Genomic DNA, 115343 nt, shown 5'->3' with positions numbered 1-115343 from the left:
AGCACCTCACTACCCGCTAGTTTTAAAGCCTGCTTACGATTATTATCCGTCATTGGACGTCCTCGTTTTGCAAAAAACTGCTCAATATTAGCCAGTGCGATATCATCAAATTCGAGAGAAACGTCCAGATGACGCGCAATCGTTTCCTTTGTTAAATCATCCTTTGTAGGCCCAAGCCCACCAGAGAAAATGATTAAATCAGCACGAGTCTCTGCAATGGAAATAGCCTCTTCCAAACGTTGTGCATTATCTCCAACAACAGTGTGATAATATACATTTATTCCTAACTCGGACAACTGACTAGAAATAAATCTTGCATTTGTGTTCGCAATCTGACCAAGCAATAACTCTGAGCCAACTGCAAGAATTTCAGCATTCATGACCCTCAAGACCTCTCTTATTTAGACTCAAGTAAGACACGTCGATTTAGATAGAAATAATCCCATCCAGACCATAGCGTAAAGAACAATGCAATATATAGCATAATTTTATCGAATGGAAGACCGATAAGTGTAAAAATTGTATTGTGTAAAAGTGCTGCACCGATGGCCACAATTTGAGCCCACGTTTTAATTTTGCCAAGCTGGTTGGCCGCAACAACTTCTCCTTCACCTGCCAATATTAAACGAAGGCCAGTAACTGCAAACTCACGACTAATAATAATGATTATTATCCATGCAGACGCCATATCAAGCTCTACCATTAAAATAAAAGCCGCTGAAACTAGCAACTTGTCAGCAAGTGGGTCTAAAAATTTCCCAAATGTTGTCACAAGATTGTACTTACGTGCATAAAAACCATCCACCCAATCAGTCGCTGAAGCAATAATAAAAATGAGTGCACCTACAAAATGATGAACAGGCATCGTCGCACCGAATAGTGACATTGTTCCCCAGCCAAAATCAAACATCATAACAATGACAAAAAACGGAATAAGTAAGATTCGAGAGATGGTAATTTTATTTGGAATGTTCATTTTTCTAACACCTTTCATGATGAAAGAAAGTAGTCATCGCTAGATGACTACTATTCTTTATTGAAATTGATGACGATGTTTTGCGTTACAATTTGCTGTGCATACGTTAAAGGCTCGTCATTAATGTATACTTTAGCTTGCGCTGAATTACCTAAGCGGATACGGGCGTAATTTTGAGATGTTGCGTCGAATTCTACTACTTCTCCTGCATTATATACACGAGTATCTGATAGTAATTCTTGTTGCTGTTGGTTACGAATACCGATAAATGTAGGACCTGATACTTCAATACGTATTTTAAATGCATCTGTACCTGTTAACGTATAAGAAGTTGTTGCACGGTCTGCTTCAATAACCCCAGCTGAAATCGATTGCTTAACCTCTTCCGTTTGCTTTTCGTCAGGTGTTTCCTGTGCTGAATCTTTTGAATCTGCTGAGTCTTGTTTGTTATTTGTTTGAGCTTTTTTTTGCTCTTTATCTTTTTCTGTATCTATTGGTTTTACTTTTGTATCATATTCTATTTCCGATGGAGTATCGCCTATAGCATCATCTGGCACTACTTTATTTTTAGACTGCATTAGCACCCAAATCACCACAATAATGACAATGATAAATAAACCAACGGTTATTTTCGGCATTGCCTCCATCATTTTAGTAGAAGGACCTTTCGAAACTTTTCTTCTACTTGGGCTACTCGTCATCGATTGACTTACTTGATTGTTTGGAGTACCTGGTAGCTCGCTTTTATAAGTTTCTAAAAGCTCCTCTGCGTCCAAACCAACAGCGTCAGCATATTGTTTAATAAAAGCTCGTACATAAAACGAACCAGGCATAATCGAATAATTACCCTCTTCAATACCTATTAAATAACGCTTTTGAATTTTCGTTATTTCTTGTAAATCGTCTAAGCTGTAGCCTTTAGACAGTCTCGCCTCTTTCAGTCGAGTCCCTAATTCTGCCACTCATAACACCTACTTTAATATCAAATTAAAAATTAAATCCACCAAATGAATTAGATTCGGACATCATTTGGCTTTTTTCCATTATTTCATACGTAATTTCTTCATCTGGGTGATGACGCAATTCAATGATATAATCAAAATCCTCTATCTTATATTCTGAATGCTGAACAAACATGTCTGGATGTTCGATGACCTTAATGGAAGGCATACTCATCATTTCACGCACTAGTTGCAAATGTCGCTCATCAGATGAACGACGTGTCACAATGCCATCTAATATAAAAATATTATTGTCACTGAATTCATCACCAGCAAGTTTATTGCGAACAGTCTGCTTAATCATTGTAGACGATAAAAAAATCCATTTTTTATTGGCACATACACTTGCCGCTACAATTGATTCAGTTTTTCCAACACGAGGCATTCCACGAATCCCAATAAGCTTATGCCCGTCTTTTTTAAATAGCTCAGCCATAAAGTCAACTAAAATACCAAGTTCATCTCGTACGAAGCGGAAGGTATTTTTTTCATCTGCATCTCGAGGAATATAATGACCGTGCCTAATGGCTAAACGATCACGGAGCTTAGGTTGTCGAAATTTGGTAACGTTAATATGTTCCATTGTCGAAACAATTGTACGAAAACGCTCAATTGTTTCATCGTTGTCTGTATGCACTAACATACCACGTCGATCCTCATCGACACCATTTATTGAAATAATATTGACACGAAGCATCCCTAAAAGTGAAGCAATATCTCCTAATAATCCAGGGCGATTCACCTGAATTTCATATTCAAAGTACCAATCGCTCAAACACACTCGTTCCCTTCCTATTAGTTAACGTAAAAAATCCTTTATAAGTTCCATCATAGCTGATTTTTTATGTAATGGAAAGTTAGAATACATGGAATTATGAGGTTATTTTTAAAAACTTACTATTTTTTTTTTCAACGTACGAAATAGGCTTACATACGTTCCCTTTTCTATGTAAAAATTGCTTTTTTATATAGAAAAAAGAGGAGATAGCTCTCCTCTTTGTTTTACTGTACATGTTTATTTTGTACAAGTTTAACGACACAATTCGCCAGTGCGTGTTTTTCCTCTTCAGAGGCAACGCCCCATAAATCCGACAGCACTCGCTCTTGTTCATTTTTAGGATCGACATTTGTCGCCAAATATTCTCCAATTTGTACAGCAGCTTGTTGAATCATTTGCGATGGCATACCGCTTGATTCAGCTCGCATAACGTTTTGACCTAAAAACGAAGTCCATTTTTGCCAGTTTTCTAAAATAGTCATATGTTCCTCCTCCTTTACACATGTAGTATGTGCGAAAAAGAACATTATATGTACCAGCCACCGTTTAATCTAATAACTTGTCCAGTTACATAATCTGCTTTTCCAGAAAGATAAAAACGTACCATTTCAGCAACATCCGTTGTTTGTCCGGTTATACCTAGTGGAATGTCCTCTAAAATATATTCAAGCTCTTCTTCGCTTAAATGACTGTTCATCGAGGTATTAATAAAACCAGGTGCAATGGCATTAACACGAATATGTGACAGTGCGGCTTCTTTCGCATATGACTTCACAAAAGCATGTTGGGCGCCTTTCACAGTGGCGTAAAGTGCTTCACCAGCTGATCCAGCCTCTCCCCAAATTGAACCAATAAAAAGCACATAGCTGACATCATGAGCGCGTAGCTTTGATGACAGCAATGCCGTAAGACGCATTGGATTTTGTACATGGACACGCCATAATGCCTCCATATCCTCCACCGTAGTATCTTCCAGCAGAGAATAATGTGCTTGACCATTTGCAAAGACAATCGCTTGCACATTAAAAATTTGAGATGCTAGCAATTGTGCCCCGGACGCTTTCGAAAAATCTCCCTGTACAAGCATAAACTCCTGTGCAGGGAAACTTTCTGAAAGGGAGCAGTATAGAGCCTGTGCTGCTTTTTCATTGTTTGAAAAGTGTATGTAGATGGACCAACCGTCTTCTGCCAGACTTCGACAAATAGCACGGCCAATCTCACCCGATGCACCTAAAACGAGCGCAAACTTTTTCACTATACGCCCTTCTCAGTAGGTAAAATTTTAAAGACAGTTTGTTGAGATTCACCTTGAACTGAAGAAAACGCTTTTTTCAAATCTTCAATCGTTAGTTCTTCTAGTACAGGCACAATATCGAACAAATTCATCTCATTAAACGAATAACGTGTAAATTGGTTGGCGATAAATTCAATAGAGTTCAGTGCACGTAGGAAGAAACCTATTTTTTTACGTTTTACTCGTTCTAAATCGGTACTTTCAAAATGTGCATCTCCATCATACTTTGCTAATTCTTCCTTAATAGCTTTCTCTAATGCAGCCGGGTCTGTAGAATCTGAGCCAATCATAGCAAATCCAAAGCCTTTTTCTAACGTGAAATCAAATGCATATGTTTCATCAATTAATCCGTCATCATAAACGTTCTCATAAAATTTAGATGTACGTCCAAAAATAAGTTCAAGTGCAATTTGAACAGACAGCTCATGTTTTAACATGTCACGCCCAGAAAGATTTGTTTCTTTTGCTTTTAAGCCGATATAGATCTTAGGTTTTTGTACATCCATATGCAGCTCACGTTCTTTGATAGCAACTTCTGTCGGCTCTTGATCGAAAAAGCGTTGAATTGGTGTTGGTTCAGGGAATTCTTTTTTGTCTTGATTGTCACGAATAAACGTCATCATTTCATTAGGATCTACTGCACCAATGACAAACAATAACATATTGGACGGATGATAAAATGTATTGTAGCACGTATATAAATGGTCGGCAGTAATACCATCAATTGACTCAATTGTACCAGCGATATCAATTTTTACTGGATGATTATGATACATATTTTCGATTGTACCGAAATATAAGCGCCAATCCGGCTGATCGTCGTACATCGTAATTTCCTGACCAATAATGCCCTTTTCCTTATTAACAGTTGCTTCTGTAAAGTAAGGCTCTTGAACAAAATTTAATAATGTTTCTGTGCTGTTATAAATATTGTTAGTTGAAGAAAATAAATACGCTGTACGTGTAAATGATGTAAAGGCATTGGCTGAAGCGCCGAATCCACTAAACTTTTGGAAGACATCTCCATCTTCTTTTTCAAACATTTTATGCTCTAAGAAGTGGGCAATACCATCTGGTACTGTCATGCTTTCAGTTCCACCAATTGGCACAAAAGTACGGTCAACAGAACCATATTTTGTGGTGAACGTTACAAAAGTTTTAGAAAAGCCTTTTTTCGGTAATATATAGACATCTAAGCCATTTTCTAGTTTTTCATAATACAATGTTTCATCTAATTGTTTGAATTCAATTGTTTTCATTGTGCGGCTTGCTCCTTCCCACTTAAGAAATAGACCGCTTCTAGCTGTACTTGCTTCGCCATTTCAACAATATCTTGCTTGGTCACAGCTTGCCATTTACTTGCCCAAGCCTCAACAGAGAACTCTTCGGGTAAATCTTTATATTGGTCAAAAATTTCTATTTGTCCTCGAGCAGAATCCAATGCTTCTTTTAGCTGATTCGTCAGCATTGCCTTTGTTTGCTCTATTTCCAAATCTGTAATATCGCCCGCTTGCATAACGGCAAGTTGTTCCTTAATTAGTGATAACGCTTTTTCCTCATTCTTTGGTTCAATCCCAGATACAACAAAGACTAAGCCATAATGTGATGCATATGAGCTAGACGCGTAGTAGGCTAAACTTTCCTTTTCACGAACATTCATAAATAATTTGGCGTGAGGGTAGCCACCAAATACGCCGTTAAAGATTTGCATTTTGGCGAAATCAGCGTCACCAAATCGTACTGGTGTACTAAAGCCAATATGCAACTTTCCTTGCTTCATTTCTTGTTGTTCACGTACATAATCATTTTGTGGATGCTGTTGTGGAAGTACAGCAGGAATTTCTTCAGGTGTACGATCATTAAATGGTAGCGCTTCTTTTAGCTTCGCTACGATTTCTTCTTCATTGATATCACCCGCGACATAAATGTCTATTTTATCGTTAGCAAGCATGGATTGATATGCTTCAAACAATGATGTAGGGGTAATTTTTTGAATGTCCTCGATAGTTCCATTAGCAGAAATAGAGGCCGGTTCATTTGGACGTAAAATTTGTTGAATGCGTTGCTGCGCAAAACGAGATTTATCGTCAAAAATGGACTCAATACGCTGAATGACCGTTTTCTTTTCACGTTCCACAATCGATTCCTTAAATACACCATTTTCTATATTCGGTTCAAATATTGCTGTGTGCAATAAATCGAGTACCTCGTTTAAAACACTAGTATTTGCCAAATAATGATCATTAACAGCTTCTACATTCATCAATACTGTATGTTCATTACCACGTTTAGATGTGTCGAAATATAACACTGTGCCATACAAGTCATCCAAGAAACTTCGGAATGCAGCTGTTGTCTTATATTTCGCATTACTGTGTTGCAAAACATTTGTTAACACTGTACGTTCAGACGCATTTGCCGCCGTTAATGCTCTTCTCCATTTAATTGAAAAATTTACGGTTTTAAATTGGGTCGTTTGTCGGATATGCAAATTGACACCTTTTGCAAAAGGTATTGTTTTAAACATATATAGAACCCTCCTTATCTTTCTTAATATAACAAAGTACTACACATACTATACATGTCTATTGTCTATAATTGCAAAAAGAATCCAAAGTATGTATATGAAATGTGTGAAATTACATTTGGTTGTTGAGGAACCTGTACATACAAGCACATAAAGATCAACCACCAACCATTATTTTCCCAAACACTTGAAATATGTACAAGGAAAAAGACTGAGCATTTTCGCCCAGTCTTTCGTGTCAACAATTATCTGTTTGTTATTAGCGTTTCCCTTTAATATAAGGTTGACCACTAGCTTTTGGTGCATTCGCTTTACCGATAAATCCTGCTAATGCAAAAATCGTTAAGACGTACGGTAAAATTTGTAAGTAAACAGCAGGAATATCTTGAATGTAAGGAATTCCACTTCCTGCAACACTTAACGTTTGTGCTACTCCAAAGAATAAAGCGGCACCTAATGCACCGATCGGATGCCATTTCCCAAAAATCATCGCAGCAATAGCCATAAAGCCTTGACCAGCAATTGTTGCATGTGAGAAATTGCCTGCAATCGATTGCGCATATACTGCACCACCAAGACCACCTAATGCCCCAGAGATGACAACAGCAATGTAGCGCATTCTATTCACTTTTACACCCATCGTATCTGCAGCCATTGGATGTTCACCAACAGCGCGTAAGCGTAAGCCAAATGGTGTTTTATAAATGATAAACCATGCCCCAATAGCTACTGCAAAAGCTAATATCGATGTACTGTAGACATTTTGGAATAATAATGGACCAAAGAACGGTATGTCCTCTAAATAAGGGATAGCGAAACGATTTATTGCATAGGTTTGGTCAATCATATCTGTTTGACCTTTATCATAAATCATTTTCACCAAGAATACGGATACCGCTAAACCTAATAAGTTGATAGCAACCCCCGATACTGTTTGATCGGCACGGAAGGAAATAGACGCAACTGCATGAAGAAGTGAAAAGATTCCCCCAATAATGAAAGCCGCCAGCATTGCCATCCAAATTGTTGCTGAACCGAATGTTGAAGCATATTCTAAATTGACATAAATACCAACAAATGCTCCAACAATCATTAAACCTTCTAATCCGATGTTTACTACACCAGAACGTTCAGAGAATACACCACCGATTGCCGTAAAAATTAACGGTGTTGCATAAAGAATCGCCGAAGGGATGATGAAATATAACATTTCTAAAAAGCCCATGTTATTGTCCCTCCTTTTTCTTGCTCAACTTTTGTAATGCTACTCGAATAATATAGCCTGATGCCACGAAGAAAATAATTAACGCGATAATAATAGACACGATTTCTTCTGGAATACCTGCAGCATTCGGCATATTTAGCGCTCCGTATTTAAGTGAGCCGAATAATGAAGCCCCGAATACAACCCCTAGTGGCGTGTTGGCACCAAGTAAGGCCACGGCGATCCCATCGAAACCTATACCTGTAAAGCCTGGTTTAATAGAGGCGTTTCCGAAAGTACCTAGTGCCTCCATAGCACCAGCAAGACCAGCGAACATACCTGAAATTGTCATAGCTAAAATAATGTTTTTATTGACGCTCATACCAGCATAGTCTGCAGCATTCTTGTTAAAGCCTACCGCTTTTAGCTCATATCCGCGTGTTGTTTTTTCTAAAATGAACCACATAACCATTACCATTAATAGTGCAACAATGATGCCATAGTGAAGACTTGAATTGTCTGTAAGCTCTCTTAAAAACGGAGAACGTAATGAAGCTGATACATGAACGCGTTCTGTTTTAAAGCCACCGTCAGACAAGTTTTTAATAACTGCATTTGCAATATAAAGCGCAGTGTAGTTTAACATAATTGTCGCAATAACTTCGTGAACTTTAAATTTCGCTTTTAAGAAACCTGCAATAAAGGCCCAAAATGCACCTGCAGCTGCGGCTGCAAGTAATGCTAATGGTAAGTGAATGACTTTAGGTAGATCAAATGCAGATCCTACCCAAGCTGCTGCTAACCAACCTAAAATTAACTGACCTTCTACACCGATGTTGAATAAACCTGTGCGGAAGGCAAATGCTACCGCAAGACCCGCCAATATGTACGGTGTTATTTGACGAATTGTGTTCCCAATTGAATATGAATCTCCAAAAATACCTGTCCAAAGGGCGCTATAACCTTGTACTGGGTCATAACCGCTAACTACCATTACGATAGCACCAACAATTAAACCGATAATGATAGAGATGATAGGAACGAGTATATTAATGACACGATTTGACATTAGTCGTTCCCCTCCTTCGCATCATTCATGTTATTTTTATTACTTTGTCCTGCCATTAATAGGCCCAGCTCTTGTTCAGTTGTTTCTTTTGGATTTAACTCATCCACAATTTGACCGTCATAAATAACAGCAATACGATCCGAAACATTCATGACCTCATCTAATTCAAATGAAATTAACAGTACGGCTTTTCCTTTGTCACGTTGCTCAATAAGGCGAGAGTGAATAAATTCAATTGCCCCTACGTCAAGACCACGTGTTGGTAAAGCAGCAATCAATAAATCTGGATTACGATCAATTTCACGACCGATAATCGCTTTTTGCTGGTTACCGCCTGAAAGGGCACGTGCTGGAGTCATTTCACCATTACCAGTACGCACATCATATTCTTCAATGATTTGGCGTGCTTTTTCAGACACTTTCTTGTAGTCCATGACAAAGCCCTTAGCGATTGGAGACTGATAATATGTTTGTAGTGCGATATTATGACCTATTGGGAAATCTAACACTAAACCATGCTTATGGCGATCTTGTGGGATATGCCCAACGCCTTCCTCCGTAATTTTTCGAGGCTTCATATTTGTTATATCTTTGCCATTTAATCTAACGTTACCACTTTTAATTTTACGTAGACCCGTTATAGCCTCGATTAACTCGGATTGTCCGTTGCCATCGATACCCGCAATACCAACAATTTCACCTTTACGTACTTTTAAGTTCAAACCTTTTACTTTATTGATATTACGATAGTCTGTAACAACCAAGTTTTCGATTGTAAGTACTTCATCAGTTGGTTTTGCTTCTGTTTTTTCTGTTTTAAATTCGACTTGGCGTCCAACCATCATTTCAGCTAATTGGTTAGGATTTGTTTCAGCAGTTATAACTGTCCCAATCCCTTCCCCTTTTCGAATAATCGTCACACGGTCAGAAACTTCCATAATTTCTTTTAGCTTATGAGTAATTAAAATAATGGATTTGCCCTCTGCAATTAAACGGCGCATTATTTGAATTAGTTCTGTAATTTCCTGTGGTGTTAAAGATGCCGTAGGTTCGTCAAAGATTAAAATTTCTGCACCGCGGTATAGTGTTTTTAAAATTTCAACACGCTGTTGCATCCCCACAGTAATATCCTCGATTTTGGCATATGGATCAACATCTAAACCATATTTCTCAGAAAGTGCCTGTACTTTCTTTGCCGCATCTTTAATATTAATAACACCCATTTTTGTAGGTTCAGAGCCTAAAATAATGTTCTCTGTTACTGTAAAATTTTCCACCAACATAAAATGCTGATGCACCATACCAATCCCTAGATCATTGGCCACATTTGGATTTGTAATTTTAACAGCCTTCCCACGAACTTGAATTTCGCCACCCTCTGGTTGATACAAACCAAAAAGGACGTTCATTAAAGTCGATTTACCTGCACCATTTTCACCTAGCAATGCATGGATTTCGCCTTTTTTCAGTTGGAGGGTGATGTTATTATTCGCCACGAAATTACCGAATTCTTTTCGGATTCCTAGCATCTCAATCACGTATTCCAATTTCGTCACTCCCTTAATAGGCACTTTTATCAATTTCGCCTTGGCGTAATTGCGGCTGTCGCCACAGAAAACATTTTGTAGCTGTCGCTTTGCTTTCGCTACATAAAACATTACTGACGCTTTGTTAACACTCCGCTTTCGCACAGATAAACAATACGTCCAGTTTTTGAAACCGTTATTTAGACAAACTTAAAACTAGCTATAGTCACTGTTAGTTCAACGTTTTTTCACATCGACAGCAATGACCTCAGCCAGAGGTTCCATCTTCGCTCAGTGGCATTATGTACCCTATTAACAAAAATTCACGCATATCATGTCCCACTAATAGAGGTAGATATTCTTCTGAATGAAGATAAATTAATACAGGAAAGGTCATCGTTAGAAACCTTTCTTCTATTAACTTGTTACCATCATTACTATTCTTTCGATAAACTCATAGAAAAATTACTACCTCTATGGTAAACAAATAGAATCCAACAGAGTATTGCAAATAGTCGAAATATAACGATAGATTGAAAAATCATCATAAGGGCCTTTTAAAAGTCCCTTATGATGATCAAAAGATGAATTATTTTTTCACTTTTTCCGGAACTTTAATTTCACCTTTAGCAATTTTTTCTTTATATTCATCAATGACAGTTTGAACATCTGCTGGGATTGCACCACGAGAATCTGCAAGTTTCACGCCGTCTTCAGCTAAACCATAAGTAAGTGTTTTGCCACCAGGGAATTCACCGTTTTTAGCTTTATTTGAAATATCTATAACTGCTGCGTTAACACCTTTTAACATAGAAGTTAATGTAACGTTTGTTTTATCATCCACTTTACCTTCTTCGTATTGGTCAGCATCTACACCAATTACCCATACATTTGCATTAGGATCTTTTTTCTTACGTTCCTTGGCCTCAGAGAATACACCGTTACCAGTTGCACCAGCAGCGTGGAAGATAATATCTACGCCTGAAGAATACATGCTATTAGCTGTCATTTTACCAAGATCAGCTTTATCAAATGCGCCAGTATATTTTCTTTTAATATCAATATCTGGATTTACTGTTTTAGCCCCTTCAACGAATCCAGCTTCAAAGCGATTAATAACGGGAATATCTCCTCCGCCAACGAAGCCGATTTTCCCTGTTTTAGACATTTTTGCAGCTGCTACACCAGCTAAGAAGGCACCTTCTTGCTCTTTGAACATAATAGATGCTACGTTGTCTGCTTTTACTGAAGCATCAACGATTGCGAATTTTTTATCTGGATTTTCTTCAGCTATTGCAGTCATAGCATCTTCCATCAAATAACCAATACCAAATACTAAATTAAAGTCACGACGTAATAATAAGTTTAAATTTGATTCATAGTCAGCGTCTGATTTTGATTGTAAGTAATCGAAGCCACCATTACCTTTTTTCAGGTTATTTTCTTCACCGTAAGCTTGAACACCTTCCCAAGCAGATTGGTTGAATGATTTATCATCAACGCCACCTACGTCAGTAACCATTGCTACTGAGAATGCTTCTTTTTTGTCTTCGCCTGTTGATGCATTTCCATTGTCTTTTGCAGGTTTTTCTTCGTCTTTCGTACCACATGCACCTAAGATTGCACTTGCAGCTAAAACTGATGATAATACTAAGCCAAATTTACGTTTCTTCATTCTGTTAACCCCCCAAAGGTATTGTAATTAGCAGGAAAATATTTAGAAATGTTCTACACCCGTTTACGAACTACATGGAAGCTGAATTTATCAGCTCGGAAATAATTTTTTGAATACAGCACTACTTGATCATGATCATCGTAATGCAACTGCTTTAATACTAAAAGAGCTGTTTCACGCCCGCAATTTAAAATCGGTGAAGCTTGCTCATGATACCCGATTGGATCAATATATGTAACGGCATAGGCAACATGAATTTTACCAGATTGTTCAAGTGCAGAAAAAAGTGAAACTTCTTTTTTTTCAACAAAGTCAGTTGGCAGGAAACTTGCTGGTAATCTGTCTATGCAGTATACTACCGGCTCGCCATCCGCTGTTCTGACACGTTCAATTGTGAGTATTTTATCTTCGCCATCACATTGGAAGCGTTTTAAATCTTCCTCAGAAGGTATACTTTCCGTCGCCTTTAAAAAGCGGGAACCGGGTTCCATACCTGCTGCCTCGATCATAGAAGAAATGCTCGATAAATGCTCGATACCTGATGTAAACAAAGGCTTAGGGTTTACAAATGTCCCCACCCCATGTCGACGCACGATAACATTTTCCTCTTCCAACAGTCGTAGCGCTTCTCTAAGAGTTGCTCGACTGACTCCTAGTGATTTCGATAATTCAAACTCTGAAGGCAGTTTTTCATTTTCTTTAAAAATGCCTGTTTCAATGTCAGACTTTAAACGATCAATTACTTGAAGATAGAGATGACGATGATCTGCTTTAATAGTCACATATATCACCACCAAAATCAGAGATCAGACATCTGATGTACAACATTCCTACTAATCGTTCATAAATATAACATTTTTATAGACTGAAAGCAATTACACCTTAGCGTAATTGCTTCCGAATTTTGAAATGAATTTGGCCTATTTGATATATTCAACATTATTCATTTTTTTTTCGTTGTTTTGGCTCTAATTATCGTATTGATTAATGAGCACTTGTCGAGGTTTACTACCCTCTGAAGGCCCGACAATACCGCGTTGTTCCATTTGATCGACAATACGAGCAGCTCTCGAATAACCGATACGGAATCGGCGTTGCAACATCGAAACAGAGGCCGTCTGCATACTCACAACTAACTGTACAGCCTCATCAAATAATTCGTCGGTTTCCTCTAAAATTGTCTCTTCTTCGGTCGGAATCATTTCCTCCTGATACTGTGCTTTTTGCTGTTCTATAACAAAGGTAACAACTGACTCAACTTCTTGATCTGATAAAAAGGCACCTTGCACACGTTTCGGTTTAGATGCACCGGCAGGTAAAAACAGCATATCGCCTCGACCGAGTAAACGTTCTGCTCCACCCATATCTAAAATCGTTCTAGAATCGATTGCTGATGAAACCGCAAAGGCAATACGCGAAGGAATATTTGCTTTAATAACACCTGTCAATACATCAACACTTGGTCGTTGGGTTGCAATTATTAAATGAATCCCTGCTGCACGTGCCATTTGTGCTAAACGTGTAATAGAATCCTCTACATCACTTGAGGCAACCATCATTAAGTCTGCTAACTCGTCTACAATTACCACAATATAAGGTAATTTCGGATGTTTTTCATCCGTTTGCTCATTAACTTTTTGTACATGACCATTGTAGCCTTCGATATTACGAGTACCTGTATGAGAAAATAGATCATAGCGGCGCTCCATTTCAGCCACAACTTTCTTTAGCGCCTGAGACGCTTTACGAGCATCCGTAACAACTGGTGCCAGTAGATGAGGTATTCCATTATAAACATTTAACTCCACCATTTTCGGGTCTATCATCATTAGCTTTACCTCATGTGGTTTTGTACGCATTAGGATTGATACGACAATACCATTTATACACACACTTTTCCCACTACCCGTCGAACCTGCAACAAGTAAATGTGGCATTTTATTGAGCTCGGCGAGTACTGCTTGTCCAGTAATATCACGACCTAATGCGACTTGTAATAAAGCTTCTGGCTTGGCACCATCTTTAGACTCTAACACTTCCCGCAATGTAACAATTGCTACCTCACTATTTGGTACTTCAATGCCAATCGCAGACTTCCCTGGAATAGGTGCTTCCATACGAATATCCTTTGCAGCAAGTGCTAAGGCAAGATCATCCTGTAAATTTACTATTTTACTTACTTTCACGCCTATATCCGGTAATATTTCGTATTTCGTTACAGCTGGGCCTAAATGAACCTGCGTTACTTTTGCTTTTACACCAAAGCTTTGCAACGTTTGCTCAAGCTTTTTCGCATTGGCCTGAATGACAGAATATTCGCCACTTTGGTCATGCTGCGGCGGTAATTGTAATAGATTATAAGACGGTAGTTGATAATCTGCATTTTCTACAGCATCTGCCCCTTCGATATGGACATCATCAACAATTTCTCCATGTTCAATATCTTCATTTTCAGCTGTTGCATATTCTTCTCGTTCATGAGATACATTTTGAGTAAAGGCAGAGATGATTGGTTCATAAGAATTTCCATCTTCTTCTTGTACCTCAGGCTCCTGTTCGACAGCTGCGATATCATCCTTGCTTTCTACTTTTGAACGGCGATTTTTAGATTTCTTTGGCATATTTTTTTTCTTTTCACGATGTTTTTTCTGCCATTTCCCAAAAAGGTCAGGCATTTTTTCTGCTAAATATGGAACAAGCGCCTTTCCTGTTACTAAAATTAAGCCGATAAAGAAGATAACCCATGCAACGACCTTCGCACCTCTTGCCTCAAATAATACATGTAGAGCGCTGAATAACAGTGCACCAATCATACCTCCGCCAAGTGCGTTACTTCGATGGATAATACCCTCTGAATTAATTAATATTCGCCAAGATTCTCGCAACACAGAGTCCGATAATAAACCACCAGATTTTGATAATTGTTCAAAAAGAATACCGTGACTAAAAATTGTTAAACTCATAACAATGAGGAGCATCCCTAATATGAGACGATCATAAATGCTTACTTTTTTCCGCCCAATCATTAGTAATAACGCAACAAATATAAGCATAAATGGCACAGCAAAATGTAAATTTCCTAAAAGAAACATTGCTATTGTTTGGAGAACACGTCCAATCATGCCATATTCAAAAATCATAATAACCGCTAATGCAATTAAAATAAGTCCTAAAATTTCATACATAAGTGGATGCATTTCTTTTTTTTCTGTAGACGTTTTACCTTTCGTGACTTTTCTTTTTTTACTAGTCGCCATCTATTTCACCTTCTTTTGTAATCCATTCTATATATGTAGCGAATAATATCATGTAGAACTTGTTTATTTCAAAAAATAGACTCATCACCATAACGTGTCGTTAATCTTCGTTCCGGCTGGGCTTTCCTGGAGGCGTCAGCCGGAACGGAAATCTACTCTCTTATCAATTTTACCTTGGCGTAATTGTGGCTGTCGCTACAAATAAACAATGCGTCCAGATTTTGCATTATACTCAGGCCTGCACGAGGGCCGACACGATGTTGGTCATTTCGGTAATGCCACAGGACATGGCATTTTTACCGATGCAGGTTCAGAGGTGAGAGTCTTCTACTCAATGAGATAAATGACATATGTTTTAACAAATATCATTCTTACTATTTAGGTTCGAGCCAAAAAAAGGATTTTCCACCGTTTACATTCGGTTAGAAAATCCTTTTTCATTCAACGATGATCTTTCATTTTTAATATTCCATAATGATTGGGATAATCATTGGGCGGCGCTTCGTTTTTTGGAATAAATACGTATTCAGTGTATCTCGAATTTCTTGTTTAATGTTTGTCCATTCAAATGTATCTTTACCAACGTATTTTTCAATAACAGTTTTCGCAATCTCAGAAGCTTCTACCATCAATTCTTCTGATTCGCGTACATATACGAAACCACGCGATAAAATTTCTGGACCAGATGCAATTTTCTTTTGAGCACGGTTTAACGTTACAACAACAATGAAAATACCATCCTGCGATAATAACTTACGATCGCGAAGTACAATATTGCCTACATCCCCAACACCAATACCGTCTATTAATACATTACCAGCTTGTACACGGCCACTCATTCGCATTTTACCATTTTTATATTCTACAATATCCCCTTTATCGGCGATAAAAATTTGTGATTTTTGCATACCTAGTTGTTGAGCAAGCTTAGAGTGAGCAATAAGCATACGGTACTCACCTTGCACAGGGATAAAGTACTTCGGTTGCATTAAGTTTAGCATTAATTTTAAATCCTCTTGGCTACCGTGACCCGACACATGTACATTTTTGCTAGATGTTAGAATTTCAGCGCCTGCTTTTGCAATAGAGTTCATCGTATTTGCCATCTGTACTTCCATACTAGGAGATGGTGTAAAAGTAATTAATACGGTATCATCTTGCTTTATTTTAATGTCTCGGTGATGTTTGCGGACGATTTTCTCTAATGCATCAAGTGGCTCCCCTTTATTACCTGTAGCAATAATAATAATCTCATCATCTTGATACTTTTGCATTTCTGAAATAGGGATGATTGTATCTTCCTCAGTCGTTAAGTAACCTAGCTGTACACCTAAATCCACAGCTTTCTCTAAAGGTTTTCCTACGATGACTACCTTACGGAAAGACTTTTGAGCTTGTGTAAATACTTGTTGAATACGAATAAAATTCGATGCATAAACAGCAACTAAAATACGACCTGGTGCTGAATGGAATGTTTTTGATAATTGCTCTTCAATGACAATCTCAGATGTCGTATAACCTGGTCGCTCAGCTTCACTCGACTCAGATAATAGAATAAATACGCCTTCTTCTCCTAACTGAGCCATTTTTGCTAAATCAGGCTTAAATTTACCTGTCGCTGATTGATCGAATTTAAATTCCCCTGTATGAACAATTGCTCCTTCAGATGTATGGAACACTACCCCTAACGAATCGGGAATACTATGTGTTGTATGGAAGAATGTCACATACGTTGAGTTAAAATTCATACGACTACGGTTCGTAACCTCAAAGAATTTCACCTGATGTGGTGCAGGCAATTCCTTTAATTGTTCCTTTGCAAGTGCAATTGTTAATTTTGATCCGTACACTGGCGCTTTCACTTTTTGTAATACATAGGCAATCGAGCCAATCGCATCTTCATGACCATGTGTTAAGAAAATCCCTTTCACACGATCTTTATTTTCTTCTAAATACGTAATATCCGGAATTACGATATCAATGCCCAGCATTTCGTCTTCAGGGAACATCAAGCCGCTATCCACTACAAATAGCTCTTCGTCAATTTCTACTACGTACATTGCTTTCCCAATTTCGCCCACGCCACCAAGTGGGATGATGCGAATTAATTCATTTTTCTTTTTTGTCAATTTATTTCCTCCTAAAAAATATCCCGAACAGCAACCACTTAAGATTTATTATACGGTTTGCAAAGCTTTTGCACAAATTAAAAATTCAACTTTCATGAAGGAAACAGAAATTTTTTGCTAATTTTATTACTAATAGATGGAAAGCTGGTTGAGTATGTAGCATTGTGAAAGGTCTAATTTTCGCCTTTTATTTAGCGACGTAAGCTTTTGGTAATGGGGTATATCGCGGATTGTAAGCCTTTCTCTGTAAGGTTGTTCTAGCGCTTCGAGCGGATTTCAGTCTTACTTGAGCAGTTCTCTTTCCTACCCGAGCGGATACCATCTTCCATGAGGGGGGCATCCCTTCGAGCAACGATCTTATTCTTCTATATTTTTAACAAAAGAAAAAAGACCGTAAACAAACTAAAAAATTTCACGTTTGTTTACGGTCTGAGGATTTAACTAAAGGTACTTATTTTTCTAAAGCTTTTCGCTTTTTCTTGATACGTATCCCAAATTCGGTCAAAGTTTGCTTTTTCTTCATCTGTCATTTCCATCATTGGCAGACGAACATTAAGTGTATCAAAGCCTAATTTTGTCATCGCGTATTTTACAGGCGATGGGTTTGGCTGTGCGAACAACGCACGTACAAGTGGTAATAATGCTCGGTGAATTTTGGCTGCTAGCTCGTGATTTCCTTCTTCAAACGCTTTAATCATTAATTGCATATCATTTCCAACAACATGAGCAGCAACAGAAATAATTCCTGCTCCGCCTATTGCTAGTAGTGGGAGTGTTAAACCATCATCCCCACTATAAACGAAGAAATCATCATCTGAATCAACATTCTCAATAATATCGCCCATTTGATCTAAATTGCCACTCGCTTCTTTAATCCAGGAAATATTAGGGATTTTACTTAAAGCAACGGAAGTTTCATAGGCAACATTGATGCCTGTACGTCCTGGCACGTTATAAAGCATGACAGGCAAACTTGTTTCTTTTGCAATTGTTTCAAAATGCGCAAAAATACCGCGTTGATTTGGCTTATTATAATATGGTGCTACAAGCATGATACCATCTGCACCATTTTCTTCAGCCTTGTGCGTCATTGCAATAGAGTAAGCAGTCTCGTTATCCCCTGTACCTGCAATTACAGGTACACGGCCTGCTACTTTTTCTACTGTAAAGCGTACAACTTCAATTTTTTCTTCTGTGGACATAGTTGGGTTTTCAGAGGTTGTGCCACATGCGACAATGCAATCTGTACCATTATCAATCAAATAATTAATAATACGTTCTAGTTCTGGATAATTAATCGTGCCATCTTCTTTGAACGGCGTAATCATCGCCGTTCCAATTCGACCTAAATTCATCCTTACACCCCTCTTATAGTAAGTTATCCTCCAGCATTGCTTCTGCAATTTGAATAGAGTTTAATGCAGCGCCTTTTAAAAGATTGTCAGAAACGATCCATAGATGGAATCCTTTTTTATTGTCTAAATCTTGACGGATACGTCCTACATAAGTAGCATCTTCCCCTTCTGCATAGATAGGCATTGGGTAAGTTTGTGTTGCGATATCATCTTGTAATACTACTCCAGATGCACTGCGTAATACTTCAAAAACCTCCTGTACCGTTGCTTCTTTTTCTACTTCAATATAAACAGATTCAGAGTGTCCTGAAACGACTGGCACGCGAACACAAGTTGCTGCTACTTTTAGTTCTGGTGCATGCATGATTTTCTTCGTTTCATTAATCATTTTCATTTCTTCGTATGTAAAGCCATTGTCTGTAAATTTATCAATTTGTGGAATGACATTACGAGCGATTGGATAATGACGTTTGTCGCTACCAGAAGGTAAAATATTTGCTTCTACATCCTTACCTGCATCCCAATTTTCACTTTGTGCCTTTAATTCTTGAATAGCAGAAATACCTGCACCTGAAACGGCTTGGTATGTTGATACAATAATTTTAGTTAAGCCAAATGCATTACGAATAGGTTCAAGTGCAGCCATCATTTGAATTGTAGAGCAGTTTGGATTCGCAATAATCCCTTTATGCTTAGCAAGATCGCCACGATTTACTTCAGGCACAACTAGTGGTACCTCCGGATCCATGCGGAAATGGCTCGTATTATCGATTACTACGGCACCACGTTTTGCCGCTTCTGGCGCCAGTACCGCTGATACAGAACCACCAGCTGAGAATAAAGCGACATTGACGCCTTCAAAAGCTTCAGGTGTCGCTTCTTCAATTGTATATGTCTTACCATTAAATTCGATTGGTTTCCCTGCTGAACGTGCAGAAGCTAAAAATTTTATATCTCCGATTGGAAAATTCCGTTTAATTAGCTGTTCCATCATTTTTGTGCCTACTGCCCCTGTTGCTCCAACAACCGCAACTGTTAACTGCTTTGTCATCTGTCATCTCTCCTTGAATACATGTTCCATAATGTGTGCTATTGTATCACAAAAATACAGAAAATTGTGTGTAATTCGTGAATTATTTGAAATATTGTATAAACAGTGGCTGTAATTGTTTTTTCTCCGTAATTGCTTCATGTACAGTTGCGACCATTTGATCAAAATCAGCAATCAAGGAATTTGGCTTGGAATGCGGGGAGTCCTGCCCGAATGGAATAAAGTAAATGTTTTTAGCATTTAGCAGCCTCATAATATTCATACCATTTAAGCCAAGCGCATCATTAGTTGAGATGCCTAGGACAACAGGCGAACCGTTACGCAATGTTGCCTTAGCAGCCATCAATACTGGACTATCTGTTGCTGCATTAGCAAATTTACTAATACTATTGCCAGTCATCGGCGCTATAACCATCGCATCCAATGGATTGGATGGTCCGAATGGTTCTGCCTCTTTAATAGAGGATATTACCTTTTCTCCAGTAAATTCCTCTATTTTTGCAATCCACTCCTCTCCGGTACCAAAACGCGTAGCCGCATGTAACACAGAATGCGTAATTATTGGAATAACTGTTGCTCCTGCATCTATAAAGTTTTGAATTTTAGGTACTACATCCTCATACGTACAGTGAGAGGCTGTAATACCTAAACCAATTCGTTTACCCGTTAGCAATTTTCTTCCTCCTCTATTGCCTTGCACAATATTGTAGCTGCATCATGTGCAAAGTATTTCCCAGGTAATGATGGCAATAGTACGTACGTTTGTAATTGCTCAGTGTCTATATCTAAACAGCCAGGCTCTGAAGCCAAATCATATAGGACAGCTGGGACATGATCTAGGAATGATTCTGTAATCCATTTAGCTGGAATCGTATTGATAAAAATCCCATCATTAATTGACCATTTGCGGTCGTCTAAATTCGTAGCTTTATAACCATATGCCTTTGCTTCACTCACTTGTACAACTGAACGCGCAACTATATGGACATTAGCGCCCATCTTGACGAGTAAAGAGGCGAGCATTTTGGCTGTGCGTCCAAAACCTGCGATCGTAAAGTTTTGTCCGTGAATGCACTTTTGCTCGAGTCCGTAAAACGTGGCGATAAACCCTTCGGCTGTTAATCTTGCGTTTTGCCAAATAAAAGATTCTTGTTGTAAATAACAATTTGTTTCATTTTTCTCAAGCAATTGCTTCCAATGCATCGTCAAACGCCCTGTATAAAACTTAACTTGGGATATCCCATAAAGCTGTTCCACTTCAATTTTTAGTGGAAGGACGGGAAGAATAATTCTATTTGGTTGGAATTCTAATACAAGCTTATTTAACTCTTCATTCCAAACTGATGTTCTTTTATAAAATACCGTTCTCGATGGGCTTCTTAGCATAGTAGCTAATTCCTTTAACCTTAGATCCTCACCGATAACAAGCCATTTTTCATTTTCCAAAAGCTCACCTCACTGTAAAAATTCTGACTGTACCGTCGTTGTTTTGTTAAATAAAATTCGATCTTCTCCAATTAGTATAATTTCATGCCAAGGTATCATTTCACTAACTTTTACTTTCTTTTTTTGGAATGGCAATTTATCTTTAACAATCTCAAAACCATGAATCTTTCCTGTTTGCACATCTAATAGACATTCTGTATGTGCCAATATACCAAAATGTACGCCACCCTCAATTTGAATTAACTCTTTATCCACCATCTCTGATAGTAGCATGCCTCATCTCCCTCCTTGAACCGTTACCCCAATATATGCCGAGTTTTTGCAATTCGTGACCCTTACCCAAAGTATGAAAATATTGCATTTATTCTTCAGGCTGTGTATAGTGTATATATACAGTTGTGTGAGGTGAGAAATTTGTGCATATTCATTTAAGCAATGCCAGTGATAAACCCATCTATGAGCAAATAACCGTACAGCTTAAGGAAGCGATACTAGCCAATAAATTACAAGCAGGTGACGCACTACCATCTATCCGTGCACTTGCAAAGGATTTAAAAATTAGCGTTATGACAACGAAGCGAGCTTATGCTGATTTAGAGCGAGATGGATTTATTGAAACGGTAGCCGGAAAAGGAAGTTTTGTTACAGAACGAAATCAGGATTTTCTACGCGAGGAATTATTGCGTCAAGTTGAAAAGCATATGCAACTGGCAGTGAAAACGGCCAAAACTGCAGGGCTAACAAAAGAGGAATTACAGGAGTTACTTTCATTAATTTTGGAGGAGGACAACTAAATGAATGCTATTGAAGTTTATGATTTACAGAAAAGCTTTGAAGGGTTTTCTCTTAATGATGTAAGTTTTTCAGTACCTCAAGGCACTGTCATGGGTTTTGTAGGAGAAAACGGTGCTGGGAAGTCTACTACAATTAAATGCATACTTAACTTACTTAAAAAAGAACATGGCGAAATTTTGCTATTTGGTAAGGATGTTGTCGAACATGAATTATCGATAAAAAACGACATCGGTGTGGTTTTTGACGATTTACATGTGCCTGAAACGCTCAATGCGACGCAGCTCGACAAATTTATGAAAAAAGTATTTAAAACATGGGATTCAGGTTATTATTTTGAACGATTAGCACAATTTAAAATTCCAGTGAGGAAGAAGGTAAAAGAATTATCTCGAGGAATGAGGATGAAGCTGTCCATTGCATTAGCCATGTCGCATCATCCAAAGCTATTAATTTTAGATGAACCTACGAGTGGGCTAGATCCAATTATTCGTGATGAAATTCTCGATTTGTTTTTAACGTTTATGCAGGATGAAACACATAGCATCCTATTTTCTTCTCATATAACAAGTGATTTAGAAAAGATAGCTGACTACATTACATTCATTCATAATGGGGAAATTTTATTTAGCGAAAGTAAAGATGTACTTGTCTATGAGTACGGCATATTTAAAGGAAATAATGAAGAGGTAAGTGTAATACCAGAACATGCCATTATAAGAAAACGTAATGGCACCTTTGGAACAGAAGCTTTAGTTTTAAAAAATGAAGTAAATGAGGTATTCTGCCTTGAAAAGCCATCTATAGAAGATATCATGCTATTTTATGTGAAAGGTAGTGTTTGAACATGGCAGGTCTTATCTTAAAAGATTTAATGACGATTCAACGTCAACTAAAAACACAGGCTTTCGTGCTAATTTTCTTCCTATTTATATCAATTTTTATGCAACAAGGGTTAATGCTCTTTACAATAATTATATTTATCGTGACCTTTCAAACTATAACTGCTCTTACCTATGATGAACAAAGCAGTTGGGATAAATATGCAAATACTTTCCCCATTTCAAAAGGGGACATAGTACTTAGTAAATATATACTTAGTATCCTTCTTATGCTTTTTGGGCTTATACTCGCACTACCGATTGTCTTTATTATTCATCGTTTTATGAATAACTGGGCATCAGCAGAGTTTTTTCCAACATTTAGTCTTCTTGTGACATTAGCCTTTTGTATGCTAGCACTTTTATTACCGATCTACATTAAATTCGGTTCTATAAAAGGAAGAATGGTTCTTATTGCTCTTTGCTTCATACCTGGTTTTTTATTTGGTCTTTTAAAAGAGTATTTTCCAGATATGACATTACTATTATCCAACTTAAAACAGTATATGTTTTTTGCTCCTGTTGCTGGACTTTTAATCTTATGGTTGTCCTCTCTCATTTCAACCGCAATTTATCAACACAAAGAATTCTAGGAGGGAAAGAGTAAATGCAGGCTTTACTTTTACAAAGAATAATGATCCAAAAATGGTCTATTCTTTTTGCAGTTATTATTTGTACGATCATAAGTTATATGGAAATACCTTTTTTAGATAATCCCGCAATAGTAATATTTGCTGCAGTTTTTTCTGCTTCCATTGTGGAAGGGATCTATAAGGACGATCAAAAAGTAAATTGGGAATTGTTTGTGAATAGTCTACCTTTGACAAGAAAAACACAGCTACAAGCTGATTTTCTATATTGTCACGGCATCGTGATGCTACTTTTTGTTCTCATAGTACCTGCTTATTTTTCACAAACCGCAGCTGACGATAATTTTCCAGAGCATTTTGCCATGTACTTCGCCTATATTAGCAGTGCTTCTTTACTCATCTCCATCCAGTTTTATATCCATCATCTAGAAAAGCGGATGCGTTATTTTAGAATGATAATAGCCATCTTCCTTATCTTTATAATTAATTTCCCTATTCATTACTATTTATCTCAAATAGCGGAAAATTTGATCATTATGTTAATTCCTACACTAATAAGTATACTCATTAGTAATTATATTTTTCGTCAAAGCCATACCTTATATTTAGCAAGAGAGGTTTTTTAAAGCAACAAAATCGAGAAAAGGTTGCCTATTAACGGCAACCTTTTTTTAATCTTCTGGGCCAATAATTGAAATGGCTGGCTCAACTTTCAAGATTTTAGCTATTAAGCGCTCGATCGATTCCATTGAGACGGCATCGATTGACGCTAATACTTCATCTACTAAACGATGTTTACGATGTACTAACTCACTTGTACCGTTGCGATTCATACGAGCACCTGTCCCCTCTAGACCGAGTACAAAACTACCCTTCAGCTGTTCCTTCGCATTCATAAGTTCTTCCTCTGTCACGCCACCTGCTACGATATCAAGTAATGTCGCATCAATTGTATGTTGAAGCTGTGATAATTGTTGACGACTTGTACTACCATAAATCGTAAATGCTCCAACATCCGCATAACAAGATTGGTAAGAAAATATTGAATAGGCTAAACCACGTTCTTCGCGTACTTCTTGGAACAAACGAGAGCTCATATTACCACCAATAATATTATTAAGTGCAATAAAGCTATACATATCTGGATCCTTTACACCAATTGCTGGATAAGAAATAGCCAAATGCGCTTGCTCCGTATCGCGAGTTTTAGAGACCTCTCCTGGATAAAAATGAGGATTCGAAAGCACAGGCTCAACCGCAAGTGGAGATGGCTGATATTGGCCAAATAAGTCTTCAATTGTTTGCATGAGCTTCGCAGAAATATTTCCCGCTATTGAAATAACAACTGATTCTGGACCATAATGTTTAGCCATGTAATTACGTATCATATCTGCTGTAAATGTTTTTAAAGTAGCCGCAGTTCCGAGAATTGGACGACCGAGTGCGTCGTTTGGATACATGACTCCCCATAGCTTTTCATGAACATCGTCATCAGCTGCGTCTTCACTCATTAATATTTCCTCTAGTACCACTTGTCTTTCCTTCTCTAACTCTTCCCCTGCAAACGTAGAATTAAAGAACATATCAGCTAATATTGTAACTGCAAGCTCAGCATGATGGTCTAAAACCTTTGCATAATAACAAGTGTTTTCCTTGGATGTAAAGGCATTTAATTCTCCACCAATTCGGTCAAATTCTTCAGCAATTTGGCGAGCTGTTCGAGTTTTTGTCCCTTTAAAAAGCATATGTTCTATAAAATGCGTAATACCATTTTCCTCAGGTAGCTCATAACGAGATCCTGCATTAACAAAAATGCCTAGCGCAACGGATCTTACATGATCGATTTGCTCAGACACAATACGCACACCATTCTGACATGTATGTACTTGTACCAAAAAATCTCCCCCAATTTATCTCTGGTTCTACATCAAAGGCATAATGTGGGGTCATCACCAAAACGTGTGGTTGATTTCCGTTCCGACTGGACGCTTTGTATCTGACGCTTCGCTTTCGCACAGAGCAAAGCTTCCTGGGCAGGATGTTGGTCACGAAGGCGTTATCACAGGACGTGATGCTTTTAGCCTTCGTTCCCCTAATTGCTCGCTCCAGGGTCTCATCTGTGACGCTAATCCCCAAGGAGTCGCCCATTCTCCACTTCAATCAACTTATTTACGTTTTACCAAAAGTCATCCACGACTTTTAGTGATGAACCATAATGTGAAGCTTCCCCCAAAATATCCCTTATTGAACCAAATTCCTTATACTTGATTTAAAAAAGGCTGCGCATTATACGCAGCCTTTTCTACAATTTATTATTTATCTTGCTCAGCGCGTTCTTTTTCCTCTTGAATCACAACTTTACGAGATAAATTCACACGACCTTGCTTGTCAATTTCAATAACTTTTACAAGTAATTGATCGCCCAGTTTTAATACATCTTCAACTTGTTTTGTACGTTCCTCTTGAATTTCAGAAATGTGAAGTAAGCCATCTTTTCCAGGGAATATTTCACAGAACGCACCGAATTTTTCAATACGTTTAACTGTTGATAAGTAATACTCGCCAACTTTTGCTTCACGTACGATGTCTTCGATAATTTGTTTTGCACGAGCGTTCATTTCTTCATCTGCAGAAGAGATGTAAATTGTACCATCTTGCTCCGTATCAATTTTTACGCCAGTTTCTTCAATAATTTTGTTAATTTGTTTACCACCAGGTCCGATGACATCGCGAATTTTATCAGGATTAATCTTCACGATAACAATTTTCGGTGCGAATTTAGATAATTTTTCACGTGGGTCTGCAAGAGTAGCAATCATTGATTCTAAAATGTGCATACGACCAATTTTAGCTTGTGTTAATGCTTCTTCTAAAATATTACGTGATAAACCATCAATTTTAATGTCCATTTGAAGTGCTGTTACACCTTTAGCTGTACCTGCAACTTTAAAGTCCATATCTCCAAGGTGGTCTTCCATACCTTGAATATCCGTTAAAATAGAGTAGTGTTCTCCTTTTTTAATAAGACCCATTGCAATACCTGCTACAGGTGCCTTTAATGGAACACCAGCATCCATCATCGCTAACGTTGAAGCACAGATAGAAGCTTGAGATGTAGAACCGTTTGATTCAAGTACTTCCGATACACAACGGATTGTATATGGGAATACAGATTCATCTGGAATAACCGCATCAAGAGCACGCTCTCCTAATGCACCATGTCCGATTTCACGACGACCTGGTCCACGAATTGGGCCAGTTTCCCCTACAGAGAATTGAGGGAAGTTATAGTGATGCATAAAGCGTTTTGATTCTTCTACACCTAAACCGTCGATAATTTGTACATCCCCAAGTGCACCTAATGTACAAATAGAAAGGGCTTGTGTTTGTCCACGCGTAAATAATGCTGAACCGTGTGTACGTTGCAATATGCCTGTTTCAGAAGAAAGTGGACGGATTTCGTCTAACTTACGACCATCTGGACGTACTTTATCTTCTGTAATCTGACGACGTACTTCGTCTTTAACCATTTTATCTAGAATTGTATAAACTTGCTTCATTGTTACATCATCAGCTTCTTGCTCTTCATAAGAAGCAATAACACGGTCTTTTACCGCTTTAATAGCCTCATCACGTGCATGCTTTTCAGCAGTTTGAATAGCATCATGCATGTCTGTCTCACAAGCTGCTTTTATATCTGCTTGAATCGCTTCATCAATTTCAAATAATGTTATAGATAATTTTTCTTTTCCTACTTCTGCAACGATTTGCTCTTGGAAAGCAATAATTTTTTGGATTTCTTCATGACCGAACATAATGGCTTCTAGCATTATTTCCTCTGGTACTTCTAGTGCACCTGCTTCAACCATGTTGATAGCATCCTTGTTACCTGCTACAGATAAATGGACTGTTGATTGATTAGATTGTTCCACTGTTGGGTTCACGATAAATTTACCGTCGATATATCCAACTTGTACACCTGCAATCGGTCCGTCGAATGGAATATCTGAAATAGCTAACGCTATTGATGAACCAAGCATTGCAGCCATTTCAGACGTACAATCCGGATCGTTAGACATGACCATCGAAATCACTTGTACTTCATTACGGAAACCGTCTGGGAACATTGGACGAATCGGACGGTCTATTAAACGGCTTGCTAGTATTGCTTTTTCAGATGGACGTCCTTCACGCTTAATAAAGCCACCAGGAATTTTACCCGCTGCGTATAAACGTTCTTCGTAGTTTACTGTTAATGGGAAGAAATCAAGTGGCTTCGGTGATTTTGACATTGTTGCAGTTGAAAGTACAGATGTATCACCATAGCGTACTAATACGGCCCCATTTGCTTGTTTTGCTAACTGTCCAACTTCGATTACAAGTGGACGGCCAGCCCATTCATAGGAATAGACTTTCTTTTCGTTCATTCAATGAACCCCTCTCTATTATAAAAACACTTACTTCGTCTGTATGTACTAATAGTAAGTGTACCAAAAATGCTTGTTCTATGCTAAATATTTCATCAAATAATCATACATTTAAATTCAGTTATTGCCAATTTATTTAGGATTTATTTCTGTATTCGATTGAAACCAAGTTTTTTTGCTTGAATTTCGTGTCATATATGCTTTTTTCGCAATAGTAAAGTTAATGTCTTCTTAATGTTTATAAACATAAAGAAAAAGCGGGATTAATCCCGCTTTTAGATCGACAATTAGCGACGTAAGCCTAAACGAGTGATTAGTTCACGGTAACGTTGTACGTCAGTTTCACGAAGATATTTTAATAGGTGACGACGACGACCTACCATTTTAAGAAGACCACGCTCAGAGTGGAAATCTTTTTTGTGTGTACGTAAGTGAGTATTTAGAGCGTTGATTTCCGCTGTTAATACTGCAACTTGTACTTCTGGAGAACCAGTGTCACTTTCGTGAGTACGGTACTCAGCAATAATTTCATTTTTACGTTCATTTGTAATAGCCATTTGTATGGACCTCCTAAATAATTGTTAATCGCCATTAGCACAGTAAACGTTGGAGTCATCGATATACCGAGCTAAGGTTAAGCATATTATGCACTTATGAATGTTACCATAAATCAAAAGGTCAAGCAAGTGTTAACATAAGCACCTATTCATTGGCTAAAGCAGATTTGATTTACATTAATAAACTTTATTTGAAGTCTCTGTTAGATCTCAATAAAATATGGTTCATCACCATAACGTGTGTGGTTGATTTCCGTTCCGGTTGGGCGCTTTGTTGCTGCCGCTACGTTAGCACTACGCTTTCGCACAGAGCAAAGCTTCCTGGGGGCGTCCGATGAGCCGCTTCGCTAGCGCTCCAGGGTCTCGGGCCAACACGAGGTTGGTCACGAAGGCGTTATCACAGGATGTGATGCTTTTAGCCTTCGTTCCTCTATTGCTGATCCCCAAGGAGTCGCCCAACCTCCACTCCAATCAACTCATGGCGTACGTTTTAACTTTCGGCGATGATCCCAAAATATTCAATTGCTTCCTGTTTATCTTTTTCGATTTGCGCTTTCAAAGCTTCAATGCCATCGAATTTTCGTTCACTTCTTATACGTTTATACCAAGCGACATGCACTTCTTCACCGTAAATATTTTTTTCGAAGTTTAATATATGGACTTCGATAGATAATTGTTTGTCGTTTGGATCTTTAAATGTTGGTTTATAGCCTACATTACATACACCATCATACCAGTTATTTTGCACAAGTACTCGAACCGCATATACACCGCTTGCTGGAATATAAGTTCCCTCTAACGCTTGGACATTTGCAGTTGGGAAACCGATTGTGCGTCCTCGCTTATCACCATGTACAACGATTCCCGTAACTTCAAATGGACGTCCTAGGAGTAATCTTGCTTCCTCCATATCTCCGTCTTGCAAAAGCTTACGGATACGTGTAGAGCTAATTTTTTCAATATCATCAGTTTTCTTTTCAACAACCGTTACGCCGTAATCTCCATTACTCAATGCACGCATTTCTTCCATTGTACCTTTCCCAAATGCACCAAAAGAATAATCAAAGCCAGCTGTAACATGTTGAATGTTCAACCCACGAATAAATGTATCAATAAATGCATCAGGTGAAAGCTTTGCAAAATCAGATGTGAAATGTACAACAAATATTGTATCAACACCCTGTTCTTCAAAAAGCTGCAATTTTTGCTGTAATAACGTTATATAAAATACTTTTTCGTTACGTCCGCCAAGCACTAAAGAAGGATGTGGATCGAATGTCATAACAGCCGTTGGAATTTGGCGCTTGTCTCCTTCTTCTTTCGCCGCCTTAATAACTGCCTGATGCCCTCTATGTACACCATCAAAAAAACCAAGAGCCAATGAATATGGCTGCATGCTTTCTCGTTGCTGTAGTTGGTGTGGGTATTTTAAATGAATGACCTCCATACTAAAAATCCTCCTACTCTATCGTTGGAAACATCTTATGTGGCTTCATAAACCCTTCCTTTGTAGGATGGGCATGATAGACCGCAATTGCTTTCCCACTGATTCCAAAAACAATTTTATCATGTATCTTTAATAATGCATCTGCGGGAAGCACTTGTCCATTGAAAATTTCTTTTTCGTTTACGGAAGTGATCTCCATATATGGATAATCCGTTAATGCATACTCAACTGGTAAAATGCATGTATCAATTTGTTCACCTTCCATCAGTTCAGCAACTTGTGCCAACGTAAAGCAATTTTCTTGTGTAAACGTACCTGAGGCTGTGCGTACGAGCTCTTTCATATGCGCAGGATAGCCAAGCGCCGCTCCGATTTGCACAGCTAGTGTTCGAATATACGTCCCTTTACTACACGCTATACGTACTGGGAATGTAATTTCTTGCCCTTCATATATTTCTACATCATCTAGTAGTTCTAATGCATAAATAGTTACTTGACGTGTCGGTCTTTCTACAATTTCGCCTTTTCGAGCATATTCATAGAGACGTTTACCATTTACTTTGACAGCTGAAAACATTGGTGGCGTTTGTTGAATGACACCTGTTAGCGAGGCTAAAACTTCTTGCAATTGAGTACGTGTGAACTTTTTATCCGTAGGATCTTGCTCAACTGTTTCTCCTTCTGCATCCTCCGTTGTCGTTGTACGGCCAATTGAAATAACAGCTTCATAGGTTTTTCCTGTATCCGTTAAATACTCTGCGATGCGTGTTGCTTGACCTATACAAATGGGAAGAACCCCCTCAACACCTGGATCAAGTGTGCCAGTATGGCCAACCTTTTTAGTACGTAAAATTTTTCGTAATTTAAAGACGCAATCATGACTTGTCATGCCACGTTCTTTCCAAAGCGGTAAAATACCGTTCATAAATTCCCTCCTAATATCCAATAAAAATAACAGGCGTGTTGATTAACCATTTTTATCCATCTCAATAAATAGAAGGCTCTGATTTCCGCTACGGGCTACTCGCTTTGTAGCTGCCGCTTCGCTTTCGCTACAGAAAACATTTGTCGCTGCCGCTTCGCTTTCGCGCAGAGCAAGGCTTCCTGCGGGCGAGCGAGCCGCTCCCTCTGCTTCGCTCCGTGCAGGGTCTCGTCTGTCTCGCTTTCCCGTGGGAGTCGAGTAGCCCTACGCTACAATCAGTTAAAAATGGGCGTATATTAACAAAATAGCAAAAAAAATCTCTTTATCGCTCAATAATAAACCTATTGTTTCCTAATTAACACGCCTGTAAAAAAATAGAGTCACAAAATGTTTTATTGCATTTCCGATAAATATAAAAAGCCTGCCTGCATGAACATGCATATGGCAGACTTTTTTAAGTTAAGCTTATTCTTCGTGTAAACCACGTAGCAATGTATCAATACGGTTCCCATATTCAATCGATGAATCGAATTCAAAAATTAGTTCTGGTGTACGACGTAAACGGATTCGTGAACCGATTTCTGAGCGAATAAAACCAGAAGCCTTTAATAAGGCTTTTAGTGTGTCCTCTTTTTCACGTTCATTGCCTAGAGTTGTAATATAAATTGTCGCTTGCTGTAAATCACCTGTCACCTCAACACCAGTAACAGTAACGAAACCAACACGCGGATCTTTAATTTTACGTCCAATAATCTCGCCAAGCTCTTTTTTCATTTGCTCAGCGACACGGTTTGAGCGTAGAGACATAGTTTGTCACCTCAATTTCGATGTACAGAAAGTTGTGTCCTTACTTACACATCTATTTTCATGCAGGTTGGTAAATCAAACAACACAACTTCTAATGTTACTTATAGATAGTCTCGCCACACATTAAGCTGTTCCCAAGATGGATTTGACTGTAAGTAGTGGAGCGCGTGATTAATTTCACGCTCGGCTGCTTCTTTTGAAGAAGAAACAGCAACAAGCGCTAATTTCGTGCGTTGCCATACATTTTGATGATCAATTTCCGCGATGGATACATTAAATTTTTGTTTCGTGCGGGTAATCATACGCTGTAAGACAGCACGTTTTTCCTTCAACGAATGGGCAGTTTGAATAATGAATTCAACCTCTGCGTAAACAATCATTAAGCACGTTTAACTTCTTCCATAATATAGGCTTCGATAATGTCGCCTTCTTTAATATCGTTGAAGTTTGTAATTGTAATACCACATTCGTAACCACGGGCAACTTCTTTTACTTCATCTTTGAAACGTTTAAGTGTATCTAATTCACCTTCAAAAATTACTACGTTATCGCGAATCACACGTACGCCTGAATCACGAGTTACTTTACCTTCTGTTACGTATGAACCAGCAATTGTACCAACTTTTGATACTTTAATTGTTTGTCGAACTTCTGCTTGACCAATAATTTTTTCTACGAATTCTGGATCAAGCATACCTTTCATTGCTTGTTCAATTTCTTCGATTACTTTATAGATAATGCGGTGTAGACGAATATCTACGCCTTCTTCTTCTGCTGCACGTTTTGCATTGACATCTGGACGAACGTTGAAGCCGATAACAATTGCATTAGAAGCCGCAGCAAGAGAAATATCTGATTCTGTAATCGCTCCAGCGCCAGTGTGAATAATTTTTACGTTTACGCCTTCAACATCAATTTTCATTAATGATGCAGCCATAGCTTCTACAGTACCTTGAACGTCAGCTTTAACAATTAAGTTAAGCTCCTTCATTTCGCCTTGACTCATTTGTTCGAATAAGTTATCAAGCGTTACGCGTTGTTTTTCTGAACGTTGTGCTTGAATCGCTGTCATTGCACGAGTTTCTCCAACTTGACGTGCTGTTTTTTCGTCTTCAAAGACAACGAAACGGTCGCCAGCTTGTGGTACATCGTTTAAACCTGTGATTTCAACTGGCGTTGATGGTCCAGCTTCTTTCACACGACGGCCTTTGTCATTCACCATAGCACGTACACGTCCATAAGTATGGCCGACAACAATTGGGTCCCCTACTTTTAATGTTCCATCTTGTACTAAAAGCGTTGCAACAGAGCCTCGACCTTTATCTAGCTGTGCTTCAATTACTGTACCAAGTGCTAAGCGATTAGGGCTCGCTTTTAATTCTCCAACTTCAGCAACAAGTAAAATCATTTCAAGTAATGTGTCAATGCCTTCACCTTTTAATGCAGAGATTGGTACGAAAATAGTTTCGCCACCCCAAGCTTCAGGAACTAGGCCATGCTCTGTTAACTCTTGCATCACACGGTCTGGATTAGCTGAAGGTTTATCCATTTTATTGACTGCAACAATAATTGGTACTTCTGCTGCTTTTGCGTGGTTAATTGCTTCTACTGTTTGTGGCATAACGCCATCATCCGCAGCCACTACTAAAATCGTTAAGTCCGTTACTTTCGCACCGCGCGCACGCATAGTTGTAAACGCAGCGTGTCCTGGTGTATCAAGGAACGTAATTTTTTTGTCGCCTTCAGTTACTTGATAAGCACCGATATGCTGAGTAATACCTCCAGCCTCTCCAGCTGTAACTTTAGTATTGCGAATAGAGTCTAACAATGTAGTTTTACCATGGTCAACGTGACCCATAATTGTTACTACAGGAGGACGTTCTGATAAGTCCGCCTCGTTAATTTCTTCTGTTTGTTCGAAGTGTGTTTCTAAATCCGTAATATCTACACGAATTTCTTCTTCAACTTCTACACCATAGTCTGCGCAAAGTAATTCAATTGCATCCTTATCTAATTCTTGGTTAATTGTTGCCATTACACCAAGCATAAATAATTTTTTAATAATTTCTGATGGCTCACGGTGTAATTTTTTTGCTAATTCCGCTACAGAAAGTGATTCAACAAAAGTAATTTTTTCTGGTAATTCCTTTTGTTTCACTGGTAGAGTTGGTTGATGTGTTTTTGGATGGCGACGTTTCCCGCCATGGATTCCTGGTTTTGGACGTTGGTTGTAACCACCGCCACCTCTGCGATTATTATTATTATTATTGTTATTATTTTGTGTCATATTTTTATTTTGATTACCTTTTATATTCTTAGATTTTTCGTTAGACGAATTTGAGTTTTGACGCGTTTGTTGCTGATTACTTGTTTTAGGCTTAGAAGTAGCAGATTGTTGCTTTTGCCCTTCTTGCTTTTTCACCGGTTGCTGTTGTTTTTGCGATACATTTTGAGTAGGTTGCTTCACATCTTTACTATTTTTAAATGTTTGGTTTAACTTTATCACTGTGTCTTTTTCTAACATTGACATATGATTTGTTACGCTCTCATTTAATTTATTTAGTGCTTCAATAACCTCTTTACTCGTTTTATTCACTTGTTTCGCATATTCATGAACTCTGATTTTGGTCATCTGCTCACCCCCGATTATTTTTCGTTGAGTAGACTAGACAATTTGCTTGCAAAACCTTTATCGGTAATAGCTAAAGCCACTCGGGCCTCCTTACCTGTAGCATGTCCTAGATCATAACGATCACCAATTACATGATACTCAACGTTGTAGTACGTGCATTTATCTTGAATTTTTTTGCTAGAGTTTTTAGAAGCGTCGTTTGCAAGCAGTACTATCTTAGCATTACCATTGCGGACTTCCTTTACTACTAACTCTTCTCCTGAAATCACTTTACGGGCTCTTGCCGCTATTCCAAGCAAATTATGCACTGCTTGATTGATCATAATATAGACTCCCTACGAATCATCAAAATAAGTTCATCGTAGATTTCTTCAGGGATTTTTACATCAAGTTGATGCCCTAAAACATTTTTCTTACGGGCGATTGCAATCGCTTCCTCCGATTTAGAAACATAGGCACCACGTCCGGGTTTTTTCCCGGAAACATCTACACTTACTTCGCCCTCTTTCGAACGAACGACACGAATCATTTCTTTCTTTGTTAGCATTTCTCCGGTTGCTACGCATTTTCGAAGAGGTACTTTTTTATTAATAGCCATAAGAATCACCTTTCCTCTCTGAAGCTTGTCGTAAGAGGTGGACCAGCCATGCACTACATTGTTATATATTCAGAATTTAACCATAATATTTTCCAATGTAGGCTCTGCCATTATTCAGTCGACGCAGCCCAACGCCCACTGAATAATGGCAGCTAACAAGTCACACGGGCTTTCTTACTTATTCTTCGTCGTCTTGATATAAGTCAACTGTCACATCATCAAAATCACTTTCTTCATCCTCAGCAGGTATGAAAGTGCTTGTTGCAGATGGATAAATGCCTAACTCACGTGCATCTGTTTCACTCTTAATATCAATTTTCCAGCCAGTTAGCTTAGCAGCTAAACGAGCATTTTGACCACGTTTACCAATTGCTAGTGATAGTTGATAGTCTGGAACAACAACAGTAGTAGATTTTTCTTCTTCATTGACTTGAACATCTAAAACTTTAGATGGGCTAAGAGCATTTGCTACAAATACAACCGGGTCTTCTGACCATTCAACGATATCGATTTTTTCGCCGTTTAATTCATTTACAATTGTTTGCACACGAGCGCCTTTTGCTCCTACACATGAACCTACTGGATCTACCTCTTCGTTATGTGCATAAACAGAAATTTTAGAACGATCTCCTGCTTCACGAGCAATTGATTTAATTTCTACAATACCTTCATAAATTTCAGGTACTTCCATTTCAAATAAGCGGCGTAATAAACCAGGATGTGTACGTGAAACAATAACTTGCGGTCCGCGCGTTGTACGTTCAACCTTTGTAATATAAACTTTGATGCGCTCGTGTGGATGGTATGTTTCACCTTGAATTTGTTCGTTTTGTGGTAATGCAGCCTCTACTTTTCCAAGACCTACGTAAATATTACGAGCATCTAGACGCTCAACTACACCCGTCACGATATCATCTTCACGGTCCACATATTGCTCGTAAATTAAGCCGCGTTCTGCTTCGCGAACACGTTGTGTTACAACTTGTTTCGCTGTCTGTGCAGCAATACGACCAAAGTTTCGAGGTGTTACTTCCTGCTCAACCACATCTTCCAACTGGTATGCAGGGTTGATAGCCTTAGCATCTTCTTCAGAGATTTGTAAACGGTCATCTTCTACTTCTTCAACAACATCTTTGCGTGAAAAGACACGAATAGAGCCCTTATCTAAATTTAAGTCAACACGAACATTTTGTGCTTGATTGAAGTTGCGTTTGTAAGCTGTAACTAATGCCGCTTCTATTGCTTCAATTAACACATCTCTTGAAATTCCTTTTTGTTCTTCTAGCGCATTTAGCGCATCTAACAAATCACTACTCATTTTTGTTTTCACTCCTAAATATGCATTATGCTTAAAAATCGATGGCTAGTCGTGCCAATGCGATTTTTTCTTGTTCAATTGTTACTGTAATTTTACGCGTTTTAATGCGTACTTCCATCACTAATGTATGTTCATCGTATGACGTTAAGTAGCCTTGGAATTCCTTCATGTCCTTGATGGGCTCATAGGTTTTAACATAAATAAATTTGCCAATCGCATTTTCAAAATCAGTATCTTTTTTTAATGGACGTTCTGCTCCAGGTGAAGAAACTTCTAAATAATAGTTTTGTGTAATTGGATCATTTTCATCCAATAGCAAACTTAGTCGTTCACTAACTTGAGCACATTGTTCAATGTCAATTCCACCTTCAGGTGTATCCACATAAACACGTAAAAACCAGTTACGTCCTTCTTTTACGAACTCGACATCTACAAGCTCAAGATTTAACTCTTCAACAATCGGTTTGGCGAGCTCTTCAATTAAAGATGGTACTTTGCTCATTATTTCCTCCTGTATCTATCAAATTCTGGCGTAATAAAACAGAAATTCCACCAGTAGCTTTGGTGAAATTTAACGGTCTTACCTGCTGTTAGTCAAAAATTTGTTTTGCTACGGTATAACAACAGAAAAGAGCGGGAAGGTCCCACTCTTTTGCTGGAAAAATATCAACAAATTATTACCATAAGGATAGCATAGTTTACAGCACAATGCAAATTTCCTTCAACTAGACAACAGTTGTATATAGCCATTGTTATGTCTGAAATTTGAATAGACACTTTATTTAGTCATAAAGAATTCACTTTATCCGTATTATTTGTGAACATTATATCTGATACCTTAATTTAATCCCACAATCGATATTAGAAAAGTGTTAGCTGATTAGTATCAGTCATCCCCTCTAAGCAGCCTAGCTGATCCATGTATTTGATTAATGTTTTAGAAACACGACCTCTATCTTCCTTCTTTTGCAGTACACCTATCATGCAGGTTCACAAAAGTCAGGTAGTTAAATATCCATTTTGCTTAATGTTTATTTTTTCAATAATATAGTTTAATTTATCATTTAAATCATTATAGGAATTCGATTTAAGTATAATATACCCCAATCGATCAGAGGAGTTTCTAGCTTTTCTAATCATTGTACCTGCTTTAGCATTAATTGAGACCAAGTGAAATTCAGGTAAGTTTTTTATTTCTTCAATACCACTGATTTGTTCTAAAATACCATCAGAAGGTGCAGTAATAAACTGTATACCAGCAAAGCTATCAATGTTAATTTTTTTAATTTCTCTTTTATTTAAAATTGAAAGTATATGTTGCTCAAGAATATCAATTCCTGTCGACAGTTTTACTAGTTCTGGTATCATACCACCAGCCAATCTAGGATTAATCTCTATAATATAACAATTGCCTTTATAGACTTTAATTTCAGCATGGAGTGCCCCTCTTAAGTATCCCAATTCTTCAATTGCAATTGAAACAGTTTGAAGAATAAGTTTTTTAGTATCTTGACAAATGCAAGCAGGGAATATGTGCCTGCTTTCAACAAAGAAAGGCATACCCATAGTTGTCTTTTCTGTAATACCTATTAAGTTGAATTCTTCTTTATTTACGAAGAACTCAACACTGAATTCTCTCCCTTCGATATACTCTTCAATCAAGACTTTTGGGTACATTTTCTGGTTTCGCATATTTGTATCTTTCTGTAAAATCACATTGACGTGGTCACCGACTTCTTTATCAGAAAAGCATAATTTAACATCATTTGACCCACTATCTTCAGTAGGCTTTACAATACACGGAAAGCTAATCTCATCATTATAGTTCTTTAAATCTCCATATTTTTCTATTATTCTGTATTTTGGTTGCATGATTTGTTTTTTCTTTGAGAGTTTGGTTCGGAGAAGTGCCTTATCTCTATAGTTTCTAATAAAATTTGGATTATTACCATTGTAGCCATATTGGTTTGCAAGTTCAGCAGATATTTCTATATAGTATTCACTGGTACTCATGATACCAACAATAGATTCTACTCCTATATATTCAATTGTAGAACTTAGTTCCTTAATGTTATTAGTATCACAAGTTAGATACTCTATCCCTTCAAAACCATTATATTGAGAAAAATCATTGGTTAAAAGAAGCCCTTCATACCCAAGTTTTTTAACAACATCAAATGCTTTTTTTCCTGTACCGGTTGTATTAGACTCTATGAATAGAATTATGTTTGGTTTCTTCGTATTCAATACTATCCCCCCGTAAATTTGAGTACGACCAACTTTCTACTACATCACCTTCTGTAACCATAGTAGGGTTATTAGGAATGGTCCCTAGTTTTAGATTGTTCTCATTCCAGAATTGCTTACTATATATTGAATTATGGTATCGATCTCCTCTATCAGGAAAAATCGCTACAATTACCTTATCACTACTAATCTGTTTACTAATCCAAGATGCAACTGTATACACTGACCCAGAGCTGTTACCTGCAAATATTTTCTCTTTTTCTCCTAATCTTAAGGTCGATTCAAAAGCCTCGTTGTCGTTTAGCCAGTGTACCTCATCAATTATGTCATAATTTACATTTTGGGGTTTTATGCTATTTCCTAATCCACCTTGAAGTCTATTACTCTTTAAAGGTTGATTAAAAATCACACTACCTGCACTATCAACAGCTATAACTTTTAGATTTTTATTATATCGTTTAAGTTGACTTGCTATTCCACATAATGAGCCTCCACTACCTACGGCGCCAACTAAGTAATCGATATTTTTTAATTCTTTCATAAGCTCATTAGCAAGTGTCTTATACGCTCCTGGATTATTAGGATTCTCGTATTGTTTTGGCCAAAAATGATTTGGGAAAATCTTGAAAAGCTCATATACATATTCAAGCCGAGCACCTTGCCAACCATGCTCATTCATCTTTTCAACGATATGCACATTAGCACCTAATGTTTTTAATTTCACTAAAGTCAATGGATCAATTCTCGGATCCGTTACTATAATAACCTCGTGACCAAGTGCCGTACCAACCATTGCTACTCCCAGTGCCATAGTTCCTGAAGAGCTTTCTATAATTGTAGCATTTGGTTTTAGACTACCATCTTTTTTAGCTTGTAAAAGAATATTTTTAGCAACTCTATCCTTCATACCGTAGTGGTTTAACAATTCTAATTTGGCATAAATATTCGATTGACTCAACTTAACCAGAGGTGTATTTCCAATGGAGTCAATTAAATTGTTTTCCATAGCATTTCTCTCCTTGGTTAATAGTGTGCATTACCTGAACATCATCCGATAGTTTGCTAATAAGTTGTTTGGCAATGCCTAATTTTTCATAATACTCTTCATCATGTTGAGAAATTAAAATACCTATATAAGTGCCACTGTGTGCTATCACAACACCTAGTCCATTAATTTCATTATTTATATCTATCATTTGATTTAAAGTTCTCTTTGGAGAAACGTTTTGATGTAAAATCGCACTTCTTGTTGTAATTTCGCCAATCCCTTTATAATCATTGTTGTTTATTGCAGTAATTAATTTTTTTAGTAATAATTCATATTCTTGTTTTACATCAATTTCATATTTATAATATCTTCTATTAAAGTCAATAGTATTGATTTCTCCCCCTTCATCGTGCGAAACGATTGTTAATGCAGGTACATTACCAATATAATCTTTTAATTTTGCTTCTCGATGATAATAAGAAACAATAGATGGGTACATTACTCCGTCTGTTGGTTCTATACTAGCAAGATACTGTTCTAATTTATTAATATCTAATGTAAAATCATAGGCTGATTCAATTGCCCTTGACACAGCTACTAAGTCTGCAGAGGAACTTGCTAACCCTTTTCCTACAGGAATTGTACTCACTATTTCTAATGTACCTCCTAATGGGAGGTTATTATCTCTTAATATCATTTCACAAAGGCATTTCGCTTTTACTTTAAATTCAGGTATTACCTCAATTGATTCTTTAGCAAGAGAAGGTTTGAAAATTGCTTTAGAAAACCTATTAATGGGCAGTGTGACCAAAAATGGTTTACCGTTCGTAAGTACTCCTTGCAACATTTCCCCAAAAGTTCCACTAGAAATTCCGGTTCCTTCTTGTCTTACAGGAAGCTTGCTAGGGATATTTAGAATGTCAGTATACAAATTTACAACCTCCTAAATTTTAATCATTTGGTTTCTTTCTACTATCCCAGACATCATCAATTTCTTTATTAATTATTTTATAATCTTTCAACATGGATTCTACTGAACATGGATTAGTTGATCCTAGAGTCTGTTTATTTAAGTTTTGTTTTACAGAGAAAAGATTTTGTATTTGATGATCCTTTATATACACACTATACCCATGCTTCTCACTAACTTCTTGTATTATTTGTGAGCTCAGATTCATTGGGGTTAGATTATTCTCGATAGCTGTTCGAATTACTGAACCCACAATGGATTGAGCTTTTCTATTCGGAATTCCGTATTCCTTTGATAAGTAGTTTGCAAGCGTAAATCCACCAAAAAATTCATTTGAACAGTCTTTTAGCATTTTATCTTCATTAAATTTCATATTTTCTATAACTATTTTTAATAAATTTAGATTTACGTTCGTCGTCCTAAATAGTTCTAGTATATATTTACTTCCTTCTTTAGACGTCTCAACTAAATTTGTAAATGGTGTATTTTTTTGAGACAAAGTTAACCCATTATAAAAAGATATCATGTGGGAATTTTGACCTCTAATCCTCTCCATAATTGGATAATTTTTCTTCTGCGGCATAGCTGAAGATATACCAGATAACTCATCTGGTAAGTCTATATAATTATTTACCAACCAATCAATAAGATCAGTTGCAAATCTACTAATCAATACGCCTAAATTTGCTTGCATGGCTGCGACTTCAAGATGACCTTGCTTAGATGCTATAGCAGATAGTGCAGTGTTTTTAGGTTTTATAAAGCCTAGTTCTCTAGCAATCCACACTCGGTTCCATTCATATTCTAACCCAGCCATAGAACCAGCCCCTAATGGACATTGATTGACATAATCATAAATATTTAATAGTGAATTTCTAATATGAGTTAGTTCCTCAACAATTGATATAAAATAAAAGGCAGGTGTAATAATTTGAGCAGGTTGATAATGAGTACGCCCTGGAATCGGCTTATCAATTGACTCGTAAGACTTATTAATTAAACTTTTTATCAATCCCGATACTTGGCTTTCTAGGTTTAATAATTGATCTCTTAACAACATGATTTGGGCACAACTTTGTATATCGTTTCTGCTTCTATCGCTATGCCATTTATCAGGTAGTTTATCTTCCATTATTTTTTCAACGTACTTTTCTATTGCAAAAGATATATCCGACATGTTTTCTAATGGATTAGCCTTTATAATTGAGGCATCTAAAGTGGTTAGAGCCTCGTCTATTTTAATTCTTTCGTTATTACTAATTAAACCTAGCCTTTCGTATTCCTTATTCATGACAAGTTCAATTTCAACATAGTACTTCAATAAGTTTTCTACTTCGTAACTAAAATGCGGCTCCAAAATGTACGCATTAACGAGTTCATTTGGCTTTTGGGTTATCCTACCTGTTAAATGTATCAACGATATATCCCCCCTTCTTTCTTCGAAAGAGGTAGAGCTCTTTGTATAATTTCTATTGTATCTAATATATCTTCATCGCTAATATTCCTATGCAAAACTGCCCTAATAATCCCTGGCTCTAACTCATCTATATTTAGTCCAAACATTGCACAAGTAGTAATAAATTTATTTATTGAATATTCAGGTTTTAAAGTAAAAAAAACCATATTAATTTCTACATTTGCATTAAGTTCAATCTCATTAATTGAACTTAAGTAACTTGCTAAGTTTTTAGCTCTGCTATGATCTTTTTGCAAGGTCTGATGCATATTATCTAACGCTATAATGCCAGGTGCCGCAATTATCCCTGCTTGCCTCATCCCCCCACCGAGCATTTTTCTAATCCTTCTAACCTTACTGACAAATTGTTCGGTACCTGCCACGATTGACCCTATAGGAGCTGATAAACCTTTCGATAAACAGAACTGCACCGAGTCAGCATATATAGCAATCCGATTTGCCGGTATCTGTAATGCAATAGCAGCATTAAAAATTCGCGCACCATCCATATGCAAAGCTATTTCTTTTTCCCTAGTAAAATGGAACAACTCTTCTAAATATCCTAATGGTAGAATATTCCCCCCAGTGCGGTTACTAGGATTTTCAATACAAAGTAACGCAGGTAATGCGAACTGTGGATCATCAGTATCAACAGGAAATGCTTTTTCTATATTCCCTATTTTTAAAGTACCATTTGTCTCTGTTTGAATCGGTTCATATATAACTCCACCACATACGGATGCCCCACCAGCTTCATAAATATAAATGTCAGATTTATTTCCAACTAAAACTTTGGAGCCCCTCGGACAATGGGCGAGTATTGAGGCTAAATTTGCCATAGTACCAGAAGGCATAAGTATTGCATCTTCCTTGCCTAGCATATTTGCAGCCTTTTTTTCTAATTCTTTAACAGTTAAGTCTAAACCGTATACATCATCACCTAATATAGCCCCACTAATAGAATTCAGCATATCTACACTAGGCAAAGAAAAGGTATCGCTTCTCAGTTCAATCACTTTTTTACCTCCTATCTTCTAGTAAAGTTTTAAATGTATTAGCAAGTTTACTTACTTTGGACTTATCCATTAAATTATGATGATCCCCATCTATCTCATGGATAAATAATTTTTTGGTTGTTCTTTCTCTCCACACATTAGCATCTACTAAAGGTATGGGGTTAATATGAGATAATTCATTAACATTAAATAAATGGATATTGTGATTTAAATAGTAATCACAATAGAAATCTTCTGCAGCCATATTATTACAGTACATTACTTCTAAGATTTTATTTGTTTCATTGATAGTTGACTCTAGGGGTATCATTTTTCTGTTCTTAACTTCTGAATGGATTAGTTTAATTTTTTCTTTTTGGGTTGTATCCGTATCGAAGGAAATGTTTAGCCTTGTAGCCCACGCCTCAATCGGAGTTTTGCGGGATTGTGCCACCTTAAGGCTATCTTTCATACTATCGATAGGATATGTATCTATTAATCCTAAAAAATCCACAGTTTTATGCATTTTTTCTAATTGGTGTGCAATTTCGAACGCAATTGTCCCGCCTAATGACCAACCAGCTAAAATATATGGCCCAGTGGGCTGCACTTTTACGATTCCTTTAATGTACTCTTCTGCCATGTGCTTTATAGATTTCAAAGGTTCTCTATTGTCATCGTACCCTAAAGACTGTATTCCATAAATTGGATTTTCGATATTCATTTTTCTTACAAACTCGTAGTAACATATAATACCTCCTCCACCGGGATGTATTAAAAATAAGGGAGCCTTATTTACATCACCGTTTTGTAACAGAATTATATTTGATTTTTCAACTTCCAGACATCTCCTGTTTTCAATAACTTTACACATTTTTTCAATAGTTGAATTTTTAAAAATAAAACTTAAAGGGAGATTTATTTTAAACTCTTGGTTGATACTATTTAGCAATTTAAATGCATTTAAAGAATGACCTCCTATATCAAAGAAATTACTATTAATACCTATTTGATTGTGCCCTAATAGATTACCCATTAATCGACAGATGATGAGTTCCTTGTTTGTTCTTGGCAAAACCAATTTTGACTGTGATATTGTGCTTAAATTTGGTATCGGCAATGATTTTCTATCAATTTTTCCGTTGGACAACAACGGTAAAGATTTCATTTCCTCATAATGATTTGGCAGCATGTACATTGGTAATTTGGAAGTCAGTTCTTCTTTAACTTCCTGCATTGCAGAACTATGCTCAGATATCAATGAAATGTATGCTATAAGCTTGTAGTTATTATTATGATTAATTACTTTCACAACACCTTGATTGACTAATTTGCTATTATTAATTACTCTCTCAATTTCATCTAATTCAACTCTGATTCCTCTAAGTTTTATTTGGTTATCTTCACGTCCAACAAATTTTATATTTCCATCTTCAAGGAAGTATCCTTTATCACCAGTTCGATACATAATTGTGTCTTTTTTAAAAGGATTATTTATAAATGATGCACTCGTCTTTTCTTGATCATTTACATATCCCTTACTTAGTCCTATACCAGATACATATATATCACCCGTTACATACACAGGTACAGGGTTTAGATTTTCGTCTAATATATACACCTCATTATTCATCATAGGTGTACCTATTGAAATAATTTCATCGCTAAATTGATCTTCCTCCCTACATAAGTATTGGGTAACGTCAATTGAGGCTTCAGTTGGCCCCCATGTATTATAAACAGGGCAATCTATTTTCTTTATCAAACTTCTATATAAACTAGATGTTAACGGCTCACCAGCACTTGCTATAAATTTCAAATGCCTACTTAAACAGGAAAGGTCTTCTTTTTTTAATTCTCTGACTATTTCATTTAACATACTAGGCACAACTTGAAGAAAGATAACTTTATGTTTTATCATTGCATCAATAATGGATCTAGGATTTCTATGTTCTCCAGCCTCTAACAAACATACATTCCCGCCAAACAATAATGGCCAAAATACTTCCAAACCAAATGCATCAAAGGTATATAAAGTCTTCTGCAGTACAGAGTCACCAACTTGTATATGATGAGTCTGTTGCATACAGTTCATTCTATTAATCCAACCAATATGATGATTTATTACACCCTTTGGCTCACCAGTAGAGCCGGAAGTAAAGTAAATTGAAAGCATGCTTTCGGGTGTTGTTTTGGTTGAAGGATTATTCATGAATTCATCTATAGGTAAATCTGATTCATTAAAACTATAAGATTCTATATTAATAAATTTCTTTAATTTATCTTTACTGTCTTTATTTGATAAAACAAATATTACATTTGCTTTTTTTATAATATTTATTGTTCTTTTTGGTGGATCCTCTATATTAAGCGGTACGTACACTCCCCCCATTTTTAAAACAGTTATTATCGAAATAATCATTTCCATTGAACGATCCATATATATGCCAATTGGGGACCCGCTCTCAATTTTATGTTTAAGTTTCCCTGCTAACTTATTGCACTTTTGATTGAGTTCAAAGTATGTTAGCGTCTGCTCTCTAAATGTTAAAGCTATAGCTTGAGGGTTTACTGCAACTCGATCTTCAAATAATTCATGTATACACTTTCTAGGAGGCATCTCTTTTTTGATATTGTTTAACAAAATATTATTTTGTTCCTCTTCAGTCATAATTTCTAGGTACTTTAAAGGTTTGTTTTCATTGTTAGACAAATTAGCTAGTAATGTCATAAAGTGATGACCAAACATCTGCTTGATATAATTTTCATTGAAAATTTTTGTATTATATTCTACTTCCATCCCCATTCGATCGTCTTCTATAATTATAGAAAGAGATAAATCAAATTTACTGGTACTGTTATCTAATCGAATCTCATCATATTTTATACCTTCTAATTTAGGTTTATCGGTAGCGTAATGTAACGCAAACATTATGTTAAATAACGAGTTATTAATATCTTCTCTATCAGGACTAATTTCTTTTACTATTAAATCGTAAGGAATATATTTATGTTTAAAACATTCAAAAACATTAGCTTGAATATGGTTTACGTTATCCGAAAACGAAGTGTGTGGATCAATCTTAGAATTAATGACTACCGTGTTGATGAAAAGTCCAATAACATTTTTAAGTTGTTTGTTCTCTCTCAAACTTACAGGTGAGCCGATACTGACTTCATTCTGTGATGTGTACTTGTTAATCAATACTTTGAATGCAGTTAATAAGGTAGTAAATACAGTTGTTCTATTGGATTTTGAAATTTCTCTAATGAATTGCTGTAATTCACTCGGTAATATGAATCTACTAGTTTTCCCATTAAATCCAAATGCAGTTCCGTGTTTATTAAAATTTACATTAGCAGGGGCATCTTTTAAATTTTCTTTCCAGAACTCTAGAGATTCTTTGTAACTAGTTTCCTCTTGTAGGGATCTTTCCCATTCTGCGAAATCTGCAAATTGAATATCTAGTTCTGGTAATGTTAATGCTGTTTTACTAACCTTGTGGTTATATAAACTAAATAAATCTTTAATTAATATCCCCAACGATGGTCCATCACAAAGAATATGATGAATATTTAATGCAAAATAATAAACATTTAATTCTGTTTTTATTATTTTTGCTTTAAATAGAGAGTCATCACATTCAATATCAAATGGCTGATGAATAAAATCGTTTATTACTTCCCGTGCCTCACCCTCTAATAATTCTAAGTAGTCAAAAGAGGGGGTTGTATTACTTGTAATAAGTTGAAATAGCTCTTCTTCAAATATAAAACTAGTTCTTAAGATCTCATGACGTTCTATTAATTCTTCTAAGCTTTTTTTCCATGCCTCCAACTTTAAATTCCCGTGAAAACGAAAAACTTTTGAGATATTATAGGTAGGTTTATGCGGTTCTAAATTATGAAGAACCCAAAATCTCTCTTGGGAAAATGAGGGCTTTAATTTGAAGTATGTTATGGGTTTGCTTTTTATTTCAGTAGTCATACTTTATCACTCCTAAAAAAAATTTTTGGATGATTAGCTTTAACAAAGTATAATTTTTTTAAATAGAATAATCATTAGTAAATAACGCAAAGTAAGTGAGAATAACAAAATTAATTTTACAAAACACATAAACTGTAATATAAAAGTAGCCCCACTGTTAAAAAAACTTAGTTAAGAAAATTTTCGTAAACGTTCTTAGTCATTCTTTTTTTGGGAATTGTTAGTGGAATCTTTTATACTATTCGAAGTAAAGTGGAGACCAATTTTCTGTAGAAAGCGGAGTTTGTCCCACTTTTTGGGCTCCGCGGGCGTAATACCACGGTAGAGGGCAGGACAGAGAGCTCTTTTGAGCTATCCGGCTAGGGGAACTCACCTGTAACAGGTGCAACGTATCATGAAAGAGCTTGGTTTAAAATGCTTAGTGTGAAAAAATATAAATCCTATAAAGGAAACGTTGGCAAAATTGGTCTAAATATTTTAGACCGTCACTTTACAGCTGAGGCCCTAATAAAAATGGGTAACGGATATCACAGAGTTTAAATTATTTGGAGGTAAGCTCTATTTAATTAACGGGGAAATTATCACGTATACAATTGGCTCTAGACCACCTATTCACTTGTTTCAGACATGTTAGACAAAACGTTCGAACGTTTACCTGAGCACCACTAGCTACTTATGCATTCCGATCAAGGCTGGCACTCAAATGAAGAAATATCGTCGCTCCTTAAAATCAAGAGGAATTGTTCAAGATGTCTCGTAAAGGAAACTGTTACGACAACGCTGTCATGGAGAATTTCTTTGGAATTATGAAATCTGAATTCCTTTACATGAGGGAAATTGAAAGTATTGAGAATTTTAAAATAGAATTACTATAATACGAAACGGATCAAGGATTAAAAATGAGTTCGGTGCAATACCGAACTCATTTTACCCAAGCTGCCTGATGAAATAACCGTGTCTAACTTTTAGGGGTCACTTCATCTCCCAAGAGCTAGACCGCCATCTACCACTAAAGAATGTCCAATGATATAACTTGCACTATCTGAAGCTATCCAATACACTGCCTCAGCAATTTCTTTGGTACTAGCCATTCGACCAGCAGGAATATATTTATTGCATAACTCATCAGAACCATCTTCACTGATGCCTAAAACTCTATTCGCCATTGGTGTTTGCACTAATCCAGGAGTAACATTGTTTATTCTTATTCCAAATCTTGCAAATTCATGAGCAGCTGTTTTCGTTAAACCTTCTAACCCGTGTTTACTGGCTGAATAAATGGAACCGTTTGGGGTAGTCTTCAATCCACTAACTGAGGATATATTAATTATTGATCCACCATTCCTTTGACGCATCATTTGTTTTATTTGATATTTCATACATAACCAGGCACCCTTTAGGTTAACATTAATTACTTTATCGAACTCCTCTTCTTCCAAATCAATCATTGAAGCAAAGCGATGTTCGATCCCAGCACAATTACAAGAGATATCGATTCTACCATATTTTTGTGCTATAGTTTTAATAATATTTTCTACATCTTGAGCATGATTAATATCCAGTGGATAGAATTCAATATTTTTGGATACCCTCGACAATTCTTCTTGTGTGTTAAGTCCTTTTTCAATATCTCTACCAGTAATAATAACTATATTCTTGCTGTTTTCGAGGAATTTTCTCGCAATTCCTTTTCCTATACCTGAATTTCCACCTATTATTAACACAACTTTATTCATGTCATTTTCGTTTTTTTTCATGCTATTCAATTCTCCATTTTATGTTTTTTAATATTAAGCAATATGAAACAACAGTAAAAATGATTAATATTACTGAGTTAATTATTACTCCTTTAGTAAGCCCGCTAATTAATAGCTCTCTCAGTGCTTCAGCAACGTAAGTTGTTGGGAAAATTAAGGACAGCCAATATAACACTTTAGGTAGTTGCGAACTATCAATTAGAACAGGTGTTAAAAAACCTAAAAACATCATTAAACTAGGTAAAACAATATTAGTTACTTGTGGGCTTGGCGACCAAAATCCAATAAAAACTCCAAAACCCACTATACTCAAAATACTCAAGAAAATCAGAGGAATTATAAACCAATGAAAGCTCCAGTTTAGGTCATAAATCATTTCACCTATCATTGCTAATATCAAGAAGGAAGGAAGACTTGTAATTATCCCTTTAATCAGATTTGCGTAAATAAAAGTTATCTTACTAATAGGTAAAGTAGCATAAAAAACAAAATGTCCTCGGTGTTTTTGCCATGATAAATCTTGAGCAAGCAGATTAATGCCAGTTATTATTAAGGCAAAAACCATATTTCCAGTTACAATCCTTAATATCATTTCATTTGTTGGATTCTCCACAAAAAAATGAAGTAACATTAAAGTTGTTAATGGAAATAAAGATGCTAAAATAATTATTAAAATCCATTGTTCTCTAACATTTGCATACTGTATTCTAACCAAAATCCATAAATCAGTCAGCCATTGGCCTACACTCATTTTCTTTTGTTTATATTCCAATTGATTCACTAATTTTTTCACCCCCTTCGAAACGAAGATAAACATCTTCCAAAGTGGGAGGAACAAGTGAAAAATCGAAATCCAATTTCTCGTTTAAGTTAGCAAGTTTTTTAACAATACTAACTACTTCATCTTTTTGAATCAATAATCTTAATTTATGATCCGTTATTCTTTGGGGTCCCTTTTCACTAAATGAAGTATATAACTTATTAGTTATTAAGCTATCATTAGTTGATAAATCTAATCTCATTCGTTGATCTATCCTATGTTTAAGTTGTTTTATTCCATCTAAAGCTACAATCTTTCCTTCGTTTATAATTGCTACTCTATCAACTACCTGTTCTGCTTCCAATACATTATGTGTAACTAAAATTATAGTAGCTCCTTCTTTATTTTTATCAGTTATTATCTCCCACACCTTTTTCCTTTTAACTGGATCTAATTCATTTGTTGGCTCATCAAATATAAGGACTTTAGGATTACCTGTTAATGTTAGGGCAACACTTATTAAACGCTTTTGTCCTCCTGAGAGATTTTTAATGTAATCATTTTTATATTTTTCTAAGCCTATTTGTTCGATAAGTCTATCTGCCTCTATGGTGGCAGAAGCTTTATTTAATCCTTTTAATCTACTGGAAAAATAAACTGATTCCCATACTCGCAATGAAGTTATTGCGTGCGGATCCTGAGCATAGTATGATACATTTTCAGTAATAAACTTACTGTTTGCTTGTATGTCCTCACCAAATAAATGTATACTCCCACTTGTAGATTTAATTAGTCCCATCATTTGCTTTATAAGTGTCGACTTACCTGCACCATTTGGTCCTAAAAGTGCAATTATTTCTCCCTCATAAATCTCTAGATTAATCTCCTGGTTAGCAGTAATATTGCGCGAGGGATATTTTTTAGTTACATTTTTTATATCGTAAATAATTTTCATAAGACCTCCTTATTTTGAAGTTCTATTATCATCATATAAAGGAAGTTGTTATAAAACATCTGTATATTACGCAATGTAACTCCGTTTATGTGTAAATTAAAAGGAAACCCTCTTGTTTTGCAATTAAATAGGAAACATCATTCATTAATAAGAGTTCTATATTGTAAGGGCTCAGGTTGTTTCATTTAATGTTGAAAGCTCTAGTGATTTATGCAGAAGAATTACCATTATGTTTTATTTTTGCATTCCTACGTATTGAGTCATCATTAATTTTAAGTCATTTTTGTTACTACTCAACTCATTAGTATGTAAAATGCTCAATACCTGAAAGATATAGTCTCTCCGCATCAAAGACCCAATAAATAAGTCCTGTAACGCCCTTTCTCATTAGGTTTTAAAGCTTGTAAATCTCTGCTATGGCAACTCTCTTAAACAAGATAAGCTTCCTTATCTCTTTCACATTGCATCACATTTTAGGTGCAGATCTAAAAGTTTTCTTTTACAACGTACGTTTTAAGTTTCGTGCTTCTTTCCCATAAACAATCCCCTATAGTAGACAGATTAATTTACTTTCTTTTCTGTCTTCCATAGGGGAACCATATCATTATTTAATTTTCTTTTAATGCACTTAGAAGATTAACCTTTGCAGCAATGTGGGATGGTATAATTGAGGCAATTAGAGTTAGGAGTATCCCTGCAGTAATTGCCAAAACTACGTTTCCCCACGGGATAATAAATGGCATATGCATTGCAGATAAGTTTGAGATAGAGTTTAAATATACTACAAATATGCCCAATAAAACCCCCATAATTATTCCTGCCACACCTACCACAAAACCTTCTCCTATAATCATTGTTCTGACTTGTTTAGTAGTAAATCCAATCGCACGAATGGTACCAATTTCCCCCACTCTTTCCATCGTATTCATCAATAATGTATTACTTATACCTATACTAGAAAGAGCAATCACAATTATCAATAAAAATTGCATAACTTCATTCATTCCATCAAAAGAACTTTGCGAAGATTTAATTTGATCTTCTACTAATGTAACGGTAGAAATTGAAGTTGCAAAATTTAAGTTTAATTTTTCGCGCAATGTATAAGGATCCCCAGAAACACTGGTATTTATCATAATTGTATTAATTACATCCCAATTAAAACCTTCTTTAAACTCATTTTCAGATATAAATCCAACATATCCTCCATCTTGAGAAGTATTAACTTTCCCTACTACCTGATATTCTCTTGTACCTGAAGGGGTATTAATAGTAATGTAATCATTCACTTTCCCACCCCATTCATCAAACGCTCTTTCACCTAAAAGTATAGAGTTGGATGGAAGATTAATGCCTGGGTCTTCGAAGAGTTGATATTCTTCAGTATTTTTAGATGGCGTACTCATAATATAGAATTCTCTATACTCACCTTCAACTGTTTTCCAGGTCACCATTGTTTCTCTGAACCATTCAACCCCTTCTACACCAGCGTAACTCCTTACCTTATTAATAATTTCCTCATTTACTGGTTCTTCAAACTGTACTTGAATATCCCCTCCAAAAGTCCGGCGAATCTCCTTTTCAAATCCAGAAGGGATTGATTCTAAAGCTGAACCTAAAAAAATTACTACCGCAATACTTATTGCCAACATCGCTGATGTATTAGCGTTTCGATTAGTATTAACTTTTATGTTACTGACAGATAATTTCCCTGGATAGCCAAGCATTTCTTCTATCATTGGTGTAAGAATTTTTGCAAGGGTCCTCATCACCAATGGATATATTAATACCACTCCAAATAATAAGAAAATATACCCCAAATAACTGTCAACAAAGCTTAGTAATATGAGTATAAGCCCCAATAAATACCTAAGAATTTCTACTCTAAACCTAGGCGTTTTATTTGTATTTCGCATTGCGTTTACTATAGGAGTTTTAAATGCAATATACATAGGTATTCCAGAAATTATTATTGGAAATAAGATTCCGATTAATGCAGATAAAATTGTTGCGCTTTTCCAATCTAGCGTGTAAACCATAGTATCTTGAAAGATTCCTAAAAGCATTTCTACAAACAAATCTGCGAATAAAACACCAGTTGGCAATGCAATAGCAGTACCTAAGAGCGAAAGTAAAAAGACTTCAATCAATACAAGTTTAAATACGTCAAAATTTGTATATCCAAGACTCTTCATAACAGAAAATTCTTTTTTTCGTTCAATTACACTTGAATAAATCATATTAAATATTATGAAGGAACTTATAAAAAGAGAGAGAATACATACGAGATAAAAGACAGAGTATAGACCTTCAACGTCATTATTTCTTAAATCATCAATAACAACAGGTTGAACATAAAGGGGTGTCCCTCGTAATAATTCTTGATAAGTCGATAACCAATTTTCATTATCACGATCTTTATGCTGGAGTCGTATATAACTTATTTGATTATCTAGGTTAGTCCAGTCTTGAAGTGTTTCTAAATCCATCATAACTCTAAATGATCTACCTTTAGCGTCATTCCAATTACTAGGACTGGCGAGCCAAGATGTAAAGCCAACAATCCCCGTTACTTCAATTTTACCCAACCCTTTAAATGTCAAAGTGTCTCCTATATCTTTACCCCATAGTTTAGCTGCATTCTCGGGTATAATTATACCCTTACCTTTCAAACTCCCTTTTATTAATGGGAGCTTTAAAAGATTACTTTCTATATCACTGACACCAGTTATTCTAACTGAAGTTTCAGCCGGAGCTTGAGGTTGATCTATTTCCACCAATGCTTGTTTATCAAGGACACTTAAGCTATCTATTACAATATCCCGCTGCTTTATTGCTTTTACTTCATCTTCTGAGAAAGAATAATTTTTGCTTAATATCCAATAATCAGCATTCCCTGCGTAGATTTCTTGATAATACTTAAATGTACCTTTAATAGTGTTATTAGCCACCAACATACTAGTTGTTAAGAAGATACCAAGTATTACTGCAATGAGTGTAAAGAAAAACCTTTTTTTATTTTTTGTTAAGTTACGCCAAGAAACTAGCCAAATATTCAGCATAGCCATGATCCTCCCTAGTTACTTCGGTTTCAATTAATCCATCCTTGAACAAAATAATTTTATCCGCGTAACCAGCTGCGAAGATATCGTGAGTTACCATAATAATTGACTGTTTTCTTTGTTTGTTAAATTTAGCTAATAGATCCAGTATTTCTTTAGCTCGTTTCCTATCTAGGTTTCCCGTTGGTTCATCAGCTAATAATATTTTGGGCTCGTGGATCAAAGCCCTTGCTATAGATACCCTTTGCTGTTGTCCTCCGCTTAACAGATTAGGAGGCTTCTTTTCAAAACCTTCTAAACCAACTTCTTTTATAATGTTTCTTATTTTCTCTTTGATGTTTTTGTTTTTCCTACCATCTGCATGAAGTGGAAAACCAACATTTTCTTCTACAGTTAACGTAGGTAATAATTGGTAATTCTGAAAAATGAATCCGATATTTTTTCTCCTTACGATAGTTCTTTGCTTCTCAGTTAATCCAGAAAAATCTTTTCCTTGTATTTTCACCTGACCAGAGGATGGTCTATCTAAACCACCTAATAGTTGTAATAGCGTACTTTTACCCGAACCACTAGGTCCCATTATTGCTATAAATTCACCTTCCTTTACAGAGAGGTCAATACCTTTTAGCACTTCTATCTTTTGATTACCTTGTTCAAAAGATTTAAATACTCGATCAACTGAAATCATACTTGTATCTCTCCTTTAAACTCAAATAATAAAAATCTTCATTTTTTCACTAACATTGACAGGAATTTAAAGGCCGTTGATTTTTTGTAACTAGTTCATTAAATTCCGTAATGATTTCATAGTCATTCATATCTTTGTAATACAAAGCACACAATATTGTAAATTTAACCATCATGTGAATCCCTACTTCTTTATTTACTTGTAAATACTTAGTATACGTATCATTGATCATAATTATTTTTTAAAAAATTATTTAAATAAAAAGTATGGGAGAGACACTTTATTTACGTTAATTTATCAGTTCAAATTTACACTTCCTGATTTAGTTTCAATTTTCATTTTATTTTCTCCATTACCTGAGGAACCTTTTAAACCTTTCTTTGTTTGTGTTTTTTCGCTTAGGGACAGGTTTATGGATTGTCTTCCGCTGTTTGTAGCGATTTCCAAATTTAGATTGGGTTGCTTTTCATCAAAAGTTACTGAGGCATTGCCACTTGTAGTTGAAAGTTCTACGTCACCATTTAATTCTTTAAAGTGGAGTTTAATATCGCCACTGCTAGATCGTATGTCAATATTATTTTGAACAAGATCCTGTCCAGAAACATTGCCAGAGGATCCATCCAAAATTATTTTCCCCTTAAATTGATGAGGAATTCTAACCTCTAAAGTAGGGTTTTTTTTGTAATTGATTAAGCGTCTAATATCATTACCTAGATCAATTGATAACCGTTTTGAAGACTTATCTAATGTAACACCTGGTCCGTTATCATAAGCCGTTAGATAGGTTTCTAATTCACCGTTTTCGCTTGGCAGGAAATTAACATCGGTACTTGCAAAATTTATAACAATTTCCTCAACCTCTTCTATCGACTCTTTATTAACACTTACCTCCTTTTCCCCTGATGAACACCCTGCAAGAACGATTACTACTAAAAACAAAATTAAAGCAGATTTTTTCAACATAAAATTTCCTCCTTATGCCAATTATACAAAATGACGCAAGGTCATTTTCAATCTTTACGCAGTATAATGTTTAAATTAGTTGAAAGTGACCTCGCGTCATCTTTTATACTGGAACTATACCTTTTACATTATTATCTATAGAAGGAGGAAATTTCTTTTGAAAAAAGAAGATATTATTATCTATGCTTGCGTTATTATTGGAGCAGGTATAGCTTTCCAATTTGGTAATGCTATTATTGGGGTGCTTATTGGCCTGGGAGTAGGTTACTTATTTAAATCTCTATTTTTCAATACGACGAATAAAGAATAAAGAATAAGGAAGTAGGAATAAAATTGTTACATATTAATGAAGTTAAAAAGATGAGTGGTGTGTCCGTTAGAACCTTAAGATATTATGACCAGATAGAACTGCTAAAACCTGCATCAAAAACTCAAGGAGGTCACAGATTATACTCAAATACAGAGTTAAAAAAATTACAGCAAATACAATTCTTAAAAACGATAGGCTTTCAATTAAGTGAAATCAAAATTATGTTAGAGTCTGAAGAATGGGACTGGTCCATTAGTCTAATGAAACAACTATCTTATGTAATAAATGAAAAGGACCGACTCTCAAATATAGAATTTAATTTAAGAGAACTAATAAATGGGATAGCAATTGAAGGAGAGGAATTTAGAATTCAAAAAATTATGAGTTTATATACTAGGGATTCAAAAGATATTCTAGCTCATAATAGAGATGAATTAAATATTAAAAACACTGAAGTACTATATAGACTACCGAATATGACAAGTAGTGATCCTGATTCTTTAGAGTGGATTGCTCTACTTGGTCAATTAAAAAAACATATGCACCTTGGTTATAGTGCTACACGCATACAAAATATTATAAAAAGGATGGATGAAAAAAGAAGTGAAGATTTTGGTGATGAAGATGCTTTTTTAGATACCCTTTGGAAAATTAGAATGACACCTGAGGAGTCAAAAAAACATAACCTTTATCCTATTGATCAAGAGGTCCTCAATTTTATGGAAAAAGCTTATATTCATTACACCGCTAAGAGGTCATAGTTTTTTATCATTATCTATCGATGTGGAGGAATATATGGGAACAGATATTTTGGTTTATATAGGTGGCTTAGCGCTATTAGACACATTAAGTCCTACAATAGTGGGCGTTACACTATACCTTATTTTAACAAATAAAAGAAATTTAACTTCAAGATTATTTTTATATCTATTTACAGTTGCACTATTGTATTTCTCATTAGGTGTAGCAATGATGTTAGGGTTAAATTATATTATTGAAACCTTCTCTAACATATTTCAAAATAAAGTATTTAGTTGGATTATTTTTATAGTAGGGGTTATTTTATTTGTGGGTAGCTTTTTTATCCCTACAAATAAAAAAAATAATATTCCCAAACCTAAAACTCAAAGTATATCCTCAATTATATTTATTGGTATTACAACTTTTTTAATTGAGGCAAGTGCAGCTTTTCCGTATTTTGCTGCTATTGGTTTGTTAACAACAAATAATATACCTACTTATCAATGGTTGCCAATTATCGCCACATATAACATTATTATGGTTTTACCAGCATTACTTATCTTTTTAGGATATAAGTTATTTGGAAGTTGGATAAATTCTAAATTAGTTAATCTTCATCATAAACTATCAAACACTTCAAATTCCGCACTATCTTGGATAATGTGCATTGTTGGGTTAATATTAATTTTTAACACTCTAGATTATCTATAATCAAGTGAATCCCCAGCCTAGTTGATAAGTTCCGCTATGGGGAGTAGAAATAAAAAGAGCATTGACCTGTGGACTGCTCCCCGTTTTCAATATAGGAATAAAAAAACATCTAAACAGCCAATTGCCGGGATTTGACCGGTGACGGCTGTTTAGTTTCGCTCGAATACATGTATGGGATAACAATTTTCGGTGGAGGCATTACCATTGGGTTAATACCAATTGAACAAAGAAAACGTTTTAACTCGCTTCGAAGCTTACTTGATTCTGGCGCTTTCATAACCGGTCCAGCCATTGCAGGACTGCTGCTTACGATTGGAACACCTAATATGGCAATTTACTTGAATGCCAGCCTTTCCGTCACTCTGACTCTTCTTACCGCCGCTTTGTCGGGGCTATCCACGATTTTGGCTGTTCTATCCACGACTTTGGCCACTCTATCCACGACTTTGACGATTCTATCCATCACTTCGGCTGTTCCTTCCGTCGCTCCGATTTCTTTCCGTCATGATACTATATCCGATTGTCTAATCACTAGGGGTTTTAAATTAAATGAAACAACCTGAGCCCTTACAATATAGAACCCAAGTTGATGAATAGTACTTATTTATTCTCTCCTATTTAACGGGATGCACTAATCCGGGACGGTAACACCGTCTAACTTTAATACCTCTTCTGAACTGTATATGGATATGGTTTTTTTCTCACAGTTTAAAAATGTGACACTTCCAATCATATCTTCAATTTGAAAATCCACCATTTGATGTTGAAGTTGAGGTTTATTTGGAAAGTTAATAATATAGGGTTGTTTATCCCAATCAGAAACTTCTAACTTAGTTAAGTCAATATTCAATCCAATACCCAATGCTTTCACAACGGATTCCTTTCGTGTCCAATATTTTAAAAGAGCCATAGTCTTATTAGCTTTAGTAATTGTTTTCTTTTCATTATCTGATAATGTATTAAATAGAAAATCAAAATCTTTATTTTGATTTAAATTTTCTATATCAATTCCTATCTCATCTAGACTTACGCCAATTACTACGTATTTACATGTGTGCGACACATTAAATTTAATCTTCTGATTCTTTCCAGTTAGATAAGGCTTACCATGGGGCTCACCACACGTCTTACAATCCCTATTAATTTTTATATTTTTTGGAGAGTCTGCAGTATATAGAGCTAGTATGTCCCTTAAGAAGGTAAAGGTAACTACTGCATTGTCTTTATCCTTTTTAAATCTTAGTCTCCTTATTCTTTGTAGTTCCTCTTCACTCAAGTTATTGCAATCCTTTCCATATGTATCTAATTTAGCCCACCAAATGTGACATTCATTTTTAGAAAGCAAGCTAATACTGATCTCCTCCTTCCGCTATCAATTTCTTCACTTATTTTTGTTTCCTTCATATTATGATATATCTTTGATGGCACTTTCGCTATTGCGTGAATTACTAGTTTTTCTTCGGACAAAATATAGCGTAGACGGCGATACTAGGTGATCTACTTGAGCAAAGCAGGTGCCGATTCTGTTTAAGTTTAACAGAAACAGCAAAAGCAAACGGCATTGACTTCTATCAATACCTTGTGAAGTGACTGATGATCTGCCTCCCTTACCGCTTCATCAACAACATAAAACTTAGTCGAAGTTGATTCAAGCAACATGTGCAAATTAACAGCCTTCTATCCAAATAGCATCGGATAGAAGGCTGGTTGTCATGCATACTGGGAGGTGCGTTATTTTATTATCAAAAGCCAACTTCAGCAATGGATCGCTAGCCTTCCTAAGAACTTACTTTCTAATCGGAACTCTGGCAGCTCTATATATCTTATTATCAGCTTCTTTATCTTCACCATTTAGAGAGTGCTTCTTAATCAATTGGCTCATTAACTTAATTGTAGGATTTTCAAACAAACTTATTAGTTTTATATTAGTGTTATATACTTCATTTATTTTTATTAGTAGTTGAACAGCTAACAATGAATGCCCCCCTAACGCAAAGAAGTCCTCATTCTTAGATATCTCAACATTAGTATGAAGAATCTTCTGCCACAGCCTAGCTAAATGAAGTTCAGTCTCTTCTAAAGGCTCTAAGTTCTCGCTAGCTATTTCATCCCATCTTATCTGTGGTAGTTTTTTTCGATCTATTTTTCCATTAGCACTAATAGGTAAATCATTTAACAACACAGTTTTACTTGGTACCATGGCAACCGGAATATTTTCCAGCAAATACCTTCTGATTTCATGCTCATCAAGATTTACATTCTCGTGCGGAACAACATAGGATTGTAAATATTCCTTATCATTATCATTGACTTTAATCACTACTGAACTTTTAATTGCTGGATATTGATTCAGAAAATATTCAATTTCGTTCAGATCAATCCTCACTCCATTTAATTTAACTTGAAAATCCTTTCTACCCAAATATTCTATAAATCCACTTGGATGATATCTGCCAATATCGCCCGTATAATAGACTAAGTCGTCATGTTTTTGGGATAAAGGGTTACTTCTAAAAGTATTATTAGGGTGGTTAATATAACCACTACTTTTATATGGAGTCTTAATAACGATCTCTCCTGGTTCATTAATTGCACAGAGAGAATTTTGATCATTGATAATTAATATTTCCGTATTTTTTATAGGCTCACCAATTGGAACAATAGATAAGCGTTCTTTATTGTCCCTTACCCTATGGAAACATTTAGCTAAGGTTGTTTCAGAGGGACCATATAAATTGACAATTTCGCTTTCTTTTGAAATAACATTTTTCCATTGTTCAACTAATTTGTAACTAAGAGGTTCGCCTGCAAAGAATGTCAGCCTAACATCCAAGCTTTTTACTTTATTAGATACAATCCACCTATTTAGTAATGAAGGGACAGCATGAATGACCGTGATTTTGTTATTCATTAACCACTCGATGACATCTTCATAGGAATTCGGTAAACAAAGGGTAGCTCCACTTATTAAAGGTAGAAATACATCCCGCAAATATACATCAAAAGCAGGATTCGTAAATTGAGCAAACCTATCGTTAGGCTTAATATTAAATTCACTTTTTTGCCAACATAAAAAATGATTTAAACCTTTCTGATTACCGATAATACCTTTCGGCTTACCCGTTGATCCAGATGTGAAATAAACATAAGCTTCGGAATCATTTCTAACTAATGGATTAATTATTAGCTCATTTACACGGCCACTCTCTTTAGAAATAGAGATATCTGGTGATAGGTACTGTGCATTTATTTTATTTCTTTGTATAGAAGACATTAAATTATCAAAGTCAATAAATAATTTTACATTAGCCTCATCTAAAATAGTATTAACTCTATTGATTGGTGTGCCTACATTAATAGGAACAAATACATAACCATTCATTAGCATACTGATAATACTAGTTATATAGTTAAAAGAGCTCTTTCCATAAATGGCTATTCTATCTCCCTCTGTTAGATTTAATTCGCGCAATACTTTTGTAAATTCATTTGTATAATCTAGTACATCCTTATATGTCCAAACTCTATTTTGTTCTTCAATGGCAGCTGATTTTAAGTTCGCTTCTATGGAGCCCTTTAAAGTATTTAAGAAGGTCTCATGAAGATTTTCATTATAATTAAAGTTGTTATTATAATGATGACTAATATTACTTAAACGAATACAACCTATTCTATTATTTTGTTGTTCAATCAATGATTCACATAAGGTATTAAGTTGTTCAACAAATGCTAGCATGCGTGTTGTATGGATTTTATTGTTTTGAAAAACTACTTTTAATTCGAGAGAATCCCCCTTATCAATGAAATAAAAAGTGATAAGGAATTTTGCCTTAGTTTCATGTAATTGTTTTCTTTCTACTTCCAAGTCTATTAATTCATTAGAATTCCGATCATAGTTTATATAGTTTACTAATATATCAAATACTGGGTTAGCACTTATTGTTCTAGACGGTTGAATTTCTTCTACAATTTTTTCAAAAGGAACATCTTGATTTACAAACATCTCTGTAATTACATTATTCATATTGTCAATCACATCAGTAATGGTTTGGTCATTTTGTATATACGTTCTTAAAGGCAACGTATTTAAAAATAATCCAATTGTGTTTTCCCACTTTGTTGATCGATCAATAACTGGTGTTCCTATTATTACATCATTTTGTCTATTCATTCTATGAAGTAGTATATTTAAAGCTGAAACAATTGTTGTGAAGTGTGATGTCGCCTGCTGTTTACTGATCTCTTTCATATTATTATAAGATTTAGTTGAGAACGTATAATCAAGCTGTGTACTATGGTTGTTATGAATAGTATTATACTCATCGATGGGAAATTTGGTCTTCATTAAGTTTCCACTTAAATTTGCCTTCCAATATTCAAGTTGCTTTTTATAGAATGAAGAATTAGTAAAACGAACCTGCTCTCTTGCGTACTCAGTATAAGAGCATGGTTTCTTATAGGTTAATTTATTCCCTAGTTTTAATTGATTATAATTTTCAAACAGTTCGCTCTCGAAATATTCTACTGAAAGACCATCAATAACTATATGATGGAAAACTATTAAAAGGAGATATTCTGTGTCACTAAACTTTAATAACTTGACTCTATAAGGCATATCCGTCTCTAAATTAAATGGTTTGGACAAAATCTCATTTAATTTATTCTTGCTAAAGCTATCTTTATCGCAATGTTCATCAAATTGTTCGACTTCAAAGTCTACTTTTTCTATATTTTTAATCAACGTGTATGGCTTACCATTATTTACTCTAAAATTAGCTCTTAATATTTCATTATCCTTAATAATCTTTGTAACACTTTCAATCAATAAATCGATGTTTAATTTGCCATTTATTTTTAATGAATAAGGTAAATGATAATTATAATCCTCTGGATGAAGTTGATATAAGAACCATATCCCTTCTTGAGCAGAAGACAATGGTTGAAAGTCGTTGTCATTTTTATCAATAACTTCTTTGTTATTGATAATTTCGTTATCAATCTTTGACGCAAGTTCCCTAATAGTTGGAGTTTCGAATATATCTCTAAGTCTTAACTCTGTTTCAAAAGCTTTATTGATTTTAGAAATAATCTTGACACCTAATAAAGAGTGTCCACCTATCTTAAAGAAATTGCTTTCTACCCCTATATCTTCTAAGCATAACGCTTCTTCCCAAATATCTGATATGTCTTTTTCTGTTTTATTACTTGGTGACACATAACCAGCAGGGCTGAGAATGTTTTCCTTATTTGGTTTAGGCAAAGCTTGATAATCTAATTTCCCGTTTTTATTAATTGGGAACGCGTTTAAGTACACTATATATTGAGGGATCATATAATCAGGAAGCTTCTTACTTAGAAAATTATATAAATAATTGTTTTCCAACTGAGAATTCGCAATGACATATCCAACTAGCGCATTTTTTTGATTTGATTTATCGAAATGAACAACTGCATCTTTTATTTTATCAAACTCCTTGAGTGAGTTTTCAATCTCACCCAATTCTACACGCATACCTCTCACTTTGACTTGCGAATCTTCTCTGCCGGTAAACATTAAATTACCATCAATATCTAAATATCCCTGGTCACCTGTACGATAGATTGTCTCATCTATACTGTATGGATTTTTAATGAAGCTCTTATTTGTTTTTTCTATATCATGTAAATATCCATTTGCTAATCCGATACCTCCTATATACAGGTCTCCGGTAACACCATAGGGAACAGGTTTCATCTTTTTATCAAGTACATAGATGTAATTATTATTTATTGGTTTGCCTACTGAAACAATTCCTTTTTTATGACCGTCTTGAGATGTACATTCATAACAAGTGGAATCAATAGAAACCTCCGTAGCTCCCCACGAGTTAAATAACCTAACGTCCATTTTTTTGAATAGCTCTTTAACTAAAGATGATGATAACGCCTCTCCACTAGATATAATTGCTCGTAAATTCTTAAGTTTTAATGTTTCTTCTTCACTAATTAAATCTATGAAAGGTTTTAACATACTCGGTACAAAATGCAATATTGAAACATTATATTTTATAGCATCTTCAATAATAGAGTGCGGATCTTTATGTTCTTCCGGTTTCATTAGTGCTACTCTTGCTCCTACAATTAATGGCCAAAATATTTCAACTGCCGCATCATCAAAAGATAATGTTGTTTTTTGTAGGACAGTTTCATCAGGTTGCAAATTATGATAATTTTGCATCCATAACATTCTATTAATCCAGCCTCTATGATTATTAGCAACGCCTTTCGGTTTCCCGGTCGAACCAGATGTATAATAAACTGAAATTAGGTCTGTAGGTTTTACCTCGCCTTCTTTGCAGCCACCAAGCTCAAAAGATGCATCTAAGTTTAGTTGTTTAATATCAAGTATGGAGGTATTTGTGTCAACTACATCACTTTCCTTACATCCTGATAGCAGTAATAATTTTGCTTTTGAGTCTTCTATTATTTCATGAACCCTATCTGCTGGCATACTATTATCTATTGGCAAATAAGCCCCACCTGCTTTTAAAATGCCTATTAACCCTATTATCATATCAAGTGAACGTTCAATTTTAATAGCAACTACATCATTTCGTCCAATACCCCTGTTTTTTAACAGTTTACTTAGACATGTAGACTTTTTTTCTAGCTCCTCATAGGTAATATTCTTATCACCAAATGTAACAGCTATATTATGTGGAGTTTTTGATGCTTGCTCCTCAAATAAATTATGCAATCCTACATTTTGAGGGATTCTTATCACACTTCCCTTATTCAACAAGCATTCTATTTCATTCTTATTAAGCATATTAATATCGCCTATTTTACTGTCCAAAGTACTTATTTGGATATTATTTAATATCCCCTGGAAGTGATTGGTAAATTGATAAATCATATCTTCGGTAAAAATGTCTGATTTATATTCCCATCTCCCAGATATAGCATGCTCATCTTCCTCGAAAAACAATGTAAGGTCATACTTAGATGTATTATTGTTAACTTTTTCAGGTACACCTTTAATGAAATCAAAGTGCTTTTTATTATATTTAGGAGTATTTTGGAGTGCCATCATTATATTAATTATTGGAGTAAAGCTCTGATCAATGCCTTCTCTAACCTCATTAACTATCTTTTCAAAAGGCAAATCAGCATTTTTTAAGTTACTTATACTTTGCTTTTGAATATGATATAGAAGGTCTCTGTATGTTAAATTGTCATCGAGTTCTGACCTCCAAGGTAATGTGTTCACAAAAAACCCCAGTACATTTTCAAAATTACGGTTAGGCCTTCCTGCAACTGGCGCACCAACAATCAAATCTTTTTGCTTTGTATATTTATAAAGCAAAACTTGAAACACACTCATTAGTACCATAAACTTGGTTGTGCCTGTTTCTTTTGTAATTCGATTTATTATATCGACCTGCTTTTGAGGAAGTATAAAACTAAAAAAATCACCCTGGAAATTACTATCTGAATTAACTCTATGGCTTGTAAATTTAACTTTATCTAGCTGTCCTTTCAATAAATCTTTCCAATAATTAATTAATTCAGCTTCATTATGCTGTAAATATTTCTTGTGCCATAGCGTATAATCTTTATATTGAAAAATATTATTGGCTTCTATTTTATTTTCCCTATCAGTTTGTAGTGAATTGTAAATTGTAAATAAATCATCGATGAAAATATTGAAAGACCAATCATCAAATATAATATGATGAAAGTTAAGAAATAGTAGATAGTTATCAGTACCTAATTTATATAGGTTAACTTCAAAAAGAGGGGCTTTAGACAAATCGAACTTTCTTTTAGATTTTTCAATTAAGATAGCTTCTAAGTTTGTTGAGTCTTTTTCCAAATCAACAAATTGAAAAGGCGTCGTGTCAAGATTGTTTACGACTTCTTGCAAAGCAGTACCATCTGACTCAAAAATTCTAGTTCTTAATATTTCATGTTTATTGCATAACACTTTTATAGAATCCTGGAGTTTACTTGAATCAATTTTGCCTTTCAACTTTAATTTATATGGTATGTTGTATAAATAATCGCTCATTTCCGTTTTATCCCAAAACCATAGTCTTGTTTGTTGCGAAGAAGCTGCTAACCTTTTCTCGTTCGTCTTACTTATTACATAATTTCTACTTTTTTTCTCCCTTTTTCCGATTAGCTCAGCAAGCTTTTTAATAGTTTTCATCTCAAAAATGTCACTTATATTAATATTAATATCGAAAGTTTCCTCAATCGCACCTAATAATTTTACTGCATTTAAAGAATTTCCCCCTATTTCAAAGAATGATGTATCAATAGGTATGCTATTGACATCTAAAATCTCCTTCCAAAGTGAATAGATTTTACGCTCAACCTCATTCATCTTGACTTTTTTTGTAATTTCCAAATTAGAAATTACATAATTGGTCAAATACTGCCTATCAACCTTACCATTTTTATTAAGTGGTAGAGACTCCAGTGTTAAGTATTCCTGAGGAAGCATATAATTAGGTAGCTTTTTAGAGAGTATTTCTTTTACTTCATCCAAATTTCCTTGACCTTGATTTTTAAAGACAATTACTGCTCGGATTATCGTTTCATTATTCTTATTAATCCTTGAAACAACTGCACTATCTTGTATTGAACTGATCTTATCAATTTGAGCTTGTATTTCATTTAATTCAACTCTGAAACCTCGGATTTTAACTTGATGATCTACCCTACTTATGAATTCTAATTGATCATTATCATCTACCCTTGCTAAATCACCGGTTTTATATAAAATCGACTCATTTTTACCTTCTTGAAAACAATTTTGTTTATATTTTGAAGCAGTTAATGAATCGTTCTTGTAATACCCTCGGGTAATCCCCAAACCAGTAATATAAATTTCACCGACTCTACCCTTTTCTACAGGATTCATATATTCGTCTAATAACAAAATAGTTGAGCGGCCGTAAGGTTGACCTAATGGAATTACATTGCCTTTTCGTTCTATTCTATCTACATCATTTGCCATTACACCTACAGTAACTTCAGTTGGTCCATAGTGGTTAAAAATTTTACATGCAGCGTTAGTTTCTTTAATTTTATCTACAAGACTCCACTTTAATTGTTCCCCGCCTAAAATTATGTATTCTGGTATAAACATTGATGTATTTTGTCCGTGTAAAAGAGCTTCCATATGAGACGGCACTAACTTAATACAATGAATGTCGTGCACCCTACAATAACTGCTCAACATCACAGAATCCGTTATCATACTCTCTGGTATAACATGAAGTGAGCCACCTGTAGTTAATGATGCAAAAATAGGCGTTACAGATAAGTCTGCAGCAATTGTAGTTAACAACGTATAATTTAACGGCTTGTTGACCTCCATATAATGAAGAATTCCTTGTAGATGATTCAAAACATTTTTATGCTCAACCTGAACACCTTTAGGTTCTCCTGTGGTGCCCGATGTAAAAATAGTATAAATCAAATTATCAATCGTATATTCTTTTGATACGTTCATTTCACCGTATCGATCATAATCTAATATCTCTAAATTATGAATACTAGTTACACAAGCTTTCTCAAACTTGCTTCCATTTTTATTGTCAGTTAACAAAAAATTGGGATTTACTTGATCTACTATTTTTGTTAGACGGTCCACAGGTAATGACGGGTCTAAAGGTACATAATATCCACCTGCTTTAATAATACCTATGATTGCTATAATCATTGTAATTGATTTATCAAAGCATATTGCCACCGGTTCTTCTACATTCATTCTTTCATTCTTTAATAGATTTGCTATTTGGTTTGCTTTACTGTTTATATCTTTATAAGTGATAGTTTCATCCATAAAGCGAACGGCTATCTTATTTGGGTGCTTGATTACTTGTTCTTCAAAAGAATCAATAACTGTTTTAGTTAAATCAATTTTTTGGTTACTTACAAATATAAAATCTTTCTTTGCAATTAACACTTTATCACCTCATGCAATATTCTATTTAAAAAAACTCCCATTCGAAATCGAAAAGATGTCGCTCACTACCATTTTATGATTGGCTTTTCTATTTTCCATTTTCACTCGTTTGTTTATCTTTTCCCTATGGAGATTTTTAATATGAGCGTTGAATGGCAAGTTGCCAAACTCTAATATCCTGACTGCCCCTAAATGATCTCTTATTGGGATAACACTTCCTTGATTATAGATACTTGGTGCGAACGGAATATCTAATACACCGTTAGCAAAAGATTTAATGGTTCCTTGTGCAAGGTCTCCATTTCCAATTTCCAGGACTTTATCTATAATTAGATTTGTTTCCTCATTTATAATTGTGACTTCATCAGATACGTCAATTTTTATACTGCCAATTTGACTACTAATCATCTTCACCATATGTTCAGAAGTTCTTATTCCATCCATATTTGCCTCTAAGGTAGGTATTCCTTCCGCCTCATGCGGTGTTTTTAATATCATTTTATTTGCAGCAGAAAGAACAGCTGTAAGAGAACCTAAGTTTATCACTGAATAAGCAGCTGATTCTTCTCGTGGAAAATTGCCCATCCATTGATGATACACTGTTGACAGGTTTACAGTGTATCCATACTTCTTGAATATATCAATTGCTTGAGTACGTAATGAAATCATCGCAGCAATGTCCTGTACAATATGTCCAACGCTACCATATCCTAGGCTTATATTCTTTACACCTTGTTCTGCTGCTAATAGCCCCTCTATTATGGCTATTGAATTTGATATACTCGGTGGTACCAGTGTACCTGTTAAAGGTCCAAATGGTTCTCTATTCAATGAAATGCCCATTTCTTCATAAATACCTATCAACCTATCACAGTATTGCCAATCGGATATACTTTTTTCTAAGCTAACTTTCTTAGAATAAGGAATATTATAAGAAATGCCTCCCCCCTCATTAGAAGTCCATCCAGAAGCGTGTATAATCTCTGCTAGAAGTCTACCATCTGGAGAACCGTGCCTCGCCTGTAATGGTTTTGAGATTGAGTCGTTCAATTCCCTACACCCTTTTAACCCGTGGTTAACTGCTGGGAAGCCATTTAAAACCGAGCTTTTTTTGCTTAAGCTCTCACTTAAACCTTTCTCACTTTTAAGGTATTCATTTTGTCTTGTGTAACTATCAATAGTCACAGGCATTAAATCTGCGCCAGCTTCAATAAAACCTTCCAATAAGGTCTTCTGTCCCCGAAGTGTAGCTACCCCACCTCGAGGTTGAAGCAATAATTTATTGTTCCTTTTAGCATCATCTAATATTTTTGAGAAGTATTTATGCTCAGGCAAGCTACTTAAATATTGATAAGCTTCATCTAACTTAATTGATTTACCTGTAGGCCAACTATCCAATACTTGTTTTCTTGTCTGATAAAATTGATCTTTAGTTAACTTTACGTTTTTGACTTGCATCTTTATTCCCCATATCTAAAGTAAGATCGTTAACTTTCCTTAGAGAAATATCATTATAAATAGAATCTATTGCCCATTCTAAGTCATCTGCTGGGCTAAAAACTCTGTTAAATCCCATTTTCAAAAACTTTCTTTCTACAGTTTCCCATTCACTTTTACCAATGCTTAAATTTCCTCCAATATAAAGTAATACATTATTTAATCCATTTTTAAGACAATTTCTAGAAAATCCCCTACAATCTAGTTCAGCATGACCATATAATGAAGATACTACAATTGCATCCGCCTTTACTTCCTTCGCAGTATTGATGAAATCTTCTTGTGAACACTGTACACCTAGGTTATGAACTGTGAAACCCTTTTCCTTGAACGCAAAATGCAGGATCTTGTTCCCTACAGAGTGACAATCCTGACCAATTACTCCCATAACAATAGTAATAGTATTCATGTATATAATCCTCCTAACATAATACCTCCTGCCTGAACTAGACAAGAGGCAAATTAATAATATTTATATGGATTTTCAGCTAGTTTCTTTTGGCATGGACATGTTAATAAAGTCCACCATTTTATTCATAGTGTTAAAATTAGTAATTTGCATTGCGTTAATTTCTAGCCTGTATTCATCTTTTAAAATAGAAATGATCCTTAGAACATCCATAGAATCTAATTTGTATGGTGAATCTGGCCCGAATAAAACGGTATCACTATCAATATCCTCTTTAAGGTTTACTTCATATACTTCAGCAAACAATTCTATAATCTTCTCTTTAATTAATTCATCCATTTTACTTTCCTCCTAAAAATATTTGTTAACCAATAAGTATACTAAAGGGCGAATCCGGTACAAATAATGAACAATCTTCCTCAACTAAATAATCATCAATTTCAACTAAATAATCATCAATTTCAATTGAATTATCACTAGTCTCATTTTTAATTTTTAGTAGGTGGTTCACATTGTAGCCTCCCTTGTATTCGATTTTCTAAATCCCAATGCCCCCCAGATAAAGCCGGCCCCTATACCTCCAATAACAATTGATTCATCCCTAGATAGAGTATTGTTTGCTAATGCTTGATGTAATACCGTTAATACCGTTGCCGCACCTGTATTGCCGTACTTATCAATATTAATTGTAGTCTTATACTCAGGTTGATTAAGTTCTTTTAAAACCTCTTTTATAATATTTAAATTAGCTTGATGAATAATATAATGATCTATATCATCTGGACTTAAATCCATATCATTAATAACAGAACGAATTGAATTTGGTAAGTACTTAGTAGCCATTTCCCATACTGTTCTTCCATCCATCTTAATATAGTGCTCGTTATTATCTACAGTCCTGAAACTTGTAGGCTTTCTCGATCCCCCTGCTGGAATCTCTACTTTATATGAGAGTTCTGAATCTAAATTCCAAGACATTAAATTATAGCCATCTTCTTTGTAATTCAAAATAATTGCTCCTGCAGCATCCCCAAAAAACACACGTGTTGTTCTATCAAGTGGGTTTGTGTACTTAGATAATGACTCTGCACCTATAACGAGTACATTATTAATAGAAGGGTTTTGAAGTAAATGGGTTCCTAAAAACAAGCCATAAATCCCACCCGCACAAGCAGCTTGATTTAAATCTAAAGTAATAGCATTTTTAATACCCAGGGCATCTTTAACAATTACAGAGGTTGAAGGTAATATTTGATCTGGAGTAAATGAGGCAATAATAATTGCATCAATTTCCTCTGGTGAAATACTAGCATTTTCGATTGCCTCCTTGGCTGCAGCAATACATAGATCCGATGTTGCCTCAGATTCATCCACAAACCTTCTCGTTTTAATCCCTGTTCTAGTTACAATCCACTCATCTGAGGTATCTAAACTTTCACTCAAATCATTATTAGACACCTCATTTTTAGGAACGTACATTCCAGAAGATAGAATCCCAATTGGTCGGATTAAAGTGTTCACTTGTTTGCTTTGCTTAATTGTAGTCTCAATCATCATAAACCTCCCATTATAATTTAAAATTCAAAGGATCAATGTTTATAACTTTAAAATCCTTCTTTAAAATGGCTCCAAAGAAGCTACTAGGACCAATCACATAGATATCTTTAATCTTGTCATCTAACATTTTTTTGTGAACAAGTGTAAATTTAACGGGTGTGTCTACACTTTTAAGCATTTCCTCTTTCAAGCCTTCTCCACATGTGATACTGCTTGCATCTAAATCTGAAACGAATGGTTTCGATAATTCTGAAAATTCATACCCTGAGTAAACCTCTTTGTCTAACAAATTTCTCAACTCTTTGAGATTACTTGTATGACTTAGCTCTGTAGTGTATATAGATGTACTTTTCCCTTGAATCTTAATTATTCGTTTAAGTTCATTAATGGTCTCTACAGTAGATCCTATACCTATAAGCTCATCTGATATATAAACAGATATTTCAATCCATTTTCCTTCAGACCTAAATTTTTGTATGAGGTTTTCTAAATCTTCAAGTGAATACTTGTATATAAAATGGGTACAATATTCCTTGTCCATATTTCTCAAATATTCATCTTCCACAATTGCAGTGTCTCTCACTATTTTAAGAGCTTCTTGAAAGTTTAGACTACCTAGATAAACACCTGCTGCAATTATCCCAAAACTCGAACCAATCACATATTCAGGATGCAAATCTTTATTGCTCTTTTGTAATTCATAAAGCAAAGTAAGCGTGTTAACGAAAAAAGCACATCGCTCAGTAACGATTGACTTGTCCCCACTTAAGAAACTTTTAAGTAATGGATAATTAAGACATTCTTCTGCTTTCATATATAACGACTGAGAAATTTCGGAATTTCCTATCAATTCTTCAAAATCACTAAACCTCGATTTAGCCATACCTGGAAATAAAAAGACTGATTTACTCATTATAGTCCTCCATTTTTAACTTCTAGCGAATTGAAAATCATTTATATCTAAATAACTTTCAATATCAAAGGAAATATCTGTATACTCCATCGATTTAACCAAAAATTTCCCTGGCCCAATGATGTCTAATTGTTTAATCTCTTCTTTCTTTAGCAAATGTAGAATATCTGTCCATCTGACAGGTAGAACATATTGCTCAGTTAATGATTCTTTAATTTGTTCACCTTTTAATAAGGGTTGCGCGGTATTGTTACAAATATTCGGAATAATCGGATCTTTAAAATCATTGATATCCATAAACTTTTGTTTAAAGATATCTCGCACTCTATTCATCATAGAAGAATGTGCAGGCGGGCTATAAGGAATATGCACACCCAATCCTCCACTCTTTAATACTTTCCATCCCATTTTTTCTAAGCCAGTCAATTCTCCAGTAATTATCATTTGATTATCCGCTGTATACATACAAGGTGCAACATAATAACCTTGATCATTCATTTCTTCAACTATTTTTAATAATTCTTCTTGCCTAATGTTATAGAACATATAATTGCCATACTTATCATCTGAATAAACAGATTTCTCACTATTAACCATAGCTACAATCATCTTTAAAGCTGTCTCAAAGCTATAAGCTCCACTAATGTAACCAGAAGTAATACTACCTAGACTCGGACCGGAAATAAATGAGTATTCATTCAAATCAATATTGAGTTTTTGTAATAATCCACAAGTGATTGAGACAATTCCACATCTGCCGATATAGCTTTCATTTATTAATTTTTCGTCTTCAGAAAAAAATGACTTATATAAATTAATTCCTAATATTGCACTTGCTTTTTCAAAATATTGTTGTACTTCTTCAAACTGTTCATAATATTCTTTCAGATGACCAGTACGTATGGTCATTTGCGGAGGTAATATTAGTGCTTTTTTTACCATTTAAGATATTCACCATCCCTTATTAAATTGACAAGCCACCATCAACAACTAGTGTATGTCCAGTTATGTAACTGGCATCATCTGAACAAATAAAACATACCGCTTTTGCAATTTCTTCTGGTTGGCCAAATCTATTTAAATCAATTTGTTTTTTGTATTCCAATAAGTCTTTTTCTTCTATTTGATTAAACATCCTAGTACCTGCTATATATCCCGGTGCAACAACATTTATTCTTACATTGTAACTTGCAAATTCTTTACTTAAGGATCTCGTAAGTCCTATGATGCCAGCCTTACTAGCTGAATAACTGCTTAATTTGGGTAGACCTTTAATTCCAGCTACAGAGGAAATATTAGTAATGCTCCCCTTTCTCTCCAGAAGCATATGTAAAGAAACTGCTTTAATACAATTAATAGTACCCATAATATTTGTTGATAGAATATCAGCCCAATTATCTAGACTGTTAATCGCTAATGCTCTTTCTGCGCTTACAGCAGCATTGTTGACTAAAATATCAATTGTTCCATAATCTTTTATTATTTGACTAAAAACCTCTTCAACACTTTTATAATCTCTAACATCCAACTGTAGAGCTTTTGAACCAGCTTGATATTTATTATTAATTTCTTCTACAGTCTTATTTGCTTCAATATGATTGTTAAGATAAGTTATTATAACTTTGGAACCTAATTCAGCTAACCTAATGGCGATTGCTCTACCAATGCCTTGGGATCCCCCAGTAACTACAGCAATTTTACCCTTCAATTTATATTTCACACTCCTAAATTCGAAAAGAGACTTCTTTGATTTTCGTAATATCTCCTAAACTTTTCTTTTGTCTCCTCTAATTTCTTTGGATCAAAAATATTGTAGTAGAATTCAGGGTTCTCTTCGTAATATTCATAATACTCATCGCGAAGAACTGAACAAATAACAGCATCATGATATTTACCGTCTAAGAAATAGTAGTCCCTCAATATGCCTTCAATTTGAGTTGAATGCTTCATTAACATACTAATTGTTCTTGTATTATATAAACCTGTTATAAATTGCAGTCTGTGGGCGTTTTTAAAATGAAATAAATAATCCATTATTAATTTAGTTGCCTCGACACCATAACCTTCATCCCAGATAGATGGGTCTCCTATCGTGCCGCCAATTTGATAATTCCCTTGTGTTTTTACCTCGTGCCAAGAAACAAAGCCTATTTTTCTACCGGCATTAGTTTTTACTCCCACATATCTAGTTTTATCTTGCTTCATTTGTTCCTTCATTTCATTTAGCGATACAAAATCTAGTGAACCGCTCATTAAAGTACTAGTTAGGTCTGATTGTCTCCATTTATAAATTAGCTCTACATCATCTTCTTCAAATGGCACTAAAGAAACCATTAATCCTTTCAATGAAAGCGTCCCCCTTTTTTACTTCACTAACTCATTTATTAATGAGTCATATGATTCCCCTTCAATAAGAAAAAGTGCTTTTACAGCTAAACCTACTCTCGAGTTAACCTCAAATTTCTGAATACAAGAAGTAATATGATATTCTACTGTTCTTCGACTCATATAGAGAGTATTTGCAATCTCTTGATTTGTCTTATCTCTTATTAATTCTTTAACTACAGAAATTTCAGTTTTGGTTAATGGCATTTTGTTCGCATTCCTTCTGAAATAGCCTCTATTTTCATTATAATCAGAAAATTCTTTAGAATAATAAAACCCCCCGCTAGAGACTGTTTGTATAGCTAATAGTAAGTCTTCCTTTTGTCTATTTAAGATTATGCTGTTAGAAAATTCCCACATTAAATGGATCCTTTCGATATTAACTACAGTATCATCAAAGATAATCACATTTGGCTTATCTTTACCATTGGCTATATGCTGTTGTTTTAAGAACCCTCTTAACATTTTTAATGCAGACAAATTAGTATTACTCATTATAATTAAATCAAGTTTTATTTTGTCTAGATTATTGAGTTCATATATCTGGTCATCATCATACAAACTATATTGAACATCGATTTTTAAATTACAGGATTTAAGATACAAATGCGTTTGGTTAACCAGTGACAAGTTTCTATCAATTATCGCTATTTTTAATGGCCTTATCATATTTCCTCCAGTAATTGTTAGTCTAATTCTTCTGTAAATCTAAACAAAGTGGTAGGTTAATTTTTAATAAGGATTTTATCATTTGAATAAACTGATGCAAGAGTGGCTTTTTGTACATAGAGTCTATTTTCTGCGGTATTATACATCAATGATCTTGGTCCATCAATAATTTCCGCAACAGCTTCATCTCCTCTAATAATAGGTAGTGGATTAATAAAATAAGCGTCTTGATTCGTTCTATTAAACCGCTCGTTGTTTACCAACCACTTATCTCTAATTTCATTTTTATATCTTTGTTCTTCATAGCCAGGTAGATTCAAACTTCCCCATGCTTTTGCATAAACCACATCAACATCTTCTATTGCCTCATCTAAATCATGAGAAAACTCTAGATTCGCCCCTGATTCTTTTGCAGCTTGTTTAGCAAATGATAAATATTGTTCATCTAACTCAAACCCTTTTGGATGAGCGATTCTTAAATCCATCCCGAGTAGTGATGCAGCTGTTAACATACTATGAGTACACCCGGGAGATTTTTTCCTTTCAGCATATCCCCAAGTAAATAAAACTTTTTTCTTTTTATAATTTTGACCATACTTTTCTTTTAAGGTAAGAATATCTGCCATTATTTGACACGGATGATCTTTGTCGTCTAGTGCATTTATTACTGGAATATTAGAATGACTTGCTATTTCTTCTAATGTGTTACGTCCATATCCATAATCATTCATGTTATACCAACGGACTACTAATCCATCTAAGTATTTCCCCATGACTGTAGCCGTATCTTTCATACTTTCTTTATTTGCTAATTGAAGCTCATGAGCACTATAGGTGAAGGCCTCCCCTCCTAAATGCTTAATTGCTGTTTGGAAGGAGATTCTTGTACGAGTAGAGGGTACATTAAATAATAAACCGATATTCTTATTTTTTAATGGTTGATCGTTAATTTTTCCACTTTTATAATCTGATGCTAATTCTATTAATCTTTCTAACTCACTACCACTCAATTTCGAAAAATCAAAAAAGTTCTTCAATTTACAACACTCCTTTTCTCCTAGAAACTCTAATTTTTTATTTTTTTGTATTATTCTGTAATGAAAGTATAATATACCAATCTGTTTTTTGTATACGTAATTACCGCAAGTTTGGAATTTTTACAAAATTTATATATTCAGTAAATAGTTGCGTTATTTACCGTGGAATTCAACTTCCCAGTAAATTAATATATCTATATTTAAAGGAGGTATTTAATATGGATATTACCCAGAAAAAAAATAGTTCAATTATTTTTGAAAACGAAGTTTATTCACATGCGCGCTTTACAAACGATGTCTTTAACTACTCAAATGTTCTCTTAGCTCATGGAGTTGTTAAGGGAGACAGAGTGATCCTCTGTTGTGATAATAATTATGCATTTTTGGTATCTCTTTTTTCACTTATGCATATTAATTGTTCAATTGTTCTCCTCGATACAAATACTAACTACTCTGATTTACAAATGATAAATATGAGAACAAAAGCAAATTGGATACTCACAGAGGATGAATCTTCTGCATTTAATGGACCTAAATACATTAGCTTATCTGCTTCATTTGATAATATAGGAACGAACCAAGCCCCTCCCGGAAATAAGATAGATTTACATGAATGGTATCGTAGATCCGATGCCATCATACTATTTTCTTCTGGCTCAACTGGAACTCCAAAAGGAATTGTCAAATCTGGTGCTTCCTTATTCAATAATATGGATTCAACTGCATTGGGAATGGGTTATAAAGCAAACGAAGTTATTCTACCTGTGGTTCCATTTTTTAATATATGGGGATTAAATATGATTATTCAGTGGTGGGTCGTCGGGTGCACAATTGTTATATGTGATTACCAAAATATAAGAACATTACCTTCTATTATTAATAGGCATAAAATTTCAGTTGTAGAGGCTACCATTGCAACAACTTATTTAACTGTACAAATTGCAGAAAGAAATAAAGAAAAAGTTAATTTCATAAAAGATAATATACGTATGTGGTTTACTAGTGGTGCTCCAGTCCCCCTAGTATTAAAAAATAGGTTTGAGAAAGTTTTTAACATACCATTGCTTGATTATTATGGTTCTTCAGAGGCTGGAAATTTAACATCTACAAATTTAAATAGCCACAATGGAACAGGAAAAGTTTTACCTGGACTTTCAGTTAAAGTAGTCGATGAAAACTTTAATGAAACAAAATCTAATGAACTAGGACACATCTATGCAAATGGCAATGGATTAATGGAAGGATATCTCGATAACGATGGAAATGTTAAATTAGACTTAAAAAACGGTTGGCTCGATATGAAGGATTTCGGATATTTCGATGTAGATGGAAATCTAGTTGTAATAGGTAGACATGACAATGCGATACATAGAATGGGGGCAACTTTTTATCCCTGTCATATGGAAAGAATCGTAGAGGAACTAGGAGTATTGAGTAAAGTAATAAGTTTCACAGAAGATAGAAAAGGTTCCTATTTAATATTGTTTATTCAATATTCTTCTGAGGACTCCGGTGAGTTACGAAAAAAAATAGTTGATGCTTTGCCTACCTATATGTATCCAGATAAACTAATTTGCACAAAAGAATTTCCTTTTCTACCAAATGGAAAAATAGATAATAAAAAATTAGAGAAATACGCATTGGAAAATTTAACAATTTCAATTTAATGAGTAATAATGACGGCGACTCTGTCTTAAAAAGATAACTATCCACTTTCATCAGGATTAAATATGTCCCTTATATGGTTGCATGGTCATTTTGAAGTGCTCTCGTCAAGTAGACCTTAGAAATAATACAAAAACTTTATGCGGCTTGATTCCTAAATCCCAAAGGGCTCAAGCTTTCCTCTAGGGCACTGAAAAAACAAATAATTATATTGTTTTGAGTAGTTTAATTAAAAAAAGACAGCTTCTTATTCATATTGAACAAGAAGTTGCCTTTTTTATTCTCCATTACTATTTTCTTCTTTTAAAAGTACTTTGGGTAATCAAAGCAATGCTTCTCATCTTTATCCTTCCGTTTTAGAAGGTGATATAGCTTTTTGTCTTAGTAAATAGAAATGGTCATATCAGATTACTAACTGAAAAGTTCTGTCAGTCTATAGCTATCCGTCTCTGGATCATATATACTTTTGCATCCGCATAAGTGACGCTTTTCTTAAAGCTTTTAGAAAAGTGATAATTGATTTGCATCAGGCATTCCTTCTAAACAACCCAATTGATCCATGTATTCAATTAATGTCTTGGATACTCGACCTCGTTGTTGTAAATCTTCCTTCGATAAAAATTCTCCGTCCTCACGTGCTGCCACAATTTGTTTAGCAACGTTTGTACCAAGTCCAGGAATCGCATCGAATGGTGGAATTAAAGAGTTCCCATCAATGATAAATTCACTAGCCTGCGAACGATATAAGTCTACCTTCTGGAAGCTCATGCCACGCTCACACATTTCAAGTGCTAGTTCCATCACAGTTAATAGGTTTTTTTCTTTTGTTGAAGCATCTAAGCCCTTTATATTGATTTCATCAATTTTTGCACGAATCATTTGCGAGCCTTGTACCATGGCAATTAAATCAAAATCATCTGCACGTACTGTAAAATACGCTGCATAATAAAGAATCGGGAAATGTACTTTAAACCATGCAATACGAACAGCCATTAACACATAAGCTGCTGCATGGGCTTTCGGGAACATATATTTTATCTTTTTACATGAATCGATATACCAACCTGGTACTTTATTCGCTAGCATTTCTGCCTCAAACTCTTCAGATAAACCTTTCCCTTTACGTACGGACTCCATAATTTTAAATGCCAGTGAAGGTTCTAGCCCTTGGTAAATTAAATACACCATAATATCATCACGACAGCCAATTACTTCTTTCAGCACACATGTACCGTTTTGAATTAACTCTTGCGCGTTACCAAGCCATACGTCTGTTCCATGTGAAAGTCCTGAAATTTGCACGAGCTCCGAGAATGTTGATGGCTTTGTATCTTCAAGCATTTGGCGTACAAAACGAGTACCGAACTCAGGAATGCCTAGTGTTCCTGTCTTACAGCCAATTTGTTTTTCTGTTACGCCTAAAGATTCTGGAGAACTAAAGATTTTCATAACGACTGGATCATCTGTTGGAATGGTTTTTGGATCTATCCCTGATAGATCCTGCAACATCCGAATCACAGTCGGATCATCGTGCCCAAGTATATCAAGCTTTAAAATATTATCGTGAATGGAGTGGAAATCAAAGTGCGTTGTACGCCATTCTGCATCCTGTGCATCCGCAGGGAATTGCACTGGGGAGAAATCAAAAATATCCATATAATCTGGTACTACAATAATTCCTCCTGGGTGCTGTCCTGTTGTACGTTTTACGCCAGTACACCCTTGCACTAACCGGTCTACCTCGGCACCACGGAAATGTAAGTTGTTATCATTAGCATAGCCCTTTACGTAGCCATATGCTGTTTTCTCCGCTACTGTGCCGATTGTTCCGGCACGAAATACATAATCCTCACCGAATAATACCTTCGTATAGTTATGGGCTTGTGGTTGGTATTCCCCAGAGAAATTCAAGTCGATATCAGGTACCTTATCCCCTTTAAAGCCAAGGAACGTTTCGAATGGGATATCTTGCCCATCTTTTTTATACGGTGTTCCACATTCTGTACAATCTTTATTTGGTAAGTCAAAGCCTGAGCTTACTGAACCATCATTAAAAAACTCGGAATGCTTACAATTTGGACAAATATAATGAGGTGGAAGTGGATTTACTTCAGTAATCTCCATAAAGGTCGCTACTAATGAAGATCCAACAGATCCACGAGAACCTACTAAATAGCCATCCGCTAATGATTTTTTCACAAGCTTCGCTGAAATTAAATAAATTACGCCGAAACCATGGCCTAAAATTGACTTTAATTCCTTTTCAATTCGGGCCTTCACGATTTCTGGTAGTTCTTCTCCATATATAAGATGTGCCATTTCATAGGTTAAATTTGTAACCTCATCGTCTGAGCCTTCAATTTTTGGTGTATATAAATCATCTTTAATCGGCTTAACATCACCAATCATATTTGCGACTTTTTGAGAATTGGTGACAACGACTTCCTTCGCAAGATCCGGTCCTAAAAAATCAAATTCTTCAAGCATTTCATTAGTCGTTCTAAAATGAACTTCAGGTAGCTTTGATCTATTTAAGATGTTGGCACCACCTTGAGAGCCAATTAGTATTTGTCTAAACATCCCATCTGTCGGATCTAAGTAATGGACATTACCGGTAGCTACAACTGGTTTATCAATTTTCTTCCCTAGCTTTACAAGCTTACGAATAATATCTTCAAGTGTCCATTCATCATGTATGACATTGCGCTCAATTAACGGTGCATACACGGCCTTTGGTTGAACTTCAATATAATCATAAAATCTTGCAACTTGCTCGGCTTCCTCTGGGGATTTATTCATCATCGTCTCGAATAATTCGCCATTACTACAACCTGATCCGACTAATAAACCTTCTCTATATTGCTCAAGAACCGCTCGTGTGACGCGAGGTACACGATAGAAAGTTTTTGTATGGGCGTGAGTGACTAATTTAAATAAATTTTTTAGTCCAGCATTATCTACTGCTAATATCGTGCAATGCATTGGTCGTCCCTTTTTATAAGCATCTCCACCGCCAACATGCTTGTTAAAGTCGTCGTGATATTTGATACCTAATTCATCCGCATCTTTTAACAGCTGTAAAAGTAAGAAGCCGGTTGCTTCTGTATCATAAATAGCTCGGTGATGCTGGGTTAAATCGATATTGAATTTTTTACAAAGCGTATTTAAACGATGATTTTTCATCGTTGGATACAGCATTCTCGCAAGCTCCAACGTATCAATAACTGGATGAATCGTTCCCTCAAGCCCATATTTTTTATAGCCTGTGTATAAAAAGCCCATATCGAACGATGCGTTGTGGGCTACTACTATGCCATCTCCGATAAATTCATGGAACTCCTTAATGACTTGCTCTACTTCTGGCGCGTTACGTACCATATCATCTGTAATACCTGTCAGCTCAATGGTCGTTGCTGAAAGTGGATGATGTGGATTGGCAAAGCTTTCGTATTTGTCTATAACATTTCCATCTTGAATTTTAACTGCAGCAAGCTCAATGATCGTATCGTAAGCAGTAGATAGACCTGTCGTCTCGACGTCAAACACGACATAAGTTGTATCATCTAATAATCGGTGCTCAGCTGCATAAGCAATCGGTACACCGTCATCTACTAAATTAGCCTCCAAGCCATAAATAACTTTTATACCATGCTTTTTCCCTGCTGAATACGCCTCTGGGAAGGATTGCACAACAGCATGGTCAGTAATAGCCACGGCTGGATGACCCCACTTTGCCGCCTGCGCAACGAGTCTATCAACCGGTGTCACTGCGTCCATTGTGCTCATCGGTGTATGCAAATGTAATTCAACTCGTTTTTCTCCCTCTGGCGCCTTATCCCGTCGTGTTTCTTTTTTGATTTCATTGATATCATTTGCCATAACGATTAAATCACGAATGAATGTGTCAGTTTGTACAGAGCCTCGGACTTTTACCCACATGCCTTTTTTCAAATGCTTCATAAGTTCTGCATCATCATTATCACGTGAGAACATTTTTACTACGATAGAATCCGTATAGTCGGTAATTTTAATTTGTAATAAAGAGCGACCACTTTTCAGCTCCCTAATTTCCGTATCAAAAACAAAACCTTCTATGATAACACGGCGTTCTTCCTCAACAATGCGTTTAATTTCCATCGTTTCATCATCTTTAATTAACATACCAAGCTGGAATGGACGGTCACCAAGGTTCGCAAGAGCTGGATTTTCTTTCTTCTCTTGCTCACGTTTTTGGTAATCTTGTACCGCTTGTTGGGCTAAAGCTGCTTCCTCTAAACGCCTCTGTTCCATGAAAGCTTCCTGTGCCGCGATCATTTCTTCCGTTTGATCTTGAAGCACAAAATCTATCACAATGTGTGGAAAGCCAAATTGACTATAGCTTTCGGAAAGCTTTTCTGCATACTTTGTTTTCAACATCATAAATTCCAATTCTTGCATGCAAGATAAAGTGATTTTTTGCCCATTCCACATAGGCATTTGCGATACTAGACAATGTTTTAAAGGTGGCGCCATCTCATCTATTTGCTCTACTACTGTTAACCAATATTGTTGGACAAGTTCTTCCGTAACATTTTTCTCTACCGTATCAAAAGTTGTGTGGATTTGAGCGATAGCTGAAAATTTTTCAGTCAACCGAGTACGAAATAGTTGGTATAGTGGAAAAGGGAGTACATCTCGTAATTTAATGGTAAAATTCCATAGCCTGTTCTTTTTGTGTACAGTTAGGCGTGATAATTCACCTTCTTCAAAAAAGGACATATACACATCATCTGTTAACTCTAGTTGTTGCAAGAGCATTTGAAACTTCGTTCTTGCTTCTTGTTGCTGTTCCAATCTATTGACACCTACTTTCAGAAAGAGGCAGTCTTAAAAGCCCCTTGTTTTATTTCCTCACCAACGTTTACGAACTAAAGAAAAAATTCGCTCCCTTTCCGCGGGCGACTGTCAAGCCTCACAAATCCTAAACATCTATGAATTCATGCTTGGCTCGCTGTCCCCGAGAAGTGGCGCGAATCTTTATCTATTTAATGCCATTTCATCCTTTTTGGGACAAGCATTTCTAAAGGAAAATCAATTATACCTCGGCATAATTGCGTCCGGAATCGGCTTTGTACTTAGGCCTACGTATGCAGGTCAGTTAGCCGTTATCGCATGGATGCGATGAATTTAGGCTAGCAACCTTAGCTCCATTCCAATTTCATGACATCCGCCGGAGGCTTTAGGCCATCACGAAGTTGGTCACTCAGTCGTTGCCACAGGATGTGGCGTTCTTTGACTGAGTTCCTCTATTTCAGCGGGTGCTTGGACACCCACTGAAAAGTAGTTCAAACCCGCATTCATCTCACCACCGTTGAAGTGTGAGACTTCAGCTAAAAAGAGTTAATTTTTGCGGAAAAATTCATTTAAGCGATCAATGACCTCTTCTTTTTTCCATTCGAACGTTTCACCTGTTTGACGGAATTTAACCTCAACAACACCTTCTGTTGCTTTTTTACCCACTGTTACTCGGACCGGTAAGCCAATTAAGTCAGCATCTGCGAATTTAACCCCAGCGCGCTCAGCACGATCATCTAATAACACATCATAACGGTATGATTTTAATAAGCCATATAGCTCATCAGCTAAGGCAACCTGTGTTTCATCCTTTGTATTAACAGGGACAACATGGATATCATAAGGCGTTAATTGTGTTGGCCAAACAAAACCATTTTCATCTTGGAAATGCTCTGCAACAGCAGCTAAAATACGTGATACACCAATACCATAGCATCCCATGATAAACGGTTGTGATTTACCTTGTTCGTCTAAGAAAGTACCATTCATTTTTGCAGAGTAAGTTGTTCCTAATTTGAAAATATGACCAACCTCGATACCTTCTGCAAATTTGATCATTCCTTGTCCATCTGGAGATGGATCACCCTCTTGAATAAAACGAATATCTAAGTATTCATTCACTGCAAAATCACGCTCTGGATTAACATTAACTAAATGGAAACCATCTTCATTTGCACCAGCTACACCGTTACATATAGATTTAATAGCATTGTCAGCCACTACTTTTACGTCTACTGGTAATTTAACAGGACCGATTGAACCAACTCCACAGCCTAATAAATCACGGATTGCCGCTTCACTAGCTAGTTCAACAGAACCAGCATTAAGCGCATTTTTCAGCTTAATATCATTTATTTCGTGATCTCCACGAGCAAGTACAACAACTAATTCACCATCAACATCAAATACTAATGATTTAATGACATTTGAAGGCTCAATATTTAAGAAAGCTGATACTTCTTCAATTGTTTTTTGGTCTGGTGTTGCCACTTTTTCAAGCTCTTTTAATGCTTCATCTGATGGTTGATAGTCTACAAGAACTTCTGCCATTTCGATGTTTGCAGCATAATTAGACGTGTCAGAGTATGCAATTGTATCTTCCCCAATTTCAGAAAGCACCATAAATTCATGAGTACCTTTCCCACCAATTGAGCCAGCATCTGCAATAACTGCACGATAGTTTAAACCTAAACGAGAGAAAATATTTGAATAAGCACGATACATATCATCATATGTTTCATCCAAACTTTCACGTGATGCATGGAAAGAGTATGCATCTTTCATAATAAACTCTCTGCCTCGTAATAAACCAAAGCGAGGACGTTTTTCATCACGGAATTTAGTTTGAATTTGATAAAGTGTTAGCGGTAATTTTTTATAGGATTTAATTTCATCGCGTACTAAAGTTGTAATCACTTCTTCATGAGTTGGCCCTAATGCGAAATCACGATCATGACGGTCCTTTAAACGCATTAATTCTGGACCGTATTTTTCCCAGCGGCCTGATTCCTGCCAAAGTTCCGCAGATTGTAATGAAGGCATTAAAAGCTCAATAGAATTGATCGCTTCCATCTCTTCACGAATAATATTTTCTATTTTTGTTAACACACGTTTTGCAAGCGGTAAATACGAGTATACCCCACTTGTATTTTGACGAATAAACCCTGCACGTAGTAATTGCTTATGTGATTTTACCTCTGCATCAGCAGGTACTTCACGTAGCGTTGGGATAAATGTTTTACTTTGCTTCATTCAGTGTTCCACCTTTTTAATAGATAAGTTTTATACTCTAATTAGCATAAACAAATTTAGCTTTGAACGCAATGTTTCAAAAAAATTGCGCTCAAAGCTATGTTTTTTCAATCAATTTTCACCTTGGCATACTTGCCTTGGCATCTTCTAACTATGTTTCACTTGAAAAACTTAACTTAACTTCATTTATTTAGCTCAATTATGCCTCTGCATAATTGCGTCCGGAATCGGCTTTGTGCTTAGGCCATGTTAGCCGTTATCGCATGGATGCAATGATTTTAGGTGACATCCGCTAGAGGCTTTAGGCCAACAAATGTTTTTCGCGCGAAAGCGAAGCGTCAGTGGCACCGAGGTTGGTCACTCAGTTGTTGCCATAGGACGTGGCGTTCTTAGACTGAGTTCCTCTATTTCAGCGGATGTTTGGCATCTGCTGAAATAAGTTAAAAGAAAAATCGTTGTATATCATTCCATGTAACTACGACCATTAAGATCATCAATAGTACGATACCGACAAAATGCACAAGACCCTCTTTTTGACGATCAATTGGTTTGCCTCTTACTGCTTCGAAGCCGAAGAACAATAGACGACCACCGTCAAGTGCTGGAAGCGGTAGTAAATTCATAATTCCAAGGTTAATACTTAACATCGCGGCCCAATTCATTAAATTGATGAATCCATATTGAGCGACCTGCTCTGTCGCTTTATAAATGCCTACTGGACCTGATAAAGCATCAATCGTAAATTTACCGGTAATTAACATACCAAGCAATTCAAATATTTTAGCAGTCATATTATACGTTTCTTGAGCGCCATAAACAACAGACTTTAACGGATTAAATTCACGTGGGCTCTCATACTTAACCCCTATTTGACCAAACTTTTCGCCATTTTGTTCAACTTCTTTTACCGTCATATTCAAGTTAACTTGCTGACCATTTCGTTCAACTGTAACAGCAATATCTTCACCTGGATGATCTTGTACAATGGCAGCTAAATCTTGCCATTTCTCAACCGCTTGTCCGTCAATGTTAACTACTCTATCCCCTGCAAGCATTCCTGCTTGTGCAGCTGGATCATTTTCTACTACTTCTGTGATGATTGGCTCATACGTAGGTACACCATGAATTAATCCAATCAGCATATAAATAATAAACGCTAATATAAAGTTAAATAACGGGCCTGCAAAGATTGCCATAGCTCGTTGACCGACTGTCTTAGCGTTAAATTGACGATCGTATGGTGCAATTAACGTTTCTTTTCCGTTTTCTACGAGAATACAATCTCTTGCAACATTATAACGAACTAATTTTTCCTCTTCATCATAGCCTTCTACAAACAAATCCTTTTCTAAATCGGCATGCTCAACTTCTAAAAATAACAAATCTGGTAATTGCTTATTATTTTGATTAAAGATAATTTTCTTTACAACATTATCTTCATCTACAATAAGCCCTACTCGATAGCCCGGCTGTAATTCGGCGCCATCCATGTCCTCACCAGCCATACGCACGTAACCGCCGATCGGCAATAAACGTATCGTATAGATTGTTTCACCATGTGTTTTTCCATAAATTTTTGGTCCCATACCGATAGCAAATTCCCGAACCATAATTCCTGCTCGTTTCGCGAATAAGAAGTGACCAAATTCATGGAAGAATACAAGTATGCCAAATATTAAAATAAATGCAATAGCTGTTTGCATAAAATCCCACCTTTAAAAGCGAATAGTTAACGATATCTTCTCTCTTTATTTTACCATGTCTAACACTGTTTTTCTCGTTTCACTGTCTACATGCAAAATTGTTGGCAAATCTGGCACTAATATGTTGTTATGTGCTTGCATTACACGCTCAATCGTTTCGTCAATTTCAAGGAATGTTATTTTCCCTTGTAAAAATGCCGCAACTGCAGCTTCATTCGCTGCATTCATCGCTGTTAAAATTGTACCGCCTGTGCGCCCAGCCTCATATGCTAGTCGCAATGCTGGATAACGTTCAAAATCCATTTCTTTAAAATGTAGCTGACCAATTTGCGCTAAATTAAGTCGTTGTCCGTTATGTAGCGGCATACGATCTGGGTAACTTAATGCATATTGGATAGGTACACGCATGTCCGGCGTACCTAGCTGTGCAATGACACTAGTATCATGATACTCAACTAGGGAGTGAATAATACTTTCTCTATGCAAAAGTACATCAATTTTATCATAAGGCATATCAAATAACACATGTGCTTCAATGACTTCTAGCCCTTTATTCATCATTGTAGCTGAATCTATCGTAATTTTCGCACCCATTGACCAGTTCGGGTGATTTAGTGCATCTACAACCGTTACATGCTTCAATTCCTCGCGTGTTTTGTCACGGAAGCTACCACCAGAAGCCGTAATAATTAATCGTTCAATATTTTTCGGATTCTCACCATTCATCGATTGGAAAATCGCAGAATGCTCACTATCAACCGGCAAAATTGTTGCGTTATATTTCTTAGCCTCTGCCATCACTAAATGTCCAGCGGTTACAAGTGTTTCTTTATTGGCAATGGCAATTGTTTTGCCCATGCGAATTGCAGCTAATGTCGATTCTAGTCCAACACTTCCAAGAACCGCGTTTACTAGCACTGTCGAATCAGGATGTGTAGCGACCTCTATGAGCCCTTTTGCACCAAACGTAAAGTGTACTTGTGGATATTCTTTAGCGAGCATAATTGCATCTTCTTCTAATTGAACAGATACAAGCTCAGGCTTTAAAGTTTCAATCATTTCACGAGTTTTTTCGATATTTTTTCCTGAAGAAAACGCTACTAAATGAAAGGCATCGCGTTGTTCTTTTAAAATATCATAGGTTTGCCAACCGATTGAACCAGTTGCACCAAGTAAACTAATTTTTTTCACGACGAGTTGTCCCCTTTTTCTATCTCAGCAAAAATGATATAGCACGATTATTACCACTCTGTTTAGAGGTAAATGCTATTGTTATGGCTCATCACCATAACGTAGAGTTGATTTGTGGTTCCGACTAGACTCTTCCAAGAGGAGTCCAACGAGCCGCTATTGTTCCTAGTTACCAAAAAGATGTAAAAAATGTAGTAAAGGCACGACAAATAAAAGACTATCAAAGCGATCTAAAATACCGCCATGTCCAGGTAAGATATTGCCTGAATCCTTTACGTCAAAATGACGCTTGATAGCCGATTCCACTAAATCGCCCATTTGACCAATAATTGACGCAAAAATTGTGATGAAAATAAGTGAGACATAGCCGTTCGCAAACGGATAAATTGCCTGCATTCCAACAGCAAAGATTACAGCAATGACAATCCCCCCAATAAAACCTTCCACGGTTTTCTTCGGTGAAATTTCTGGCCATAGCTTATTTTTGCCTAGTTTTCTTCCTACAAAATATGCACCTGAGTCAGTTGTCCAAACTACAAGTAAACAATATACGACAAACTCTAGACCAAAGCTTCGTGTTTCGATTAAATAATGGAAGCCTAACCCGACATAAAACGCACCTAATAATATAAATGCAACTTCATCGAATGTAATTTTATTTTTTACAAGGACTACATATATGAGTAATAGCATCATTAGACCATACACAACCATTAAATTGGAGGAATAGCCAATTGCATCTACTACCTTATTTGACCAGTCTGTTGGTATAACAAGAAGTATTAATGTTAGTAACCCTAAAAAACCAGGTACTGAAAAAAGTGAAATACCTTTCATTTTTAGTATTTCATAAAAGCCGACAACAGCCATTGCAAGCACAAGTATTGTAAATGGCACTTTTCCATAAATAACAAATGGAATAAATAGTGCTGCTGCAATTATTGCTGTAATAATTCGTTGTTTCAAGTTGTTTCTTCTCCCTTCAACCCACCGTAACGGCGATTACGTTTCTGGTAGTTTTCCACCGCTGCCAGTAAGTTTTCCTCGCTAAAATCTGGCCACAATGTATCTGTAAACCAAAATTCTGTATAGGCGAGCTGCCATAACATAAAGTTGCTTAATCGCACTTCACCACTTGTACGAATTAATAAATCTGGCTCTGGCAAATGAGCCGTCATTAAATGAGATGTCAAGCATTCTTCTGTTATGTCTTGCATCGTTAATTGACCATCCTGCACCTTCTGAAGCATTATTTTCATGGCGTTAACCATTTCCGAACGACTTCCATAATTCAGAGCAAAATTTAGAATTAATCCTGTATTATGCTTCGTCTCCTCCATCGCTTCATACAACGCTTTTTGCGTATGTGCAGGTAATAAAGATGGATCTCCTATCATCTCAACACGTACATTGCGTTCCATCATTTCAGGTAAAAAGGAACCTAAAAATTCTACAGGTAAACGCATTAGGAAATCGACCTCTGGTTTTGGTCGCTTCCAATTTTCTGTAGAGAATGCGTACACCGTTAAAACTTTAATACCTAAATCTGACGCAAATCTAGTTACCTTTCGTACCGTCTTCATACCTTCATGGTGCCCAGCAACACGTGGCATGGCACGTTTCTTTGCCCAACGTCCATTTCCGTCCATAATAATCGCTACATGGGCAGGAATCGGCTCGTTTTTAGCAAGGGCAACACGTTCCTCCAATGATAGTGAATCTATATTTATTTGTTTACCTAATAGCTTTTTAAACATGCTAACTCCCCCACTACAACTAATCGGACGTATACTAACCTATCATAACAAACAAAAGCGCGTTTTGTCTTTTTTTTCCCTCTAAATTGACTATGTATGAACTACCTTATTTTAGAACTACACACATTTTAAGATATCACCATATGTTGAGTTAATTTTCGTTACAACTGAGTGTAGTCGAAACGAACATCAACTTATCATGACATATTCCAACCTAAGGTGATGAACTCTTTAGTAGAGGGGCTTTTAAGACTTTTATCACGCCCACTCAATTGAAGGGGTAATTGCTTCCCTTATTTTGTTCATAATAATGTATTTCAGTTCACGTAAAGAATAGTTCTTTTTAATCTTAAATGAAAGCAAAAATAGATGAAAGATATTTCCCTTAAAACAATTAAAGATGCTGTCTCGGTAAGTGTTTGTATACCTGCCTGAATAAAGACACTTTAACAGTAAAGAGAAAAGACGTCCTTTATATATATAGGACGCCTTCATCTCATCAAAAAGTTCCATCATAGATATGCAAAACGAGTTGCTTACACTTCTAGAATTTCTTTTTCTTTTTCTTTCGTCACTTGATCTACTTTAACGATGAATTCATCTGTTAATTTTTGAATATCTTCACCGTAGCCACGTAGATCATCTTCTGTGATTTCGCCAGCTTTTTCAAGTTTTTTTAGATCATCATTCGCATCGCGACGAACATTACGTACAGCGATTTTTGCATCCTCTGCTTCTTTTTTCACTTGCTTCACAAGATCTTTACGACGCTCTTCTGTTAAAGCCGGGATCATTAAACGAATGACAGATCCATCATTTGTTGGTGTAATACCAATATCTGATTTCATAATCGCTTTTTCGATTTCACCTAAGATTGTTTTATCGTAAGGTGTAATAACTAATAAACGCGCTTCTGGTACCGATACACCTCCAAGCTGATTAATCGGTGTTGGTGCACCATAATAATCAACCGTAATGCGGTCTAATAGAGAAGCATTTGCACGACCTGCACGGATTGAAGCTAGTTCACGTGAAAAAGCGGCAATTGTTTTGTTCATTTTGTCTTTAGCTTGTTCTAAAACTTGTTTAGTCATTATGCATTCCTCCTAACAACTGTTCCAATTTTCTCGCCTTGTACGGCACGTTTAATATTACCTGGTTCCGTAATTGAGAAGACAATTAACGGAATATCGTTATCCATACATAAAGTAGAAGCTGTTGAATCCATTACTTGTAAGCCCTGTTGAATAACGTCTAAGTATGTGAGTGTATCATATTTAACGGCAGTTGCATCTACTTTCGGATCTGCAGAATAAACACCATCTACATTATTTTTCGCCATTAAAATCGCATCTGCGTCGATTTCAGCCGCTCGTAACGCAGCTGTAGTATCTGTAGAGAAGAATGGGTTACCTGTACCTGCTGCAAAAATTACTACACGTTTTTTCTCTAGATGACGAACTGCTTTACGGCGAATATATGGCTCCGCTACTTGTGTCATTACGATAGAAGATTGCACACGTGTTTCAATTCCTAATTTCTCCAGTGCATCTTGTAACGCTAAAGAGTTCATAACCGTTGCTAACATACCCATATAATCGGCTGCTGCACGATCCATCCCCATTTCGCTACCGATTTTTCCACGCCATATATTACCGCCACCTACAACAACAGCAACTTCTACATCAAGATCTACTACTTCTTTTACCTGTTCTGCAACAGACTTGATAATTTTTGGTGATAAACCGAAGCCCGCTTCCCCAGCTAACGCTTCACCACTTAATTTTATAACTACTCGTTTATATTGTGGCACACTCATTGTAAACCTCCGTCAGACTTTATTTAAAACATCTCTATTCCCTTTTCCATTATAGTATAAATAACAATAATTGCTAGTTGTGAATAAGGCAGAATAGGAAATTATATGGCTCATCACAATAACGTGTGGTTGATTTCCGTTCCGGCTGGGCGCTTTGTAGCTGCCGCTTCGCTTTCGCTACAGAAAACATTTGCCGCTGACGCTTCGCTTTCGCGCAGAGCAGAGCTTCCTGGGGGCGTCCGATGAGCCGCTTGGGCCAACACGAAGTTGGTCACGAAGGCGTTATCACAGGACGTGATGCTCTTAGCCTTCGTTCCTCTGCCTGCTCGCTCCAGGGTCTCGTGCCAACAGGATGTTGGTCACAAAGGCGTTATCACAGGATGTGATGGTATTAGCCTTCGTTCCTCTATCGCTGATCCCCAAGGAGTCGCCAGCCTCCACTCCAATCAACTTATATACATAGCATACGTTTTAACAAATGTCATCCACAACTTTTGGTGATGAACCAATTATATCTTTTTTTCGCTCATTTCGGAAAAATAGGGAACACGCTATGTTGTGTTCCCCATTTTTTTGTCTAGAAAATCTAGATATTATTTGATTAGGATCAAACGCAAGTAAATTAGTTACCTTTAACTTGGCTCATTACTTCTTCAGCAAAGTTATCTTCACGTTTTTCGATACCTTCACCTACAGCGTAACGTACGAAGCCGTTTACTGAACCGCCAGTTGAAGCAACGAAGTCACGTACTTTTTGATCTGAGTTTTTAACGAATGTTTGGTCAAGTAAGCAAACATCTTCGAAGTATTTACCAAGACGACCTTCAACCATTTTTGCTACGATGTTTTCTGGTTTACCTTCGTTAAGAGCTTGTTCAGTCAATACTTTACGCTCACGTTCAACTTCTTCAGCAGAAACTTCATCGCGAGAAACATAAGTAGGGTTAATAGCTGCGATATGCATAGCAACATCTTTAGCAGCTGAAGCATCTGTAGAACCTTCTAAAGAAACTAATACACCAATGCGGCCGCCCATGTGTAAGTAAGAACCGAATGCATCTGCATCAGTTTTTGTTTTCACTTCGAAACGACGAAGAGTAATTTTTTCACCGATAGTTGCAATTGCTGATGAAATTTGGTCAACAACTTTTACACCTTCAGCATTTGTAAGCTCTAATGCAGCTTCAATTGATGCAGGTTTAGCAGCAAGTAATTGTTCAGCTAGAGAAGCAACTAATACTTGGAATTTATCGTTTTTAGAAACGAAGTCAGTTTCAGCATTTACTTCAAGGATAATTGCTTCGTTACCTTGTTCTAAAATGTAAGTTGTACCTTCTGCAGCGATGCGGTCAGCTTTTTTAGCAGCTGAAGAAAGACCTTTTTCACGTAGGAAATCGATTGCAGCATCTAAATCGCCATCAGTTTGTACTAACGCTTTTTTACAATCCATCATTCCAGCGCCAGTTTTTTCACGTAATTCTTTTACTAATTGTGCAGTAATGTTTGCCATTTAGTGTTTCCTCCTCAAATTGGTTGTACAAATTTTAGTGATAGGTTCTAAAAAAGGTGATAAGGGTCCTGAGCCACTTATCACCTTTTTGTAAACGTGAATTACTCAGCAGCAGCTTCTACAGCTGGAGCTTCTTCTTCACCTTGTTTTGACTCGATTAAAGCGTCAGCCATTTTAGCAGTTAAAAGTTTAACAGCGCGAATAGCATCATCATTAGCAGGGATTACGTAGTCGATTTCATCTGGATCACAGTTTGTATCAACAATACCTACTAGAGGGATGTTTAATTTAATAGCTTCTGCAACAGCAATGCGTTCTTTACGTGGGTCAACCACGAACATTACGTCTGGAAGAGCGTGCATATCACGGATACCGCCTAAGAATTTGATTAGACGTTCGTGTTCTTTTTTAAGTTGGATTACTTCTTTTTTAGGTAGAACTTCAAAAGTTCCGTCTTCTTCCATTTTTTCGATTGCTTTCATACGTGCAACACGTTTTTGAATAGTACCGAAGTTTGTAAGAGTACCACCTAACCAACGTTGGTTGATGTAGTAGTTGCCTGAACGTTCAGCTTCATCTTTGATCGCTTCTTGTGCTTGTTTTTTCGTACCAACGAAAAGAACTTTACCACCGTCTTGACCAACTTGACGCATGAAGTCATAAGCTTCCTCTAATTTTTTAACAGTTTTTTGTAAGTCGATGATGTAGATCCCGTTACGCTCAACGAAGATATATTTCTTCATTTTTGGGTTCCAACGACGAGTTTGGTGACCGAAATGTACACCAGCTTCAAGTAATTGTTTCATAGAAATTACTGACATGTGAATTTCCTCCTAGTATGTTTGGTTTTTATCCTCCGCATTTATCACTTGCAACAAGCTACCCTATACTTAGAGCACCACTTACTACATCAAAATGCGTGTGTATTAATAACACCATTTGCAACTATATCATAGCTTTATCCCGTTCGCAACTGTTTTAGTGATGAAATTTCAACAAAAGCTCAATCTCTGTTTTTCCTTTTTGCAGCTGCTTGGCAATTTCTTCTGCTGTTTTACCTTGTTTCGCTAATTCAACAGCTTGTTGTTCTATTGTTAATGGCTTCGCTTCTTCCTTTTTGGTTGCATTAGTTGGCTGCTGGGCCGAATGCACCACTTTAGCTTCTGTTTTAGCTTCAGTTTGCTGCTGACGTGAATAAGCATTGGCTACAATATTTTTGGGCACATAGAAACGCGGTTCATTATCTAGACTAGTAGAACCGTCTACTGTGCTTTCCTTTGGCAAAGAAGGCGATTGCTCCTGCTCCTTTTGTCTCTCAATCTGTTCTTCATGTTTCACAGCATTCGTTTGAGTTTCAGACTTTGAAACTCGTTGTAGCTCTTGAATTAGGCGATCATTTTCATCTTTCATCTCAGCTAAATAAACACTAATGGTGTCATCCATTTCACGCATTAAGCGCTCCTGCTTTTTTTCTAAGTCCTTAAATTTTGCTAGCTTCGTATTTAATATAATAAGGAAATAAAATGAAAGTAGCTGTAAAATAAAAAGAACCGCGATTAGTATGATTGTCATAGTAAGCTCCTATCCACTAAAATCCACAAAATTTCCTTTAAACGGATGCTGCGCTTGCGTTTCTCGCTTCTCGTTATCCTTATTTTTCTTTTTTCGAGTACCTTTTATATACTCGCCACCTGCTTCTTCATCTTCACTAATCTCATCCATACCCTCTGAAGTATTCACAACTTTTTGCTTGCGTTCTATTTCTTTTTTTAACGCGTCATTTGCATGTGCTTGCTGAGCCAAAGTTTGTTGTTGGGCCTGATCCGCCATTTTCCCTGCTTCAAATGTTTTTGGAATAGCTATTTGTAGTTCGACACCCTTTAAACTCATGTGACTCCCTCCTTCAACGATATGTATATAAGGATTATTATGCATTAATCATTTCATTAGATAATAATTTCCGTAGCTTTAATAGCGCCTTTGAGTGGATTTGTGAAATGCGCGATGTTGATAACCCAAGCATTTCTCCAATTTCTGTTAATGTTAATTCTTCAGTATAAAATAAACTAAGCACCAGCTGCTCCTTATCATTGAGCTTTTGGATATTTTCTGCTAAATCCCCAAGCAGTTCAGACTTAACGACAGCTTGCTCAGGTGTCGTTGTTGTATCATCACGAATAACAAATGACTTTCCATCAGTCTCATCTTGATCTTGCTGCTCATTAATGGAAAGAACATTTGAAAAGAAATGCTCCTGTACAGTTTGGTAAACTTCCTCAACAGGTAAAGTCATATGTTCCGCAAGTTCCTCAGGTGTTACATGACGCATATATTTTTGTTCTAACTGTTCAATCTGTGCATCTAATTTTTTTGCCTTCTCACGTGCGGAACGCGGCAACCAATCTTCCTTACGTAAACCATCAATAATTGCTCCTCTTACTCTAAAAGAAGCATATGTATCAAATTTTAAGTCTCTATTAATATCAAATTTATTTAATGCATCAAAAAGACCTACCATACCTAAGCTCGTTAAATCGTCTCGCGATACACTCTTTGGTAAGCTCGATCCAATGCGTTGTACATGATAAGATACTAGAGAAATATATTTTTTTATAAGTAAATCACCAGCATCTGGATCACGTTCATTTATCCAGCGGTTCCACAGCTTTTGTTCATCGTTCAGAATTGGTTGTGTCATGTAATCCACCTCTCTAAGAAAAACGCATTTACGCGCCTGTTTGCCACTGTCTTATATTACCTTGTTGTTTTCTGTTGTACTTCTTCCTAGGAAATTTAGTTATTTACAGAGGGTAACAAAGTGTTACTAGCTATCCAGCCTCTAACATAAAAACCAATGTAATTCTTTCCTATATTATAACAAGAATCGACTTTAATTTCATTTGTTTCTCAGACTCAATCATAGATTCTTTACATTTTTGTGTCAGGCATTTTTTAGTTTGGACATAGTCAAAACTAAAAAATGCACAAGAATTAAGATAACTATAAAAAGAGCCGCTACTCGCGACTCCTATTTTTTAAGCATTATTTAATTGCGGATCATCCTCACGAATCATCATTGTGCGTACAACTTGCGCAATTTCTTCTGAGTTTTCATCTTGAAACTCAACGGTAGAGCTGGCCGTCGGTGTTTCTTGATTGTCTTCCTCACGATTGCCGGATTCGTTTTCTTCATGCTCACCTTCAACGACCTCTTCAGCATTCTCTGGTGTGAATAAAATGTAGGCAATTAAAAATCTTACAATATACATGATGAAAAACACAATTATTCCCGCCACAAATGACCCTATGATAATACGTAATGGTGTATAAGGTTTTAGAAAAGTACTAAAAAAATATATAGAAAAGGCAATTAATGCTCCCCATAGGTTATAAAAAATAGAACCAAACATTATATTTCGCTCACTCCTTGGTTAACCGTTCGAATATGTAATATCGAAGTCGCAGGACTAAATTCAATTGTTCTACCACTATTTCCGCCCGTGTCTTCGGCAACTAAACGAATTCCATGGCGCTTTAGCTCATGCTTTACAGCTTCTACATTACGCGGGCCGATGCGCATGGAATCTTTATCTGAAGTAAATTGAAACATCTGCGCACCACCCGCAATTTTTGCCTTTAGCTTGAATTTTTGAACGCCTTCTAACTTTAATAAGTCAATCATTGCCGCAATGCCTGTGTCAGCAAATTTAGCCATATTTATTGACTCTTGTCTACCTAAACTCGAATCTGGCAACATCACATGAATTAGACCAGCTATTTTTTTTGATTCATCGTATAAAATAACACCTACACAAGATCCAAGACCTGATGTTCTTATCGTATTTGGTAACTTTACTACATCCATTTGTGCAATTCCAACTTTTATAACTTGCCCATTACCACTGTTTTGCATCATCTATGAAACTCCTAATGCTTTAAAAATAGCATCAAATGAGTCTGGATCTGGTAATAAAAAGAAATGCCCTCTTACTGTTTCCTGATCCTCTACACCGTCTTCAAAAATGGATGTGTTAATGACGATAACATTATCGCTAACGTGTGATAATTCAATTAAACCAATACTAATAATGGCACCAAACATGTCAACACTTAGTCCCGGCACAGTTGGATAAATTTTTAAATTTGTAAAGTCAGATAACGCCGATAAATAAGAGCCAGATAAAATATTACCCATCTCCTGCATAGCTGATAAACCTAACTCTGAAACAGGTCGTTTTTTAAAGTCGAATGATTCATCAAATATGAGACGACGAATAAAACGATTCGCTTGTTCAATTGGCAGAATAAAGAACATACTACCTTCAGCATCACCTTCAATGCGTAGATAGATTCCAACTACGACATTCTCAGATCCGCCAGCAAGCTCCATCATGTCATTAAATGAAACCATTTCAACCTTTGGTACCCGCATATCAATTTTTTTACCGAGTAAATTGGAAAGTGCTGTCGCCGCATGCGCAGCACCTATATTACCAATTTCCTTTAATACATCTAAATGTAGTGATGTAATCTTTTGATTATATGTCATTATCGATCCCTACTTTAGTGGATTTAGTACTTTTTCTAAATGCAATAAAATTAATAATCGTTTATCTATTTTAGCCACCCCTGAAATAAACTCTTCTTCCAATGAACCTACTACTTCGGGCTGTGGTTCAATAGAGTCAGCAGGGATGTCTAACACATCATTTGCAGAGTCTACGACGAAACCTACTTCCATATCTTCTAATGAAATAATGATAATACGTGTTGTTTCTTCGTGCTCAGAGATAGGTAATTCAAACCGTTCACGTAAATCTACAATTGGTGTTACGACACCGCGTAGGTTAATAACACCTTTTACATATTTCGCCGTTTTCGGTACGCGCGTAATATGCATTAGTTTTTCAATTCCTTGTACATGTGACACCGGAATCGCATATTCTTTATCAGCTAGTTGAAAAACAATTACTTTAATACTTTCTTGTTCCACTGCATTTGTCATTGTTTACACCTCTCTTATTCATTCACCTTATTTAATAAGTGCGTTACAATCCACAATTAAGGCTACTTTTCCGTTACCTAAAATTGTTGCACCTGAAATTGCAAAGATATTCGTTAAGTAGTTTCCTAATGATTTCAGAACAATTTCTTGTTGGCCAATGAATGAATCCACAACTAAACCAGCAAGCTTCTCACCTTTTCGAACGATGACCACTGAATGGAATTCGTCACCCTGTGGTTCTTTGCGAGGTACCTCAAAGATTTCTTCTAAAAATACTAGTGGTACTACTTTGCCACGGAAGTCGATTACTTTTTGATTATGCGCATTCATAATTTCAGATGAACGGATAATGGAAGTTTCGATAATTGATGAAAGTGGAATTGCATAAATCTCTTTCTCTATTTCTATTAGCATGACAGAAATAATCGATAATGTCAGTGGTAATTGAATCGAGAATACTGATCCTACATCTTGTGTAGATTCAATTGAAATATTTCCACCCAATGATTCTATTGTTGTTTTAACAACGTCTAATCCAACGCCTCGGCCTGATACGTCAGAAATAACATCTGCCGTTGAGAAACCAGAAGCCAAAATAAGCTCATTGATTTGCTTATCTGACATTGAATATGATTGCTCTTGTGTAACAATACCTTTAGAAATAGCTTTCGCAAGTACTTTTTCACGGTTAATACCTGCTCCATCATCTTCAATTTCAATAAAGACATAGTTACCACTATGATAAGCACGCAGGACAACTGTTCCTTCTTCTGGTTTACCTTTTGCAAGACGAGCAGTCGGATTTTCAATACCGTGGTCAACAGAATTACGAATTAAATGAACAAGAGGATCCCCGATTTCATCGATTACGGTACGATCTAGTTCTGTTTCAGCACCAATAATTTCGAGGTTAATTTTCTTGTTTAGATCACGAGATAACTGACGAATCATTTTCGGGAAACGATTGAATACTGTTTCAACCGGAACCATACGCATCGTTAAAATAATAGTTTGTAAGTCACCCATGACGCGGCTCATACGTTCCACTGTTTCATTTAACTCTCCATGGTTAACTTCAGTTGCAATAGACTGTAGTCGTCCTCGATCGATAACAAGTTCTTCAAATAAGTTCATTAATATATCAAGTCGCTCGATATTTACACGAATTGTTTTATTACCTACAGGCGCATGACTTTTTTCAGCCTTAGCAGGCGCCGCTGCTTTTGCAGGTGTAGGTGTTGCAGTATTTGTTTTAGGTGCAGTAGCAGGTTGAGCCTCAACTTCTACCGTTGCTGTTGCCACTACTTCTTGAATTGCTTGTTCTTTTTCGCTATGGTGCTTTTGTTCGATCGTTGCGACAATCACTTCTTCGACTTCAGAAACTTTCATAATCTTTTTCTGCATATCTTCAGCAGATTCTTTTGTTACGAAGGCTACGTAAAATTGTTGGTCGAACTGTTCGTCTTCAAGCTTATCTACAGATGGATTTGATTTAATGACATCCCCATCTTTTTCCAATATTTCAAACACCATAAATACACGTGCTGCTTTCAAAAGACAGTCCTCACGTAATTTCACTGAAATTTCGAATGCATTGAAACCTTGTTCAGCAGATTGTGAAATAACTGTTTGTTCAAAGCCGTCATACTCTAACATACTTGCTACAGCAGTAGTTGGTGTCTCAATAGTTGCGACAATAACTTCTTCAACTTCTGAAACGCTCATAATCTTTTTCTGCATATCTTCAGCAGATTCTTTCGTTACGAAAGTTACGTAAAATTGTTGGTCGAACTGTCCGTCTTCAAGCTTTTCTACAGATGGAGTTGATTTAATAACTTCTCCATCTTTTTCTAAAATCTCAAACACCATAAATACTCGTGCTGCTTTTAAAAGACAGTCCTCACGTAATCGCACTGAAATTTCAAATGCATTGAAACCTTGTTCCGTAGATTGAGCAATAACTGTTTGTTCAAAGCCGTCATACTCTAACACACTTGCTACAGCTGTAGCTGGTGTCTCGGCAGTTACTACTACTTCAGGAATCGCTTCCTCACCTAATTCAATACGCTTTAATTGAGCAACAGTTGAAGATACATCACGTTTTCCATCTCCGCCATTTGCAATGTCCATTACCATTTCTTCTAGATGGTCAACAGACTCGAAGACAACATCTAAAATTTCAGGAGTTACATGGATTTTCTCATTGCGGATCGCATCCAACACATTTTCCATTTTATGAGTTAAATCTGCTAAATCTTCAAAGCCCATTGTCGCAGACATACCTTTTAATGTATGCGCAGAGCGGAATATTTCTCCAACAATCGCCAAATCGTCTGGATTTTTTTCTAGTTCTAATAAATGTTCACTACACGCTTGTAAATGGTCTTTACTTTCTTCAATAAACATCTCTAAATATTGATTGACTTCCATAAGAGGACACCCCTTTAAGGCAAATATTTCATTATTGTTTGTGCAATATCATCTACATCTGCTACTTCATCGACAAGCTGCGTTTCCACTGCTGCTTTCGGCATACCATACACTATGCAAGTTTCAGCTGACTCAGCGATTGCAATCACATTTCCAGTACTTTTTAGTGCTTTTAGTCCATCAGAGCCGTCATGGCCCATACCTGTCATAATAACTGCCACTTTATCAAAATCATTAAATTGGCTGACATCTTCAAACATGACATCTACAGAAGGGCGATGTCCAGATCTAGGTGGTTCATTATTATCAAGAACTATGCCAAAGGAGGTACCTACTTTTCTAAGTTTTAAATGATACCCACCAGGTGCAATATACGCCGTGCCATTTTGAAGAATATCTCCTTGCTCAGCTTCCTTTACGGTAATCTCACTCAATTGATCCAAACGAGTTGCAAGAGATTTTGTAAATCCTGCTGGCATATGTTGGACAATTAAAATTGGTGCTTGAATTGATTTTGGGATTTTTGTTATTACTTCTTGTAATGCTCTAGGTCCGCCGGTAGAAGTCCCAATCAGTACAATTTTCCGCCCTACTTTATTCCATTCAACATGTGGCTTTGATAATTCTGCCCTTGTCGGAAAAACATTGACAGGAGGAGCCACTATGCCTTCACTAAAAGATTCTCGTCTAACAGTACTCGCTATTAATGAATGTTCTTGTTGTCTTTTACTACCAGAAGGTTTTTTTAATTTTGAAATAGGTACCAATGATGCTTGTTCAACCTTGTGAACAAGTTCGGTTTGGATTTTATGTAAATCAAGAGAAATTGTTCCGCTCGGCTTTGCGACAAAATCTACTGCACCAAGTTCAATTGCTGACAAGGCATTTTCTGCTCCTCGTTGAGTTGTACTTGAGAGCATGACAACAGGTACTGGACATATAGTCATAATTTCTTTTAAAGCATCAAGCCCATTCATTTCAGGCATCTCAATATCCATTGTCACAACTGTTGGCTGCAATGATTGAATCTTCTTTATCGCATCTTTCCCATTTCGTGCTGTTCCAACTACTTCAACCTTCGAGTTGCCAACAAAAAAGTCACTAATTAGCTTTCTCATAAAAGCAGAATCATCAACAACTAATAGCTTGCTTTTATGTAAAAAGTCCAATTAATCACGCCCTTTCGAAAAAATACTTCTTAATTTAGTTAAGAAATTACCCGCTGACTGATCATGTGCATGAACTTCCTCCACACGGTATTCCATAAAACGTGCCACTATAAGATGAAGCGTCTTTGTAATAAGCGCGTCTGGATAGGCAAGTGAAAAAGGCACTTGCTCACGCACAGCCTTACGCACAACAGAATCTTCAGGTAATGAGCCTAATATTGTAACCTCTTTGTCCAAAAAACGTTTCATCGAACGCTTCAGTCGTTCATTGGTTTCCAGTCCTTCTTCTTTACTATAAGCTCGATTACAAAGTATATAAAATTGCTTGTCTACATCTCTCGTATGAATATATTTCATCATTGAATAGGCATCTGTTATAGAAGTTGGCTCTGCTGTTGATAAAACAATGATTTCATCTATAGAAGTTAGTAAATCTAATGACCAGTTAGTTGCTCCTGCTCCCATATCAAATAAGATGTAATCAAAGCTTTTTTGAAGCTGCTCAAATGCATGAATGAGTCGATCAAACATAATCTCTGACCATTGTAAGACGCCCGACATGCCAGACCCGCCTGAAATATACTTTAAATCGTAAGGACCTTCAAATATTACCTCATCTAGTAACTTATTTCCTTCTAAGTAATCTTTCAAACTATAGGATGCATTTTTTCCAATTAAAATATTGATATTTCCCATACCAATATCCATATCAACGATGACAACTTTTTTCCCTTTATTGGCCATTGTAATGGCAAAATTCATCGTGAAGTTACTTTTACCAACTCCACCTTTTCCACTTACAACCGCAATTGCCCTGCCTAATTCGCCTTGCTGTTTTAACATTTTCAAGCGTAATGTTTCAGCTTGGTCTCTCATTTTTCTTCACCTTGGAAAAATAAATTTAGTACTGCTTCTAGATCAGCTTCCTCAATATCTTCTGGTACTTCTTGACCATTCGTGTAGTAAGCAAGTCCTTTATTATATTTAATCATTAAATTAATCATTGTGCCAATAGAATTTGTTTCATCAATTTTTGTAAAAATGAATTTTTCAATTGGTAATTGCTTAAATTGCTCTACAATGTTTGCCATATCCTTTTCTTTCGTTGTCATAGCAAGTACTAAGAAGGACTCAGCTTGATCATCAAATTTTATGAGACGCTGTAAATCGTCTACATATTTTACCTCTTTATAATTGCGGCCAGCTGTATCTATAAACACTAAATCTAAATGGGACAAACGATGGATTGCTTGTTCAAAATCTGTTGCATTATAGGCAATTTCGACAGGAGCTTGTAACAGTCCAGCATACGTTTTTAATTGTTCAATTGCGGCAATACGGTAAGTATCTGTCGTGATAAATCCTATTTTTTTCTTTTTTTCTAAAACTGCTCTAGCTGCCATTTTAGCAATTGTCGTAGTCTTTCCGACACCTGTTGGACCTAGAACATTAATATATTTTTTGTCATAGGATAAGCCCCCGACTGGGAGATTCTCTAGCTCTTTGCGCAATAAATTTTTCGTAACCATCTTACATTGAGAAAAATTGATTTCTGACGCTTCTTTGAAATGCGTAAAAAGCTCATCACCAATCGTTGTGATGAGCTCCTCACTTAGCTCCTGCTGTCTTAAGTATTCAATGAAGGGTAAGAGTTCATCGGGATATTGATCTTGGATAGTCTTCTTATGCATAGAATGCATTAAAGATTTTAAATCTGCGATTTCCTTCCTCAAATCTTCAGAAATGCCAGTTTCCTCATGCAAGGGCACATCATTCTGTGGCTGTACTTGGTGCGTTTTAGCTTGCACAGCATTCGTAATCTCTTGTAACCTTACATTTTCTTTTTTAGCTGTTGTTATAGGTAAAGCTGCAGGTGCTGGAGCCACATTACCTGGCTCCATTGAATCAATCCCTGCAACAACCTCAAAACTTTTCTTTTTAATGATTCCAAAAAACTTTTTTGTAACGACTACTTTCGAATTCAAAATGACAGCGTCCTCACCTAATTCAGCACGTACAAGCTTCATCGCTTCTGGTATGGAGGATGCATAATATTTTTTCATTTTCATTCAACATTCACCACCCCAACACTTTGAATTTCAATTGTAGCATCAAGTTCATTGTATGATAGAACTGGAATTTGCGGGAAATAACGCTCCGTTAGTTGACGTAAATACATACGAACTGCTGGAGAGCATAAGATAATAGCAGATTGTTCCATAAAGGAAACGCGTTCTACTTCTGCAGCCATAGTCTCCAAGACAGTTTGAGAATCTTGCGGATCCATCGCTAAGTAATTTCCGTGATCAGTTTGTTGAATACTATCAGCAATCATTTTCTCTACTTTACCCGAAACAGTTATAACCTTTAATGATGAGTTGTCTCCTACGTATTGAGAAGTAATCTGACGTGCCAATGATTGACGTACATACTCCGTTAATATATCGGTATCGCTCGTTAACTTTGCATAGTCTGCTAGCGTCTCAAAAATAATTGGTAAGTTTCGCACTGAAACATTTTCTCGTAAGAGTTTACCCAGTACTTTTTGAATTTCTCCAGTCGATAACGGTGTAGGCGTCAGCTCTTCGACTAAAATTGGATGTGTTTCACGTAAATGATCAATTAACTGCTTCGTCTCTTGACGACCGAGTAATTCATAAGCATTTGCTCGAATCATTTCGGTTAAATGAGTCGACACTACGCTCGGTGGGTCAACAACTGTGTAGCCGAACATTTCGGCATCTTCTTTCACTTGCTCAGTAATCCATTTTGCAGGTAAACCAAATGACGGTTCAACTGTGTCAATTCCTTCGATGGAATCATCATCTCCTGGACTCATTGCTAAATAATGATCAAGTAGAAGTTCCCCACGTGCCATTTCGTTACCCTTTATTTTAATTCGATATTCATTTGGTTGTAATTGAATATTATCGCGAATACGGACAACCGGAATGACAATCCCTAATTCTAATGCTAATTGTCGACGTATCATAATGACTCGATCTAATAAATCTCCACCTTGAGCAGCATCTACTAACGGTATTAAACCATAGCCGAATTCAAACTCGATTGGGTCCACATTTAATAAATTCACAACGTTTTCAGGGCTCTTCATGCCGTCTGTTGCCACTTCTTCCTCAATTTCAAGTAATTCTTCTTCATCCTCTGGTTTCTTATGATCCATCATATAAGCACCAGCAATTAGCGAACCACCAATTGGAAGCGTTATCCATAAAGGGATAGGTGTGAAAAATCCAAGTAAAAGTATTGTTCCACCAGCTACATAAAGCAGTTTCGCTTGAGCAAAAAGCTGCCCTGTAATATCTTCACCAAGACTTCCCTTAGAAGATGCACGTGTTACGACAATCCCTGTCGCAGTAGAGATAAGTAGCGCAGGAATTTGTGAGACAATACCATCCCCAACTGTTAACTTAGAAAAATGATTCGCTGCATCTGCAAATGGAAGACCCATTTGCGCAACACCGATGATGATACCAAATAATAAGTTGATAATAACCATGACCATAGAGGCAATGGCATCCCCTTTTACGAATTTTGTGGCACCATCCATCGCTCCGTAAAAGTCCGCTTCACCCGCTACTTTTTCGCGTCGTTCACGTGCTTCCTTTTCAGAAATAACTCCTGCATTTAAATCAGCATCAATACTCATTTGTTTACCTGGCATCGCATCCAGTGTGAAACGTGCTGCTACTTCAGCTACACGCTCCGCTCCTTTTGTAATAACGATAAACTGAATTAACACAAGAATTAAGAATACAACTAAACCAACTAGTACATTCCCGCCGACTACAAAATCACCAAACGTTTCAACAACCGCACCAGCATCACCTTTGGCTAAAATGGCACGTGTTGTAGAAACGCTCAGTCCGAGTCGGAACAAAGTTAACAATAAAATAACTGAAGGAAAAATAGAAAAGTCTAACGCTTCCTTCATACTCATTGCTGTTAACAGTACGATTAATCCTAATGTAATATTAATGACGATTAAGAAACTTAACATCCACGGAGGAAGAGGAATGATGAGCATCGCAACGATTAAAATAACCGCACCTAAAACCCCTATATCGCGAACTTTCATTTGTGTCCCTCCTACAAAAAGCTTTAAATTTTCCGCTTAATTCGATAAACATAAGCAAGCACTTCGGCTATTGCTTTGAAAAACTCTTCTGGTACTTGATCACCGATTTCAACTTGATCGTACATTGCTCGTGCTAATGGCCTGTTTTCAACCATAATCACATCATGTTCTTTCGCAATCATTTTAATTTTTTGAGCGATAAAGTCTGTACCCTTGGCAACAATGCGTGGGGCTTCCATACTTTCCTCATCATATTTGAGGGCAATCGCATAGTGAGTTGGGTTAGTGATGACAACATCGGCGTTTGGAATCTCTGACATCATTCGACGCATCGCCATTTCGCGTTGGCGTTGCTTAATTTTCGATTTTATCAGCGGATCGCCCTCACTATTTTTATATTCATCTTTAATATCTTGCTTAGACATTTTAAGATTTTTTTCGTAATCAAATTTTTGATACATCCAGTCTAAAAGGGATACACAAAGTAAGACAAGCGAAGCAGCAATCCCCATAATACCAACAAGCTTACCCACGGTAATAAGAGTTATCCATGGGCTTTTAAAGGATAACGCCAAAACTTTCGGTAAATTTGTCCAAACTATAATTGTCGTAACGCCACCGATGAAGCCAATCTTTAATACTGACTTTATAAGCTCTATAATGGCTTTAACAGAAAATATTTTTTTCAACCCTTTGATCGGGTCCATTTTTTTCAAATCAAACTTCATTGGTTCTAATGTAAATAGAAAACCGAACTGTAGAAAGTTACCTGCCAACGCTCCAACAAATGCAATTCCCATAATTGGACCAATAACAAAAGCCATTTGCGCCAATGTTTCTGTAAATAAGCGCATCACACTATCAATTGTTAGTGTTTCTACGCGTATGTTATGAATAAAAGTTTGCTTAAAAAAAGCTAAAAGATCGTCTAGCATTGAACCTGCAAAGAAATATAAAAAGATAAATACCATGAGCATGACAATTGCACTGGAAATATCCTGACTCTTGATAACCTGACCTTTTTTTCGAGCATCTTGTCGTTTTTTGGGCGTTGCCTTTTCCGTTTTTTCTCCCGCAAAATACTGTAAATCTAAATCCAGTAGTAGCAACATTTTACCCACCACCTAAAATAGCCATTACATCACGCATCGCATAAATCATAATTGTAATAAGCTTTTGTATCACTTGAACCATTACAGCCATCATTGTGAATAACACTAGAAAACTAACACCAATTTTAATAGGAAAACCAACAACAAAAATATTTAATTGCGGTACAGTTTTCGCCGTGATTCCTAGTGCCAAGTCGACTAAAAATAAAGTAGCTACTACTGGAGCAGCCATTTGAAAGGCAATCGCAAAAACAGCTGTAAATTTTGTGATGATAAACTCTATATAATTATCATTTGCGAAATTAGGAAATCCTTGATCCATCGGTAAAAATTGATAACTATAATAAATTCCATCGAGAATCATATGATGTCCATTTATAGCTAGTAGAAAAAGTAATGCTAGCGTATTAAAAAACTGTCCTATCAATGGACTTTGTGCACCTGTTTGCGGGTCAATAATATTGGCAATGGCAAAACCCATTTGAAAATCTATAAAGCTTCCGGCAATTTGAATTGCCGACATGATGATATAGCCTACTAAACCGAGTAACAGTCCAATGAGTGCTTCTTTCATCACTAAAAGTATGTAATCACCATTAAATACAAATGGTTCGACGTCAATTGTGTAATACATCATCCAAGCTAAAACTAATGCGAGCGTTATTTTAACTTGTGGCGGAATCGTTCTGTACGAGAAAAAAGGCACCGTGACAAAAAATGCCGATACGCGCACAAGCACTAATAAGAAAACCGTAAAATGCGGGATTAATTCATTCATCTACTCACCCTATATAACGCGTTAAATTCTCAAAAATGTCTCTCGCATAGCTAGTCACTTGTGATAACATCCAAGGACCGAAAAATACGATGGCTGCTAATACAGCGATGATTTTTGGCACGAATGCTAAAGTTTGCTCTTGAATCGATGTAGTTGCCTGAAAAATACTTACCGCTAAACCAGAGATTAAAGCAACTAATAGTAGCGGACCGCTTGTTAGAAGGATAACCATAATGGCACGCTCTGCAATGGAAATAACCAATTCACCTGTCATACTGTATCATCCCCTAAAAACTTTGTAGTAATGATTTCATCACAAGATACCAACCATCAACGAGTACAAATAATAAAATCTTAAACGGCAATGAAATCATAACCGGTGGTAACATCATCATCCCCATCGACATTAGCGTACTTGCGACAATCATGTCGATTACTAGGAATGGAATAAAAATCATAAAACCAATTTCAAATGCTGTTTTAATCTCACTCAATGCGAAAGCAGGTACTAGCATTGTCAGTGGAATTTCTTCTACAGATGCTGGTGTTTCTGCTTTATTATACTTTAAAAATAAATTAAGATCCTTTGGCCTTGTATACTTACTCATAAACTCTTTAAACGGCACACTGGCTCGATCGTACGCTTCTTCAATGCCAATTTCCTCAGAAAATAATGGCTGTAATGCCTCTTTATTGACCTCTTGAAATGTTGGGGCCATGATAAAGAAAGTTAAAAACAAGGCAAGCCCTACAATGACCTGGTTCGGTGGCATTTGCTGTGTCGCCAACGCAGTACGAACAAACGATAATACGATAACTATTCGTGTGAACGATGTCATCAAAATTAAAATACTAGGTGCCAGTGAAAGAACTGTTAACATCAAGAGAAGCTTCACTGCGCTAGAGACATTTGTCGGGTCGCTGTTGGAAAAAACACTGATTACATCATTCATTTATCATCATTCTCCTTTTGCTTCCATTTCTCCAGCTCTTCACTGCGCTCCTGTTTAATTTCGGAAATCTTTTTTTCGAACAGCTCACCAAAAGAGTTTTGTTGTTGTTGTACTGTTGAACTTTCATTATTTTTTTTCTTAAACTTAGATAATACTTCTGCAATATACGGTGATGTTGCTGCAAGTTCTTGTCGTTCATTATATAGCGCTAAAAGTGTTGCAATTTCATCCGGATCAGTAATTTCACGTAATAGCTGGACATCATCACCGACCCCAACTAAATAGAGTGTTTTACCTACTTGTAATAGTTGTACCGACTTTTGGGCACCTAACGATAAACCGCCTAAATTTTGTACTAATTGATTACGTTGAAAGTTTAAATTTCTTCTATTTAAAAACTTCATTAATCCATAAAATAAAGCTACAACAAAAATAAGCGCCAACACCATTTTTATGTATTCCCACGTAGATACACCTCCAGCCGCTTGTGAATCTGAATCTTTCTTAGCAGCTGGAGTACTATCTTCTTCACAATCTCCTTTTTTGATGCAGTCGCTCACAGAATTCGTGTTAGATTCTGCATATACAGAAGTCGTTGTAGGGTACAAAAACAGGAAGGATACAAGAAATGCGAAAATCATCGTTAGACGAAATGATTTTAACATTTGCATTCAATCATCCTAGAGCTTTTTGAATCGCTTCAATTACACGATCAGCTTGGAAAGGTTTCACAATAAAGTCTTTCGCACCAGCTTGAATTGCATCGATTACCATTGCTTGTTGTCCCATTGCCGAACACATAATGACAGTTGCATTTGGATCTGAACCTTTAATTGCTTTAAGCGCAGCAATACCGTCCATTTCTGGCATCGTAATATCCATTGTTACTAGGTCTGGCTTTAATTCGTTGTACTTTTCAACTGCCTGTAAACCATCAGCAGCCTCTCCAACAACTTCAAACCCATTTTTCGATAAAATATCCTTGATCATCATGCGCATGAATGCGGCATCATCTACAATCAAAATTCTTTTAGACATGGTTAACTCCTCCAATTGAAACTATCTTAAATTATTTAAACGCTCTGCTTGACTTAAAACATCTGTAATGCGGACACCGAAGTTTTCATCAATAACAACGACTTCACCTTTAGCGATTAAACGGCTATTTACTAAAATATCAACTGGTTCACCAGCCAATTTATCTAGTTCAATAATCGAACCACTAGATAGTTCTAATATCTCTTTTACAGAACGCTTTGTACGTCCTAACTCTACAGTAACTTGCAATGGAATATCAAGTAGCATATTTAAATTTCTAGCTTCAGATTGCGAGATAACATTTGGATCAAAACTAGCAAACTGTGCTTGTTGAACATTGACCGGTTGCATAGGTCTTGTTGCTTGAGGAATCTGTTGTTGCTCTTGATACATTGGTTGCTGCACAGGAGCTGTCTGCTGTTGATATACTGGCTGTTCAGGCTGTGGTGCTACTGGCGCTTGCGGTTGCATAGTCGCTTGTGGTTGTACAGGCGCAGGAGCTACTGGCGCTTCAGGTGCTATTGTTGCAGCCACAGGTTCACCGATTGATTCTGTTTCTCCTAACAGAGATTTTACAATGTTTTGACTAAATTTCAGCGGCAATAATTGCATTATATTCGAATCAATTAAATTACCAATTTTCAATCTAAACGATACTTTTACGAGTAAATCATCTTCAGGAATATTTTCTCGTCCTTCGTTTTGAGAAATATTCATTAAATCAATAGTAGGTGGAGAAATATCCACTTTTTTATTAAATACTGTCGACATTGAAGTAGCCGCAGAACCCATCATTTGATTCATAGCTTCTTGCACGGCACTTAGCTGAATTTCACCTAAATCTGGTTTCGGATTTAAGCCATCTCCACCTAACATTAAATCAGCAATAATCGCTGCATCGGATTGCTTAATAACAAGCAAATTCATACCTGTTAACCCGATTGTATATTCAACCTGTACGGCTACATAAGGATGAGGAAATTCCTCTTCTAATTTATTTCGGTTAATCATTGAAATACTTGGGGTAGTAATATCTACTTTTTGACCTAGTAACGCTGAAAGCGCCGTTGCAGAGCTACCAAAAGATATATTTCCTACCTCACCTAACGCATCTTGGGCAAACGAATCGAGGTAATCCTCTACTTTTAAATCATTAATTTCCTCATTTGTAGAAGCTTCAGTGCCGCTGTTTTTATCTTCCAACGTTTCGCCCCTTAATAACGCTTCAATTTCTTCTTGGGAGAGCATTTCATCACTCATCTTCGTCTCCTCCTTTCAAAGGGTCGATAATCTGGATTGCTAATTTTTTGCCTTGTTTTCCTGGTTGAACTGTAAATTTCGGTAATGTCCCTACTTTTAACAGTAGTGGATCTTCAATTTTTTGTTCTAATTGAATAACATCTCCAACTTGCATTGTGAGGAAATCCTCAATGGTAATGTCTGTAATACCTAGTTCAACGGAAACAGGTAGTTGTGCTTGTTTCACACGTGTTTCAAGCATTTTTGTTTGCTCTGGAGACATCTCTTTTGTATTAGTCTGCATCCAGTAACGAACAGAAAGATTTGGAACTATTGGCTCCAATACAACATGCGGGATACAAATATTAATCATACCGCTTGTCTCACCGATGATCGTATTTAAGGAAATAACGACAACTGTTTCATTTGGTGAAATCATTTGTAAAAATTGAGGGTTGACCTCAAGTTCTACTAAAATTGGATCAATTTCCGCAACATTTTCCCATGCCTCGCGTAAATTGTCGAATGAACGTTCAAAAAGGTTTGTCATAATTTTAGTTTCAATTTCTGTTAAGTTATCCACATTACTATGACTCGCCCCACTACCGCCCATTAAACGATCTAACATCGAGTAGGCGATGTTTGGGTTTATTTCCATCAATATATTACCATCTAATGGTGGCACTTCAAACACATTAATGAGTGTCATATTCGGAATCGAACGTACAAACTCTTCAAATGGTATTTGGTCCACTGATGCAACAGTAATCTGCACATAGCTTCTTAGCTGTGCAGAAAAGAAGGTTGTCAGTAATCGTGCAAAATTTTCATGTATTCGGGTCAAACTTCGGATTTGATCTTTTGAGAAACGAAGTGCTCGTTTAAAGTCATACACTTTAACCTTGCGCCCCTCGTCCTCTTTTTTCATGTCGTCCGCTGACATTTCCCCGGTTGATATTGCGGAAAGCAGCGCATCTATCTCGGATTGAGATAACACATCTCCTGCCATTTGCCCACCTCCATTTCAAGCAGTTTCTTTAATTATTGGGTGATGAAGGAGGTAAAATAAACTTCCTGAACTTCTCCCTCTTGCATCAATTCATTAATTTTTGTTTTTAATGATTTTTGGAAAACTTGTTTTCCTTGCTTACCTTCTAAATCTTTTTGCTCCATCTCGGAAAGCTCTTGAATAACAATATTTTTCACTTGGAAATCACGCTTCGTTAATTCAGCAGCAGCATCTTTACTTGATGTTTGAATTTTTAACGAAAAGCGTACAACTTTGTTATCAGCTAGATTTGTAGTAATTTCCGGAATTTCAACAGAAGCTTCTACGATTTCATCAATAGTTGGCTCAAGAGTCTTTGCTGGCTTATTAAATTGAGTAAATAATGCAAAGCAAATACCCCCGATAAGTATAATTGCTACTAGTACGATGATAATCATCGTTAACATTTTGTTATTCTTCATCTTCTTCACCTCGTAGATGCGGGTTTGATAGTATTTGTATATTTTTATAAAAGGCTGATACCTTTTGTCGCACCTCATCTTCACTCTGTAAAACAATGATTTTGGTTCCAGTCGTTAATGTAATGGTCGTATCTGGAAAAGATTCGACCGTTTCTATGTATAAAGCATTCAATGTAAATGCTTTGCCATTTAAACGTGTTAGTTCAATCATTGAAATAGGGCCGGGTCTAGCACGAGAGCCGGCCCGACCCTCCCTCATATGAAATTATGTTTTTAGTTTTGAGCACTTTGAAATCTTAACTGTGTTTCTTTACTTACAAATTACTTAGCGTTTTAAATTTACAAGCTCTTGAAGAATTTCATCAGAAGTTGTGATAATACGTGTATTGGCTTGGAAACCACGTTGCGCCACAATCATTTCTGTGAACTCTTCAGAAAGATCGACGTTAGACATTTCTACCGCTCCCGCAACAACTTGACCCATACCTGCTACAGTAGCTACTTGTGCATATGCTACACCTGAGTTTGTAGTTTGTTGATAGTAATTACCACCTACTTTAGCAAGACCACCAGCGTTCGGGAATTTAGCCATTACCAGCTGTCCAGCCCACTGTAGATCACCGTTTAAATCTTGATAAGTAATATTACCATCAGGTCCGATATTTACTTCTTTAGCTGTTGTCGGGATACGAATAGGTCCTACAGTACCATTAGCAGGTGTTAACACTCCTGCATCATCAAATAAATTAGCACCTTCATCACCAGATGCATTTGGTGCATCATCCGCTAAAATACCTTTATCATCCTTCTCGGTAACAATATCTTTACCCGCAGTGACCCCAACTAAATATTTCCCATCTGCATTTACTAAGTAGCCATTGTTGTCCATGTAGAAAATACCATTACGTGTGAATAACGTGTTATTGAATCCATCTTCATCAATAAATCCAGAAGTTTCGTCTGGAGCGCCATTCGCATTAGCCACCATAAAGAAACCATCGCCTTCAATAGCTAAATCTAGTCCACGTCCTGTACCCTGTAAGGATCCACCACCGTGGATAGTATCGATAGCAGCTAATTGTGAACCTAAACCTACTTGTTTTGGGTTGACACCTCCACGCGTCGCAGTAGATCCAGCTGCGCCTGCTGTTGTTTGAGACATTAAATCTTTAAAATTAACACGTCCTTTTTTAAAACCAACTGTATTAACGTTAGCAATATTATTACCAATAACGTCCAGTTTTGTTTGGAAGTTTTTAAGACCTGAAATACCTGAATACATAGAACGTAACATAATGTCGTTCTCCCTTCATTTATATTGTGTGCCTCTATCAATCAGCACACCTAGGCTTCCTTTCGAAGGTCCAGCCCTTATAGCACGATAGTGCCATCTATATTTGTAAATATTTGCTGCTTTGCTTCCGTGCGGTCCATCGCTGTAATGACAGTTGCGTTTTTAGCACTGACAATTAGAGCTGCTTGATCCATCAAGACTAATGGTTGTTTGACACCTTTTGAGTGTGCTTCAAATACCTTGTCCGATACAACCTGCCATTCTTGTTCAGAAATCGCTATCTTACGCTCTATAATACGTTCATGAGCATGCTTGCTCACTTTTAACTCTTGTTGATTTGTAGCTTCTTGCAAATGAGCTTTAAACGATTGCTGTGCGTTTATTGGCTTAGGTTGTGCCTGGCGAATAGATGGATGCAATGGTACACGATGAATTGAAAACTTATCCATCATTCTTCTCCACCTTTATTCGCTGATTACGGTAAATTCTTTATTTGTTAATTTTTTGTCATTGTCTAAAACATATTGAATGACGCCATCTTTATTCGTTACAGAAACGATACGTCCTTGTAGTTCTTGCTCGCCGTCCATATACGTAACTTTTTTACCAATTAGTTTGCTAGCTTGTACAAGTGGAGATTCTGATTCTGTTACTGCATTATCACTCGAACCGCCTAAAATAGCTGAAATATTACCAGGCGTTAATTCTTTACCATCTGCTAGTTCAAACACTGCATTACCATCTACAAACTTCACCGATTTAATTGTGCCTGTTCCTTCATTAATAACCGGTTTGCCTTTGTCATCTAGCTTATCCGTTACCTCATGCCATTTTACTTCCTTACCAACAAATGATGTATAATTCATAAGCTGTGTTTGCTGCTGTGAGGCAAGTAATGATTCCATCGCTTTTGTCATATTTTGCATTTGCTCTAGCGAAGAGAATTGGGCCATTTGAGAAATGAATTCTCGGTCGTCCATTGGATTTGTTGGATCTTGGTGTTGTAATTGCGTAATTAATAATTTTAGGAACGCATCCTTGCCAAGGTCACTATTACCCGTTTGCTTCGTTGGCTTCTTATAGTTGGAATAATAAAAGTCATCTGTTACATTTGTACTTACTGGTTTTGTATTAGACGTTGCATCTGCCATCTTTACACCTCCTCACTTATTAAAAAATCACTAAATGATTTACCTTCATCATCATCGTCGTTTTTTTGCTCTTGCTCTTCTTGCTGTTGTTGCTTAAAGAAATTATTGAAGAAGCTTTGGTCGCGTTGTTGGCGATCTGCGTCTTGCAATGATTGAGCAATATCGAGTCGATCAACTTGAATATTTTGCTGTACAAAGGCTTGCTTTAATTGATGTGCCTGACTATCAAGTAATTCACGTCCTTGAGCTGTTGAAGCGAGTAGTCTTGCTGTCAGGACACCGTCATTTTGCACAAGCTCGATACGTATTGTTCCTAGATTTTCTGGATACAATTTCAATGTTAAGCGCGTAATACCTTGTGCATTCGAGATTTGGGCTCTATTGATGATTGCTTGCATCTCTTTCAAAAATGCCTCAGACTGTGCTGGCTTTGCTGCTGGCAGTGTCACTTGGAACGTGTCTGCTTTTGTTTGGACTGTATTAGAAGTCACCATTTCATTAGCACTTGTATCTGTCTGCTTTGTAACCTGAACTTGTTGAACGACTTTTTGGAAGCCTTGCAACGAAAGTGTCACTGTTGTTTTAGTTGTTACTTGCTGTTCAGATAGAGTCGTTTCTACTTGTGTTTGAATCGTTGTCAAAAGACTTTTTATGTCAGTTAGCAAGTTTTCTTGTGATGCTGTTAAGTCCGTTTTTTGCCCAACTAATTGTGCTAACTTTAACACTTGAAGTAATGGCGCTGCTTCCTTTGGCGTCACTTGTCCTTCACCTTGTAAAGCTGTTACGATTTGCGTTTGAAGCATTGGTGCCTGAGCGTCTACTAGTGCTAAAAGCTCCCAAACATCTTTTGCTTCTTTATCTTCGCCTAGCAACTGTTGTACTAATTTTTGAAGCTGCTCGGCATCAATCCCCAATGCATCCATTAGGTTATTTAGATTTAACATTTCATCTATTGCAACAGCTTTGCCTTCATCACCAATTTGAAGCATTAACAAGCCATCGTCGTGTGGAATCCCCAGTAAGTCTAGTACGTCTTCTATAGATTCAGCATTTAAAACTGCTGTCAAATCAGAGGTATCTTTTGTATCTGCTGACTGTGTAGGCTGCTGTATTTGATTTGAAGAAGAAATAATCTGTCCAAAAACAGACCCAAACTTGTTCGACGGTCCATTAGCTTTAATATTGGAATCGCCTGATGTTGTAGGTTTTGTAGCCGCTGCTTTAGTTGGCATAGGCTTAGACATCATTTGCATCATTGCTACATCCATTTTTTCACCTCCCTTCAGATTTTCTTATTGTTTAGCCATCATTTCTGTATATTTCGCTGCATTTTGTGGATCCATTTTTTCTAAAATCGCGGCTAATTTATCTGGTTTTAAGTTTGTTAAAATACGAAGTGCTTCAGTATCGCTCATTTTAATAAGAACTGGCGCTGCTGCTTTAGGGGACATCTTATCAAATGTTTTTAAAATATCAGTAAAGTCACGCTTTACGTCACTTTGCTCCCTATTTAATTTCTCCATTTCAAATTTTAACTGTTCATTTTCTGTCGTTAACTTTTCTTTTTCAGTTGTTGCCGTATCCATCTTTTTTTGAAGC

The 115343-nt window shown here is 36.2% G+C and carries 102 protein-coding genes and 2 pseudogenes (2 of these 104 only partly in view); 10 read left to right on the top strand and 94 right to left on the bottom strand.

Annotation, left to right across the window (positions count from 1 at the left end; translation table 11 throughout):
- From ACIPKN_RS06455 to ACIPKN_RS06360, 20 genes are all read right to left on the bottom strand, one after another.
- Nucleotides 1–380, bottom strand: the 5' portion of a protein-coding gene (locus ACIPKN_RS06455; RefSeq protein ID WP_400934407.1) for a competence/damage-inducible protein A. It extends 877 nt beyond the left edge of the window; 380 of the gene's 1257 nt are visible here — the first part of the coding sequence; the start codon lies at nucleotides 378–380; its stop codon lies beyond the left edge, outside the window.
- 17 nt (nucleotides 381–397) lie between these two features.
- On the bottom strand, nucleotides 398–976 hold the full coding sequence (gene pgsA / locus ACIPKN_RS06450) for a CDP-diacylglycerol--glycerol-3-phosphate 3-phosphatidyltransferase (protein WP_142507411.1): 579 nt from the start codon (nucleotides 974–976) through the stop codon (nucleotides 398–400).
- 50 nt (nucleotides 977–1026) lie between these two features.
- Nucleotides 1027–1938 carry a helix-turn-helix domain-containing protein gene (locus tag ACIPKN_RS06445; RefSeq protein ID WP_400934404.1) on the bottom strand — a complete coding sequence of 304 codons (912 nt, stop codon included), beginning with the start codon at nucleotides 1936–1938 and terminating at the stop codon, nucleotides 1027–1029.
- Between the two features lie 25 nt (nucleotides 1939–1963).
- Nucleotides 1964–2752, bottom strand: coding sequence for a DUF3388 domain-containing protein (locus ACIPKN_RS06440; RefSeq protein ID WP_142507413.1), 789 nt, complete (start codon nucleotides 2750–2752; stop codon nucleotides 1964–1966).
- A 227-nt stretch (nucleotides 2753–2979) separates the two neighbouring features.
- A complete protein-coding gene (locus ACIPKN_RS06435; protein WP_132357376.1) occupies nucleotides 2980–3237 on the bottom strand; it encodes a DUF3243 domain-containing protein in 258 nt (85 codons plus the stop codon).
- Between the two features lie 44 nt (nucleotides 3238–3281).
- Nucleotides 3282–4010: an elongation factor P 5-aminopentanone reductase gene (gene ymfI, locus ACIPKN_RS06430; RefSeq protein ID WP_400934402.1), complete on the bottom strand. Its 729-nt coding sequence runs from the start codon at nucleotides 4008–4010 to the stop codon at nucleotides 3282–3284.
- Nucleotides 4010–5308: an EF-P 5-aminopentanol modification-associated protein YfmH gene (yfmH, locus tag ACIPKN_RS06425; RefSeq protein WP_400934401.1), complete on the bottom strand. Its 1299-nt coding sequence runs from the start codon at nucleotides 5306–5308 to the stop codon at nucleotides 4010–4012. Before yfmH ends, ymfI begins: the two co-directional genes overlap by 1 nt.
- Complete coding sequence (gene yfmF, locus ACIPKN_RS06420; protein ID WP_400934400.1) at nucleotides 5305–6576, bottom strand: EF-P 5-aminopentanol modification-associated protein YfmF; 1272 nt, start codon at nucleotides 6574–6576, stop codon at nucleotides 5305–5307. The genes yfmH and yfmF overlap by 4 nt, the downstream gene beginning before the upstream one ends.
- 259 nt (nucleotides 6577–6835) lie before the next feature.
- Entirely contained in the window at nucleotides 6836–7801 is a 966-nt protein-coding gene (locus tag ACIPKN_RS06415; RefSeq protein ID WP_142507417.1) for an ABC transporter permease, read from the bottom strand.
- A gap of 1 nt (nucleotide 7802) precedes the next feature.
- Complete coding sequence (locus ACIPKN_RS06410) at nucleotides 7803–8849, bottom strand: ABC transporter permease (RefSeq protein ID WP_400934398.1); 1047 nt, start codon at nucleotides 8847–8849, stop codon at nucleotides 7803–7805.
- The gene (locus ACIPKN_RS06405; RefSeq protein WP_400934396.1) at nucleotides 8849–10396 is read right to left on the bottom strand and encodes an ABC transporter ATP-binding protein; all 1548 of its coding nucleotides are present in this window, start codon (nucleotides 10394–10396) and stop codon (nucleotides 8849–8851) included. Before ACIPKN_RS06405 ends, ACIPKN_RS06410 begins: the two co-directional genes overlap by 1 nt.
- Nucleotides 10397–10964: 568 nt before the next feature.
- The gene (locus tag ACIPKN_RS06400; protein ID WP_400934394.1) at nucleotides 10965–12050 is read right to left on the bottom strand and encodes a BMP family lipoprotein; all 1086 of its coding nucleotides are present in this window, start codon (nucleotides 12048–12050) and stop codon (nucleotides 10965–10967) included.
- A 53-nt stretch (nucleotides 12051–12103) separates the two neighbouring features.
- The gene (locus ACIPKN_RS06395; protein ID WP_132357384.1) at nucleotides 12104–12832 is read right to left on the bottom strand and encodes a GntR family transcriptional regulator; all 729 of its coding nucleotides are present in this window, start codon (nucleotides 12830–12832) and stop codon (nucleotides 12104–12106) included.
- A gap of 186 nt (nucleotides 12833–13018) precedes the next feature.
- On the bottom strand, nucleotides 13019–15307 hold the full coding sequence (locus ACIPKN_RS06390) for an FtsK/SpoIIIE family DNA translocase (protein WP_400934392.1): 2289 nt from the start codon (nucleotides 15305–15307) through the stop codon (nucleotides 13019–13021).
- 461 nt (nucleotides 15308–15768) lie between these two features.
- Nucleotides 15769–17436 carry a ribonuclease J gene (locus ACIPKN_RS06385; RefSeq protein ID WP_400934390.1) on the bottom strand — a complete coding sequence of 556 codons (1668 nt, stop codon included), beginning with the start codon at nucleotides 17434–17436 and terminating at the stop codon, nucleotides 15769–15771.
- Between the two features lie 437 nt (nucleotides 17437–17873).
- Complete coding sequence (dapA, locus tag ACIPKN_RS06380; protein ID WP_142507423.1) at nucleotides 17874–18791, bottom strand: 4-hydroxy-tetrahydrodipicolinate synthase; 918 nt, start codon at nucleotides 18789–18791, stop codon at nucleotides 17874–17876.
- A 13-nt stretch (nucleotides 18792–18804) separates the two neighbouring features.
- Entirely contained in the window at nucleotides 18805–19842 is a 1038-nt protein-coding gene (locus ACIPKN_RS06375; RefSeq protein WP_400934388.1) for an aspartate-semialdehyde dehydrogenase, read from the bottom strand.
- An 82-nt stretch (nucleotides 19843–19924) separates the two neighbouring features.
- Nucleotides 19925–20515, bottom strand: a complete 591-nt coding sequence (locus tag ACIPKN_RS06370) for a dipicolinate synthase subunit B (protein WP_400934386.1) — start codon at nucleotides 20513–20515, stop codon at nucleotides 19925–19927.
- A complete protein-coding gene (locus tag ACIPKN_RS06365) occupies nucleotides 20509–21288 on the bottom strand; it encodes a dipicolinate synthase (RefSeq protein ID WP_400934384.1) in 780 nt (259 codons plus the stop codon). The genes ACIPKN_RS06370 and ACIPKN_RS06365 overlap by 7 nt, the downstream gene beginning before the upstream one ends.
- A gap of 9 nt (nucleotides 21289–21297) precedes the next feature.
- Nucleotides 21298–21561 carry a YlmC/YmxH family sporulation protein gene (locus ACIPKN_RS06360; RefSeq protein ID WP_132357391.1) on the bottom strand — a complete coding sequence of 88 codons (264 nt, stop codon included), beginning with the start codon at nucleotides 21559–21561 and terminating at the stop codon, nucleotides 21298–21300.
- Between the two features lie 143 nt (nucleotides 21562–21704).
- On the opposite strand from ACIPKN_RS06360, the gene ACIPKN_RS06355 reads away from it, so the two are divergent.
- Genes ACIPKN_RS06355 through ACIPKN_RS06340 form a run of 4 tightly spaced genes read left to right on the top strand, consistent with a single transcriptional unit; the run spans nucleotide 21705 to nucleotide 24177 of the window.
- Nucleotides 21705–22082, top strand: coding sequence for a GntR family transcriptional regulator (locus ACIPKN_RS06355; protein WP_142507427.1), 378 nt, complete (start codon nucleotides 21705–21707; stop codon nucleotides 22080–22082).
- The gene (locus tag ACIPKN_RS06350) at nucleotides 22083–22925 is read left to right on the top strand and encodes an ABC transporter ATP-binding protein (protein ID WP_400934381.1); all 843 of its coding nucleotides are present in this window, start codon (nucleotides 22083–22085) and stop codon (nucleotides 22923–22925) included.
- Nucleotides 22926–22927: 2 nt separating this feature from the next.
- The gene (locus tag ACIPKN_RS06345; RefSeq protein WP_400934380.1) at nucleotides 22928–23554 is read left to right on the top strand and encodes an ABC-2 transporter permease; all 627 of its coding nucleotides are present in this window, start codon (nucleotides 22928–22930) and stop codon (nucleotides 23552–23554) included.
- A 14-nt stretch (nucleotides 23555–23568) separates the two neighbouring features.
- Nucleotides 23569–24177: an ABC-2 transporter permease gene (locus ACIPKN_RS06340; RefSeq protein ID WP_400934379.1), complete on the top strand. Its 609-nt coding sequence runs from the start codon at nucleotides 23569–23571 to the stop codon at nucleotides 24175–24177.
- A gap of 45 nt (nucleotides 24178–24222) precedes the next feature.
- Here the strand turns inward: ACIPKN_RS06340 and ACIPKN_RS06335 are convergent, their stop codons facing one another.
- The 18 genes from ACIPKN_RS06335 to ACIPKN_RS06250 all read right to left on the bottom strand — a co-directional run bounded on the left by ACIPKN_RS06335 (nucleotide 24223) and on the right by ACIPKN_RS06250 (nucleotide 46903).
- The gene (locus tag ACIPKN_RS06335) at nucleotides 24223–25446 is read right to left on the bottom strand and encodes a M16 family metallopeptidase (protein WP_400934377.1); all 1224 of its coding nucleotides are present in this window, start codon (nucleotides 25444–25446) and stop codon (nucleotides 24223–24225) included.
- A 417-nt stretch (nucleotides 25447–25863) separates the two neighbouring features.
- Entirely contained in the window at nucleotides 25864–27978 is a 2115-nt protein-coding gene (pnp, locus tag ACIPKN_RS06330; RefSeq protein ID WP_400934376.1) for a polyribonucleotide nucleotidyltransferase, read from the bottom strand.
- Nucleotides 27979–28265: 287 nt separating this feature from the next.
- Nucleotides 28266–28535, bottom strand: coding sequence for a 30S ribosomal protein S15 (gene rpsO / locus ACIPKN_RS06325; RefSeq protein WP_142507433.1), 270 nt, complete (start codon nucleotides 28533–28535; stop codon nucleotides 28266–28268).
- Between the two features lie 490 nt (nucleotides 28536–29025).
- Nucleotides 29026–29982, bottom strand: a complete 957-nt coding sequence (ribF, locus tag ACIPKN_RS06320) for a riboflavin biosynthesis protein RibF (RefSeq protein WP_142507434.1) — start codon at nucleotides 29980–29982, stop codon at nucleotides 29026–29028.
- A gap of 13 nt (nucleotides 29983–29995) precedes the next feature.
- A complete protein-coding gene (truB, locus tag ACIPKN_RS06315; RefSeq protein ID WP_400934373.1) occupies nucleotides 29996–30907 on the bottom strand; it encodes a tRNA pseudouridine(55) synthase TruB in 912 nt (303 codons plus the stop codon).
- 462 nt (nucleotides 30908–31369) lie between these two features.
- Nucleotides 31370–31711: a 30S ribosome-binding factor RbfA gene (rbfA, locus tag ACIPKN_RS06310; RefSeq protein ID WP_400934372.1), complete on the bottom strand. Its 342-nt coding sequence runs from the start codon at nucleotides 31709–31711 to the stop codon at nucleotides 31370–31372.
- Between the two features lie 101 nt (nucleotides 31712–31812).
- Nucleotides 31813–32091 carry a DUF503 domain-containing protein gene (locus ACIPKN_RS06305; protein WP_004225006.1) on the bottom strand — a complete coding sequence of 93 codons (279 nt, stop codon included), beginning with the start codon at nucleotides 32089–32091 and terminating at the stop codon, nucleotides 31813–31815.
- A complete protein-coding gene (gene infB / locus ACIPKN_RS06300; protein ID WP_400934370.1) occupies nucleotides 32091–34343 on the bottom strand; it encodes a translation initiation factor IF-2 in 2253 nt (750 codons plus the stop codon). Before infB ends, ACIPKN_RS06305 begins: the two co-directional genes overlap by 1 nt.
- A 14-nt stretch (nucleotides 34344–34357) precedes the next feature.
- The gene (locus ACIPKN_RS06295; protein WP_323645110.1) at nucleotides 34358–34666 is read right to left on the bottom strand and encodes a YlxQ family RNA-binding protein; all 309 of its coding nucleotides are present in this window, start codon (nucleotides 34664–34666) and stop codon (nucleotides 34358–34360) included.
- Nucleotides 34663–34941 (bottom strand): RNase P modulator RnpM, encoded by a 279-nt coding sequence (gene rnpM, locus ACIPKN_RS06290; protein ID WP_400934369.1) that lies wholly within the window; start codon nucleotides 34939–34941, stop codon nucleotides 34663–34665. The genes ACIPKN_RS06295 and rnpM overlap by 4 nt, the downstream gene beginning before the upstream one ends.
- 178 nt (nucleotides 34942–35119) lie before the next feature.
- Nucleotides 35120–36259: a transcription termination factor NusA gene (gene nusA, locus ACIPKN_RS06285; protein WP_142507438.1), complete on the bottom strand. Its 1140-nt coding sequence runs from the start codon at nucleotides 36257–36259 to the stop codon at nucleotides 35120–35122.
- A 31-nt stretch (nucleotides 36260–36290) separates the two neighbouring features.
- Entirely contained in the window at nucleotides 36291–36761 is a 471-nt protein-coding gene (gene rimP / locus ACIPKN_RS06280) for a ribosome maturation factor RimP (protein ID WP_142507439.1), read from the bottom strand.
- 497 nt (nucleotides 36762–37258) lie between these two features.
- Nucleotides 37259–38506, bottom strand: coding sequence for an ATP-grasp domain-containing protein (locus tag ACIPKN_RS06275; RefSeq protein WP_400934367.1), 1248 nt, complete (start codon nucleotides 38504–38506; stop codon nucleotides 37259–37261).
- Nucleotides 38463–39512, bottom strand: coding sequence for a cysteine synthase family protein (locus ACIPKN_RS06270; protein WP_400934366.1), 1050 nt, complete (start codon nucleotides 39510–39512; stop codon nucleotides 38463–38465). The genes ACIPKN_RS06275 and ACIPKN_RS06270 overlap by 44 nt, the downstream gene beginning before the upstream one ends.
- Complete coding sequence (locus ACIPKN_RS06265; RefSeq protein WP_400934364.1) at nucleotides 39493–40425, bottom strand: GHMP family kinase ATP-binding protein; 933 nt, start codon at nucleotides 40423–40425, stop codon at nucleotides 39493–39495. The genes ACIPKN_RS06270 and ACIPKN_RS06265 overlap by 20 nt, the downstream gene beginning before the upstream one ends.
- A gap of 19 nt (nucleotides 40426–40444) precedes the next feature.
- A complete protein-coding gene (locus ACIPKN_RS06260) occupies nucleotides 40445–41881 on the bottom strand; it encodes an argininosuccinate lyase (protein ID WP_400934362.1) in 1437 nt (478 codons plus the stop codon).
- Nucleotides 41878–42936, bottom strand: coding sequence for a GntG family PLP-dependent aldolase (locus tag ACIPKN_RS06255; protein WP_400934360.1), 1059 nt, complete (start codon nucleotides 42934–42936; stop codon nucleotides 41878–41880). The genes ACIPKN_RS06260 and ACIPKN_RS06255 overlap by 4 nt, the downstream gene beginning before the upstream one ends.
- 4 nt (nucleotides 42937–42940) lie before the next feature.
- A complete protein-coding gene (locus ACIPKN_RS06250) occupies nucleotides 42941–46903 on the bottom strand; it encodes a non-ribosomal peptide synthetase (protein ID WP_400934358.1) in 3963 nt (1320 codons plus the stop codon).
- Nucleotides 46904–47282: 379 nt separating this feature from the next.
- Here ACIPKN_RS06250 and ACIPKN_RS06245 point away from each other — a divergent pair.
- Nucleotides 47283–47847 (top strand): annotated as a pseudogene (locus ACIPKN_RS06245) (IS3 family transposase); the annotation flags it as partial.
- A 33-nt stretch (nucleotides 47848–47880) separates the two neighbouring features.
- On the opposite strand, the gene ACIPKN_RS06240 reads toward ACIPKN_RS06245, so the two are convergent.
- From ACIPKN_RS06240 to ACIPKN_RS06215, 6 genes are all read right to left on the bottom strand, one after another.
- Entirely contained in the window at nucleotides 47881–48660 is a 780-nt protein-coding gene (locus ACIPKN_RS06240; RefSeq protein WP_400934356.1) for an SDR family NAD(P)-dependent oxidoreductase, read from the bottom strand.
- A 1-nt stretch (nucleotide 48661) separates the two neighbouring features.
- Complete coding sequence (locus ACIPKN_RS06235) at nucleotides 48662–49441, bottom strand: ABC transporter permease (protein ID WP_400934354.1); 780 nt, start codon at nucleotides 49439–49441, stop codon at nucleotides 48662–48664.
- Nucleotides 49422–50375, bottom strand: a complete 954-nt coding sequence (locus tag ACIPKN_RS06230; protein WP_400934352.1) for an ABC transporter ATP-binding protein — start codon at nucleotides 50373–50375, stop codon at nucleotides 49422–49424. The genes ACIPKN_RS06235 and ACIPKN_RS06230 overlap by 20 nt, the downstream gene beginning before the upstream one ends.
- 608 nt (nucleotides 50376–50983) lie before the next feature.
- Nucleotides 50984–53437 (bottom strand): ABC transporter permease, encoded by a 2454-nt coding sequence (locus ACIPKN_RS06225; protein WP_400934350.1) that lies wholly within the window; start codon nucleotides 53435–53437, stop codon nucleotides 50984–50986.
- Nucleotides 53406–54125, bottom strand: coding sequence for an ABC transporter ATP-binding protein (locus tag ACIPKN_RS06220; protein ID WP_400934349.1), 720 nt, complete (start codon nucleotides 54123–54125; stop codon nucleotides 53406–53408). Before ACIPKN_RS06220 ends, ACIPKN_RS06225 begins: the two co-directional genes overlap by 32 nt.
- Before the next feature lie 297 nt (nucleotides 54126–54422).
- Nucleotides 54423–55088 carry a DUF4097 family beta strand repeat-containing protein gene (locus tag ACIPKN_RS06215; RefSeq protein WP_400934347.1) on the bottom strand — a complete coding sequence of 222 codons (666 nt, stop codon included), beginning with the start codon at nucleotides 55086–55088 and terminating at the stop codon, nucleotides 54423–54425.
- Between the two features lie 157 nt (nucleotides 55089–55245).
- Here ACIPKN_RS06215 and ACIPKN_RS06210 point away from each other — a divergent pair, with 157 nt between their 5' ends.
- The 4 genes and pseudogenes from ACIPKN_RS06210 to ACIPKN_RS06195 form a co-directional block, all read left to right on the top strand.
- Nucleotides 55246–55398 (top strand): hypothetical protein, encoded by a 153-nt coding sequence (locus tag ACIPKN_RS06210; RefSeq protein ID WP_248718195.1) that lies wholly within the window; start codon nucleotides 55246–55248, stop codon nucleotides 55396–55398.
- Nucleotides 55399–55421: 23 nt separating this feature from the next.
- Nucleotides 55422–56159, top strand: a complete 738-nt coding sequence (locus ACIPKN_RS06205; RefSeq protein ID WP_400934346.1) for a MerR family transcriptional regulator — start codon at nucleotides 55422–55424, stop codon at nucleotides 56157–56159.
- Nucleotides 56160–56193: 34 nt separating this feature from the next.
- Nucleotides 56194–56850 (top strand): GAP family protein, encoded by a 657-nt coding sequence (locus ACIPKN_RS06200; protein WP_400934344.1) that lies wholly within the window; start codon nucleotides 56194–56196, stop codon nucleotides 56848–56850.
- A gap of 209 nt (nucleotides 56851–57059) precedes the next feature.
- Nucleotides 57060–57198: pseudogene (locus ACIPKN_RS06195) on the top strand (MFS transporter); the annotation flags it as partial.
- Between the two features lie 283 nt (nucleotides 57199–57481).
- Here ACIPKN_RS06195 and ACIPKN_RS06190 read toward each other — a convergent pair.
- From ACIPKN_RS06190 to ACIPKN_RS06130, 13 genes are all read right to left on the bottom strand, one after another.
- The gene (locus ACIPKN_RS06190) at nucleotides 57482–58195 is read right to left on the bottom strand and encodes a 4'-phosphopantetheinyl transferase family protein (protein WP_400934342.1); all 714 of its coding nucleotides are present in this window, start codon (nucleotides 58193–58195) and stop codon (nucleotides 57482–57484) included.
- 441 nt (nucleotides 58196–58636) lie between these two features.
- Nucleotides 58637–66808 carry an amino acid adenylation domain-containing protein gene (locus ACIPKN_RS06185; RefSeq protein WP_400934340.1) on the bottom strand — a complete coding sequence of 2724 codons (8172 nt, stop codon included), beginning with the start codon at nucleotides 66806–66808 and terminating at the stop codon, nucleotides 58637–58639.
- Nucleotides 66809–66829: 21 nt separating this feature from the next.
- Entirely contained in the window at nucleotides 66830–68266 is a 1437-nt protein-coding gene (locus ACIPKN_RS06180; RefSeq protein WP_400934338.1) for a methylaspartate mutase subunit E, read from the bottom strand.
- Nucleotides 68238–68714: a methylaspartate mutase subunit S gene (gene glmS / locus ACIPKN_RS06175; protein WP_400934337.1), complete on the bottom strand. Its 477-nt coding sequence runs from the start codon at nucleotides 68712–68714 to the stop codon at nucleotides 68238–68240. The genes ACIPKN_RS06180 and glmS overlap by 29 nt, the downstream gene beginning before the upstream one ends.
- Before the next feature lie 75 nt (nucleotides 68715–68789).
- A complete protein-coding gene (locus tag ACIPKN_RS06170) occupies nucleotides 68790–69053 on the bottom strand; it encodes an acyl carrier protein (RefSeq protein ID WP_400934335.1) in 264 nt (87 codons plus the stop codon).
- A gap of 25 nt (nucleotides 69054–69078) precedes the next feature.
- Complete coding sequence (locus ACIPKN_RS06165; RefSeq protein WP_400934333.1) at nucleotides 69079–69225, bottom strand: hypothetical protein; 147 nt, start codon at nucleotides 69223–69225, stop codon at nucleotides 69079–69081.
- The gene (locus ACIPKN_RS06160) at nucleotides 69222–70271 is read right to left on the bottom strand and encodes a 3-oxoacyl-ACP synthase III family protein (RefSeq protein WP_400934331.1); all 1050 of its coding nucleotides are present in this window, start codon (nucleotides 70269–70271) and stop codon (nucleotides 69222–69224) included. The genes ACIPKN_RS06165 and ACIPKN_RS06160 overlap by 4 nt, the downstream gene beginning before the upstream one ends.
- A gap of 10 nt (nucleotides 70272–70281) precedes the next feature.
- Nucleotides 70282–71184 carry an ACP S-malonyltransferase gene (locus tag ACIPKN_RS06155; protein WP_400934329.1) on the bottom strand — a complete coding sequence of 301 codons (903 nt, stop codon included), beginning with the start codon at nucleotides 71182–71184 and terminating at the stop codon, nucleotides 70282–70284.
- Nucleotides 71185–71199: 15 nt separating this feature from the next.
- Nucleotides 71200–72126 carry an ACP S-malonyltransferase gene (locus ACIPKN_RS06150; protein WP_400934328.1) on the bottom strand — a complete coding sequence of 309 codons (927 nt, stop codon included), beginning with the start codon at nucleotides 72124–72126 and terminating at the stop codon, nucleotides 71200–71202.
- Between the two features lie 22 nt (nucleotides 72127–72148).
- Nucleotides 72149–72892 carry an SDR family NAD(P)-dependent oxidoreductase gene (locus tag ACIPKN_RS06145; protein ID WP_400934326.1) on the bottom strand — a complete coding sequence of 248 codons (744 nt, stop codon included), beginning with the start codon at nucleotides 72890–72892 and terminating at the stop codon, nucleotides 72149–72151.
- 8 nt (nucleotides 72893–72900) lie between these two features.
- The gene (locus ACIPKN_RS06140; RefSeq protein WP_400934324.1) at nucleotides 72901–73530 is read right to left on the bottom strand and encodes a GNAT family N-acetyltransferase; all 630 of its coding nucleotides are present in this window, start codon (nucleotides 73528–73530) and stop codon (nucleotides 72901–72903) included.
- A gap of 18 nt (nucleotides 73531–73548) precedes the next feature.
- A complete protein-coding gene (locus ACIPKN_RS06135; RefSeq protein WP_400934323.1) occupies nucleotides 73549–74238 on the bottom strand; it encodes a LuxR C-terminal-related transcriptional regulator in 690 nt (229 codons plus the stop codon).
- Nucleotides 74239–74294: 56 nt separating this feature from the next.
- Complete coding sequence (locus ACIPKN_RS06130) at nucleotides 74295–75275, bottom strand: ornithine carbamoyltransferase (RefSeq protein WP_400934321.1); 981 nt, start codon at nucleotides 75273–75275, stop codon at nucleotides 74295–74297.
- Nucleotides 75276–75493: 218 nt separating this feature from the next.
- Here ACIPKN_RS06130 and ACIPKN_RS06125 point away from each other — a divergent pair, with 218 nt between their 5' ends.
- Nucleotides 75494–76942, top strand: a complete 1449-nt coding sequence (locus tag ACIPKN_RS06125; protein ID WP_400934319.1) for a class I adenylate-forming enzyme family protein — start codon at nucleotides 75494–75496, stop codon at nucleotides 76940–76942.
- A gap of 499 nt (nucleotides 76943–77441) precedes the next feature.
- Here the strand turns inward: ACIPKN_RS06125 and ACIPKN_RS06120 are convergent, their stop codons facing one another.
- The 37 genes from ACIPKN_RS06120 to ACIPKN_RS05940 all read right to left on the bottom strand — a co-directional run.
- Nucleotides 77442–81773, bottom strand: coding sequence for a PolC-type DNA polymerase III (locus ACIPKN_RS06120; RefSeq protein WP_400934318.1), 4332 nt, complete (start codon nucleotides 81771–81773; stop codon nucleotides 77442–77444).
- Nucleotides 81774–82319: 546 nt separating this feature from the next.
- Nucleotides 82320–84026: a proline--tRNA ligase gene (locus ACIPKN_RS06115; protein ID WP_400934316.1), complete on the bottom strand. Its 1707-nt coding sequence runs from the start codon at nucleotides 84024–84026 to the stop codon at nucleotides 82320–82322.
- A 440-nt stretch (nucleotides 84027–84466) separates the two neighbouring features.
- The gene (rseP, locus tag ACIPKN_RS06110) at nucleotides 84467–85729 is read right to left on the bottom strand and encodes an RIP metalloprotease RseP (RefSeq protein ID WP_400934315.1); all 1263 of its coding nucleotides are present in this window, start codon (nucleotides 85727–85729) and stop codon (nucleotides 84467–84469) included.
- A gap of 45 nt (nucleotides 85730–85774) precedes the next feature.
- Complete coding sequence (gene dxr / locus ACIPKN_RS06105) at nucleotides 85775–86920, bottom strand: 1-deoxy-D-xylulose-5-phosphate reductoisomerase (RefSeq protein ID WP_400934313.1); 1146 nt, start codon at nucleotides 86918–86920, stop codon at nucleotides 85775–85777.
- A 165-nt stretch (nucleotides 86921–87085) separates the two neighbouring features.
- Nucleotides 87086–87886, bottom strand: coding sequence for a phosphatidate cytidylyltransferase (locus tag ACIPKN_RS06100; protein ID WP_400934311.1), 801 nt, complete (start codon nucleotides 87884–87886; stop codon nucleotides 87086–87088).
- The gene (locus ACIPKN_RS06095) at nucleotides 87883–88677 is read right to left on the bottom strand and encodes an undecaprenyl pyrophosphate synthase (protein WP_142507448.1); all 795 of its coding nucleotides are present in this window, start codon (nucleotides 88675–88677) and stop codon (nucleotides 87883–87885) included. Before ACIPKN_RS06095 ends, ACIPKN_RS06100 begins: the two co-directional genes overlap by 4 nt.
- 536 nt (nucleotides 88678–89213) lie before the next feature.
- Entirely contained in the window at nucleotides 89214–89771 is a 558-nt protein-coding gene (gene frr / locus ACIPKN_RS06090) for a ribosome recycling factor (protein ID WP_400934309.1), read from the bottom strand.
- On the bottom strand, nucleotides 89771–90496 hold the full coding sequence (gene pyrH, locus ACIPKN_RS06085; protein ID WP_142507450.1) for a UMP kinase: 726 nt from the start codon (nucleotides 90494–90496) through the stop codon (nucleotides 89771–89773). Before pyrH ends, frr begins: the two co-directional genes overlap by 1 nt.
- A gap of 622 nt (nucleotides 90497–91118) precedes the next feature.
- A complete protein-coding gene (gene tsf, locus ACIPKN_RS06080) occupies nucleotides 91119–92006 on the bottom strand; it encodes a translation elongation factor Ts (protein ID WP_142507451.1) in 888 nt (295 codons plus the stop codon).
- A 101-nt stretch (nucleotides 92007–92107) separates the two neighbouring features.
- Nucleotides 92108–92827: a 30S ribosomal protein S2 gene (gene rpsB, locus ACIPKN_RS06075; protein WP_049668466.1), complete on the bottom strand. Its 720-nt coding sequence runs from the start codon at nucleotides 92825–92827 to the stop codon at nucleotides 92108–92110.
- Between the two features lie 157 nt (nucleotides 92828–92984).
- Nucleotides 92985–93578, bottom strand: coding sequence for a hypothetical protein (locus ACIPKN_RS06070; RefSeq protein WP_142507452.1), 594 nt, complete (start codon nucleotides 93576–93578; stop codon nucleotides 92985–92987).
- Between the two features lie 9 nt (nucleotides 93579–93587).
- Nucleotides 93588–93896, bottom strand: coding sequence for an RNA polymerase subunit sigma (locus ACIPKN_RS06065; RefSeq protein ID WP_132357417.1), 309 nt, complete (start codon nucleotides 93894–93896; stop codon nucleotides 93588–93590).
- A 37-nt stretch (nucleotides 93897–93933) separates the two neighbouring features.
- Nucleotides 93934–94704 carry a FliA/WhiG family RNA polymerase sigma factor gene (locus tag ACIPKN_RS06060; protein WP_132357418.1) on the bottom strand — a complete coding sequence of 257 codons (771 nt, stop codon included), beginning with the start codon at nucleotides 94702–94704 and terminating at the stop codon, nucleotides 93934–93936.
- Between the two features lie 337 nt (nucleotides 94705–95041).
- Nucleotides 95042–95416 carry a hypothetical protein gene (locus ACIPKN_RS06055; RefSeq protein WP_400934306.1) on the bottom strand — a complete coding sequence of 125 codons (375 nt, stop codon included), beginning with the start codon at nucleotides 95414–95416 and terminating at the stop codon, nucleotides 95042–95044.
- Entirely contained in the window at nucleotides 95416–95922 is a 507-nt protein-coding gene (locus tag ACIPKN_RS06050; RefSeq protein WP_400934304.1) for a chemotaxis protein CheD, read from the bottom strand. Before ACIPKN_RS06050 ends, ACIPKN_RS06055 begins: the two co-directional genes overlap by 1 nt.
- Complete coding sequence (locus ACIPKN_RS06045) at nucleotides 95923–96555, bottom strand: chemotaxis protein CheC (RefSeq protein ID WP_132357421.1); 633 nt, start codon at nucleotides 96553–96555, stop codon at nucleotides 95923–95925. It abuts the gene before it with no gap.
- 9 nt (nucleotides 96556–96564) lie between these two features.
- Nucleotides 96565–97011, bottom strand: a complete 447-nt coding sequence (locus ACIPKN_RS06040; protein ID WP_132357422.1) for a chemotaxis protein CheW — start codon at nucleotides 97009–97011, stop codon at nucleotides 96565–96567.
- Between the two features lie 27 nt (nucleotides 97012–97038).
- Nucleotides 97039–99441: a chemotaxis protein CheW gene (locus ACIPKN_RS06035; protein WP_400934302.1), complete on the bottom strand. Its 2403-nt coding sequence runs from the start codon at nucleotides 99439–99441 to the stop codon at nucleotides 97039–97041.
- 14 nt (nucleotides 99442–99455) lie between these two features.
- A complete protein-coding gene (locus tag ACIPKN_RS06030; RefSeq protein ID WP_400934301.1) occupies nucleotides 99456–100610 on the bottom strand; it encodes a protein-glutamate methylesterase/protein-glutamine glutaminase in 1155 nt (384 codons plus the stop codon).
- On the bottom strand, nucleotides 100611–101486 hold the full coding sequence (locus ACIPKN_RS06025; protein ID WP_400934299.1) for a MinD/ParA family protein: 876 nt from the start codon (nucleotides 101484–101486) through the stop codon (nucleotides 100611–100613). It lies immediately after the preceding gene.
- Entirely contained in the window at nucleotides 101483–102679 is a 1197-nt protein-coding gene (flhF, locus tag ACIPKN_RS06020) for a flagellar biosynthesis GTPase FlhF (protein ID WP_142507457.1), read from the bottom strand. Before flhF ends, ACIPKN_RS06025 begins: the two co-directional genes overlap by 4 nt.
- A complete protein-coding gene (flhA, locus tag ACIPKN_RS06015; RefSeq protein ID WP_400934297.1) occupies nucleotides 102676–104709 on the bottom strand; it encodes a flagellar biosynthesis protein FlhA in 2034 nt (677 codons plus the stop codon). Before flhA ends, flhF begins: the two co-directional genes overlap by 4 nt.
- 23 nt (nucleotides 104710–104732) lie before the next feature.
- Entirely contained in the window at nucleotides 104733–105821 is a 1089-nt protein-coding gene (flhB, locus tag ACIPKN_RS06010; RefSeq protein ID WP_142507459.1) for a flagellar biosynthesis protein FlhB, read from the bottom strand.
- A 1-nt stretch (nucleotide 105822) separates the two neighbouring features.
- Nucleotides 105823–106599: a flagellar biosynthetic protein FliR gene (fliR, locus tag ACIPKN_RS06005; RefSeq protein ID WP_142507460.1), complete on the bottom strand. Its 777-nt coding sequence runs from the start codon at nucleotides 106597–106599 to the stop codon at nucleotides 105823–105825.
- A 4-nt stretch (nucleotides 106600–106603) separates the two neighbouring features.
- Entirely contained in the window at nucleotides 106604–106873 is a 270-nt protein-coding gene (gene fliQ, locus ACIPKN_RS06000) for a flagellar biosynthesis protein FliQ (RefSeq protein ID WP_142507461.1), read from the bottom strand.
- Nucleotides 106874–106886: 13 nt separating this feature from the next.
- Nucleotides 106887–107552, bottom strand: a complete 666-nt coding sequence (gene fliP / locus ACIPKN_RS05995) for a flagellar type III secretion system pore protein FliP (RefSeq protein ID WP_142507462.1) — start codon at nucleotides 107550–107552, stop codon at nucleotides 106887–106889.
- Nucleotides 107549–108217, bottom strand: coding sequence for a flagellar biosynthetic protein FliO (locus ACIPKN_RS05990; protein ID WP_400934294.1), 669 nt, complete (start codon nucleotides 108215–108217; stop codon nucleotides 107549–107551). The genes fliP and ACIPKN_RS05990 overlap by 4 nt, the downstream gene beginning before the upstream one ends.
- A gap of 10 nt (nucleotides 108218–108227) precedes the next feature.
- A complete protein-coding gene (locus tag ACIPKN_RS05985) occupies nucleotides 108228–108590 on the bottom strand; it encodes a response regulator (protein ID WP_049668450.1) in 363 nt (120 codons plus the stop codon).
- A gap of 21 nt (nucleotides 108591–108611) precedes the next feature.
- A complete protein-coding gene (gene fliY / locus ACIPKN_RS05980) occupies nucleotides 108612–109850 on the bottom strand; it encodes a flagellar motor switch phosphatase FliY (RefSeq protein ID WP_400934292.1) in 1239 nt (412 codons plus the stop codon).
- The gene (gene fliM, locus ACIPKN_RS05975) at nucleotides 109843–110838 is read right to left on the bottom strand and encodes a flagellar motor switch protein FliM (protein WP_049668449.1); all 996 of its coding nucleotides are present in this window, start codon (nucleotides 110836–110838) and stop codon (nucleotides 109843–109845) included. The genes fliY and fliM overlap by 8 nt, the downstream gene beginning before the upstream one ends.
- Nucleotides 110839–110870: 32 nt before the next feature.
- Nucleotides 110871–111299: a flagellar basal body-associated protein FliL gene (gene fliL / locus ACIPKN_RS05970; protein ID WP_142507465.1), complete on the bottom strand. Its 429-nt coding sequence runs from the start codon at nucleotides 111297–111299 to the stop codon at nucleotides 110871–110873.
- The gene (locus ACIPKN_RS05965) at nucleotides 111289–111510 is read right to left on the bottom strand and encodes a flagellar FlbD family protein (RefSeq protein WP_400934290.1); all 222 of its coding nucleotides are present in this window, start codon (nucleotides 111508–111510) and stop codon (nucleotides 111289–111291) included. Before ACIPKN_RS05965 ends, fliL begins: the two co-directional genes overlap by 11 nt.
- A gap of 114 nt (nucleotides 111511–111624) precedes the next feature.
- A complete protein-coding gene (locus ACIPKN_RS05960) occupies nucleotides 111625–112593 on the bottom strand; it encodes a flagellar hook-basal body complex protein (protein ID WP_400934288.1) in 969 nt (322 codons plus the stop codon).
- A 77-nt stretch (nucleotides 112594–112670) separates the two neighbouring features.
- On the bottom strand, nucleotides 112671–113042 hold the full coding sequence (locus ACIPKN_RS05955) for a TIGR02530 family flagellar biosynthesis protein (protein WP_400934520.1): 372 nt from the start codon (nucleotides 113040–113042) through the stop codon (nucleotides 112671–112673).
- Nucleotides 113043–113057: 15 nt separating this feature from the next.
- Nucleotides 113058–113744, bottom strand: a complete 687-nt coding sequence (gene flgD, locus ACIPKN_RS05950) for a flagellar hook assembly protein FlgD (protein WP_400934286.1) — start codon at nucleotides 113742–113744, stop codon at nucleotides 113058–113060.
- A gap of 2 nt (nucleotides 113745–113746) precedes the next feature.
- Nucleotides 113747–115012 carry a flagellar hook-length control protein FliK gene (locus tag ACIPKN_RS05945; protein ID WP_400934285.1) on the bottom strand — a complete coding sequence of 422 codons (1266 nt, stop codon included), beginning with the start codon at nucleotides 115010–115012 and terminating at the stop codon, nucleotides 113747–113749.
- A 24-nt stretch (nucleotides 115013–115036) separates the two neighbouring features.
- Nucleotides 115037–115343, bottom strand: the 3' portion of a protein-coding gene (locus ACIPKN_RS05940; RefSeq protein WP_132357438.1) for a MotE family protein. The gene runs 302 nt beyond the window's last position; the window shows 307 of its 609 coding nt (coding positions 303–609); its start codon lies beyond the right edge, outside the window — the gene reads right to left on this strand; the stop codon is at nucleotides 115037–115039.

The organism is Lysinibacillus sp. NPDC086135 (assembly GCF_044746345.1).
Lineage (GTDB): Bacteria > Bacillota > Bacilli > Bacillales_A > Planococcaceae > Lysinibacillus.
The sequence above is the reverse complement of the archived record's forward strand: the minus strand, read 5'-3'. Positions and strand labels throughout refer to the sequence as shown.

What these genes read in the sequence shown, in the direction of transcription:
- pgsA (WP_142507411.1), bottom strand. Translation starts at nt 976, where the DNA reads ATGAACATTCCAAATAAAATTACCATCTCTCGAATCTTACTTATTCCG.
- ACIPKN_RS06435 (WP_132357376.1), bottom strand. Translation starts at nt 3,237, where the DNA reads ATGACTATTTTAGAAAACTGGCAAAAATGGACTTCGTTTTTAGGTCAA.
- yfmH (WP_400934401.1), bottom strand. Translation starts at nt 5,308, where the DNA reads ATGAAAACAATTGAATTCAAACAATTAGATGAAACATTGTATTATGAA.
- yfmF (WP_400934400.1), bottom strand. Translation starts at nt 6,576, where the DNA reads ATGTTTAAAACAATACCTTTTGCAAAAGGTGTCAATTTGCATATCCGA.
- ACIPKN_RS06415 (WP_142507417.1), bottom strand. Translation starts at nt 7,801, where the DNA reads ATGGGCTTTTTAGAAATGTTATATTTCATCATCCCTTCGGCGATTCTT.
- ACIPKN_RS06410 (WP_400934398.1), bottom strand. Translation starts at nt 8,849, where the DNA reads ATGTCAAATCGTGTCATTAATATACTCGTTCCTATCATCTCTATCATT.
- ACIPKN_RS06400 (WP_400934394.1), bottom strand. Translation starts at nt 12,050, where the DNA reads ATGAAGAAACGTAAATTTGGCTTAGTATTATCATCAGTTTTAGCTGCA.
- ACIPKN_RS06390 (WP_400934392.1), bottom strand. Translation starts at nt 15,307, where the DNA reads ATGGCGACTAGTAAAAAAAGAAAAGTCACGAAAGGTAAAACGTCTACA.
- dapA (WP_142507423.1), bottom strand. Translation starts at nt 18,791, where the DNA reads ATGAATTTAGGTCGAATTGGAACGGCGATGATTACGCCGTTCAAAGAA.
- ACIPKN_RS06375 (WP_400934388.1), bottom strand. Translation starts at nt 19,842, where the DNA reads ATGACAAAGCAGTTAACAGTTGCGGTTGTTGGAGCAACAGGGGCAGTA.
- ACIPKN_RS06360 (WP_132357391.1), bottom strand. Translation starts at nt 21,561, where the DNA reads ATGCTACTATCAGAGATGGTGGATAAAGAGTTAATTCAAATTGAGGGT.
- ACIPKN_RS06350 (WP_400934381.1), top strand. Translation starts at nt 22,083, where the DNA reads ATGAATGCTATTGAAGTTTATGATTTACAGAAAAGCTTTGAAGGGTTT.
- ACIPKN_RS06345 (WP_400934380.1), top strand. Translation starts at nt 22,928, where the DNA reads ATGGCAGGTCTTATCTTAAAAGATTTAATGACGATTCAACGTCAACTA.
- ACIPKN_RS06340 (WP_400934379.1), top strand. Translation starts at nt 23,569, where the DNA reads ATGCAGGCTTTACTTTTACAAAGAATAATGATCCAAAAATGGTCTATT.
- pnp (WP_400934376.1), bottom strand. Translation starts at nt 27,978, where the DNA reads ATGAACGAAAAGAAAGTCTATTCCTATGAATGGGCTGGCCGTCCACTT.
- rpsO (WP_142507433.1), bottom strand. Translation starts at nt 28,535, where the DNA reads ATGGCTATTACAAATGAACGTAAAAATGAAATTATTGCTGAGTACCGT.
- ribF (WP_142507434.1), bottom strand. Translation starts at nt 29,982, where the DNA reads ATGGAGGTCATTCATTTAAAATACCCACACCAACTACAGCAACGAGAA.
- truB (WP_400934373.1), bottom strand. Translation starts at nt 30,907, where the DNA reads ATGAACGGTATTTTACCGCTTTGGAAAGAACGTGGCATGACAAGTCAT.
- rbfA (WP_400934372.1), bottom strand. Translation starts at nt 31,711, where the DNA reads ATGTCTCTACGCTCAAACCGTGTCGCTGAGCAAATGAAAAAAGAGCTT.
- ACIPKN_RS06305 (WP_004225006.1), bottom strand. Translation starts at nt 32,091, where the DNA reads ATGATTGTTTACGCAGAGGTTGAATTCATTATTCAAACTGCCCATTCG.
- infB (WP_400934370.1), bottom strand. Translation starts at nt 34,343, where the DNA reads ATGACCAAAATCAGAGTTCATGAATATGCGAAACAAGTGAATAAAACG.
- ACIPKN_RS06295 (WP_323645110.1), bottom strand. Translation starts at nt 34,666, where the DNA reads ATGATCAATCAAGCAGTGCATAATTTGCTTGGAATAGCGGCAAGAGCC.
- rnpM (WP_400934369.1), bottom strand. Translation starts at nt 34,941, where the DNA reads ATGGCTATTAATAAAAAAGTACCTCTTCGAAAATGCGTAGCAACCGGA.
- nusA (WP_142507438.1), bottom strand. Translation starts at nt 36,259, where the DNA reads ATGAGTAGTGATTTGTTAGATGCGCTAAATGCGCTAGAAGAACAAAAA.
- rimP (WP_142507439.1), bottom strand. Translation starts at nt 36,761, where the DNA reads ATGAGCAAAGTACCATCTTTAATTGAAGAGCTCGCCAAACCGATTGTT.
- ACIPKN_RS06270 (WP_400934366.1), bottom strand. Translation starts at nt 39,512, where the DNA reads ATGGAAAACAATTTAATTGACTCCATTGGAAATACACCTCTGGTTAAG.
- ACIPKN_RS06250 (WP_400934358.1), bottom strand. Translation starts at nt 46,903, where the DNA reads ATGACTACTGAAATAAAAAGCAAACCCATAACATACTTCAAATTAAAG.
- ACIPKN_RS06240 (WP_400934356.1), bottom strand. Translation starts at nt 48,660, where the DNA reads ATGAAAAAAAACGAAAATGACATGAATAAAGTTGTGTTAATAATAGGT.
- ACIPKN_RS06230 (WP_400934352.1), bottom strand. Translation starts at nt 50,375, where the DNA reads ATGAAAATTATTTACGATATAAAAAATGTAACTAAAAAATATCCCTCG.
- ACIPKN_RS06225 (WP_400934350.1), bottom strand. Translation starts at nt 53,437, where the DNA reads ATGCTGAATATTTGGCTAGTTTCTTGGCGTAACTTAACAAAAAATAAA.
- ACIPKN_RS06220 (WP_400934349.1), bottom strand. Translation starts at nt 54,125, where the DNA reads ATGATTTCAGTTGATCGAGTATTTAAATCTTTTGAACAAGGTAATCAA.
- ACIPKN_RS06215 (WP_400934347.1), bottom strand. Translation starts at nt 55,088, where the DNA reads ATGTTGAAAAAATCTGCTTTAATTTTGTTTTTAGTAGTAATCGTTCTT.
- ACIPKN_RS06200 (WP_400934344.1), top strand. Translation starts at nt 56,194, where the DNA reads ATGGGAACAGATATTTTGGTTTATATAGGTGGCTTAGCGCTATTAGAC.
- ACIPKN_RS06180 (WP_400934338.1), bottom strand. Translation starts at nt 68,266, where the DNA reads ATGCAAGTCAAAAACGTAAAGTTAACTAAAGATCAATTTTATCAGACA.
- glmS (WP_400934337.1), bottom strand. Translation starts at nt 68,714, where the DNA reads ATGAATACTATTACTATTGTTATGGGAGTAATTGGTCAGGATTGTCAC.
- ACIPKN_RS06170 (WP_400934335.1), bottom strand. Translation starts at nt 69,053, where the DNA reads ATGGATGAATTAATTAAAGAGAAGATTATAGAATTGTTTGCTGAAGTA.
- ACIPKN_RS06160 (WP_400934331.1), bottom strand. Translation starts at nt 70,271, where the DNA reads ATGATGATTGAGACTACAATTAAGCAAAGCAAACAAGTGAACACTTTA.
- ACIPKN_RS06155 (WP_400934329.1), bottom strand. Translation starts at nt 71,184, where the DNA reads ATGAGTAAATCAGTCTTTTTATTTCCAGGTATGGCTAAATCGAGGTTT.
- ACIPKN_RS06150 (WP_400934328.1), bottom strand. Translation starts at nt 72,126, where the DNA reads ATGGTAAAAAAAGCACTAATATTACCTCCGCAAATGACCATACGTACT.
- ACIPKN_RS06135 (WP_400934323.1), bottom strand. Translation starts at nt 74,238, where the DNA reads ATGATAAGGCCATTAAAAATAGCGATAATTGATAGAAACTTGTCACTG.
- ACIPKN_RS06125 (WP_400934319.1), top strand. Translation starts at nt 75,494, where the DNA reads ATGGATATTACCCAGAAAAAAAATAGTTCAATTATTTTTGAAAACGAA.
- ACIPKN_RS06115 (WP_400934316.1), bottom strand. Translation starts at nt 84,026, where the DNA reads ATGAAGCAAAGTAAAACATTTATCCCAACGCTACGTGAAGTACCTGCT.
- rseP (WP_400934315.1), bottom strand. Translation starts at nt 85,729, where the DNA reads ATGCAAACAGCTATTGCATTTATTTTAATATTTGGCATACTTGTATTC.
- ACIPKN_RS06095 (WP_142507448.1), bottom strand. Translation starts at nt 88,677, where the DNA reads ATGTTTAAAAAGCTATTAGGTAAACAAATAAATATAGATTCACTATCA.
- frr (WP_400934309.1), bottom strand. Translation starts at nt 89,771, where the DNA reads ATGACTAAACAAGTTTTAGAACAAGCTAAAGACAAAATGAACAAAACA.
- pyrH (WP_142507450.1), bottom strand. Translation starts at nt 90,496, where the DNA reads ATGAGTGTGCCACAATATAAACGAGTAGTTATAAAATTAAGTGGTGAA.
- tsf (WP_142507451.1), bottom strand. Translation starts at nt 92,006, where the DNA reads ATGGCAAACATTACTGCACAATTAGTAAAAGAATTACGTGAAAAAACT.
- rpsB (WP_049668466.1), bottom strand. Translation starts at nt 92,827, where the DNA reads ATGTCAGTAATTTCTATGAAACAATTACTTGAAGCTGGTGTACATTTC.
- ACIPKN_RS06070 (WP_142507452.1), bottom strand. Translation starts at nt 93,578, where the DNA reads ATGACAATCATACTAATCGCGGTTCTTTTTATTTTACAGCTACTTTCA.
- ACIPKN_RS06065 (WP_132357417.1), bottom strand. Translation starts at nt 93,896, where the DNA reads ATGAGTTTAAAGGGTGTCGAACTACAAATAGCTATTCCAAAAACATTT.
- ACIPKN_RS06060 (WP_132357418.1), bottom strand. Translation starts at nt 94,704, where the DNA reads ATGACACAACCAATTCTGAACGATGAACAAAAGCTGTGGAACCGCTGG.
- ACIPKN_RS06055 (WP_400934306.1), bottom strand. Translation starts at nt 95,416, where the DNA reads ATGTTTGGTTCTATTTTTTATAACCTATGGGGAGCATTAATTGCCTTT.
- ACIPKN_RS06050 (WP_400934304.1), bottom strand. Translation starts at nt 95,922, where the DNA reads ATGATGCAAAACAGTGGTAATGGGCAAGTTATAAAAGTTGGAATTGCA.
- ACIPKN_RS06045 (WP_132357421.1), bottom strand. Translation starts at nt 96,555, where the DNA reads ATGACATATAATCAAAAGATTACATCACTACATTTAGATGTATTAAAG.
- ACIPKN_RS06040 (WP_132357422.1), bottom strand. Translation starts at nt 97,011, where the DNA reads ATGACAAATGCAGTGGAACAAGAAAGTATTAAAGTAATTGTTTTTCAA.
- ACIPKN_RS06035 (WP_400934302.1), bottom strand. Translation starts at nt 99,441, where the DNA reads ATGGAAGTCAATCAATATTTAGAGATGTTTATTGAAGAAAGTAAAGAC.
- ACIPKN_RS06025 (WP_400934299.1), bottom strand. Translation starts at nt 101,486, where the DNA reads ATGAGAGACCAAGCTGAAACATTACGCTTGAAAATGTTAAAACAGCAA.
- flhF (WP_142507457.1), bottom strand. Translation starts at nt 102,679, where the DNA reads ATGAAAATGAAAAAATATTATGCATCCTCCATACCAGAAGCGATGAAG.
- flhA (WP_400934297.1), bottom strand. Translation starts at nt 104,709, where the DNA reads ATGAAAGTTCGCGATATAGGGGTTTTAGGTGCGGTTATTTTAATCGTT.
- flhB (WP_142507459.1), bottom strand. Translation starts at nt 105,821, where the DNA reads ATGTTGCTACTACTGGATTTAGATTTACAGTATTTTGCGGGAGAAAAA.
- fliR (WP_142507460.1), bottom strand. Translation starts at nt 106,599, where the DNA reads ATGAATGAATTAATCCCGCATTTTACGGTTTTCTTATTAGTGCTTGTG.
- fliQ (WP_142507461.1), bottom strand. Translation starts at nt 106,873, where the DNA reads ATGACAGGTGAATTGGTTATTTCCATTGCAGAGCGTGCCATTATGGTT.
- fliP (WP_142507462.1), bottom strand. Translation starts at nt 107,552, where the DNA reads ATGAATGATGTAATCAGTGTTTTTTCCAACAGCGACCCGACAAATGTC.
- ACIPKN_RS05990 (WP_400934294.1), bottom strand. Translation starts at nt 108,217, where the DNA reads ATGTTAAAATCATTTCGTCTAACGATGATTTTCGCATTTCTTGTATCC.
- ACIPKN_RS05985 (WP_049668450.1), bottom strand. Translation starts at nt 108,590, where the DNA reads ATGTCTAAAAGAATTTTGATTGTAGATGATGCCGCATTCATGCGCATG.
- fliY (WP_400934292.1), bottom strand. Translation starts at nt 109,850, where the DNA reads ATGAGTGATGAAATGCTCTCCCAAGAAGAAATTGAAGCGTTATTAAGG.
- fliM (WP_049668449.1), bottom strand. Translation starts at nt 110,838, where the DNA reads ATGGCAGGAGATGTGTTATCTCAATCCGAGATAGATGCGCTGCTTTCC.
- fliL (WP_142507465.1), bottom strand. Translation starts at nt 111,299, where the DNA reads ATGAAGAATAACAAAATGTTAACGATGATTATCATCGTACTAGTAGCA.
- ACIPKN_RS05965 (WP_400934290.1), bottom strand. Translation starts at nt 111,510, where the DNA reads ATGATTGAACTAACACGTTTAAATGGCAAAGCATTTACATTGAATGCT.
- ACIPKN_RS05960 (WP_400934288.1), bottom strand. Translation starts at nt 112,593, where the DNA reads ATGTTACGTTCTATGTATTCAGGTATTTCAGGTCTTAAAAACTTCCAA.
- ACIPKN_RS05955 (WP_400934520.1), bottom strand. Translation starts at nt 113,042, where the DNA reads ATGGATAAGTTTTCAATTCATCGTGTACCATTGCATCCATCTATTCGC.
- flgD (WP_400934286.1), bottom strand. Translation starts at nt 113,744, where the DNA reads ATGGCAGATGCAACGTCTAATACAAAACCAGTAAGTACAAATGTAACA.
- ACIPKN_RS05945 (WP_400934285.1), bottom strand. Translation starts at nt 115,012, where the DNA reads ATGGATGTAGCAATGATGCAAATGATGTCTAAGCCTATGCCAACTAAA.